Here is a 115,343-nt window from a genome sequence, read left to right as displayed (position 1 = left end):
GGGACGGCTCCCGAGGCGGCGAGGACGCAACTGGATGAGACGCGGCTGCTGGTGCGGCAGAGCCTGGCGGATGCAAGGAGTTCAATCTGGGATCTGCGGTCGGAAGGGGCGGAGGAACTGCCGGTGCGGTTGGGGCGGGCTCTGAAGACGCTAACCGGGCCGACGGGGATTGCGGGGCGGCTGCATGTGACAGGGAGCTATCGGGCGCTGGGGACGGCGGTTGAGGATGAGGTGCTCCGGATTGCGCAGGAGGCAGTGACGAATGCGGTGCGTCATGCAGCGTGTGGTGCGGTGGAGGTAACGCTGACGTACGAGATGAAGGCGTTTCGGCTGCTGGTGGTGGATGATGGGCGGGGGTTCGATGCAGGGTTAGAGGGACCGGCGGGACACTTTGGGCTGCGTGGGATGCGGGAGCGGGCGGTGAAGATTGGCGGCAAGCTCTCAGTTGCAAGTGCGGTAGGGCAGGGGACGCGAATTGAGGTGACGCTGCGGATCAATTAGGTGCTTGTGTTCTGCGTCATGGGCACAGGTCTCCACCTTTCGGTTGAGGAGTTTTGCACGCTTGTATAACGGTAGTGATCGGATGGGTACGAATGAGTGAAGCAATTCGGATATTGATCGTTGAGGATCATGCGGTGGTGCGCCAGGGCCTTGTTGCGTTACTGAACACTGTGCCGGAGTTTTCAGTGGTCGCGCAGGCGGCGGACGGAGAGCTTGGGCTGACGCTGTTTCGGGAGCATCAGCCGGATGTGACGCTGATGGATCTGCGGCTGCCGAAGCAGAATGGCGTCGAGACGATTGGGAAGATTCGTGCGGAGTTTCCAGAAGCGCGGATCATTGTGCTGACCACCTTCGATGGCGACGAGGACATCTATCGCGCGCTTCAGGCGGGCGCGAAGGGCTACCTGTTGAAGGGAATGGATGGCGATGTGCTGATGGAGGCGATCCGAGCCGTACATGCAGGAAAGTCACGCGTGCCTGCGACGGTGGCCGAGCGGCTGGCGGGCCGGCTTAGCGGTCCTGTGCTGACGGAGCGCGAGACGGATGTGCTGAAGCAGATCGTGCTAGGTCGGAGCAACAAAGAGATTGGTATGGCGCTGTTTATCTCGGAGGCTACAGTGAAGACGCATATCAATAACCTGCTCGGGAAGCTGGGGGTTTCGGATCGGACGCAGGCGGCGACCACAGCGCTGCAGAGAGGCATCGTGCATCTTGATTAAGAGACTGCTGCTCTTGTTTGTGATGGTGCCGCTGGCTGGCATGGCGCAGGGGTGGCGGGTGGCTACACCGGCGGAGCTGCATGGGCTGATTCCGGCGCGAGCTCCTGTGCAGGCAGAGCGGATCGAGACGGAGTTCCGAACAGCCTCGGGTGTGACAGACGGTAAGGGGCGGTTTATCGCCGGGGTGGTGCTGATTACGGCGGGCTATTCGGCTGAAGGAAAGTATTCGAACTTCTTAATCGCGCAGGCTCCGGTGCGGGTGGGGACGCTGTCGCTGCCGGCCGGGCAGTACGTTTTTGGGTGGACGCGGAGTGAGGATGCGTTGTCGGTAAAGTTCTACGAAGCGGCTACGGGTAAGCCGCTGGGGGATGTAGAGGCGAAGCACGATATGACGATCAAGCGTGTGGAGTCATTCCGAATCTGGCCGCCGGGAGATCGGTCGGTAGTCCAGCTTGGACGGTTCACCTTTGCATACTCGTTGCTGCCCTAGCGAGTCCATCGGAAGTTGGAGGAATAACCATCCCTTCGGGTCATGTATAGCGGGTAGAAGCGCTCTATTCTCAATCTTGTGAACGCAATCCTCTCCCCAGAGGTGCCCTTGTGGCACCTCTTCTTTTTTAATCACGTTTGCTGCATACGGTAGAATTCGTGGCTGACGGAGGTGGTGATGGCACAGGCCAATGGAAACTTTGAAGTAAAGATGGTGCCGCAGGGTGAGGCTACGGCGATCCCTGGCCGGATGACGCTCGATAAGCAGTTCTACGGGGATCTCGAAGCGACCAGCAAGGGTGAAATGCTTGCGGCGATGAGCGGCGTAAAAGGATCAGCCGGGTACGTCGCAATGGAGCAGGTAACCGGGGCGCTGGCGGGGCGGCCTGGAAGCTTTGTGCTGCAGCATAGCGGAACCATGACGCGTGGAGTGCCTACGCTGAGCGTAACGGTGGTCCCTGACTCTGGCACGGGTGAGCTGGTGGGGCTGACCGGGCAGATGACGATCGACATTGCGGACGGCAAGCATCTCTACGGCTTTGAGTACGAGATCATTCAGGCATAGAGATTTCGGCGGCTCGACGAAGCTTGTCGAGATAGCGAAGGTCTTCCGCACTTAAGGATGCGTTGGCCAGAAGATCGGGGCGGTTTCGCAGCGTTTTGCAAAGCGCCATCTGACGACGCCACTTGCGGACGGCCTCGTGGCTGCCGCCAGTAAGGACTTCGGGAACGGGTGTTCCGCGGAAGTCCGCCGGGCGGGTGTAATGGGGGTAGTCGAGCAGACCACCTGCAGCATTGGTTGAGGGTGGAGGTTCTCCAGGAGCGACAACGGATGGAACTGCGGCTGCGCCGAAGCTCTCGAAGCGGGCAGAGTCCGGATTGCCAAGTGCTCCCGGCAGCAAGCGGACGATGCTGTCGATGATGACTGCGGCTCCGAGTTCTCCACCCGAGAGTACGTAATCACCTATAGAGAGTTCGCGGTCGCAAAGCTGCTCGTTGACCCGCTCGTCGACGCCTTCGTAGCGACCACACACAAAGACGACACGTTCGGCTTCTACCAACTCGTGCGCGATGGCCTGGGTAAAGGGACGGCCCTGTGCCGAGAGCAGGATGACGGTCTCTTTCGACGGATCGCGAAGAGACTTCGGGATGAGATTGAGTGACTCGCAGGCTTCGAAGATAGGTCCGGGCTTGAGGACCATACCTTCGCCTCCACCGAAGGGTCGGTCGTCTACGGTCTTATGGCGATCGTGAGTGAAGGCACGAAGGTCGTGGGTGTGGACCTCTGCAGCACCATTGGTAAGCGCTCGCGAGAGTATCCCATGAGTCAGGAATCCTTCAAAGAAATTGGGGAAGATCGTAATGATGTCAAAGCGCATCCAATTGCCTATCTACTCTCATTCTGCACGGTATTAGGCCTAGTTTAGCTGGAGCGAGCAAGCCATGACCTGCTCTTTGTTTGGTGCGCCCGGCTTCCGCGTCAGCCCGGGTCTTACGCCGTACAACGGGGATCGCGGAACGGCCGTGGCGACGGTGGCAGGAGGTGAGTCGATCAGTGTCGGCGACGGCAACTATGTAAGCGATCCGAGAGACTCGATTCGTGCATACGCTGCCGTCACCCTCGGCAACAAGATTGCGCCACGGTTGACGGTGGGCTGGGGTAACATGCTCCCGCGCGCTGGGGAACACCCCAGTTTTCCCTTGGAAGTGGGCTTCATGTACGTAGGGAGACCAAAACTGCAGTTGACGTTATCCGGAAGCGCTTGCGATATGACGGGGCATGCGGGCCAATCAGCACGGATCCGTCGACGCAGATAAATCTGCTCAAGGAGGAGAGCGAGGTGAACAAGGATCTTGCACCGCTTCGCTTCTATCCGATCCTGTCGACCGGGGTGAGATACAGGTTCTGAGTGGCTCAGCCGTTAATCTCTAACAAACCTTCGGGGAGCTTCATCTGAATCCGCTTGCCGGGTACGTCAATGGCCTGAACCCACTCCTTCGCGAACGGAATGAGCAGTTCGTCACCATTAGGCGAGCGAACGACCAGCAGTGGTGCCGCCTCTGAGAGACGGCTGCCGGTGGAACTGGTAGGGAAGTGAACATCTTCGACAATTCCGACCGTGCGTTCGCCATCGACCACGGTGCAATCGAGCAGGTCGGCGATGTACTCCGTATCGTCTTCCAGTTCAATCCGCTCTTCAACAGGAACAACTAGATCGAAGCCAGAGAGGCGTTCGGCGTCGTTGATGGAATCGATGCCCTGCAACTTGAGAACGACACGACCGGCATTCTTGCCGACGGGCAGCCAATGCTGTTCAACGGTCGCAGCCTCAAGGGAGCCATCTCCCTTGCGGAGCGAGACAGACTGGCGCTCCGCAAACCGCTCAGGGAAATCTGTGAGGAGTTCAGCAAGGAGTTCTCCCTTGCGACCTTGAGGCCGCAGAAGATGGGCGAGGATGGTCCAGTCCTCCCGGCCTTCAGCGTGCTGAGCTGCCATAGTGTTTAGTGAGCGGCGGTGTTGCTGTTATCGATGATGTCGAGGGAATAGCGGTGGTGAACCTTCATGCTGGCCGCGCTCAGGATAGTACGGAGCGAGCGAGCCGTACGGCCCTGTTTTCCAATGATCTTGCCGACATCGCTTTGCGCTACCTGGAGCCGCAGAACAGTTGAGTCCTGATCCGGGATTGCTTCAACGACGACATTGTCGGGGCTATCGACGAGCGCCTTGGCAATTCCGGCGATCAGGTCGATGATTTCTGCGGCATTGCTGCCTTGCGCTGTTGCTTCTGTCATCACACACCTCTGGGAAAGTCCACCAGCTACGCTCTGGCAAGCCGTTGCCTCATCTAAGTGAGGTCTCCGGGCAAACCATTAAGAGTGCAGCTATGGCGACGGGATGGTCTGGAGATCAGCTTCCAAACCTGCACGTTCGAACGTTGTGCGAAACGACGTCCGTTTCGATGAGTTTACGTGAGCAGAAGGTGAATGCAATATGACAATTGGTGCAAGGGGAGATCTTTGGGAACTGTTTTGACAGTTCCCAAAGATCATGGTGCCTTCGTTACGCAGCCGCAGCTTCTACGGGAGCTACAGCGGAGCCCTGGGTGAGAAGTTTGCCAACACGCTCGGAGAGCTGGGCTCCCTTGCCGGTCCAATAGTCGATGCGATCGCGCTTGAGATCGACAGTGGCGGGATTGGTCCGGGGGTTGTAGGTTCCAACAACCTCAATGGAACGGCCATTGCGGGCGCGATCTTTTTCAATAACGATTACACGATAGTGGGGCTGCTTACGCGCGCCAACGCGCGACAAACGGATCATCAACACAGGAAAGACCTTTCAAAAACGATTTGTTTGGGCTCTGCAATGGTACGACGCAGGCTCGCTGCCGGTTGCAGGCCTGGCTACGATGTACCTGACCCAACACCTAAGTATGGCTGAGAACGCCGGATTTCGCAATGAAAACATGACGAGTGAAGGGTAACGATCCTTTCTGCGTGTCACACGCTTCCGCTAACTCTGGTCAGCGAGAAGAGTAGAAAAGAGAATTTTCTTAAATCGTTCCGTCGGCAAGGAACTACGCTGCGCTTTAGCCATAAGGATTGCCCCTTCCATAGAGCCATGAATAAAGCCAGCCAGATCATCACAATTGATAGAGACCGCCAGTTCCCCTTCTGCCACCGCAGCTCGCAGGCAATAGGCGATGCGCTGCTGCTGCTCAAGGAATATCTCAGCGAGCCTCTGCTGGATGACATCGATCTCAGAGTTGGTTTCGGCACCAAAATTACCCAGAAGGCAGCCATTCCACTCTTCATTCTGGTTGAGGGAATCGACGCTGGTCTCTGCCCATGTTCGAAGGCGCTGGAGCGGCGGCAGGGCGTCGTTGAGGAGCGTCTCTTCCATCAGGCGCTGAATCACAGCATAGAAGACGTTCAAAATCTCAAGCCCGAAGGCCTCTTTGTTCGCAAAATGATTGGTGAAGGAGCCCTGCGGCACACCCGCGGCCTGGATAATGTCGCGAACGCTCGATGCTGAATAGCCGCGCTGATGGACGACGCGGAGGCCTTCTGTAAGAATCTTCGCTTTATGGGTCGGCTTGCGCATGAGGTACTCACTTCATCCGAAGTTTACAGTGATCGCAACACGGTACGGCGGGGGCGACCCAGGCTTTAGGCTCAGGTCGCCTTGCTCGCTTAGCCGCGCAGGAACGTGTTGGTGTGCTCTACGAACAGCTCTGGATACTGAAAAAGCGAGCCGTGGGCCGAGTCGGGGTAGATGATCATCTGGGCATTAGGCAGGTGCTGCTCCAGGTAGAGCGAGTTGATGGTGTAGAAGATGATGTCGGACTTTCCACCAACGACCAGCACGGGCATCTTGATGTTTTCAAGGTAGGCGAAGCGTTCCCCGACGGGCTTACCCCACTCCTGCAGTGCGGCAAACTGGGCCGGCTGCACCTTGTCGTCGATCGGAATATCGCGACCTTCAACCCGCGCATCCCGGCGCTTGAGAAAGGCGCGTCCGGCCGCCTGACTTTCAGGCGAGGCGGTAAAGAAGCCGTCGATCCAGAAGTCATCCATGTTGCCATACTTGTTTGTGAAGATCTTCTGCGACTCCGACGTGAGAGGAATGCCGTCGCCATTGCGCGGTCCGCTGCCGACGATGACGAGCTTGCGAACAAGGTTAGGCCGCTCAAGCGCAATATTCTGCGCGATCATGGAGCCAATCGAGAAGCCGAGTACGTCGACCTGCTTCAGGCCGAGGGCGTCGATGAATACGCCTGCATTCTTCGCCATTGCGGCAAAGGTGTTCGGAACCTCGCCGCTGGAACTGGCGACGCCAGCGTTATCGAAGAGGATGACCTCTCGGTTCTGGGCAAGGCCGTCGGTTACGGAGGGGTCCCAGCTATCCATGTTGCCGAGAATATGAGGATTGAAGATCAGGGGAACGCCTTCCTTACTGCCAAAGCGACGGTACGCGAAACGAATACCGTTGGCTTCCACGAATTGCGTTGGTGCGGTGCGGTGCGTGTAGTTGGTCATGACAGAACTCCTCGGGACGTGCTGGTGAAGGAACTTGAACTATAAGGCTGGGCGTTCGCGTGAGCGCTAAACCAAGGTGCGCTGGACAACCACGGCGTTAGCGGCTTCTCAGAAGGAACGATGATGCATGGGTAACCTCTCCAAAACCTAATTACACATCAAAGCAAAAGAATAATATGTACACCCGTATTGATTCGTAGCAAGGCAGGAAGATGCAACTTTATCTTGTGAAGACTCGCAGTCGGGTTGCCAATACGATTCTGTGTGGCGACCGGGTTATCGATTAGGATCTAGTTGGAAGAGGAGTTTTCTAATATGAGCACTTTACGAGAATTATCCTGGCTCGATCGCTGGTGGCCATTGTTGTTGATTGTTTTTGGAGTGATCTTTGCGCTAATTTTAGCGGACTTCAAACCAGCCTCGTAAGTAGATCTGGTAATGCCGTACCTTTACTTTTCGGATAGCTGAGTTCAATCGGCCTGCTCGACGAGCACCTGCTGCAGGTACGTACATTTCTCAACATCAAGCCGAGAAGATGTCTCCACTTGCCCATAGAAGGACGTGGCGACCGTCGCTCTGCTGTGCGTTCCGGTCCGCGTTACTGCATCCTTATAAGTCGATCAATCTCTTGCGCCACCGCGTCACATAGCTGCCGTTGAGCAGGATCACTGGCCAAAGGCAGCTGGATCCCAACTACAACTACCTGCTTTAGCATCTGCGGTCTGCGGATTTCACTCAACTCCGAACATCGCGTAGCTTGAGGTCAATCCAGACGCGGCTACCCGTCACGAATAACATCTTGCCATAGAACGAACGGTCGCCGCATTCCCCGCGGCATTTAGAGCGCCAGCTTCTGCGCTTATTGGGCAGGAACCTTAGTGATCCCACGTTGCTTTTTAAATCTTCTTTCATAAAGTGGAGCCTGTTCCGTAACTTAAACCGACTTTGAAATGGCAGTAGGTGAGCCTTAGAGCCTCAGCATCAGATTCAAGGCAGCCATGGGATTGCAATGGCGGTGTTGGGTGATCTCGTTACTCAGCAGCTTGTGTGTCAAAACGCTCGTGTCACGGTAAACTTGGCCGGTCAAATCAATTGGAGTGCCAAGTCAATGGACATTCGCTGGACGAGGTTGCCGATGCGTTTTGATCGAGTGCTGCTGCGGGCTGACCTGGCGGAGATTGGTGAGTTCGAATGGTGCATGCACTTTAATTCCAGGGACTTCGAAGGCGAGTGGAGCGGCGTTGCGCTGCGCTCGCGAAGTGCCCGGGTCGACGATATTCTACCGGCGGGGAGAGCGAAAGACTTTGTCGATACACCGCTGATGGCGCGCTGCCCGAACCTGCGGGCGGTGGTCGAAGCATTCTCGCTACCATTGAAGTCGGTTCGGCTTTTAAGGTTGCATGCGGGCTCACAGGTGAAGGAGCATCGGGATAGTGACCTCGGCCTGGCGGAGGGGGAGGTGCGAATCCATGTGCCGATCGTGACGAATGAGCGGGTCGAGTTTATCGTGGGTGGACGGCAGTTGCGGCTCTGCGAGGGCGATGCTTGGTACATCGATTTTTCGCAGCCGCATCGGATCGACAACATGGGTACGGAGCATCGCGTGCATTTGATCCTTGATGGGGAGCTAGACGCATGGGCGAGGAAGATGCTCGAAGACGCTTCGCGTGAGATCGTTACGGAGAGTTTTGAACCTGAAGGTCTGGCGGAGTTCCGACGCTTTCAACGAGTGGTCTTTGACGACGTGAACCTGAGAAATTTCTTGGTGACGTTTAGAGACTCGACACAGTTGTTGGACGCTGCGGTTGCAGCTGGACGTGAGCGCGGCTTCGATTTTAGGCGAGCGGACGCCGAGTCGATTCTCACGCGCAATCGGCAGGAGTGGATGATGCGGTCGGCGACACTTTGATTACGGCAGGCTGGATTCCGATGCAGTTTGCATGGGGAGAGAAGGGCGCGGAGGTGCGCTGGACGCGGCTCGGCGAGAGACGTCTGCTCGATCCATTTTTCGAGCAGACCATGCAGCGGGAGATGGTGCATCCGTTTCATCACCTTTTTCGGCTGGAGAGCAGCGCCGATCAGATGACGGAGTGGATGGACAGTAAACCGACCGTGCCACTCGCCGGGATTATTTTTCATATGTCGCGCTGCGGTTCCACGCTGATTGCGCAGATGCTCGCGGCCAGCGAAGATCATATCGTAGCTGCGGAACCGGCTCCGCTCGACGGTGTGCTACGAGCGCATTTGCACGACACCACGCTGCCGCGGGCAAAGCAGTTGTGCTGGCTGCGCGGTATGGTGGCTGCTCTGGGACAGAAGCGGGCGGGCGGCGAGCAGAAGTTTTTTCTCAAACTAGATTGCTGGCATGTGCACCAGATTGATCTGCTGCGAGAAGCGTTTCCGGAAGTGCCCTTTCTGTTTCTCTATCGGGAGCCGGTAGAAGTGATGGTGTCGCATGCAAAGATGCCGGCAGCATGGACGGTGCCCGGTATGCTGAATCCGCTTGCCCTCATGCTGCAGCGTAATGACTGGGACCCGCAACAACTGGAGGTCTACTGCGCACGGGCCTTGGCGAAGATCTGTGAAGGCGGCTTGGTGGCGGCGCAGCGATACGGAGCAAAGCTGGTGAACTATGAAGAGCTTCCGCTGGCGATGTTCGGTCGCTTGTTTCGTCAACTGAATTTGGGTTTGGAGCAGATACCAGCGATGCTCGAGAAGTCTCAACGTAACGCGAAGAGCCCGCAGGAGCCCTTCGCTGCAGATGCGAAGACGAAGCGAGATGAGGCTACAGAACGGGTGCGAACGGTAACGGAAGAGTATCTGCGACCCGTCTTTCGACTGCTGGAGTTGGAGAGAGGGCGGCAGTTGGAAGCTGAAGCGGCAGCACAACAAGTCTGAGTGCGTCGAGGACCTTGAGGCAGCTTTGAGTGATAGTCTCGCGGCTGGTGCAGCAGTGAATGTCAGGATGAAGCGGTGGCTCGTACACGTCACCGATGCCGGTGAAACGCTGGATTGTGCCGGCGCGGGCGGCACGGTAAAGACCTTTCGGGTCGCGGGCCTCGCAGATAGTGAGTGGGGCATCAACAAACGCTTCGAGGAAGGGTACGGGGGAAGCGCTTCGATGATGCTCGCGGAGCCCACGGTAGGGAGCGATGGCGGCGACCAGGACAATCACTCCCTGTAATGCGTGGAAGGAAGCAAGAGCGGCCAGCCGACACATATTTTCTTCACGGTCGGTGCGGGTGAACCCGAGATCAGAAGATATGGTGGCGCGGATCTCGTCGCCATCGAGCAAGACGTTTTTCAGACGGTGGCTGCTTAGAGTCTGAGCGATGCAGCGACAAAGCGTGGTCTTGCCCGCGCCGCTAAGGCCTGTGAACCAGATGATGACGCCGGGATGAAGCGTGCCTGATTCAGCGCTGGTCATGTTCAGTCTCGCCCGAAGATAATTCCGCGAAGGCGAAGGTCCTAGTTGCGCGATGGAAAGATGCCCGTAAGACAAATGCAATAGTTCATCGCGACGTACGGCATCATGTTGTTGTGAGGCTGATTGCCGCCGGCAGTGGCGACGGCGGCTGCATTCATGGTGGTTCCGTCGGTAGTCGTGGAGTAGATAGTCTTGCCCCTTGCTCCGGCACCGAGGAAGGTATTGGCAGCAGGAGTTGGGGTAGTGGCAGCAGCACCTGCGGGAAGCGTATGCGAGTGGCCAGGAAGGCTGGTGGTCAGCAGGGTGACTCCAGTCGATCCACTTTGCTGGCCGAGACTGTACGGGGAGAGCCCCGGACCCTGGCCGGAGCTGACCGGAATATTGCCTTGCAGATTGGGCAGAGCGAAGGTAGTTCGACCGTCGCCGCCGTAGGTGGTTCCGAGGAGCGAAAAGAGGGCAGTGTTCTGGGCGATTGCTATGAGTTGTCCGCGGCAGAACGCCCAATTGCGTGGTGCAAAGTTGAAACCGAAGATGCGGACTTCCCCGATAAAAGGTTCGGACATGAGCAAAACTCCTGCGGACGACGAATTAGTTGCGCGACGGGAAGATGCCCTGAAGGGCGATACAGAAATTGATCACCAGAAGCGGGGACTGGTTGGAGTGTGGCTGGCCGCCGCTGTTAGGGCTGGACTGCATAAAGACCCCGTCCGAGACCGATGGATTGAAAGGCTTCGCCGCCGTATCCGAGGTTGGATACGCGTTGACAGCCGAAGCGATGGACGCTCCCGAGTTGGTGGCTGCTGCCGTGTGGGTGTGTGTAGGGATCTCATTGGAGATGAGCGTGTGACTTACCTCGCCGCCGACCTGGCCCTGCGCGTAGTTGGCCGCGACTGCGGTCCCAAAGCCAAGACTGGCGCAGCCCTGTAGATTTGGCAGGGCAAAGGTCGTGGTGCCATTGCCCCCGTACGTGGTGCCAAGGAGAGAGAAGAGTGCCTGATTTTGCGAGATCGGCAGTAGCTGGCCGTTGCACAGGGCGAAGCCTTTGGGGGCGAAGGCAAAACCGAAGGTGGAGATTTGACCGAGGAACGGTGTGCTCATGTGAATTCCTGACTCCTGATGAGGTTTGCCACGACCAACCGATGGCTCGATTAGTTACGGCTGGGAAACACACCTTCGAGACTGATGGCGTAGTTCAAGCAAAGGTAGGGTTGAAGATTGGAATGTGGCTGTGGCGAGACCGGACCAGGCAGCAACACGGCAGCCGTGGCGCCACTGCTGGAGGTGCTGTAATAGGAGGAAGAGGCACCTGCGAAGAAACCTCCGGATGGTGATGGACTTGTTCCAGCAGCGGGCTGCGTACTAAGGCCGTGGGTGTGCGTGGCTACCTGCGCGGCAGTCAGAGTGACACTCTCCTGGCCCGTCAGCAGGCCGGCTGTATAGGAAGCTCCGCTAGTGGAGGTGCCAAAATGAACTGGGGTGCGTCCGCGCAGGTCGGGAAGTCCGAAGGTGGTCTGGCCATCGCCGCCGTAGGTCGTGCCAATCAGGACAAAGAGCGTCTCGTATTGCGCTATCGACAGAAGCTGGCCCTGGCAGAGTATCCAGCCGCGGGGAGCAAAGTTGAAGCCAACCAGGCGAATTTCACCGATGTAGGAGAGTGCCATGCCCATTGCTCCTCTGGATCAGGAAGATCTGACGGGTCAGCGGTAAGGCGGTGTTATCTTTCGGATTACCGTAGTACCCCTCAAGTTGCCACAGCCAATGTAATCAGGAACCCTTACCATAGCAAGCACAAAACAGATTTATTGATGAGCGACTGAGATCACCAAGGGACCGCACGGTTGAAGATTGCCTCATAGCGCATCCGGCCCTGTGCGGGACCGTTGGCCACCAAAAAGAGTTCCATGGGATCGGCTGCGGGTGGAGTCAGTTCTACGCACTCCGACCGAAGTACAGGCATGAGAGGGCCGGTGAACTGTAGCGAAAAGCTATCTTCAGTCGACACTTGACCGTGAAAGATATTGACGGTTTCGAGCAGGAGTGGAATGGATGTGCCCATTTGATCGTTCGCCGTGAACGTCTGACCAGCCAGCGAGAGGAAGTAGGTTCCGGTGAAGCCCTGCTCGGCCGGTTCCATCGGCTGTGCTATCGGGAATGAGGGATTGATACAGGGTGCCTCGGCGCGCCACTCCATTGCGAGGTTCAGGCCGTCGCCGCCGGTACGGATAAAGCCTTTCTTCTGATATAGGCGAAGTGCGGCGTTATCGAAGCGAACGGTGAGGCGGAGGACGGACGCGACTTGTGCGGCCTCTTGAATAAGGAGCCGGAGCAGTTCGGAACCGAGACCTTGATTGCGGAATCGTGCGAGCAGTGCAATATCTATCAGTTGAATCTGCTGCGAATCGCGGTGGATGAGCAGCCTTCCGGCAGCCTCGTCTCCAACAATTACGATATGGTCCTGGGCATCGGGGTACTGGGAGGCGTAGCCGAGTGACTGGGCACGAAACTGCATGGCGATAAGCTGAGCCAAAGCCTGAGGAGGAAGCTGAAGAGGAGCAAATTCAGGCTCGTGCACGTCGCGGAACAACACTTCCAGAAACAGAGCGTCTTCCGGACGAGCGGGTTGCAGATGAAGGTTCATGCACTACTAATCTAACGGAGCCCCAGCCGTAATGGGGGCCTGCACGCAGGCTTCTGTGGCTATCACTTACAAATATATTGTGCCCCACCCGTTACGTAGGTACTATGCGAGGTGTTCACGAAGTCAGGGCTCTAACAATTTCCGCTGGAGCAGCATTTTATTCCCCTGCAATACATCTGGCGAACTTATGAGTAGGTCTGCCCTGAGTTCTATTCCGGTTTGATGGAGTGCCAACCATGTTATCCGTTAGCCGTTCTCTTGCAACTGCCCTCCTCGTTGCGTGCTGTGCAGGAGCGTGGTCGGCCTCGGCGCAGCAGATGCAGTACAGCACATTGCACCGGGATAGCGAACGTGCGCTGCCGCAGACGATCACCGGCGGAACAAGAGCGCTGCAGGCGAAGGCGACGGGCGCGCGCAAGGGCCTTTCACTGGCGGTGGCAGACTTCGACGGCGACAGCGTAAGGGATCTGGTGACGGGTTATGGACTTGCTGATGGAAGCGGCGCGTTGCTGCTGCAACGCGGGATGGAGGCAGCGACCGCGCCGACGCCAAGGGAGCAGGCGATGGTGGCGGCGGGGCAGTTTGTTGCGCCGTATACCGCAAAAGCAGAGGCGATCGCGATATCGGTGCATCCAGATCTAATGGAAACAGCCGACGTGAGCGGTTATGGACATCAAGACCTTTTGGTTGCGGCAAAGGGTGGAAGCACCGTCTATCTGCTTGCGGGTCGAGGCGATGGAACGTTCTTACCAGCGCGGGCTTTGCCTTTCAGCGGACCGGTGAAGGCGTTGAAGACCTGGCGCAGTCCCATGGGTCAGAACCTGATTGTGGGTTCTGTCTGCGGGGCAAGCGGATGCGGTCTGCAGGTAGTGGCCGGAGATGGGACGACTGTTGGGTTTGCGGCCATGCCTGGTGCGGTGACTTCCATGGAGATTGCGCCGGTAAACGGCGGCAATGTACAAGATGTATTCGCAGTCGCAGGTGGCAAGGCAATCCTGATTGATGGTGAATCATTGCTGGCAGGCAAGCCCGATGTGCAGACTGTGATGCGTGAGGGTGTCGTAGCCGCGGTCGCAGGCTACTTTACCTACAACCTGGACGGAGGAATGCAGCTTGCCGTGCTTGGCGCGGACGCGACGATGCATCTGTTCACGCGGGGACTGTTGAATCTGCATCAACTGAGCCCGGAGGAGGTGCGTGCGCGGCGGCGCGGTCTGACGTTGACGCACCAATCACGCTCACCCCGTGTCCACCCGCTCAAGACGACCGGCCAACCCTGGACGGAGGTGGAGACGACCCCGAATTTTGGACGCGGAACGAGTGTAGGCGCGAGCGCTCCGGTGCTGATCCATGGACACCTTACCGGGAATGGCAACGACGATCTGGCGCTCATGGAGCGCGGCCAGTACATCCAGATGACGCATGTGAGTGTTGCAGATGGCGATATGCGTAAGACAAACATCGTTGTTTCGATCGACTCGACCAACGATCCAGTTACAGCAGCCATAGCGACGCGGGTGGCGGCGGACGCGCGCATGGGGGTAGTGACACTGGGTGGAGTGACGCCGCAGATTGCGCAACTGCCAGCGAACCGCACGATGAACGTCAACACGACCGCAGACTCCGCGACCCTGAATACTGCTGCTTGCATCAACAACACGGCTGGATGCACATTGCGCTCGGCCATCGCGGTGGTCAATAACGATCAGACGAACACGGGGGGAACGACCATTGGGACGACAAAAGCCGACACCATCAACCTGCCCGCAGGTACGTACACGCTATCAGCTTCTAATAACGGCCAAGCTACTGACATCGACGGTGATGTAAACATCCACCTCGATCTTGATGGTGCTGCAAGCATCATTGGGGCGGGGAAGACAACAACGATCATCCAGACCATGAACACAAGTGGACACCAGGACAACATCTTCGACATCAACTCCGGCGTCGTGAACACTAGCAGCCCTTCCTTCGATACCTACATGTCAGGGCTGACCATCCAGAATGGAACTGACACGGATGATCTCTTCACAAATGGCGGGAGCATTAACTATCAAGGTGGCTTAATTGACTGGGCAGGCGATGCCAACGATGCTCTGACGCTGGTGAACGTGGTGCTGAACAACGGCTATTGCATGTACAACGAAGGGGGAGCCCTGGATGGACTTGGGCTTACTGGCAATGGCAACGTGGTCGAGCTCGATAACTCCACGGTTTCGAACTCCAAAACGCCTGCGGAGGGCGGCGCGATCGAGATTGAAGGGAATGTACGGGTGATCCTGAGCGGGGACACGATCTCGAACAACACCTCTAGTCAGGCTGTGACTGCGGGGTATAACCAGGGTGGCGGACTAGGCGGCGGGTTGAGCACCGACGGGCCATCCACGGGCGTCGCAGATTTGATTACAAACACGATCTTCTCAGGTAATACAGCGACTGAAGGTGGAGGCGGGTACAGCGCAGGCGGAGGCGCGACCATTAGCGGATCAACCTTCATAGGCAACACGGCATCCGGGGGCGGAGCTCTTGAATACGACCTTGGGAACACGGCCATGATCGTAACCGCTTCCACCTTCACAGGGAACTACATCACTGTAAGTGGTACGGGAGATGGCAACGCGGTCTGCGTCGACGAGAATGGTGGCGGCATCACGAATACTTTCACGATGCACTACTCGCGCCTCGTCGGCAACAAGCCGCCGACGGGTACGGACCTGGCGCAGCACGATGGTTTTGCCCTGGGCTGTAACAAGATTGTAGGAAATGTTACTGCAAATATCGCCGACAACTGGTTCGGTTGCAATGTTGTTGGCGGCAACACGACTGGTTGCGATGGCTTCGGAGTCACCACCGGTGCGACCTCCAATGGGACATTTACCAGCACCCCAATGACATCCCTGTCTTTGGTCTTGAGCAGCACGACGCCTATCGCGGGTGCGACTCTCACGGCCACTGGTAGTTTGGCGCAGGATTCGACAGGGACTGTGTATTCGCAAGCTAATGATGCTGCCTACATCGGCGTGCCGGCGTCGCTCAGCGTTACGCAACATGCCGCTTCGCCCGTTACCTCTGCCACGAACCTGAGCACCCTTGCTAACACGCTTGCAGGCATACAGGAATCGGTGACGGCGACTGTTGCCGGCACGGGTTCGGCTACGGTCACGGTAGATGGTTGCACGATCTCCCAGGTAAGCGCGGCCACGAGTAGCACTCCATTCCTTTGCAATACGAACACGGCCTTCAACTTTACAGTGTCGGCTTCCGATTTGACTGTGGTCAGCGCACACGCTGGCAACTTCAAAGCTGGGGATGCCGGCGATATTTACACCCTGACGGCGACGAATAGTGGCAATGCTTCTAGCAGCGGCACGGTTTCAGTGGTCGATACGCTGCCATCCGGATTTTCAGCAACGGCGCTTACGGGCACGGGTTGGACCTGCACGGTTTCGACGATCACCTGCACGCGGTCCGATGCGTTGGCGGCAAGTGTCAGCTATCCAGCGATCACGCTGACGGTGAGTATTGCGAGCAGTGACATCGGCACTTATAACAACACGGTTGCCGTTTCGGGCGGCGGCGAGACGAACACCTCGAATGACACGGCAACTAATCCGACGATCGTAGTAGGGCAACCGACCATCTCCGAAATGTTCTCTCCTGCAATTGTGGCACCCAACGCCAGTTCGGCAGTAGTGTTTACACTGGGCAATCCAAGCGCAAACCCTGTTTCACTGACGGGAGTTGCCCTCAGCGATGGCCTGCCGACCAATCTGAGGGTTGCTTTGACCCCTGCACAGACAACGACCTGCGCCGGCGGCACGGTCACGGCGGCAGCGAACGGCAGCACGATCAGCCTCTCCGGCGCGACCATTGCGGCAGGCTCAACCTGTACCGTTCAGGTAAATGTGAGTTCGGCAGTCATCGGGAGTTACATCAACACGACGGGACCTGTGACGGCAACCAACAGTAACTCCGGGCCGACTGCTACGGCAACGCTTAATGTGGCCTCCAGTACGGTCGCGCTTGCCATAGCCCCGGCATCGCCAGTAGTCTCTGGAACTGTCGTCACGCTGAGCGCGACAGTCACGTCAACACTTACCTCGAGTCCGGCGCTGGCCGGAGTCGTCAAGTTCTACGACACCTCCACAACTCCTGCGGCGCTGCTGGGTACTTCTGAATTAAGTGCCGGCAACGCCGTGATCAAGGTGGTTCCCGGCGTTGGCAGCCATGCAATCCTTGCACAGTTCCAAGATACAAATCAGCTACCCGGAAAGACCATGGCACAGGGGACACTCGTTGTCACTGCGTCAGGGAACTATGGTACCGTCCAGTCGCTTACCGCCATCGCGTCGGGTGGCATGTATAACCTGACCGATGTTTCAACTTTCTACGGACAGGTGGTTCCGGGCGGAACCGTTCAGTTCCGCGACACGACGACTGGGACGCTGCTCGGGACAGCCACGCCTTCACCGCTCACACAAACGCTTGCGGCACCAAGGTCCTTTCCTTCAGGGGCAGCAGGAACGGGAGCACTCTTTTCGATAACCGGTGACTTCAACAAGGATGGATTGCAGGACGTTGCAGTTGCAAATTTGGTGGAGGGTACCGTTGGTATTCTCCTGGGCAACGGAGACGGAACCTTCAAGCCTGAAGTGTCTTACAGTGCTGGACCCGAGCCTTACCAGATTGCTGTTGGCGATTTCAACCACGATCAGAGCGTTGATCTCGTCGTCACCAACCTCTTCGCTAACACTGTGAGTATTTTGCTGGGCAATGGCGACGGAACCTTCGCTGCACCGGTGTCTTATGCCACAGGTCACGAGCCTTATTCTGTCACGGTCGCTGACCTAAACAACGACGGATTTCTGGATCTCGTCGTGACGAACCTTGGTGATAAGACAGTTGGCGTCTTGCTTGGAAATGGAAACGGCACCTTCACGACACAAACCACCACCGCTGTCGGTACTAACGCCGACACTACCGTCGCTGCTGACTTCAACGGCGATGGCAACCTCGATCTCGTCGTCCTGAATGGCGGCGACAACACAGCCGGGCTTCTGCTTGGCAAAGGTGATGGCACCTTTCAGACCGAGGTGACTTACGCTACTGGAAACACTCCATTCTCTGCGACTGTGGGAGACTTCAATGGCGATGGTCTTCCCGATCTGGCGGTGGCGAATCTTGGTGGTAACGCGGTGAGTGTCCTGCTCAATGCCGGCGGCGGTACCTTCACTCCACAAGTAACATATGCGACAGGAACTGAACCTAGCTCGGTGGTAGCGCTGAGTGTTGATGGGACCGGAAGGCAAAGCCTTGCTGTCGCGAATTACACCGCGAACACAGTCAGCCTGCTAATTGGAAATGGCAATGGAACTTTCCAATCGCAGGTAGCCTTTCCTTCCGCAACCGCTCCGTACCAGCTTGCGGTCGCAGACTTCAATGGCGATGGGAAGCTGGACCTCTCAGTGACAACCTTTGGGAGCAATACGGTAAACATCCAATTGGGAACGCAGACAGCAATCGTGCCGCTCAATGGCGTCGCTCTAACAGGTGCCAGCGGATCGCACCAGGTTCAGGCAAGCTACATTCCCGGAGGTGTTGATTCCTACAGTACCTCGTTGTCTGCCATCCCTCTTGTCAAATAGTGCGCAGTTAGATCAGAACAAGAGATGCTTCCGCATGAAGACGTTAATCTCGAGGATTTATGAAAAACCGACGTCAATTTGTCCACCTCTCTCTCGCCACTCTTTCGATCTCTGCCGTTCATCCTCTTTACGCCCAAAGGAACGAAAGCCAAACGTTTTCTAATGGCAACGTCGCTGCGTACGATCATGGCGGATTGACAGAAGCGGTCTTCGAGAAGCATGTGGGCTCACTTTTTACCATGTATCTCTATAAGAACAACATGGTTTTCCTGAGGCTTGATAAGGTCAACCATGTTGGCGTCAAGACGGCTCCAGATCAGACGGAAAAGCCTGGCGCGTTGGCGCTATCTTCAATCGCCATGACAGCCTTCAGCTTAGTTTTCGATTCAAACAATGTTGAAGTTCCTCAGGACTCCTATCTGGTCGATCATGGGGTGCTGGGACGCTTCACAATGTTTCTAGTTCCAGGACTTGCTCTGAGCGGTAAGAAGACTTGTATTGCCTACTTCAGTTCTTTCAAACAGGCATAGCCGGGTTTATCACTGATTGAAAACTTCAGTATCAATGAGTCCCTGCTTTGACAGGGACAAGTAAAGGAGTGCGTTGCGGCAACACAAAGCAAGAACATCTCGACTGCAGAGAGACCACACTATACAAAGGATGAAAGAGTAGACACTAGTCCACTATGAAATAGAGCTATGGGGTGGGGGTCCACCAGGTGTTGGCGGGGAGCATGGGGTAGTAGAGCATGGTCCGAATGAGGGTGCCGGGAGCTTCGGTGGCGGTGAGGATGCGGGTGTAGGTGGACATCTGCGGGGCGTTCTTTTCGCGCTCGTTGAGGAGGAAGGCTTCGAGGCCTTCGCGGCCGTGGGTGGTGGTCTTGAAGTCGACGACCCATAGGTGGGTGGTGCCGGGGGCGAGGGGTTCGGAGCCGGCGCGGAAGATGCGGTCGGGGCGGATGGTGGTGCGGGCGGTGGTATCCCACGTCGTGAGGGCACGCTCGCTGGCGGCGTCGGCGTGTGCGGCGAGCGCCCACTGGCCGATCGGGTCGGAGAGGACGTTGGTGAGGGCTTGCTGGACGCGCTGCGTGAGGCGATCGACCATCGCGGGGGGCAGGCCTTCGGCGCGGAGGATGGCGGCGATGCGTGGGGTCCATGTGAGGACGGCGGCTTCGAGCGCTGCGGAAGTTTCGCCTGCGGCGATGCGGTTACTGAGGACTTCGATGAAGGCATGGACGACGTTGCCAAAGGCGCGGGCGCTGAAGGAGCCTTCCGGACGGGCGAAGGTGCGTTCGGATGCTGATTTTTCGGAGGGCTGGTTTGTGGCGAAGGGTAGCGGCTTGAGTTCAGTGAAGCGGGCACTGATATCTGCGGTGGAGGGCAGGCGCTTCAGGACGGGTGGTTTGCGGAGGGTGGGTTCCTCGTGAGCGGCGACTGCAGCGATTTCGAGCGGCTCGTCGTCTACGAACTCTGCAGCGAAGTGCATAGGGATGATATTCGATGGGAGCGGTGTGGTGGAGAAATGCGGTTCGGCTGCTGGCCATGCGGCTTTGAGGAGACTGTCGGCGAGGATAGAGGGTGCGCCTTTGACGGTGGTAGCGGGGGAGGCGAAGAGGTGTAGCTCTTCGCGTGCGCGGGTGCAGGCGACATAGACGAGACGCTTCTGCTCGGCGGCTTCGCGTGCGCGGTCGATGCTGGTGAGCCAGGCGTTGAGTTCAAGGGAGCCTTCGCCTTTGCTGGCGATGGGCGCGAGAATGATATGGGCGGCGTCGGGGTCGCTGCTGTCGAGTTCGAGCCAGTTGAGGAGACGACCGCGGGAAGATTGGCCTTTGCGCTCGAGGGCGGGAACGATGACGACGTCCCACTCGAGGCCTTTGGAGCCGTGGATGGTCATGAGGTCGACGGCACCGGGAACGACGGCAGACTCGGCGTATAGCTTTTTGAGGCGGAGTTCAAGTTGCGCGGTGTTGAGGGTGCCGCTTTCGGCTTCCAGTTGATCGAGAAGCTGGAGGTAGCGGCAGGAGTTGGCGAGGGCTTCGGGGTCGAGCCAGGAGTCGCCGCCGAGAGAGCGCCAGGTGCGTTCGACCCACTGCGCGGTGGTCATGCGGGAGCGCAGTCTTGCGGCTGCCTGCATGACGGTCCAGATGCGCTCGAGGCGCTGAGCTCCGTCGGGGCTGAGGAGTTCGCCGCGCTGGGCGATGAGATCTTCGATGGCGATCTCGGCGAAGTCGTGGTTGTCGGAGCCGGCGAGTTGGTGGAGATCGGCGAGGGTGAGGCCGCACCACGGAGCACGGAGGATGGCGAGCCAGGCCACACGGTCGGCGGGGTGAAGCAGGGCGCGGGTGAGCGCGAAGAGGTCGAGGACCTCCTGCCGATCGGCGAGAGGATCGATGTCTACGGCGCGGAAGGGTACGGTGGCGCCGGTCTCGTCGGGCTGCTTGAGTGCGGCGACGATGTCGGTGAGGTGATTGCGGGAGCGGACGAGGACGGCGATTGACCATGGTCTGGTGCGGCCAGCGGGAAGGGGGAGGGCGTTCCATTCAGCGACAATGCTTCGGATCTGGGTGGCGTCGGGGGAGATGTTCGTGGATCGTGGTCCGTTCGGCTGGAAGCGGGTGTGCCAGACACGGGCTTGTGTATGGGTTGCGGAGCGGGTGGGTGCAGCGGCGGTGAAGGGTACGTCTTCGGGGTGGTCGGCGGTGATCTCTTTGGGGAAGAGGAGACTGAAGTCTTCGTTGACCTGCTCGACGAGGGTCTGCTGGGAGCGGAAGTTGGCGGTAAGGCTGAGCGGCGCGACGGGGAGGTCGCCGAGGAGGCCGGTATGCATGGTGCGGATGAAGCGCTCGACGCGGGCCTGGCGGAAGAGATAGATGGACTGTTTGGGGTCGCCGACGAGGAAGACGGTCTGGCTTTGACCGTCCCAACCGGCGGTGAGGTGCTCGATGAGCTGGTATTGGCTGGTGGAGGTGTCCTGCATCTCGTCGACGAGGAGGTGTTGGAGATTCATGCCGAGGGCGGCGGCGAGGTCGTCGCCGTGGGTATCGAGGCTGAGAGCGGTGCGGGCGAGGAGGCCGAGTTCGGTGAAGTCGCACTCGGTGTGGGCGGCGAAGACGAGCTGAAGTTCGAGCAGGGCGTGGCTGAGAACGCGGAAGAGAGCTTTGGCGACGTGCCACTGCTCCTGCGGGTACTTGGCGGGTGGGAGCGTGCGGACGCGGTCGAAGGCGAGGAGTAGGTCGTCGCGATGGGCAAGGTCATCGAGGATGGCGACGAGGCGTGGATGGTGGAGTTTGCGGTCGTAGTCGAACTGGAGATTGCGTCCGTTGAGCCCCTTCTCCTTACGCCATGTGCCGGTGCTTGTGGTGAGGAGATGGATGAGAGCGCGCCAGTGGCCGAGATGCTCGGCGGTCTCACCGGGCGCTGCGCTGAGGCTTCGGCAGAGGGCGATGGGTGAGGGCTCGCCTTTGTAGCCGTCGGCGTGGGCCATCTCGCCTGAGAGGCGTGCGAGGGTGTCGAGCACGTCGGCGGGGATGGATTTGGCGAGTTGGGTGAGACCGGCGCAGATGGCGCGGTCGAGGGCGCGTTCCAGTTTGGGGAGAACGGTGGTGTCGAGTACGGCTTCGGTGAGGGCTTCGCCGGAGAGCGGGATGAGTTCGCCCCACTGGTCGCGCCATTGGAGCATCTCGGCGACGAGGCGTTCGCACTCGGCGAGGTTGCCGTCGCGGTGGAGGAGGACGGTGCGGAGTGCCTGGTTGAGGGTCGGATTGGCTCCGCCAAGCTGCATGAAGGTGCGGCGTGCGGCTTCGCGGTGGAGCGGGCTGGCATCGAGCACCGGAGCGAGTTGGCCGCCGGAGCCGGAGAGGACGGGAAGCGAGCGAGCGATCTCGGCGCAGACGGAATCGATGGTGCGGATGCGGAGGCGCTGCGGCTGGTTGAGGAGGTCCCAGCTGCGGGCCTGTACGGATTCGGCGAGGGTGCGGGTTGCGGCGTCGAAGTCGTTCGTGGTGGGGATGTTGCGGCTGGCAGCGTCGAGTTGGGCGAGGACACGCTCTCGTAGCTCGGAGGTGGCCTTGACGGTGAAGGTGATGGCCATGACCTGCTCAGGGTCAGTGACGCTGGAGTCGGCGAGCAGCTTGAGAAAGCGCTGGATGAGGAGGCCGGTCTTGCCGGAGCCGGCGGGTGCTTCGACGATCCACGATTGGCGGATGTCGAGGGCGGCGACGCGCTGCTGCCAGTCGGGCGGGCGACCTTCAGTGACAGGCTGCGGGGTGGGCTTTTCGACGAGGAAGAGGTTAGGCATTGTCTGCCTCGGTGTCTGTTGCTTCTGCTGCATCGTCTGCGACGGCCTGGAGGAGGGAGATGTCGAGGCGGCAGAGGATGCGCTGGCGGCAGTGTTCGCAGGTGGTGGGGAAGTTTTTAGGTCGGACGCGGATGTCGCCCTCGTGGAAATCGACGGCGAGATTGGTGAGGAAGTGCCGCCACTCGTCGATCTGTGCGGCGAGAGGCATGGTGGGGCGGGTTGGGCGGAGGAGGATTCCAGTTTGCGTCTCGTAGCCGTGGAGGGACTTACCTTCGCCGGCGCGCACCTGGGCAAAGGCTACCCCGGCTAGATTCTCGGCCGCGGAGAGGACGGCGTATAGCGGAAGCTGGGGCTCGTCGGGTCGGTCGGTGAGCCAGGATTGCGACCGGGCCTCGCCAGTCTTGTAGTCGAGGATGACGTCGCCGAACTCGGTCTCGTCGATGCGGTCGACGCGGAGGGTGAGACGCAGTGGGCCGATGCGAACGTCGGCTAATTCTGTCTCCTGAAGCTTGACGGCGAAGGGGACCTGCCGCTTCATCTCCTCGAGGAGCCATGGGTCGAGGAGCCTGAGGAGACGCTCGCGTTGGACGTCGAGGTAGGCTGCATCCCAGTCAGATATGCCCTGCGCGGTCTTGTGGAGCGCGGCCTCGATGGCCCGAGCAAGGATGGCACGGCGCTCGTCTGTGGGGAGTTCTTTGAGGCTGGGTTGGTCGTGGACCTCGCGCCAGAAATGCTGCAGCGCGATGTGGACGGTGTTGCCGCGTTCGCGGGCGTCCATGCCGGGCTCGGCGGTGTCGAGTGCGGTGGCCCAGAGACGCTGCTCGGCGAAGGCACGGAAGCCGCAGGCGGCTTGCAGCTTCAGAATGTTGGCTCCGCCTCGGATGATGTTGTCGGGCGTGGGAGGCAGGCTGTTCGCGTCGTCGATCGTCTCAAGTTGTGCGGAGGCTTGAATGGGAGCGAGGGCGGTGAGCGTCAGCGGTTCCAGGGTAAGGCTGGCGAGGGCGGGCGACGGCCGCTGATGGCCGGCGACGGACTCCTGCGCGTAGCTGAAGAGGACGATGGGAGCGCTGGTGGCGAGGCGGGCGGTGATCTGGCTGGCGCGGACGGTGTCCTCGGCTGGGCTGCTTCCGGGCATGTGGAGTTCGCGCCGGAGATGCCAGGCGAGCAGGGGATTCGAGCCGGGATGAACGGGCCAGGCGAGATCGCTGGCGCGGAGGAACCAGATAGCGTCGAAGGTCGATCCGGCGGCCTCGAGCGGGCCGAGAACCTGTACGGGCGCGTTGCGGGACTCGGGTGCGAAGAGGGTCTGGTCGGCGAGGCGAGCGAGTGTTTCGAGAGCGTCGGGAAAGGTGAGACGGACGCCTTCGAAGTCGAGGGTGGCGAGTTCGTCGAGGACGCTCTCCCACTTTCGACGAGTCTGGAACTCAAGGCTGTCGACGGTGCCCGCGGACCAGCCAGCGGCTTCGAGGAAGGCGCGGATGCTGTCGGCCCAGCCGGCTGCGGGGCGAAGCTCGGGTAAGGCGAAGGCTTCGTCGGCGATGCTGCGGCGCATGGCTTTGAGGGTGGCGATGAGTCGGGGGAGTCGGGCGCTTCGCCTGGCAGATTCGGTAAGGCGGAGCACGGCTTCGAGGGTGAGCTCGGGGCGGAGGGTGCGGACGCGGCGGAGTTCGTAGGCGTCGAACTCGGCTCGGGCGTTGGTCTCGGGGATGCTGGCAGCGAGGTAGGGGCTGAGGAGAAGCTGGCTGATGCGGTCGATTGGTAGAGCGTGGATGGTCCAGCGGAGGAGATTGAGCGCAGTGGCGACGATAGGGGTTTGGGCGAGGGGAATGCCGAGGGAGAACTCGAAGGGTGAAGGAGTTTGCGGGGCGCCGATGTCCTCGAGCTCGGGTGCGAGGGTTTGGCGCAGGACGCGGTCGATGGCGGGGCGATCGTTGCCGAGACTTGGGACGATGATGGCGATATGGTCCGCTGGATGGGCTTCGAGGTGGCGACGAATCCAGTTGGCGGCCGTCTGGAGTTCGGCTGGTTCGTCGGCTGCGGGGGCGAGATTGGCGGAGCTTGTGGGGATAGTGATGGTCAGGGGTTCTATGGGGATGCTGCGGGTCCGGAGTGCTTCGATGAGGGCTTGTTGGGCTGGTGTGGTGCCGTCGAAGCCGAGGAGCACGTAGCCGATCGAGGCTAAGGTGAGTTGGCTTGCGGCAGTGGTGAGGGTGGCTTCGAGCTGGGCTTGCGGGAGGTAGTTGTCGGTGCGGCAGCGGCGCTCGAAGGCCTGGGCCCAGCGCTGGAAGGCGCGTGTGTCGGCGCTGACTCCGGCTGTGCGGAGGCGGGATTCGCCGCGATGGGCGCAGAGGCGGGCGAAGGCGTCGGCGGCCATTTCGGCCAGCGAATCGGCGGTGCGGAGGGTGGCGGTTTCGGGGTCGGCGGCGATGATGCTGCGCCAGATGCTGTGCTCCTGCGAGCGGTTGAGGAGGAGCTTGGTGGTGTGTCCGCCGAGGAGGAGTTGCTGCCAGAGGGTTGCGGTCCATGCGTCCCAGGCGAGGATAGATGGCGGTTCCCAATGGGTGAGGTTGAGGGAACGGTTGTTGAGGTCGACGTGTTGGCGGAGCGTCCGTGCGGCGCGCTGATTGCCGGTGAGGATGGTTCGTCCGGCGGCAAGGGCTTCGACGATCTGTGCTGGAAGCAACGTGCTACCGACCATGCTTCGGTTATACGCTGGCTGGGCGTGGAAATGGTGGCTGGACGAGACTGAGCAGGAAGAGGGCTGCGGCGGCGGCGAAGGGCAGGGCGAGCGCGTACTGGAGCGAGCCGGTTCGGGTGCTGACGACTCCCATGAGCCAGGGCAGGAAGGCGGCTCCGATGGCGCTGACAGCGACGATGATTCCGGCCTGGCGCGCTGTGGGGCGATCGGCCATGAGCATGGAGAAGGTCGCGGGAAAGAAGGGCGCGAGCGAGAGGCCGAGGAGGACGGCAAAGATGGCGATTGCTGCTGCTGTGTGGGCGAGGGCGAGGGCGGCAGTGAAGGCTGCGGCGAGAGCGAGTGAGAGGCGCAGGAGGAGCTTTTCGCCCATGCGCAAGAGCAGGAGCGATGAGGCGGCGCGACCGGCTGTGAGTCCGGCAAGGAGGAGAACCATGGTGTATTCGCTGAGGGTAAGCGAGCTTGTGCCATAGCGGAGGGAGAATGTGGTGAGCCAGCCGCCGAGGCAGGTTTCGAGGCCTCCGTAGAGGATGAGGAGGGCACAGAAGTAGGCGAAGGCTGAGGCTTTGAGACCGCTGCTGTTTAGGGTCTCAGTTGCGATGAGTTCGGTTGCGGCTCCCCGGAGTTGGATGAGAAGGACGACGAGGAGCGTAGCGAAGGTGGCGGCGAAGATGCCAAGAAGCGTGCGCAGGAGGATGTGCGGTGTGAGTATAGCGGCGAGGACGGGCGAGAGCAAGGCCCCGAAGCTCCACGAGAAGTTGAGGAAGGCCAGAGCTGAGCCGCGATGCTCGGTGGCGCGACGACCGGCGAGGATGTTGATTGAGGTGATGAGCTGGCCCAATCCGTAGCCGCCGATAAAGAGGCCGAGGCAGGCTGGGAGGAGATTGGGCGAGAGGGCAAAGATGCCGAAGCCGATGGCTGACGCGGCCATTCCGAGGATCATACTGCGCTGGAGGCTCTTCGAGACGGTAACGCCGCCGAGGAAGGAGCCGTAAAACTGCGCGGAGAAGAGCAGGCCGCTTTGCGCGTCCTGCAGGTGCCACTGCCGGGCGAGGATCGGGAGGATCGGGCCAAGGATGAGGGTTCCGAGGCCGGTGAGAATGAAGGCGAGGTGCATCCAGAGCGCTGAGGGTGCGGAGCGGCGTTCGGTCGGCACCGTCGTCATGGAACCATTATCATCGACACAGAGGTGTCTCGTTGCGTCGTGTCTCGTGTGTGCTGGTGATGCTGCTGGTCGTGATGGCTGGTTGCCGTCAGAGTGGGAACAGTTCTGGTGCCGCGAAGGACTATCCGGTGAAGACGTTTCCGGTTCGCGGCACGGTGGTAGCTACGGATGCTACACATGTGACGCTTGATCATGAGGCGGTTCCCGGCTTCATGGGCGCGATGACGATGGCTTACAAGCTGAAGGATCCGAGCGTGGTGAGTGAACTGCATCCGGGCGATCGGATCTCCGCGACGATCATCGTCCAGCAGGATGCGGCTGGTTTCCTGAACCCGCAGCTCGACAGCATCGTGGTGACGGCGCAGGCAAAGCCGGACTATGTGCCGAAGGTGCAATATCATGTTCCGGCTGCGGGCGATGTCGTGCCGGAGTTCAAGCTGCTCAACCAGGGTGGGCGGACGATCGACTTTGCACAGTTCAAAGGCAAGGTGCTGCTGGCAACGTTCATCTTCACGCGATGTCAAATGGCGGATTTCTGCCCGCGCATGAGCACGAACTTTGAGGAGATCGATAAGGCGCTGGCCACTGATCCGGCGCTCTACGCGAAAACGCATCTACTGAGTATTAGCTTCGACCCTTCGTATGACACTCCTGCGGTGCTGAAGAAGTATGGTTCGGCGTATACGGGGCGGTTTGCAAAGGAGGACTTTGCCCATTGGGACTTTGCTGCTCCCTCGGAAAAAGAGTTGTCGGCGCTTACGCAGTTTTTCGATGTTGGTGTGCAGCCAGGAGATGCGCAGACGTTGACGCACTCGCTTTCGACGGTGGTGATTGGTAAGGACGGCAAAGTTGCGGCCTGGTATCCGACGAATGACTGGAAGCCGGCTGAGGTGCTTGCGGCGGTGCGGGCAGCTAGCGCTGCTTAGGCGTTCTTCGAGCTGATGGGAACACAGCTTTCGCTTTCGATCTAATTCCGGGCACAATAGGTTTTGCGGTGCTGGCCGGTTCTAGTCAAACTACGTATCTGACCAGAGTTTTCTAAGCTTTTTGAGAGGCAAATCATTCGCGCTGATGGTTCAATATATTCACCGCCATACTTTACGAGCTTTCGGCGAGTACGGACTACGCTAGCTTACTGCTGTTTTACGGCATCAGTTCTCAGTGCTGGTGTTGCATCGGCGCAGGATCTGAATCTTAGTCCAACGAGACCTACAATCGCTAATAGCGCAGCGATACAGAGTGCAGGCGTGTTGCAGGTGGAGATAGGCTATGACGCCTACCCGCAAAAAGTGCCCGGTGATCTGCAGACAGGTGCGGCTGCTTTCTACTATGCACCACTGCCCCGACTCCGGCTGGACTTTGGATGGTCACCGTTTACGCTGCAGCAACAGGAGAAGGAGACTACCCGAGGTGTAGGAACGCTTCAGATCGGAGGTAAGGTGGAGTTGAAGAAGGAAGACTACCATCGTGTTGCACCCGGCATCGCCATCCAATACGAGGCTGAACTCCCAAGTGCCTCACAGAGCGTGCTTCAGAATTACGGGCAGCAAGCCATACTGCTCCTCAATCATCACTACGGCAAGAGCGGCGACCTCGATGTGATTGTGAACGGCTCGTTGGTGCAGTCCGACTGTCAGACCCGATCCGGATGTACTTATGGTGGTCAGCAGTCACTTGCGATCAGCTATCACGTTCAGAAGCAGACGCGTATCTATGCAGAGGTGTTTGGACAGAACAACTCGGAATCCAACACTCCGCCTGGCACCTATGTCTTTGGGGGCTTCTTCCGCCAGTTCGGAGATGCTTTTGGAATCGATGGCGGTCTTCGGTTTGGCGTAAGCGATCACTCGGCGACCGTTGGTGCCACTATGGGTCTTGTCTTCGGCAGGCGGCTACGAAGAATGTAGTTGCGAATTGATGCCAGACACGATGCGTAAAGGGCTACTACTCTCTTGTGCCGACCTTATTTGCTCACGGTTGAGATGTTTAGCAAGACAGTATCAACCAGTGCAGCCTGCCGTAATTCTTTGGCAAATTCAGGCTCATCTCGCAGACAGGCAAAAGCCGCGTCGTTCTCGAGTGTGTAGGTTGTTGAAAAGCCACCTCGTCTTGCACGATGTAGCATCCGCACGGCATGTGCCGGAGCATTAACAAGCGCATAGTGTCGAGCAAAGTAGAGGAGCGCTTCAGGTTCGTCCAAGACCTCTGTGCCTTCCATGATGTCCATTGCCTGGTCAGGCTTACCCTCAAGGACCGCAAGCAGCGATGCCATGAGGCCTGACATCAGAGGTCCCAACTCTGGCTGTAAAAGCCTGGAGCGTAGTAGTGCGGCAGCGTGGTCGACCTTGCCGAGAGCTGCCCAAGCCGCAGCGTCGAGGTAAAAACCTTTGCCGGTGTTATAGGTTTCGAAGACCATGGCGTACTCTCCCAGCAGGAAGTACGTGTGCGCGACACTCGTCCTTGTCGTAGGGTCGAGCGCGATCGCCCGCTCATGGGCTGCAACCGATTCCCGAAGCAGTCCGCAGACGCGGAGTACCTGGACCAGACCGGCAAGAGTCTCTGGTTCTTCTCCGCGCTGCTTCATGCGGGACGATAGCCGAACCATCGCTTGCTCAGCACGGCCCGTATCGACCTGCAGTTGTGTAAAAAACTGATGTGCGCAGGCAAGATCGGGATCGATGGCGAATGCCCTCAGGAAGGCTGCTTCGGCAAGACTGGCGCTTGACCGTTCCCCTTTAAACTTTTCAAGTAGCCGACAGGTACGGCCGAGCCACGCCCACGCGGGCGCGTATTGCGGATCATTCGCGAGGCATATCCAAAAAAGTTCGCGCGCGTAGCGTAGGGATTCAAGAGAACGTTCCGCGGCAAGTTCTTTACCGCGAACAAAGCTGGTGTAGACGGCCTGCGTAACTCCGGGTTCGCCGCTTACCGGCAAGGTGAAGCGGTATCCATACTTAGAGACCGTCTGGACGGCATCCCGGCCAAGAAGTTTTCGCAGGCGCACGATGATGTTGGTAAGGTTCGCTTCGGTGACGTGAACTCCGGGCCAGAGTGTGTTCACCATCTCGCTTCGTGATACCAGACTGCTGTGGTTGCGCACTAACAGGCACAAGGCGTCGAAGGCTCTGGGCGGCAGCAACAGGTTCTTCGTGCCTTGGAATAGTCGACGCTCGGACTGTGAAAGCGAGAATTCACCAAATTGATAAATGCTATCTTCCGTGATTTGGTTTTCGTTTTGTTTTTTTCGCATCTTTTGTGGGCCCGCCTCGCACTGTAAGAACTTAGGATTTTCGCAGTTAGTCCACTCTACCGAATCACCGGAGTCCATATGAATGCTTTAGGCATTGAAAGTAAAGTGTTTATTGAAGAGTGTTTCAAAGCATTGTCGGGTCGGCCCAAGCCTCAGGATCTGATCGACCGGTTCGTAAGTGACCCGGCCCTTAAAGAACATATTCGTGGTGCAGAGGCCGGATTTCCCAACTATGAGTTGATCGCAGATCAGATGGTTGCTGAAGGTGACATCGTGGCTGTCCGTTGCACGATTCGTGGAGTTCACAAGGGAGTGTTTGCTGGCCTTCAGCCTACGGGAAAGCCGGTATCTTCTGAACTAATGATTTTTTACAAGATCAAAGAAGAACGCATTGCAGGGCACTGGATGCAGATCGACATGGCGTCCCTGATGAAGCAATTGACTGATTAGGGATAGAAAATGGTGACCGAACTTCTCCCTTATTCTCTCTTTGTTAGAGCTTATTGGATGAAGCGTGTGGGGTCCGTTGAGCCATTTCATCTTCGCGATACTGAAGACGGGCCGTTACCTAAGTTGATGCAGAGGCAGTTCTCAAACGGAGGAACATGCGCTTCATTCGTGAGTTGACAATAAGTTCGCTCGGTTTTCTGATTGGCCGCGCCGCAGGTAAAACACTCATCGTGTCTGCGCTTATGGTTCTGGTGGGTAGTTTACATTCAGTTGGCGTCGCACAGAGTACTTTGGAACCTGGCCTGGCAGCCCCCCTGCAGTATGTAACAGGTGCGACCTCGGAAGCATCGTTGATTCCGGTCACTGCCGATTTTAATGGTGACGGGGTTACTGACATAGCCGTGACGAACCTAACCAATTCCTCTGTCAGCATTCTGTTTGGATTAAGCAATGGGTCGTTTCAAGCACCAGTGAACTACATGGTGGGTTATGGCCCTTATGGGATTGCGGCGGCAGACTTGAACGGGGATGGTAAGCCGGATCTTGCCGTTGTCAACGGCGGAGATGGGACCGTAAGTATTCTGTTAAATCAGGGTGGCGGAGTGTTTCAGTCGTCACCTACGCATACGTATAGCGTCGGCAAAGTGCCTTATGGGGTTTCGGCGGGCGACTTCAACAAAGATGGTTTCCTGGACCTCGTTGTGACGAATAACAGCGACAAGACCCTGAGCGTACTTCCAGGTAAGGGTGATGGCACTTTTGGAGTGGCGTCAACCTATGCGACGGGCGACTATCCGATCGGCACCGCAGTTGGTGACCTGAATAACGATGGATTTCCTGACATCGTAGTCTGGAATGTCAGGGCGAACACTGTGGGAGTGTTTCTCAACGACACTCACGGGCAGTTCTTGCCACAGACTACGTACGCGACCGGGGTCGACCCCTATGGTGTAGCTATCGGTGACTTCAACGGTGACGGGTCAAATGACCTGGCCGTGGCTAATCTCGGCGCTAATACCGTCAGTGTGCTTCTGAATAACGGGACTGGAGCATTTTTGCCGCAGGTTTCTTACTCCGCAAACACGGAACCCAGTTCAATATTGGCGAGAGATATGAATGGCGACGGTATCCAGGACCTGATCGTCACAAATTTCGCTAACTCAGCGATCGGAATACTCCTGGGTCGGCGAGACGGTACGTTCCTGCCTGTGAGCGCCTACCAGGCTGCGGCTGCACCCTATGCAGCAGTGGTTGGGGATTTCAACGGAGATGGTCGGCAGGATGTGGCTACTACCAGCTTCTCGACGAAGTACCTATCGGTCGAACTCCAAACTTCCTTCGGACCGGCCACAAAGCTCGGATTTCTTACTCAACCTTCAAGCGCACCGGTGGGTGGTTCGATCGGAACTGTATCGGTTGCGATCGAGGACGCGGCTGGCAACACCGTTACGAGCATCAACGGCACCAAGAACGTAACGTTGACGTTGGTATCCAACCCGGCGGGAGCAATGTTTTTGAATGAGACTCATTCAGGAAGCGCCGTCGGTGGTGTCTTTACCATTTCTGGTCTGAGCATTAACGAAGCTGGAACCAATGACACAATTGTTGCATCAGCCACTTCGCTTACATCTGCCAGCAGCAATCCTTTCAATATCACCGCTGCGACCCAGACTACGAAGCCAACTCATAGGAAGTAGCTGGAGGACGAGTTCATCGCCGGTGGTTGCATTTTGTTTAGCTGCAAGAGCTGCCCTTATGCGAAAGGTGCGGCCGCTCCGTTAGACTGGAAGTTCCAGTATCGGACGCCGCATGCCAGTCGCAATCATTCTTCAGCCAAGCCCGGACGCTGCCGCCCTCCTCAACAAGCGCGAGCAACTTGCCACCCTTCGCACGACGCTCGCCGAGCACGAGTCTGAACTCGCGCAGCTTCGCGCCCGGCTTAAGACCTTCGAGGGCCGCTATCTTCGTCAGATCGGCATTCTCTATGCGGAGCTTGACGAACTTGAAGCACAGATCGCCGAGCGCGAGGTTGACCTCTACGACTCTGAGTCTGCCCGCCGCCACGCCGTGGAGAGCCGGGTGCGTGCGCAGGAGACCCATGATGCGGCTTTTGGTGAGGCGCGCGAGGCGGAGGAGTTCGACCCGCCGCCCAGCCTCAAGACTCTCTTCCGCGATGTCGCCAAGCGTATTCACCCCGACTTCGCGCGTGACGAGGCTGAGCAGAAGCACTTTACACTGCTTATGGCTCGCGCCAACCAGGCCTACAGCCGCGGCGACTCCGAAACGCTGCAGCGTCTCCTCGACGATTATCGCGAGATCAACGCCACCGTTCTTGGAGAGGACATGGCGGCGGAGCTTATCCGGATCACCCGCCAGATACAGCATGCGGAGCGCGACGTAGCCGCTCTCCATGTTGAGCGGTACACGCTGCTCTCCGGCGAGATAGCTCAATTGCATCTCGACGCTGAGATCGCTGCCCGCGAACATCGCGACCTTCTCACAGAGCTGGCTACCAGCCTCGGCGAGCAGATCGCTGAGGCCCGGCGTCGTTTTGAGCTCATCGACCGCCAGATCAGTGCCCATGGACGATAAGGTCAAGGCCGGTCTAAAGCACATCCCTGGCGGTTCTGCGCTGTCACTTCATTCCACGCGGTCCAGCATCATTGCCCGTGGCCGACGCGATGCCGCTAACGCAGCCTCGAATCCGTACTACCGGCAGGCCGTTACGGACTACAGCACTCGCAACTTTACGGAAGCCGCAGCCAGCTTCCGTCTCGCCGCGGAGCAAGGCCACGCCGAATCACAATATCTCCTCAGCACCATGTATGACGCCGGTGAAGGTTTGCCGCAGGATGACGTCCAGGCTGCCCACTGGGAGCGAAAGGCTGCCGAACAGGGCCACGCTTTTGCGCAGGCCAATCTGAGCTTCCGCTACTACGCAACCGGAGACTATCCTGAAGCTTTTGCGTGGTGCCAGCGGGCCGCCTACAGCAATCTTGCCTGGGCGCAGTACAACCTCGGCTTGATGTATCGCAAGGGGGAAGGAGTCCTGCAAAGCGATGCCGATGCTGCTTATTGGTATCGGCTGGCCGCTATACAGGACTTTCCGGAAGCACAGCAGAAGTTAGCCGACCTTTACTACATTGGTCACGGCGTTCCGCTCAGCTATACACAGGCAGCCGGCTGGTATCGTAAGGCCGCTGATCAGGGTAATGCCGAGGCTCAATTTCAACTCGGCCATCTCTATGCGTTCGGCCAGGGCTTGGAGCATGACTATACGCTGTCCCGCCACTGGACACGGCAAGCTGCTCTTCAAGGCCATGAGCAGGCGGTGGGCGAACTGAAGCGCCGCGAGTACCGCGACCCGTAGTTGGAGCAGATCGAAATACTCAGTTGGAATAGCCGTGTACACTTCACTTGCCCGAACGGTCAACCATTCTGATTGACGTTGATTGATTTGAATGATGGTGAATGGAGAATTATGCGCCCGCATTTCCTGATTGTCCCGGTGCTTTTTGCCGCTTCTTGCGTTTGCATTACGGCGGTTGGTGGTGCCCAGAGTCAGGTGGTAATGAATCGTGATGGCGCGGCGGTGGTGCTGGAGGCGTATGGGCCGAATATTGTTCGGGTGACGTTGAGCCTGTTGAAGGATGAGGCGTTGGCCGGTCCGGGATATGGGTTTGTGGCGAAGTCGAATGCGGCTGGATGGCGCCATGAGACTACTGCTGAGGGCGATACATACGTTTCGGCCAGAATGAAGGTTTTTGTTGCGGCTACACCGCCTCCGCGACCGAGGCCGAAGAACTATGTGGAGGGTACAGAGAAGTACTTCAGCGGTTCGGCCCCGGGAACGAATATACGGATTACAGGTGCGGATGGCTCACCGCTACTGGATATGCAGGGCTGGGAGATGGCTGTCCTGAACAACAAGGACGGCAATACGCAGCTCGAACATGATCGGCGACCGAGTGATAAGCCGTTCTACGAGGTTGGTGCTACGTTCGCTTCGCCGAGTGATGAGCACTACTACGGCTTAGGGCAGAACCAGGATGGGACGCTCGATCATCGCGGGCATAAGGTGGAGTGTCAGGCGGACTATAACGCTACGGCGGGAGCTAGTTTCTGTGTGCCATTGCTGGTGACTAACAAAGGCTACGGGCTGCTATGGGATAACGCGTCGAAGACTACGATTGCGCCGGGGTTTAACGAGCGAACACAGTGGACTTCACAGGTAGGGCAGCGAGTGTCATTTTTCGTGATTGCAGGCAAGACTTCGGATGAGATCTATGGTGGTTACAAACTGCTGACGGGTGACACGCCGATGCTGCCGAAGGCGGCCTATGGGTTTATACAGTGCAAGCAACGGTATGTGACGCAGGAGGAGATGCTGGCGGTGGCGAAGGGGTATCGCGACCGGCATCTTCCTCTTGATGTGATTGTGCTCGATTGGTTTTACTACACGGGCATGGGGCAGATGGACTTCATCACATCTCGGTGGCCCGATCCGGCTGCTATGAACAAGCAGTTGCATGCGCAGAATATCGACACGATGATCAGCGTGTGGCCGCGATTCGAGAAGGGGACGCGATACTACGAGGAGGTAAAGGCGAAGGGATGGTTCGAGGCGAAGGCCGATGGGACCCCTACGGATGGCCTGCCGTATGACAAGGCGGGATCGGATATCGATACCACGAATCCAGATGCGGCTAAGTGGTACTGGGGAACGGTGCGGGACCAGATTCTGAGCAAGGGATTTGACTCGCTCTGGGCGGATGAGACGGAGCCCGATCTGCCTCCGAATGGGAGCTACTTCAAGGTTGGACCGGGGACGCTGTTCTTCAATGTGTATCCGCTATTTCATACGGCGGCTCTGTATGACGGGATACGGAAGGACTTGCCGGAGCGGCGTGCACTGATCATGTCGCGGGATGCGTATACGGGAGCGCAGCATAACGGGACGATCTTCTGGTCGTCGGATATCTTTCCGACCTGGGATACGTTGACACGCCAGATTCCTACAGGCCTGAATGTGACGGCTTCGGGGATTGCGTACTGGGGGAACGATATCGGGGCTTGGCAGTATCTGCCTGCTGTTCATAAGGCGGAGCGGCCGGTGTTGATCGATCCCAGCGATGCGCGCGACAACGTGCAAGGATACGACGACTATCCGGAACTGTATGTGCGGTGGTTCGAGTACGGAGCGTTCCTGCCGACGTTTCGGACACATGGCTCGCGGACGTACAACGAAGTTTGGAGCTACGGGAAGCAGGCTGAGCCCATCCTGAGTAAGTATCTGCGGTTACGGTATGAGTTGATGCCTTATATCTACTCGCTTGGCTATTCGACACATCAGACGGGTGCACCATTTATGCGGCCGCTCTGGATGGACTTCGCAAACGATGCGAAGGTGGCTGACACTCGCGATGAGTATATGTTCGGGCCGGCCTTTCTTGTGGCTCCGGTGACGGAGCAGGGGCAGACGAAGAAGAGCGTGTACCTTCCTGCTGGGACGGCTTGGTACAGCTATTGGACGGGCGAGAAGTTTGCTGGCGGACAGACAATCGAGGTGAATGCGCCGATCGATACGCTGCCGCTCTTTGTGAAGGCTGGATCGATTGTTCCACTAGGGACGGTGGTTGAAAGTACGAAGGAGAAGCAGGGAATCGCGCATGTGCGGGTGTATTCGGGCGCGAGCGGCGACTTCACGCTTTACAACGATGATGGCAAGACTTACGCGTATGAAAAGGGCGAGAGCCAGATTACGCGCATCCATTGGGACGATGCAGCGGGCAAGCTAAGCCAGAGCGGAGCCAAGGCGTGGAGTGGTAAGGTGCTTGAGGTGGTGAAGGGACATTGATTCGATGGCTCCGGGATTAGGCGGAGGTGTCGCGGTGCGCGAAGCCGGGGTGTTGAGGTCTGGCTGGCCAGGTTCGGGTGTGGGCGTTGTGGGGGGTGGAACGTCCGGCTGGTCGGGAATGTCTGGGGGCAGAGTGGTGGTCTTCATGGAGGCGAGGATGGTCAGGTCGTGTTGGACCTCAGCCCAGCGCTTGGGGTTCTTCTTAGTGACGATTGGCGCACTGGGGTCTGCATAGTACTCTGCGATGTCTGTTTTGATGCCGGGTGGGATGGGGCGGTCGGGAGTGCTGGTGAGTTCACGCAGTAGCTTGGCGTAGGTGTCATCGGTGAGACGATAGCCGCCGGGTTTGACCTTCGCGCCAGTGTCCAGGTCGCGGTTGGGGATTGCGTGATCTGCAGTGCCTACGCGGGTTAGCTGGTGACGGAGTTCGATGATGCTGAGATTGAAGCTACGAACGTAATCATCCTCGGTGATGGAAGTTGGACCCTTGATGGCGAGCAACTTGAGAGGACCGAACTTGGGAACGACATAGATGAAGCCTGCGAGGGAGTAGGTTCCGATGCCGGGCTTCTTACGATATTGATCCCAGCCATTTTCGAAGTCGGCCTGGGCGAGTTGTTTTTTAAGGAGGTCAATCTCTGGCCCGGGAGAGTCGATGGGGAAGCTCTTGCGATGGAGGACGGTCTCTGCAAATGCGACGCGCGGCAGAAGGCTGCGGACGGCGAAGCGGTAGCCACTCAGGCTGAGACGGCGACGGCCTGAGGCGTACTCGCCGCCGATGCCGTAGGTTTCGTAGTAGGCGGTGGCTAATTGCTTCACGGGCACAGCGAGGCCTATGTGCTTGAGGTAGGCTGCGGGTGCGAAGCGGTGGTTGGCTATTTCGTTAATGTCGAAGGCAAACTCGGTCTGGACGTGGGGATGCTCGGCCTGTGCGTAGTTGACCACCGGGCCATAACGGGCGGCAAGCTTTGGAAACTCAAGGGGGACGGCAACGTTGGTCGCGTCAGGATGGCCGATGACATCGCCGACGTAATGGGAGAGTGCGCCGATGGCGAAGGCGAGTTCGTTGGCGTTATGAGCGTTTCGGAAGAGCGCGGTAATGAAGTCGCCGGAACGGACGTAGTGCGTGAGGTCGGAGAAGAATTTGTCGCCACCGGGATAGTAGCCAACATCCTGGATGGCTGACCCGCCATAGGCGTAGGCGTGAGCCGTAAGCACTTCCGCGCGCGTGAGCTTTGGGTACCTTTGCAATAGGAGAGGCCGGATCGAAGCCTTCCAGGTGAGGTCGATGAGTTGCTCGTGGGTGAGAAACGAGTAGCCTGACGCTTCTCTTGAAGGAGTGACCGTCAATGCCAGCAGAGTTAGTGCTAAGACGCGAACGTAGCTGCCAACTGCGAGACGCTTGATCAGTCGGGCTGCTGATCGTATGGACGAGATCGCCAACGGATCGTCTTTGTAGAAGGTCTGCATCGGTTCCGCTTCTGCTCGCGTCCTGGATTAAGCGACTGCACCAAGATACGGTATGGTGCAGTCGATGGATTTGACAAGCTCTATGCGTCTGGCTTTGCTGCGTCGCTGAACAGCATGAGAGAACGACCGCCTACGATGGTTTTTTTCCCCGTATTTGCGTGGCCGAATGGGTTGTCAATATCTTCCGTATCGATAACCCGGCACCACTTTCCGCCAGTAGGTGAAGGGGGAAGGACGAACTCTACGCCATCCGGAGCTGCGTTGATGACCATAAAGAAGCTATCGTCGGTAACAGGACGGCCCTCGTCGTCGGTGACTTGCAGAGTCTGTCCGTTCAGGAGAACCCCTATGGATTTGTTCCATACCGTGTCCCAGACGTTGTCGGGAACCTGGTTGCCGTCCGTGTTGAACCAGGCAATATCCTGCTCGACGATGCTCTTGCCTTCTTGGTGTATCGTGCGGTCCTGGAAGAACTTGCGACGGTGCAGATTGGGATGAGCAAGGCGGTAGTGGATGAGTTCACTCGTAAAGTCGCGGAGACGTTTACGGGGCGCGTCGAGGTCCCAGTCGAACCAGGTGAGTTCGTTGTCCTGGCAGTAGCAGTTGTTGTTGCCTCGCTGGGAGCGAGCCACCTCGTCGCCTCCAGCAATCATTGGAACACCTTGAGAGAGCATCAGCGTGGACAGGAAGTTGCGGGTTTGCCGTTCGCGAAGATTGTTGATGGCCGGATCGTCGGTCGGGCCCTCGGCTCCCATATTCCAGGAGTCGTTGTCGTTGGCACCGTCATTGTTGTCGTCCCCGTTCGCCTCATTATGCTTCTCGTTGTAGCTGACGAGGTCGTCGAGGGTGAAGCCGTCGTGGGCGGTGATGAAGTTGATGCTGGCGTAAGGCTTGCGGCCATCATACTGATAGAGGTCGCTTGAACCTGTGAGGCGGTTGGCAAAGTCGGAGAGTTGGCCTTCGTCACCCTTCCAGAAGCGGCGAACTGTGTCGCGATACTTGCCGTTCCACTCGGCCCAGAGAACGGGAAAGTTGCCGACCTGATAGCCGCCGTCACCAACATCCCATGGCTCGGCGATGAGCTTGATGTCGGCCAGGGTTGGATCCTGGTGAATGGTGTCGAAGAAGGAGGAGAGCTTCGAGACGTCGTGCAGTTCGCGGGCCAGGGTGGAGGCGAGATCGAAGCGGAAGCCGTCGACGTGCATCTCGGTGACCCAGTAGCGGAGCGAGTCCATGAGCATCTTGAGGACCTGCGGGTTGCGGACGTTGAGGGTGTTGCCCGTCCCGGTGTAGTCCATGTAATGGCGTGCGTCGCCTTCCATGAGGCGATAGTAGGTGGTGTTACAGACGCCCTTCCAACAGAGATTGGGGCCACGCTCGTTACCTTCGCAGGTGTGGTTGTAGACCACGTCGAGGATGACCTCGATGCCTGCGGCGTGGAAGCATTTGACCATCTCTTTGAACTCGTTGACCTGACCGCCGGTGTCGCCGCATGAGCTATAACGGGCCATGGGGGCGAAGTAGCCGAGAGTGTTATAGCCCCAGTAGTCAACGAGGTCTTTGTCGACAAGATGGCCTTCGTCAATGAAGTGGTGGATGGGCAGGAGTTCGACCGCGGTAATGCCGAGCTTTTTGAAGTAGTTGATGCTGGACTCGTGGGCGAGGCCAGCGTAGGTGCCGCGGAGCTTCTCGGGCACCATGGGATTGCGGATGCTGAAACCCTTGACGTGAACTTCGTAGATGACTGAGTCGGCAAGAGGAGTCTCGGGCGGGCAATCCTCACCCCAGTCGAACTTGCTGTCGACGACTACGGAGCGGGGAACACCGGCGGCGCTATCCTGCGTGTCGATTTTGAGGTCGTCGCCCGAGGCTACGTCATAGGCGTAGATCGGGGCTTTCCAATCGACGTTGCCGGAGATCGCTTCGGCGTACGGGTCTACAAGGAGCTTGGCATAGTTGAAGCGATGACCGATTTCTGGTTCCCATGGTCCGTCAACGCGATAACCGTAGAGTTGGCCGGGCTTGATGTCGCGGATGAGGCCGTGCCAGACGAAAGCGGTGCGTTCGCGGAGGGTAATACAGTCAGTTTGTTTGCCATCTTTGTCGAAGAAGCAGATGTCGACCTTGGTAGCGCCTTCGGAGAATAGCGCGAAATTAGTACCTTTGCTGGAGACAGTGGCACCGAGCGGATAGGGGCGACCTGGTAAAAGTGTGCGGCTCATTTTTTCTTGGATGCAGAAATGCTCGTCAAGTTGGAGGTTGAAGCGATCGTCTGTGGAATAAGCGGCTTCGCAGCATCAGCGTGAGGTGTAGTCCGTCTCGAACGTGGGGCCGAAGTAGCAGCGCTCCACGAGCATGCAATAGATGTGCTCGAGGGCTATATGCGACTCCTGAATGTTCATGGTGACGTCGGAGGGAATGATAACGTTGTGGTCGCAAATATCGAGCATCTTACCGCCGCCATTGCCGGTGAAACCGACGGTTGTGATGCCCATCTCGCGGGCGAGGTGCAGCGCTTTGATGATGTTCTTTGAGTTTCCCGAGGTGGAAATGCCGAGAAAGATGTCTCCCGGCTGACCGAGTGCTTCAATCTGGCGCGCGAAAACGTCGTCGTAGCCGAAGTCGTTGCCGATCGCCGTGATGATCGAGGAGTCGACCGTGAGCGCGACGGCGCGTAAGGCTGGCCGATTGACGGTGAGGCGGGCGACAAACTCAGCGACGAGGTGCTGGGCGTCGGCAGCGGAGCCACCATTACCGGCAATCATGAGTTTGCGTCCGTCAAGCATAGCTTTGGCGGTGATTTCAGCGATCGTGACGATGGTGTCGGTGATCTGCGGATCGGCGAGGACCGACTGCATGGTGGCGATCGACTGGGCAAGCTGCTTCTGGACGATGTGCTTCATGAAAAACTCCGGGGGAGGAAGGTGTGGCACCGTGCTGGGTCGGTCCAATCAATCAGAACCTTTCCAGTATAAGGGTTGCGTTGGCTGAGGCTTGCGATGTCGTTAGTATGGCGTGAGGTGATACGCATGATAGTGGGCGAACGGTGTTTGCGTTGGGCGATGGTGTGCCTGATGGGTATTTCAATAAGCGCGGCGGTTGGTGGCAAGATGTCTGCACAGAGTACAGAGCTACTCTGGCCGGATGGTGCTCCAGGTGCGTTGGGAACGGCCGACGAGGACAAGCCAACGCTGACGGTGTTTCTGCCGACCGTGCCAAATGCTACGAAGACGGGAGTTATTGTCGCTCCGGGTGGAGGATACGTGCATCTTGCGATGGACTATGAAGGCTTTGCCGTGGCGCGTTGGCTGAATGAGCGCGGCGTGGCGGCGTTCGTCTTGACGTACCGGCTTGGACCGAAGTACCACCATCCGATCGAGTTGAAGGACGCGCAGCGAGCGATTCGGACGGTACGGGCAAACGCAACACAATATGGAATCACGACCGATCATGTGGGAGTGATGGGCTTTTCCGCTGGAGGCCATCTCACGGCCACTGCCGGCACGAAGTACGACGATGGACATGCTGGGTCTCAGGACGTTGTGGAACGGCAGGGAAGTCGACCGGATTTCCTGATCCTTGCCTATCCCGTGATCACGTTCAAGCCGCCTTACGTTCATGGTGGATCGAAGAAGTATTTACTGGGCGATCATCCTGCCCCTGCGCTCGTACAGTCGCTGTCAGCGGAGACGCAGGTCAATGCGAGGACGCCGCCGACTTTCATCTTTTCGACGACCGATGACGGGACAGTGCCGGTGATGAACAGCGTCCTCTTCTATCAAGCGCTGGTCGCTGCGAAGGTCCCAGCGGAGATGCACCTGTTCCAGCATGGGGCTCATGGAGCGGGTCTTGCCCCGGCTAATCCGGCTCTGAGCATCTGGCCGGACCTGCTGATCAAGTGGATGCGGGAGCGAGGATATGCTGCACCGCTGGTGCCCTGAGGCGTGCCGCAAATACTTACGAATTCCTTATGAATTTTTGTGTACAGTAGGGTCATCGTAGCGATTTGAAATGATCTGGCTGAGCGACTAAGCTGCCTTTCACCATGGGCTTGCCCGACGTCGATTCGGAACAACTGGCTCTCGAACCTGGCAAGATGCGATCTGCATATCTTTGAAATGGGTGATATAAGCATGGCTGTTCTGCTCTCTTTTGGAGTTCGTTGTCGTCGCACCGTACTGATGCTGGTTGCTGTAGTGATGCTGTTTGGGATGACCTGTTCGATGGCGCTCGCGCAGACGGCAGCGACTTCCCAGACGGACCGGATCGCGGTGCTTGAAAAGCAGGCAAGCGACAATGCCACGGCAATCGCGGCGGCGCAGACGGCAGGCGATAACGGATGGATGCTGGTGTCGGCAGCCCTTGTCCTGATGATGAGCGGGCCGGGACTGGCGCTCTTCTATGGCGGCCTGGTGCGCAAGAAGAACATCCTCGGCACGATGATGCAGACCTTCGCGATGATGGCCGTAATCACGGTGCTTTGGGGGCTGGTCACCTACTCCCTGGCGTTTGGGACTGGCAATGCCTTCATCGGCGGACTGCATAATGCCTTCTTGCATGGCGTCGGTCTGATGCCCGACAAGGATTATGCGGCAACGATTCCGCTACAGACCTTCATGGTCTACCAATTGATGTTCGCGATTATCACGCCGGCGCTGATTACGGGTGCGTTTGCCGAAAGAATGAAGTTTTCCGCGATGCTGGTGTTTATGGTGCTCTGGGCGTTCATTGTGTACAGCCCAATGGCGCATATGGTCTGGGGCAAGGGTGGGTTTCTGAATGCCGCCCTAGGCGGAAGGTTTCCTTGCCTTGATTTTGCTGGAGGGACGGTTGTCCACGTAACTTCGGGAGTGTCGGCGCTGGTGACTGCGCTCTATCTTGGCAAAAGGCTCGGTTATCCCAAAGTTCCTATGCCGCCCCATTCGGTGGTGCTCAGCTTCATCGGAGCCTGCCTTCTGTGGGTTGGCTGGTTTGGGTTCAACGCCGGAAGCGCACTTGGCGCTGGTCCCCTGGCGACCTCGGCCTTCGTGGCGACGCACTTTGCTGCTGCTGCTGCGGCGATCGGCTGGGGTGCGGCGGAGTGGCTGCGCCAAGGTAAGGTTTCGGCACTCGGAGCAATTTCGGGCGCGGTTGCCGGGCTGGTTGGCATTACACCGGCAGCCGGGTTTGTGACGCCAATGTCGGCGTTATGGATTGGGCTGATCGTCGGAGTGTGCTGCTACCTGATGGTCGTAAAGGTAAAGGCTGCTTTCGGCTATGACGATTCGCTCGATGCGTTTGGTGTACACGGTGCCGGTGGAACGATCGGTGCAATTCTCACAGGCGTGTTCGCGAACAGCGCGATCAACCCGATCTTTGGAGCGGGCAAGGCGACGGGTCTGCTTGAGGGCAATGGGCACCAGGTCTTGAACCAGCTTGTCGGGATAGCGATTGCGTGGACTGTTTCGATTGTTGGAACGCTTATCATTCTGTTTGTAGTCGATAAGGTTATCGGTTTGCGGGTCAGTGAAGAGGATGAGCGCGAGGGCCTCGATCTTTCGCAGCATGGTGAAGAAGGCTACGACTGGGCGCACTGATTCTTCATCTAACCTGGTAATACCAGACGAACGAGTAGCGAGAGGCGAAAACAAGATGCAGAAGATTGAAGCGGTCATTCAGCCGTCGAAGCTGGACGCGGTTAAGGATGCGTTGGTCGAGATCGGAGTTTCGGGTATAACGATCCTCGAGGCACGGGGCCATGGTCGTCAAAAGGGCCATACGGAGTTCTACCGCGGACGCGAGTATTCGGTTGACCTGTTGCCGAAGGTCAAGCTGGAACTGGTGGTTTCGGACGAGATGCTCGAAGCTGCAATCCAGGCAATTATCACGACGGCTCGGACGGGAACGATTGGTGACGGCAAGATCTTCGTCTCGAAGATCGACGAGGCGATTCGTATCCGAAATGACGAGCGGGGCGAGATTGCCCTTTAGCTGCCAGTCGTCATGTGATTATCTGTAGTACGGTTTCGTGGATGACTGGCTGTATGCTGTAGGTTCTTCACGACAAATTGATGCAGGCAAACGAAGAGCCCCAGATCGGAATGCGTGGCCAGTACCAGCGGAGAATGCTGGAGATTCGTGGTGCCTTTGAGGCTGGAGCCTCAGGGAGTGAGACGATTGCTGCGCGGTCACTCGCAATTGATGGCCTGGTGCAGATATTATGGCAGCAAGCCATTGAGGCGAACGGGCGATTGGCCTCCGGTATAGCTGTGCTTGCCGTTGGCGGTTACGGCCGAAAGGAACTCTTTCCCTATTCCGACGTGGACCTGCTCTTCCTACTCGATGGAAAGGTGCTGGAGAAGGATGTCAAGGACTCCATCCGTCGGGTTAGCCAGGAGCTTTGGGACTGTGGGATTCGGGTTTCCCCGACCACACGAAAAGCCGCTGAGTGTGACAAGTTTGACCCGGATGTAGCTGAATTCACGCTGTCGTTGCTGGATCATCGCCTCATCGCGGGAGACGCTCTGTTGCACAACCAGGTGCTGTATCAGGCTTTGCCGAAGCTGCTCCGTCGAGAGAACAAGGCGATCCTGGCACGCCTCGTCGAGGTAACGCGTGCTCGGCATGCAAAGTATGGCGACACTCTCTTCCATCTTGAGCCGAACATCAAGGATTGTCCGGGCGGTCTGCGGGATGTTCATGTTTGTGGATGGATCGTGATGCTGCGTGCGGCAGAGAAGAATGCTTCGGCAATGGTTCCAGCGACAGGCTCCGCTATCGAAGAGGAGTTTCGGCAGGCGATTGAGTTTCTTTATCGCGTTCGTTGTTTCCTGCACTATCGTCACGAGCGGGACGACAATACTCTGGACTGGCAGGCGCAGGACTCGGCGGCGGCATCGGCGATTGGATTTCATCGTGCAGGCGCCGAGACCGATGGCGGAGCAGATGCAGCGTATTGGATGCGGCTTTACTTCCGGCACGCACGCAGCGTGGAACGGCGAGTAGAGCAGATGCTGAACTCCGTAACAGCGTCGAACGGTCGGGCGAGCGGGTTGCAAGCGTTCAAGTTTCGTCGCTCTGCGGAGCCATCGGGTCATGGATACCGGCTGGAAAAGGGGCGCGTGGTCCTCGAGGCGGCCTCGGAGGGAACTAATCCTGCCCACGATCCCTATGTCGTACTGCATGCGTTTGCGGCTCTCTCGAACGCTGGCGGTGTTCTGGGACAGGAGTCTGAGGAGCGGCTTTCACAAGCTTTGCCATTGCTTTCAGCACAACTCGAAGAGGGCGCGGCCCTATGGCATCCGCTGCGTGGCATCCTGACCGGACACTATGCTGGCGGCACCTTGCGAGCCATGCATGCGCTCGGGATACTTGAGCTGCTAGTCCCTGAGTTTCACGGTATTGACGCGCTGGTGATCCGCGACGCTTATCACCGCTACACGGTAGACGAACACACATTTGTCGTCATTGACACGCTGCACCATCTTGAAGATCCGCAGAAAGGACCGCTTTCGGAGTGGACGGCAAAGTTCAGCGCGATTTTGCGTGATATCCCCCATCCGGAGCTTCTGTACCTCGGCGCTTTGCTGCACGATACTGGCAAGGGACGTAGCTCCGGCGAGCACTCCAAGGAGAGTGCACGATTGGCACGGAGCGTGCTGGACCGACTGGATCTCGACACTTATGAGAGCGGACTGGTGATCAGCCTCATCGAGAATCATCTCGAAATGTCTGCTGCACTGCGACGGGACATCTTCGATGCGGAGACAGTTCGTGCGTTCGCTGGCAAGGTAATGACGCCTGAGGCGCTGCGTATGTTGACGCTCTTCACCTACGCCGACATCAATGCGGTCCATCCTGATGCATTAACGCCATGGAAGGCCGAGAATATCTGGCGACTATATATGGCCGCGTCGAACTACCTGGACCGCAATGTGGACGATGAGCGCGTGAGCGCCCATACAGAGAGTGAACTGGTGCATCGCGTTGCTGCGCTGCTTCCGGTACGACGCGCAGAGATAGCAGCGTATCTGGAGGGATTTCCCGAACGATACCTGCGGACAAGGACGCCCGAGCAGGTCCGGAATCACTTCGAAATGACGACCAGATTTGCCCAGGACGCGTTTCAGCTTGAGCTCCGACATTCGCCGGGGATGAGCGAGTTGACCTTGGTAACCCAGGATCGTCCGCAGCTCTTTGCCACCATGGCCGGTGCGCTGGCAGCGTGGGGGATGAACATCGTCACTGCAGATGCATTCTCAAATCGGCAAGGCATTGTCGTCGATAGTTTCGTCTTTACGGATACGTTCCGCACGCTTGAAATGAATGCCTCCGAGCATACCGTGTTCGTAAAGAGCGTCCATGATGTGGTGACGGGCGCGATGTCCCTCGACAGGCTTCTGAGTGGAAGGAGACGCACGAAGCGCAGGATGCCAAAGCTTGTGGTGCAGCAGAAGGTCGACTTTGATGAGCAAGCGTCTTCGCATAGCACCTTGCTACAGGTGATAGCACAGGATGTACCAGGATTGTTGCGGGCGTTGAGCCTTACCCTTGCCGCTCATGGTTGCAACATCGAAGTCGCGCTGGTGGATACGGAAGGCGAGACGGCGATCGACGTGTTTTATCTCACCCAGAGCGGCTCGAAGCTGGAGCGAGCCGATCAGCAGAATCTTCAACTCGCACTCATGGAAGCAATTCGGGAGAACGCCCAGTGACGATAGCGCATGGACAATGTTAACGGATTCGATAACTTTCGGGCTGAGAAGCTGTTGATTCTTATCGACAAACAACCATGTCACACAAAAGTACATCAGTAAGGTAAGGCCGGAGTTTTTCCAGCTGTATTCCCCACAAACAGTTCTATAGTGATTCTATGAGTACTTCTGCAAGTGAAACTTCGAGCAATGGGCGACCAACGTCGGGGCCGGCGAAGAACGATCGATATTTATTTGGAACACTCGATAGCTTCGGTAAGAATCAAGAGAAGCTCCAAGAAGTCAATTGGGGTTATGACCAGCCTGAGGGGATTGTTCTGGCGTCCCTTGATGCCGCAGTCAATTGGGTTCGAAAAAATTCAATCTGGCCGATGACCTTCGGGCTTGCGTGCTGTGCTATCGAGATGATGTCGATGGGCGGTTCTCGCTATGACATCGCTCGGTTTGGAGCTGAGGTCTTTCGCCCCTCGCCGCGACAGAGCGACCTTATGATTATTGCGGGTCGGGTTTCTCAGAAGATGGCTCCAGTCATCCGTCGTCTGTATGAGCAGATGCCTGAACCGAAGTGGGTAATTTCTATGGGCGCATGCGCCACATCTGGCGGAGTTTTCAATAACTACGCGTTGCTGCAGGGTGTAAATCAGGTCATTCCGGTCGATATTTACGTGCCAGGATGTCCTCCTCGACCCGAGCAGTTGTTGTACGCAATTACTCTTTTGCAAGAGAAGATACAGCAGGAGCGGGGCACGCTTCGCAAGACATTGAATTTGGAGTAGCCGTAGCAAGGCACTAGGCTGTACAGTTGCTTCGAAGAGCAGTTCGAAAAGTTGACGTAGTTGGTCAATATTTCGCGTTTATTGAGCCGCGGTGGCATTTTGTTCGTCAGAGTGGATGGATGCTGCGGTAAACTTTAGTGCAGCAGATGAAAATAGCGCGGGGCTGAATCAGTACCCGTGGACGTAACAATTTCAGTGGAGGACAGTCGAATGGTTTATCGCCCGTTACACAATTTTGGCCGGTTTGTACTGGCTGCATGTGCAGTCAGCCTAGGAGCAGCAAGCCTTGGTGCACAGACTACCCCCAGCACAACCGCCCCGGTAGGGCCTAACCTTTCGCGCGTCGACGTATTCCTTGGCTACTCCTACTACGGAGCACATGGAATGGTGAAGCCCGCGGGCATCGCTTACTCGTCCGTAGACTATGGCGGCATTCTGAGCGGTGCTTATTACTTCAACAAGTATGTTGGTATGGAAGTAACACTCGTTGCACACCCCGACGGCAACAACGATCAGCTTTACACTGGTTCCGCCGGCCCGATCTTCCGTGCACACATGCAGAACTACACTCTCTTCGCACATGCGAACGCGGGTGGCGTCTACATCGGTGGTCCGAACCACAACGACGAGTCCGGCGGTCCGACGCCTGTTTATTACAATCCCAACACCTGGGGCCCGACGCTGGCAGTCGGAGGCGGCATGGACTACGACCTGCCGTTCTTCAACAACCGTTTCTCGCTTCGTCTCTTCCAGGCTGACTATCGCTACGTTCACGCTGACTTCGGTCCAACGACTGGCGCGGGCCTCCTCGGTGGACGTGCCAACATTGGCGCCGCTGAGTTGAGCACAGGTATCGTGACGCACTTCGGCAGCATCGTCCCGCCGCCTCCGGTCACTTACTCCTGCGCGGTTAGCCCTGCGACCGTTTACCCTGGCGATCCTATTACGGTTACCGGAAGCGCTCTCAACCTCAACCCCAAGAAGACGGCAACGTTTACCTGGACGGCGGATGGCGGTGTGATTGCCGGTACTTCGACCACAGCTAACGTTGACACGAAGAATGCTGCTGCAGGAACCTACACAATCAAAGGCCATGTCACTGAAGGCGGCAAGCCGACCGAGATGGCAGATTGCACGGTTCAGTACACCGTCAAGGCATTCGAACCACCAACCATCAGTTGCTCTGCCAGCCCGTCCAGTGTGAACCCCGGCGATTCGTCGACGATCACAGCGAGCGCGGTTAGCCCACAGAACCGTCCTCTGACCTACAGCTACAGCTCCACGGCTGGATCGATCAGCGGAACCTCTTCCACCGCAACGCTGACCACGGCTGGCGCTGCACCTGGAACGGTCACCGTAACCTGCAACGTTGTTGATGACAAGGGTCAGACAGCTTCCTCGACGACTTCGGTCTCGATCGCCGCTCCTGCACCAATTGTTGTCAAGACGTCCAACCTCTGCTCCATCAACTTCGATCGTGATCCTCGTCGTCCGGCTCGTGTCAATAACGAAGCCAAGGCCTGCCTGGATGACATCGCTCTGAACCTGCAGCGTACATCCGACGCGAAGGTTGCTGTTGTTGGAAACGCTGGCGGATCAGAGAAGATGGGCAAGAAGCTTGCTGCTGAGCGCGCTGTCAACACGAAGGAATACCTGGTCAAGGAGAAGGGCGTCGATTCATCCCGTATCTCGGTCTACACCGGTACGGATGATGGAAAGACGGTCACCACGACCCTGGTTCCCTCAGGCGCAACTCTCGATAGCGGTTCCTGGACAGCGGTTGATGAGACCGCAGTTGCTCACCCGGTAACGAGAAAGCATCACAAGAAGTAGTCTCCGCTGCAACAAGCAACAAAGGCTGACTGGATTATCCAGTCAGCCTTTTTGCTGAATGGCTCCCTTACCCCGGGATAGTATGTAGGACTGGATGGATATGTCGATCTGCTTTCGGAGCCTAATGGCTCTTTCACTCCCCATGCTTTTGTTGTTCGGTCTACCTGCTCATGCTGTCTCATGGTTTCCATTCGGACCAGACGGCGGCGATGCGCGATCCCTTGCCGTCGATCCGCACGACCACGCTCATCTGTTTTTAGGTACGACGACTGGTTGGATTTATGAGTCGCACACTGAAGGCCAGGAGTGGAAGCGGCTTGCGCGAGTCGGACGACGCGACGATCTCGTTCTCGACAACATCGTCGTAGACAAAGCGGATTCGAAACACCTGGTTGTTGGAGCGTTCGTAGTCGGGAGCGCCGATGGTGGTGTCTTTGTCAGTAAGGATGGTGGCGTTAGCTGGAGTAGCCAGGAAACGTTGCGCGGTCAATCGATTCGTGCGCTGGCACAGTCTGCCTCTGACTCGAAACTCTGGATTGCGGGAACGCTGACTGGCGTTCAGCGTTCCGAAGACAACGGTGAACACTGGAGGCTAATCAGTCCTGAGGGAAGCACCGAGATTCATGAGGTTGAGTCGGTTGCGATCGATCCCAAAGATCCGAAGGTCATCTACGCGGGAACGTGGCACCTGCCCTGGAAGACGACGGATGGTGGAGCGACATGGAACAACATCAAGGAAGGCGTGATCGACGATTCTGATGTCTTCTCGATCATCGTCGATGCGGCTCATCCGAACACTGTATATGCAAGTGCATGCTCAGGAATCTACAAGAGCGATGATGCTGGTGCGCGCTTCCAAAAGGTGGAAGGGATTCCGTCCACGGCGCGACGAACACGTGTGTTGGAGCAGGATCCTAAGAATCCTAACATTGTATTTGCCGGGACGACCGAGGGCCTCTGGCGGACAAGCGACGCAGGCAAAATATGGCTTCGTATGACAGGACCAGAAGTGATCGTCAACGACGTATATGTCGATCCGGCCGACTCCAATAAGCTGCTGGTCGCGACGGATCGCGGCGGAGTCTTGTACAGCAATGATGGTGGTACGAGCTTCCGACCATCGAACAAGGGCTTTTCTGCTCGTCATCTTTCGTCCTTTGTAGCTGATGCACAGCATCCTGCGACCATCTATGTCGGGGCCTTGAACGACAAGCAATGGGGTGGTGTTTTTACCAGCGACAACGGCGGCTTAAGCTGGGCGCAGCGAAGCGATGGGCTTGGAGGAAGCGATATCTTCAGCCTGGGACAAGCTCCTGACGGAACTATTCTGGCTGGTACAGGACACGGAATTTACCTTCTGAAAGACAATAGTTGGAGCCGGGTAGCTGACGTGGCCTTTCCAAAGACCGTTGGCGCTGCTGCTCCCCATTCGATCGCGAAGAGCGTTGTGGCGGGGAAGTCTGCTTCGAGAAAACCCGTCGCTCGGAAGAGCGCTGTTGTCTTGAAGCCGTTCGATGGTGCGGTATATGCGATGGCGCTAAACGGTAACTCAGTCTTTGCCGCGAGTTCGCAGGGGTTGCTGGTGAGCGACACCTCGGGCGTGTCCTGGAAGTCGATCGAAAGCGCGGGCAGCGAGCAGTTTTACTTCCTGACGAGTGTGCGGTCAGAGGTGCTTGCTGCCGGGTTGAAGGTGATCAAGCTTTCGAAGGATAGCGGGCAAAGCTGGAAGACTGTCATCCAGCCAAGCGGTTTGGTCCAACTGACGGCTGCTGCAATCGACGGTGATGGTGGGTTGTGGGCTGCTGGGAGCGAAGGCGTTTTCCTGTCGCAGGATGACGGTGCGAGCTGGCAATCGCTGCCTCAGTTGTTTGTCAACGATGTAAACAGCATCTACTTCGACGCAAGGGCTGATCGGGTGCTAATCACTAACGGCGGCAAGGGAACGATTGCGTACTCGGTGCATCTGCCGGAGAAGAAGGTGAGCTTCTGGGATACGGGTTGGAACCTCCGGTTTCTTCGTCCTGTTGGCGATCACCTGATTGGAGTGACTCCGTTTGATGGCGTCGTTCTGCAGCCACGTATGGTCGAGTCTGCGGAAACGGTTCTGCATTGATCGTGCGTCTGGTTTACCTGAGGAATAGAATTGGGTCATGAGCATGTCTACGTCAGGTTTCCAGCCTCATCATTCGTTCCAGGCAGATGATCAGGCGCTGCTTCCGATCGCGGCGAAGGTGCAGGCTCGCGAGCGCCTGAGCTTTGAAGATGGAGTTGCGCTTTACCGTAGCGGCGATATCCTGGCGATCGGCTGGCTCGCGAACCTGGTGCGGGAACGGATGCACGGAAATACGGCTTACTTCAACGTAAACCGGCATATCAACCCGACCAACGTTTGTGTGGCGTCGTGTCGTCTATGCGCTTTTGGCCGGAAGAAGGGCGAAGCTGGAACCTACACGATGGCCCTGGAAGAGGCTTGGGAGACAGCGGCTTCAGGCTACACGGAGGCGGTAACCGAGTTCCATATTGTTGGCGGCTTGCATCCTGATCTGCCGTTCGAGTACTTCATGGACCTAGTGCGCGGGTTGAAGGTTCGCTTTCCCAAGGTTCATGTGAAGGCTTTTACGATGGTCGAAGTTGCATTCCTGGCGAAACGGGGCAAGATGACGATTGCCGAGACGCTGGAACAGATGAAGGCTGCTGGCGTTGACTCTATGCCCGGTGGCGGCGCGGAAATCTTTGCGGATCGGGTTCGGCACATTATCTGCGACCACAAGATCGATGGCGGCGAGTGGTTGGAGACGGCTCGCATGGCGCACAAGATGGGGCTGCGATCGAACGCGACCATGTTGTATGGACATGTTGAGAACGATGAGGATCGCGTCGATCACATGATCAGGCTGCGTGAGGTTCAGGATGATACCGGTGGCTTCCAGACGTTTATTCCGCTGGCATTCCATCCTGAGAACACGATGCTTGGGCATATCCCAAAGACGACGGGAATGACCGACATCAAGCAGATTGCGATTGGCCGATTGATGCTGGATAACTTTCCACACATTAAAAGCTACTGGCAGATGGTGTCGCCCAAGATGGCGCAGATTGCGCTTCGCTTTGGCGCAGATGATGTCGACGGAACCGTGATTGAGGAAAAGATCTACCACGATGCAGGAGCCGTGACTCCGCAGGGAATGCGTCGTGCCGACCTGGTGCGACTGATTACCGAAGCTGGTCGTGAGCCGTTCGAGCGTGACACGATGTATCGTGCCGTGACTCGCAGTGAAGACTCATTTACAGTTGCAGTCTAAGAATCGCTAGACTGTTACTGCTTCGCAAACTTCTTTGCAGGAAATGCGAAGTTCGCGCAACTTAGTCGCTTAGAAGAGGTTATCTAAGGGCAAGGTGTGCGACTAAACCTCGGAGAAGACCATGCAAATCTTGATAAAGCACTGTGTTCTGGCTACTGGATTGATGGCGGCGATGGTGCCGTTTACGATGCAGGCTCAACAGGTTCCGGGCCCTCACCCGGCTTACCTGCATGCGCTGAGCGATCTTCGTGCGGCGCGCCATTATTTGAATGATGGCTGGGCCTGGGAGCCTGTGCGACGAGACGATAACGCGGCGATCCGCGAGATCGATGCGGCGATCAACGAGATCAAGATGGCTGCGATCGATGACGGTAAGGGTGTTAACGATCCGTTCCATGCGGATGGTCACCTGAGTCCGCATGACCGCTTCCGGAAGGCAAATGAACTGCTGTACTCGGCGCACAACGACCTCACGAAGGCCGAGGATGTTCCGCAATCGCGCGGGCTGCGCGACCGAGCTATAGGGCATGTGGATCGCGCTCACCAGATCGTCGACAATACGGAGCGAACCGCTCGTTGGGAGTAGGCTTCATGCAGAGAGTGAGCGATGCAGCGATACCTCTAGGGAAAATCTTATGACCGTGCTCTGTTCGGCGTGTGGAGGAGGAACGCTCCAACGATCGCAGCGACGATGGTTTGAGTATCCGCTCAGCCTCTTTCACTGGTGGCCATTCCGGTGCAAGGAATGTAGTGCGCGATTCCTGAAATACAGCCGTCTGTCGTTTAAATAGAACTCCATGGAGAACTTTTTCTAATGGGGTTGTGACGGCGGCGAACGCCAAGCCGCGCCATGAGTTTAACAAGCAGCGACTGGTCGCGCGGCGGAATGTGAAAATCAACGTACTTGGTGATTTTCAAGATAAACTTTCCTCAATAGATCAACGGAATGTAGCGCGTAGACATTCAATTGATGAATACTGCGGAGATCATCGAGAGACTTGGATCAATGCGCGCTGACTTCACAACAGCGGCGAACGTCAAGAAGCGGCTCAGTCTGACGAATCATCCATTCTTCACTTGTAATCCTGTGGTCTTTGTGAGATTTAGATACGGGCCCTAAATCTAACTTGAAGGTGCAACGTGGCCACAATCACACTGACAGATACTTCTTCTGCCTTAGTCAACGCTACTGTCTTTGACGCATCTATCATCGGCAAGACGCCTAACTCGGTCATTCATTTTTTGCGCTCAGATGTAATCGGCGCGTTAGATCAGACGCTGGATCAGGTTCAGATCAACTCTCTATCGATTGGCTTTTCCTATCAACCCTCATTCTCTCCGTCCGGGGGTACCGCTTCTTTCACAGCGGGGGGTTCGCTGACAGGGGAGCTGGATCTCTACAAGCCCACATCCGGGGGAGCATCAAGTCCGCTGTTTCCAGATGACCAGTTTGGAACCGTGATCGAGATGGGGAACAACTGCTATCTGGCGCTCTCATTCCAACTCGCCCTAAGTGCGGGAGCCAACGTCACGGCAGGCGCATTTACTCTTACGCCGTCAGCCTCTGCGACAGGAGATGTAAAGCTCTATCAGCCCTTCAACCGAGACGCCAACGGAGTGTACCCAACACTAAAGAACGCACTTGAAACATTGTTGGGATCGTTTGCTCTTCCTTCAACTCTGAACGACCTAACAAAGCTACCTGCGGGAGTCGTCATTACCTATGATGCGCAGGGATCGATTGGATTCCAGGCAGAACTCGACTTCCTGGCAGCGGTGAATCCTACGGCAACACCTGGTGTGAGCCAAAGCTTTGGACCAATCAGCATCACTGCAGGACCAAGCATAACTGTGGGTGGAGGCTTCACACTTACCGGCGAATTTGAAGCACGGATCTGGAAAAAGTCTGATCACGTTGTCCAGATTGGTTACTACAAGAAACAGGGTGCCAGCTTCACCGTCTCATACGATGCGAGTGTCGGCGCCGATGTTACCGTCGGAGGGTATGACGTTGTCGCGAAAGTGTACAGCTTGTTAGGCGATTCTGGAAAGCTGGATTCGGCATGGCTAAGTGCCCACGTCCCGAGCTCGGTGGCGGATGATGTGCAGGCGGCCTATGAATCGGCAGTCGAGACGAAGCTCTCGATTGCCATTGACGCAGAATGTGACACGTCAGTGACCAACCAAGCGGCATTTTCGTGGAACTTTGATCTCTCCACGCTCGATGCAAATGGTCAAAGCGCACTGGCAGCTGCCTTCAAGGGAGAACTTACCGAATTGATGAAGAGTGAACTCCCGGCAGGCATCACGAAAGCTGGAAGCGTCCTCGATCGTACGAGTGAAGCAAAACATACATTCTCGTTCAACTTTCTAGGTCTTTTCGATCATGCAACGGTTAACGACGCGACACTTGACATGGCAGCGAAGGTCTCAGAAGATGGTCAGCTCGTCATCACAGACACAGCACACCTCACGCGTTTGGCCGCAACAACAACGCCCTTCATCAAAGCAGATCAGCTACGCAACGTCTTCGCAGAGGATTGCATTGCCACCATAGGCTACGCTGTCTCATTTGGAAGTTTCATACCCACACTGAAGGTTGGCTACAGCTACTTCTCTTATAAGAGTAAGGCGCATAGGGCGGATCTCCAGCAGTTCGTAGATACAGCCACTCAACTGGGCGAAGACAGCGTTGCCGGCGACTGGTCAGGAACGCTCCAGTCCAATTCCATCAGCCAGGCGGCATCTTTGTTTGCATCGCTGAACTATGACGGGACAACCGCCAAAAGTCTTTTCCTCGACCAAAACGCAAATCCAAGAAGCGTTGCCGATTACCAGGAGGTGGGTCGGAGGGCTTTGCTGAATACGCCTGGGTTGAGTCTCAGCCCGCAATTTATCGGGAGCCTAAACAATCCTGTCGTATGGCAGCAACTTCTCAACGCTGGCACCTCTCAAAACTTCAATCAGCTTCTCGGAGTCGATCTGGCCAATCCGCCCATGTGGGCGCAGATCTCGTTTACATGGACGCTGCATATTGTCTTTTGGGCGTCCGCCATGTACTCGGCCGCTCAAGCCCTTCAGGGGGTGCAGCAATATCTGGCTCAGAACCCGGGAGTCTATCCGCTGCACGATACTGCATTTTTGAACCGGCGTAAAACCTTTGCGAGCCAGTTGCAAAGAGCCATCCAGAAAGCTCCTCTTTTCGACGACGCGCTGGGGCTGATCACCGTTTTCGATGCTGCCGTGCCTCTAAGCAAGACGGTGTCCATCACATACGCTGGCATAACGAAGACTTACGCATAAAGAAGAGCAAGGACGCAGAGGAGGTCTGCGGCTCACCCTCCTCTGTAGTCATGCCAATTAGTTCCAGCATTATCCAACGTCTTCCCATGAAAGCAGAAGTTGTTGCTAGCGGGTCCTTCTGACGAGCGCAGGCAGAATGATGCCACTTATTGAGAGCGCGAGGTCAATCTGATGAAGCTTCTGGTTGGCGCGAAGTTGCTACCGGGCGAGGTTGCGGTTGTTGCGGTAACTGGACTGCGCGTCCATCTTCGCAGCTGAATTCGCTGCAGCCAGGGCTGATGAAAGCTCTAATCGGTAAGGATGATTCCGGACGTGTTGTGCGAAAGGCCGGGATCATGGGCGTGGTTCTTGTTGGCAGCGAAATGCGGGCCGGGATGTGAGTCGGGTTGAATTGCCTCCGGAGCCGTGGATGGTGATAGGGCTGTTTTGGTGGACTGAAGGCGGATAAAGCTGGTGTTTGCTCCGGGTTGTTCTGTTTCATCGTTGGGTCCATTGGCTTGTTTGGCGAAGCAGGACATGGGGTTGTGGTTGACGGAGGTTCGTTTTCTGGCGGCTCTGGCGTCGATTTCTGCGGTGGCTTTGTCGTATTGGTCGTGTTGTTCCTGTTGGAGGGCGAGGTCCTGGGTGTGGCGGAAGCGGGCGGGGGAGGTGCGGGCCTGGCCTGGTTCGAGGGGTGCTTCGGGGTCTTCGGCGGGGGCGAGGGGGCCGTGGACGGGGTCCATGACGACGTGCTGGACGGGAGTCTTGGTGAGGTCGGGGTGGTGAGCGGTTCGGGGTCGGGGGGCAGGTTGCAGCCGACGACCTGGAGGCCGTAGAGGAGGAGTCCTGCGGTTTTGGTGTCGATGCGACCGGCGGCGAGGCGGCGGAGGACTTCGCCGAGGGCGCGGCGGAGGGCGGCGCGGTCCTCGGGGATGTCGAGGTGGAAGTCTTCGGTCTCGCAGGGGGTGCGGCGTGGTGGGCGCGGGGCGGGGATGCGGCTGGTGTGGTGGTAATAGCAGAAGTTCTCTTCGCGGAGGCTGGGGCTGCCGCACTGGTGGCCCTGGGTGAAGAGGTGGCGGCAGCGGTGGGTGCGGGCTTCGGGCTGGCTCATGTGGTACTCCTATCCCCCCGTACCTGAGTACGAAAGTGTTCAAACGAAAGGACTTGGTGGGGTACCTGTCGGTACGTGGCTGGGGTCACGCTTTGGGGCACGCAAAAAGGCCCGGCTGGTGGCCGGGCCTTTTGCTTTTTACCTCTATTAACAGAATAGCAGGTTGGGGGGTATCTCCCTGCCAACTTTGTTGGCCACATTCTAAAGGGGTTAGGGAGGTCTGGGGCTTGACACGCTTTTTGCTGGTGTTTTTGGAGGTTCATTCTTTTCAGGGGCGGAAAGGCCTATGAATATGGGCGAATGCTGGGGAAGGCAAGCAACGGCAAGGGCAGCGGCTAATGCGGGGGTGTTCGACTTCGCGTTGCTCCGGTCGAGATGACGGAGGTTTTGGGCGGGTCCAAGGAAGACGGACTCGGGTTCTCTTTGGGAAGGGCAAGCAAAAGCAAACGCAAGGGCAACCGCAGGTCCTTCGACTTCGCTCAGGATGGCAGTGTTTTGGGGTGGAGGGAAAGAGGCAACGGCAGGGGAAGCCGCAGGTTCTTCAGCTTCGAGCAGGAGGACAGGGTTTGTGGCGGGTGATGACAAGGCAACGGTAACAGGAGCGGCTAGTACGAGGGGTCTTGCTTTAGTTGATGACGATGTGAAAGGTTGTGGCTGGAATTTTCTCTTGCCGTCATGGTGGTGTTCGCATACAAGGAGGTGTGACTTTCCGGCAGGTTTCAGTGCGGCAGGAGATGAAGCTGCTGGTTCACGGAGCGGCGTGAGTTGGCTATCAAACGGGTTGCCGAATGTTGCTGCCATTCGAACGAAGATGAGGAACTATTTTTATGCGGCGAATTGTTGTTCTGATCCTGATCTCTTTTTGCTGTCTTACGAAGGCACACGCCTGGGGTGGGCGGGGCCATGAGCTGGTCGCTTATATCGCTTACATGAACCTCACTCCCGAGATCAGGGCGAAGGTCGATGCCCTGGTGCAGCAGAACCCTTGTATCGCGGAGTGGAGGACGTATGTAAAGGCGATGCCTGCGGCGCAACAGCCTGTGGCTCTTTTTATGCTGGCTGCTACGTGGCCGGACCGGATCAAGCTTGCGGCACCTCTCAGCAAGACACCCTATGATTGCCCTGGTCATCCAGACTTTCTGAAGAACGACGGGGGAGTGGGACCGGGTGGCCACTTCAGCGTGGATATTCCGCCGACCGGTCCGGAGGCAAGCCAGAATATTGGGTACACGGATAATCGCCGACACCAGTACTGGCACTTTATCGACACACCTCTCTCGGGGGATGGTACGGCGACGCAACCTGCCCCTTCACCGAATGTACTGACGGAGGTGATCCTGCTTTCACGGGCCCTGGGGAGCACTGAGGCTATCGGGGTTCGATCGTTTGACATGGTTTGGCTCGAACACCTGATGGGCGATATCCATCAGCCATTGCACGTAACGCAGCGATTTACCAAGACATTTCCGAACGGAGATGGGGGTTGGAAATTCGGTCATGATCTGCAATGCTCAGCCAGATTGCCGTGCGGAGCTGCATGCCTATTGGGATGGCCTTCCGGGGAGCGATAGCTCGTTGCTTGCGACGATCAATATGGGCGCGATTCTGAACAAGCAGCCCGCTCCGGGGGCTGCGGCTATCAATATCAATCACCCTGAGCAATGGGTCGCGGATGCGGCTGCCATCGCCAAGGCTGATGTGTACGCGGCACCTTTCAATACCGCTGCCAAGAATGTCGATCCTTCTGCAATTTCCACTGCATATCACGACCGGGGTGTAGTCGATATCGATAAGCAGATCTTCATTGCGGGGTGGCGATTGGCTACGACATTGAATACGCAATTACAGGGATGGTCGGGGGCTTAGGAGTGTTCGAGCACGTCAGGCTTGATGCTGCTCCCGCCCCCTGATTATTTGGCCTGGAGGATCGCTACGCCGTACTGGTCCAGAGAGAGAGTGGTGACCTGCTTACCGTCGAGGATGCTCTGCATGGCGGAGGGAAGCGTGACCGATTGCGGGGTGGTGGCGAAGTTGACGAGGATGAAGACCTTCTTACCTGCACCTTCGCGGGGGTAGACCTCTACACCTTCGGGGACAGGGCCGAGGGCTGCGGTTACGCCTGAGATCTGGGCCATCCACCTGGCCGCATTGAGTAGGGTGGCATCATCCATCCATGCGCCGATGTAGGTGATGCGCCCTTTGCCAAGCTTGCGAGTGATGGCGGCGGGCTGACCGTCGAGGTAGCCGTTGGACTTGCCGTAGCGCATGAGAACTTCGGTATCGGAACTGCTTGTGGAGAGCTGCTCGGCCCAGATCTTTGAGGTGGTGGTGCCCCAGGTGCCGGTGACAGGTGGGATATCGCCGGGTCGGGCCTGGTCTGCGGATTGAATGGCGTACCACTGTTCGACACGACCGCCGAGAAGGTCGGCGAGTGGGCCGGGAGCGCGTTTCGTCTGGAGGGAATTATCGCCGTCCTTCATGGCAGATCGTTGCCCTAGAACGAGATGGCCGCCATTCTTCACGTATTGCATGAGGTTGCTGGCGGCTTCATCGGTGAGGACGGCCAGGCCGGGAGCAACGACCAGCTTGTAGGAGGCGAGCAGTGCGGTGTCCGATACTACGTCGATCGATTGAGCAACTTCGCGGAGGGGCTTGTAGTAGCTGACGAGCTGGGTTTGAGGGTCAAATGCCTGGTTGTGGCGCTGCCAGTTGATGGCCCAGCGGCTGTCGTAGTCCTGAAGGATGGCGACTTCGGAGTGAGGGCTGGTGCCGGCGAGGGCTGGACCGGCTTTGGCGAACTCGGCTCCGAGCTGGGCAACCTCAGGGTAGAGGGGGACGGGGGTGCCGTCGGAGCCTACAAGGGTTCCATGAAGCTCTTCCTGACCGTTGAGGGCGGAGCGCCACTGCCAATATTCGACGGCATCGGCTCCGTGCCCGATGGCGTGCCAAGCCATGGCGCGGACCTCTCCTTTGTCGAGGGCGGTGTTGTCGGACTGCCAGTTGACGAAGCCGGGCTGGGTCTCCATGACCCAAAAGTTTTTGCGGAGAAAGCCGCGGGTAAGGTCGTGGGCGAAGCCGTTCGAGGCGGGGTTGAGATGTCCGCGGCCTACGTAGTCGTCCCATGCGGACATGTCGAGATCTTTGGAGACGGTGTAGTGATCGTAGCCATCGAACCAGCCCATGGTGTTGGTGGTGATCCAGACGTTGGACGGGATGTTGGGGCGGATGACGTCGATTTGATTTCGGTCGTAGGCGCGCCAGGTGTCGGAGACGAAGCGTTTCCAACTGAGGAGGAGGCCGGGATTGCCGTACTTCTCCTGGATGGGGATCTGGGACCAGTCGGTATAGGCCTCGGACCAGTAGGAGGTGGTCCAGCGTGCGTTGAGGGCGTCGAGGGTTTTGTAGCGATCCTTGACCCAGCCCTGGAAGGCGGTGCGGGCTACGGGACCGTAGTCCTCGGAGCTGATCTCGTTGTCGAGCTGCCAGCCGATGACGTTGGGGTTATGACCGTAGCGCTTGGCCATGCGCTCGGCAATGTCGCGGCAAAGTTCGCGGTATTTGGGGGAGATGAAGCTGCCTTGCTGACGGTCGCCGTGCTCGGCGCGCTTTCCGTCGGACTCGTAGCGGAGTGTCTCGGGGTACTTCTGCGTGAGCCATGCGGGCGGGGTGGCGCTGGGGGTGCCGAGGACGATGGCGATGTGGTGCTTCGCGGCGGCGGCGATGGCGTGGTCGAGCCAGGTCCAATCGTAGGTGCCCTCGGTGGGCTCCATGGAAGACCAGGCGAATTCGCCGATGCGGGCGAAGCGGATGTGTGCCTGCTCCATAAGGGTGAGGTCGGCGTCCCAGCGGGACTCGGGCCACTGCTCGGGGTACCAGGCTGCGCCGAGGTAGAGGGCCGGCGGAGTATCGAGCTGGCTTTTCTGCGATAAGGCCAAGGAGGGTAGCAGCGCGGCGAGAGTAAGGGTGAGGATCTTGTTGGAACGCGAGGACATGCAGTTCTCCAGGGGCGAATGAGTAATCGTTTACATGATAGGCGATACATGAGGCCATTCGTCCGGGCTCGTGCTTCGAAATCGGTCACCGCTCCTTGCGCGCTTGCTACGCCCGTTTTGAGACAGCATTGTTCATCCTGTGGAGCGGTCTGCGGATTCTCTTGTCAAATGCTCTGGAAAGGTGCAATCTTCTACACATCTGATACGTCTTGAGGTGCCGCCATGGCATTCCGCCTCACCAGATGGGCCCTGATTACTACTTCTCTAGTTGTGTTTACCGTGTCCGCGACGGCGCAGGTGTTTGTTGTCGGCGAGAAGACAGCTACTGCTGATATTGCGACAGACTTTACACCGACGCATCTCTCGCTTCCTTCCGATCGGTTAACAGAACGCGGTCGACGCGACCTTGTCCGTAACCTTGAAGCGGAGCAGGGATTCGCTCATCGTGCGTTGCCGATGGGAGCGGGCATCACGCTGCAGGCAAACGGCAAACTGCTGCCGGGCGCGGCGGAGTACAAGCAGATGATCTACCGGAAGGGTGAGTCCTCCGCTCCGGGGGATCGGATTGTGATCACGGCTGTGACGTTCAAGCCGGGCCGGATCGTGCTCGATCTTAATGGCGGACCCTACGCCAAACATCGGTTCCTGAGCCATATTTCGTTGAATGACGCTCCGATTGCACAGACGAATCGGGAAGAGGTTACAGGGTCGCGGGTGACGCTTGAATTTGAGGGGGGAGTGCCGGAGATTTCGGCTCCTGAGGTGAAGGCACTGCTGGAGCCGGTGCTTGACTTCGGGGTTAAGAATTCAGAGGAAGCGTATGCGGATACGCTGGCAGCTCCTTTGAAGGAAGCGGTTGCCGCTCACGATGTGTTGGTCGGGATGAATCATCGGATGGTGCTGGCCGCGCTGGGGGCGCCGGAGAGTAAGGTTCGGGAGCATGACAGCACGAATCCGGATGGGCCTTTGTATGAGGAGTGGATCTACGGCCATGTGCCGCAGACGGTCAAGTTCGTACGCTTTCAGGGGGATCGGGTCGCGGTCGTGAAGATCGTCGCGATGGGTAAGGCGATCGAGGTCCACGACACGAATGAGATGGGCGACTTTCTGCCTCCGCCGCCGACGCGGGAGATTGCGATGGGGGATGTAAAGCCGAACGCTGCGGATGGGCGCGGACCAGCGCCATCGTTGCGGCAGCCCGGTGACCCGGAGGCTGCTCCAAACACTGTCGGCAAGGTCCAGTTCCCGACGCAGAAGAAGTCACCTGCGCCGACGCCTGTTCCTGCTGTGGATGGGTCGACAAACGGTCCTACGCCGTAGCTTCCTCGTGTAGACTTGATAGCTGAGCGTCTCCGCATGCTTCTCGTTTGTACCCGCTTTGGTCCGTCCCCCTTCAGGTTCGTCCCGTGCTGATTCGATAGAGAGGTTCCGGATGATCCGGTCCAGCTTGGCCCCACAAAGCCAGTCCGATGGTCATCTCATGCGCGAATCGCCACATCTGCGTACCAGGGGAGTGAAGTATGGCAAAGATTGCAAAGACCGGCGACCGTAAGAAGGAAATGGATACACAGAAGAGCACGGATTGCCCGAAGTGCTCGAAGCCGACACGCATTGTAAAGCGCGTGAAGGATCGTGAGCGCGGCATTCCGGGTGGAGTCTATATCTCCTGCTCGGCTTGTGAGTTCTTCGAAAAGCTGTAGGGTAAGAGTCTCTTTAGATCAAAATCCTCATGCACCTGGCCAGTTGACCGGCTGATTGCATGAGGATTTCTGTTGCTGTCGTCGATTCCACGGACGAATGAGCATTTATATAAGGAGGCAATCTATCCCGTATCGGAGAAACGTACTCAATGGGGTAATGCCTGTAACAAAAGATTCTTCCAATCCGCTTGACGATCGTTGTTCGGGGAGGTCAGACTCAAAAACTGAAAGTAGAGAAGCAGCTTCAAATGAACACCATGATCTCCTCCCCTGTCGTAGCGAACGAATTGCCATCCACCCCGCACTACACACGACCGACCTTCCTGATGTGCCCTCCCAAGTTTTATGACGTGGACTATGTGATCAATCCATGGATGGCGGGAAACCTGCATCGGCCCTCGCGCGATGTGGCGTTCGCACAATGGAACGGGCTCTACCAACATCTCAAGACAATGGCCGATATTAAGCTGCTCCATGCCCGTGAGCATGCGCCGGACATGGTCTTCGTGGCACATACCGCGGTGGTGAACCATGGCATCGCTGCCATCTCCAGCTTCGCGCATGCGCAGCGCCAGCCCGAAGAGAAGTATCTTCGCGAGTGGTTCAAAGAGGCAGGCTTCCTGCTCTGGGACACTCCGCGCGAGACAGCGTTTGAGGGCGAGGGCGATGCGTTGTTTGATGGTGAAGGCCGCATGCTTTGGGCTGCCCATGGAGTGAGGACGTGCCTGCACAGCCATCGCCACCTTGCTGACGCGTGGCACACAAGGCTGACCGCATTGCACCTGATCGACCCTCGTTTTTACCATCTGGATACATGCTTTGCGCCGCTTGCGAATGGCTTCGTGATGTACTTCCCTGAGGCGTTCGACGTGGAGTCACGGGCGAAGATTGAAGCTGCATATCCAGCGGAGAAGCGCATCATCGTGACCGAAGAGGATGCCACTCATTTCGCCTGCAACGTCATCAACATTGGACAGAATGTGGTGATGCATCAACTCAGCCATTCGGACCTGCCTGACCGGCTGATGGATCAGGGCTTTGAGGTTACGCAGCTTGCGCTTGGTGAGTTTCTTAAGGGTGGTGGCGCGGCGAAGTCGCTGGCGCTGCGGTTGAGCGATCTGGATGTGACGAACGGGCTGTAACGGCTTGAAGGGCGAGGAGGGGCGAGGCTTTGGCCTTGCCCCTCGTGCATTAAGCAGTCAGGCGGCGGGTGTAGCGCGAGCGAGGATGAGATGCACCGCGGAGAGCAGATCGGGAACTGCGAATGGCTTCCGCAAAAAACTCCAGCCTTCGCCTCGCAGGCGGTCCAACGCTTCAGACTCTAGTAGTCCTCCGGAGATGAGCAGGATAGGGAGTTCATTGCGGAGTTGTTTCAGTTCAAGCGCCAAGTCCAAGCCGGAGCGACCTGGCATGTAGTAGTCCGTGATGAGAAGGTCGATCGCGGGAGATGCATTTGAGGTGTTGCGGAAGATCTGTGCGGCGCGTTCGGCATCGCCGCAGCTATGGACACGGTAGCCTTCATGTTCGAGGAAGGTACGGGTCAGGGAGCGGATGTCGGAGTCATCGTCTACGAGGAGAATCGTTTTTGACGGTATTGCGGGGAGGAGAGCTTCTTCTTCGTTCTGTGTTTCGCTTTGCATGAGACCTGTGCCGTGCCTGGTTGTGTCGGTGAGGCTTTCGTATCTGCCTGCACGCTGGTAAGAGATATGTTGAGGCCGTATGGACCCACTCAGTATGAGGGGCGATCTTCGGAGACGAGTTGCTCTGCATTGTCATTAAACCGGTATGGGCGATAATGGAGAAGCCGCCTGTTGAGCCAACTTCTCGAAGCTCTCAACCCTGTCTCCTGCATGCCGCATCGTGCGTGAAGGAAGCTCGCGGCAACCATCTGGAATACGGAAAAGGAAACAGGAATGCCTCTGAACTGCGGAATTGTCGGTCTCCCGAATGTGGGAAAGAGCACCATCTTCAACGCGCTTACATCTTCAAAGGCTGCAGCAGCCAACTACCCTTTCTGCACCATTGAGCCGAACACCGGGATGGTGACCGTGCCCGACATCCGGCTCGACAAGATCACCCAGTTCGTAAAGCCCAACCGCGTCATTCCGACGACGATGGAGTTTATCGATATTGCAGGACTGGTCGAAGGCGCGAGCAAGAATGAAGGTCTGGGCAACAAGTTTCTGGGACACATTCGCGCTACGGATGCTGTGATTCATGTGGTCCGGTGCTTCAGCGATCCTGAAGTGGTTCACGTCGCGGGTGGGGTGAATCCGCTGCATGACATCGACATTATCAATACAGAGTTGCTGCTGGCCGATCTCGATACGGTCGAGAAGCGATTTGTAAAGGCCGAGCGGGCGGCAAAGAATACGAGTGATGGCAAGATCAAGGCGGAGGCGGCCTGTCTGGCCAAGCTGCTAGAAGCGCTGCAGGCTGGACGCCCGGCTCGTACGGTCGATCTGACTGACGAAGAGAAGCCGATTGCGCGCGACTTGTTTCTGATTACTGCGAAGCCTATGCTCTACGTCGCCAATGTGGATGACACCGGACTGGCCGATGGCAATGAGTGGGTTGCGGCTGTCGAAACGCGGGCTGCGGAAGAGGGTAGCCAGGTGGTGCGGATCTCAGGAGCGCTCGAATCGGAGATTGCACAGCTTGAGCCTGCGGAACGGACCGAGTTTTTGAAGGAGATGGGCCTTGAGGAGCCGGGACTTGATCGGCTGATTCACTCTGCTTATCGGCTGCTCGACCTGATCACGTACTTTACAGCAGGCGTGCAGGAGGTGCGTGCGTGGACGATTCGGCGAGGGACCAAGGCTCCGGGTGCGGCTGGGGTGATCCACTCGGATTTCGAGAAGGGCTTTATCAAAGCTGACTGCTATCACTGCGACGATCTGTTCCTCTATGGGAGCGAGCAGGCTGTGAAGGAGAAGGGGCTGCTGCGGTCAGAGGGCAAGGAGTATGTCGTGCGCGATGGCGATATTCTCTTCTTCAAGTTCAACGTCTGATCGATTGAGCCAGGGGCTCCTAAAGAGCTGAGGCGATTTCGGCGAGGATGGCTTCGGCGGCTGCTTGTGGGGCTGCGGCATGGGTGATGGGCCGACCTACAACGAGCCTTGAAGCGCCTCGGCGGATTGCGTCGGCCGGAGAGGCTACGCGCTTCTGGTCTCCGATTGCAGTGCCTGCCGGGCGGATGCCGGGAACTACAAGCTCCGCGCTCGGTCCTAGTGTTGATCGGAGGAGCGCTACCTCTTCAGCGGAGCAGACCATGCCGCGGATACCGGAGGCCCAGGCCAGCTTAGCGAGACGGAGGACCTGGTCTGCCGGCGTATCGGTGATGCCGATGCCGGCCAGCTGCGCGCTGTCCATGCTGGTGAGGACGGTTACGGCGAGGAGCCGGGGTGATGCCGATAGCTGAGAGGCAGCGTGGGCGGCTGCTTCCATCATGACGGCTCCGCCTGCTGCATGGAGGGTGAGCAGGGTGGCTCCGGCGGTGGATGCGGACCGGATGGCGCCGGCGACGGTATTCGGAATGTCGTGGAATTTCAGGTCGAGGAAGACTTCGTAGCCAAGGGTGCGAAGCTCCTGGACGAAGGAATTTCCTTCGGCGTAGTAGAGCTCCATGCCGACTTTGAGCCAGCGGCAGGTTCCGCCGAGTTGTGTGAGGAAGGTTCGGGCGGGTGCCGCAGAGGGGAAGTCGAGCGCGACGATGAGTCGCTCTTTCGGATCGCTCGGATCGAGGATGGCCTGGGTGTCGGTGAGCATAGGTCTGAAGGCGATTCTACCGGTATGCTTTCTCTGATAGGGGGTGTCGATGAAGGTTGTACTGACAATTGCTGGCTTCGATCCGTCTTCGGGCGCGGGCGTTACGGCTGACCTGATGGTGTTCGCAGCGCATGGACTGTACGGGTGCTCCTGCATTACGGCTCTGACGGTGCAATCGACGCTTGGTGTCGTGGGAACGCATCCGGTAACGCCCGAGATCGTGCGGGAGACGCTGGGATGTCTGCTGGACGATCTTCCGCCAGCAGGGATCAAGATCGGGATGCTGGCCACGGTGGAGATGGTAGTCGTGGTGGCCGAGTTTCTGGAGCGGTACCGAGGAATTCCGGTGGTGCTTGATCCTGTGCTGCGGTCGAGTTCTGGAAGGGAACTGCTCTCGGCGGAGGGAGTTATTCTGCTGCGAGAAAGACTGCTTCCGCTGGTTGATTGGGTGACCCCAAATCTTGATGAACTGGGAGTGCTTACCGATCGCGTTGTGACTACGCATGAGCAGATGCTGGCCGCCGGGCGAGGTCTTCGTGAGCGCTTTCCACGGCTGAATGTTCTGGCGACCGGAGGCCATCTCGATCAGCCTGACGACCTTCTGCTCTCCGTCGAGGGTGAGGAGCACTGGATAAAGGGGGAGGCGGTGATAACGACTTCTACGCATGGGACTGGATGTGTGCTGTCGAGCGCGTTGCTCAGCCAGCTTGTGTTGGGAGTGGGGCCGCGCGAGGCAGCAGGGAAGGCGAAGAGATATGTGACCGAGGCGTTACGACGTGCTGTGCCGATCGGACACGGCCGAGGGCCAACCAATCTTCTTTGGCGGCTGCGAGATGCTACCGAACCTCATGTATGAGGTGAGTGAAGCGATTGCGCGTGCGAGATAGAGCTTTGGCGGGTTCTTACGAAGTAAGTTTGCTGCTAGGCTTGAACTCTTATGTCCCTGACGCTTCAATTGAATGGAAACAGTCGGCATTTCCCTGAACTGCCTGCCGACGCTACGCTGGACCTGTTGGTGAAGGAGCTTGCACTGCAACACGATCGGGTTGCGGTGGAGTTGAACGGCGAGATCATCGCGCGCGTAGCCTGGGAACAGGCTGCTCTGAAGGATGGAGATCGACTCGAGGTTGTGCACTTCGTCGGCGGCGGTTGCTTGTCTAAGGTGTAGGAGTAAGCTGCCGCTGCGGCGTCTGAAACTAGTGTGATCATATCGGGTTGCCGGAGCCATCAGATTTGTTGATGACATGCGCTATGTCATCCATGCGACAAATAAAACTACGGGATCGGGATTATTGGTAACGATTCCAGCAAAGAGGGTGAGCAGATTTGCTCATACGGTTGAGGAATCATATGTCATCCTCCCGACAGAGTGAATCTGAATCGAACAGAATTTGTTGGATCAGGTACTTACGTCACTGTGGACTGAAAGGTGATCCATGGACCTCCGACATCTCCGCCATTTTCTCGTCGTTGCCAGCCAGTTGAATATAACCCGGGCTGCCAGGTTACTTGGCCTATCACAACCTGCTCTAAGCCGTCAGATCAAAGATCTTGAGACCGAGCTAAAGGTTGGTCTATTTATTCGTGAGGTGAATGGACTTCGACTCACCGGGGCGGGTAAGTTTCTCCTGAAGGAAGCGCAAAGTATTCTTGATCGTAGCGACCTGCTGGTCAAGACCTTCTCTTCGTTTGCGAGCCAGGAGCATGGTCGCTTCACGATCGGGTACGATCCGGGCGCTATCTCGCAGAAGTTCTTCGGAACACTGTCGCGCTTCGGCGCATACCACCCGCAGATTGAGATGTCGATTCGCGAACAGAGTACTGCCAACTGTTGGTCGCTCTGCGTGCCAATACCATGGATGTCGCGGTATTTCCGATCACCAAGAAGGCTGTGCCGTTGGATTGCGAGAGCCTGATTATCTCGCGGGAGCCGCTCGCGCTGGTAGTCAGTAGCGGCCATGCGCTGGCGAGCAGCTCCGGGGTCAGGCTATCGGATCTGGCTGGGGAGGTACTGGTGTCGTACAAAGAGGATATTGCGCCTATCTGGCACGACTATGTGATGGAGGCATGCGGAAAAGCTGGATTTACGCCTTCAAACGCGGTCAAGACGGACACGTATAGTTCGATGCTTGCCATGATCGCTTCGGGTAAGGGCTATGGCTTGCTGCCGAAGATTCTCGGAACAAATCTTCGACTTGCGCTTACCACGGTGCCTCTTGTGGCTCCTTTACTGACGATCGATACGTGTGCGGTCTGGCGGCGTGCCTCAACGTCGCAATCGCTGCCTCTTTTCCTTGGGGTGCTCGCGACAGGGCGTGAGTCGGCTGTCGCAAACGCGTAAGAGAATTTAGCTAATGAGCCTGGACCGCTGCACCATCCGGTTCTTCGCCTGAGGACTGAGGAGGGAGGCGCTGGTCGCACTCTCTCCCGGTGCCTGATCGTGGAGGACCACGTTGAGCAATGACTTGTGCACGCGGATGCGTCCGTTGTATTCGATGAAGCCCATCTTCCGGAAGCGGTTCATGAAGAAGCTGACCCGCGACCGCGTTGTGCCGATCATTTCTGCGAGGGTTTCCTGGGTGATGTCCGGTAAGAGTGTCTCTGGCAGTTCGTTTTTGCCGACCTCAGCCATGAGGAGAAGAATGCGGGCGAGACGTTTCTCGCTCGAGTTGAAGAGCTGATCGACGAGGTCTGCCTGAACGCGCATGCTGCGCGTCAACAGAAAGGACATGAAGAGGCCTGAAAATGACTGCTCGTCGTGCATGACGCGCAGCATCTGTTCCCGCTCGATCCTGAGTGCGACTGTGTTTGTAAGTGTCGTCGCTGAGGCGAGGCGAAGACCACATACGGCCGCGATCGATTCCTCGCCTACAAAGTCGCCGGCACTCAGCAGGGTGATGGTGGCTTCTTTGCCTGCCTTGGAGACAACGGTGAGCTTGGCGCGACCTTTTTGTAGATAGAAGACCGCGTCGGCGGCGTCACCCTGAGAGAAGAGCGGCTGCTTTGGCTTCAGATGAACGATGGTCTTTCCAAGACCCGCGTGGGCCAGAAATACGGTGGGATCAAATTCAGGTTTTTTGCGGTCGTTCATACGTTCTCGTCCTATACACCCGCGGGAAGCAGCCATGATCAGGGCTTGGTGTGCGCTAGGAAGAGTTTATGACTAAAAAAGTTCTAGCCGAGAAGTAAATTTCTCCACAAATCCACTCAAGAACGGTTGATGGCTTGTGCCTGGAAACCGAGGTCCTTGATCGTCTGGATAATTGTCTGTTCGGAGATGAGGCCAGGGTTATAGGTTATCGTCGCGATGGCCTCCGGGTAGGTGGCGTTGACCCTGACGATGCCCCTTTTGCGCTGGAGGACAGTCTCCAGGCCCACGGCGCAGGTGATGCAGGTGAATCCGGTGACTTTGTAGGCGGCATTCTGCGTGTCCAGGGCTTTCGCCGCCTTGAGCGATGCGAGCCCACCTGCTCCAACGATAGTCATAAGTCCAAGAAACTTTCGACGAATCATCTCGTTACCTCTTTTTAGTCGGTATGGGGAAAGCTAATTTGCGGATGCGATACCTGGTTCGAACTGCCAGGGAGCCTGGTGAACTGCGCCGTCGGAGAAGCGAACGTCGGTGTAGTCGCTGAACTCCATGTGCTTTTTCAGAACGCCTGTCTCGATCATCAGGTCGCGGACGAGGTCAAAGTCTGCCTTGCGCGGGGCGAGGGGGCTGTAGGTGACGCGGTCCATGGGTTTGGTAAGGGCCCAGCGAAGCAGCGCCGGTTTCTGATTGTAGTAGTAGCGGCCTACAAAGTCGGCGGCATCTTCACGGTGGGGCTTGCTCTGGTCGAGCCACAGGCCAGAACGGGCGATGCCGTCGACGAGCGCCTGGACGACCTCCGGACGTTTGTCGATGAGGTCCTGCCGGACGACGAGGATGCAGGACATGTAGTCGGGCCAATAGTCGCGTGCCTGAAAGAGGACACGGCCGTAGCCGCCGATCTCGGCCTGCGAGGGAAAGGGTTCGCCCATGATGAAGCCGTCGATGGCACCCGCGGCCAAGGCTCCGGCGACGTCGGGCGGCGCCATCTCGACCATCTTGATGTCTGTGGGCTTGAGTCCCCAGATCTTCATGGCGCGGAAGACGATGAGTCGCTCATCGGAGAAGCGGCTGGGGATGGCGATGGTGCGGCCGCGAAGATCGGCGAAGGTCTTGACCGGACCGTTCTTGCGAACGACCATGGCGCTGCCGTAGCGGTGGCCGAGATAGACGACCTTGATGGGAACATCCTGCGAGGCGAGGGCGATGGCGAGGGGAGCCACGATGAAGGCGGCTTGCACCTTGCCGGAGATGAGGGCTTCCTTGATCTCGGGGAAGCCCTGGAACATGCGGGGTAGGAAGATTTCGCCTTTATCGGAGACCTTGGAGATGTAGTCGGTGACGGGACAGGTGAGCTGGCAGGTGACGGGGATGTAGGCGACGGTGACCTTGCGTTTGGCGAGCGGCTGGTACTCGTTGAGGACTGCCGACCAGTTCACATTGAGAGAGGCGTGCAGGGCTGAGATGATCGTGATCCACAGTGCGGCGTAGACGATGACCCTGGTTCTAAGCGTCATGGCGGAATCCCCAGCGAACGGATTTGAGACGCTCTGCCGAGCGAAAGAGGAGGTCGAGCAGGAGGCCGATGATGCCGATGAGAAGCATGGCCGCTACGGCCAGATCGTAATGTTTGCCGGAGTTGCGTGAGTCGATGACGAGGTAGCCGAGGCCGGAATCTACGGCGACCATCTCCGCTGCGACGACGACGAGCCAGGCGATACCGAGAGCGATGCGGAGACCAACGATGATCTGCGGGAGGGCTGCGGGGAAGACAACACGGGTGAGTAGCTGGAAGGGATTGAGGCCAAAGTTGCGACCGGCGCGGCGATATACGGAGGGAACGTTGGCGACACCGGCTACACAGGCGACCGTGATGGGAAACAGCGCTCCTAGAAAGATGAGCGCTGTGGCCGCATGGTCGCCGATGCCGAAGAGGAGGATCGTGACGGGAATCCAGGCGAGCGGGCTGATCGGCCGCAGGATCTGGATGACGGGATTGATGACCTGGTTGATGGCGGGGTACCAGCCGAGGACGAGGCCGAGCGGAATCCCAACGAGCGCGGCACAGCCAAAGCCAATGGCGACGCGGCGGAGAGAGTCGACGATGTCGTTCCAGAGAACATGCTTGTGCAGTAGCTCGACCAGACCCTTCTCAACATTGAGAGGCGAGGGGAAGATCCTGGTACCCGACCATAGAACGCAGAGCTGCCAGAGTGCCACGAAGGTCAGGAGCGAAAGTACAGGCCAGAAAGCCCGTTCCCAACGGGCGGGAGTGGCTAGAGAGTTCATACGTGGTGAGCCAGTCCGATCTGCTGGAAGATGCCGTCACGCAGCTCGAGATAGCGGGCCGAGCTGATGTCGCGGGGATGAACAATGTCGATGGTGACGATCTGCTGGATGGTTGCTGGACGATCGCTCATGACGACGACGCGGTCGGCAAGCTGGACGGCTTCGTCAATGTCGTGGGTGACGAAGATGATGGTCTTGCGCTCGGCGCGCCAGATGCGGAGGAGTTCCTTGCGCATAGTGAGTCTCGTGATGGAGTCAAGAGCGCCGAATGGCTCGTCGAGCAGAAGCATGTCGGGGTTTACGGCAAGGGCGCGGGCGACTTCGAGGCGTTGCTTCATACCGCCGGAGAGATCGGAGGGGTAGGAGTTTTCGAAGCCCTTGAGACCGACCAGTTCGACGTAATGAGCGATGCGTTGGCTTTGCTCCTTGCGGGCCAGGCCGGAGAGGCCGAAGCCGATGTTGCCTTCTACCGTGAGCCACGGGAAGACGCCGCGTTCCTGAAAGACGAAGATGCGGCGCGGGTCGGGGCCATGCACTGTATTGCCACTTGCAAGGACGGTGCCGCTGGTAGGTGAAAGAAAGCCAGCCATGATGTTGAGGAGCGTGGATTTTCCGCAGCCTGACGGGCCGAGGATGCAGAGGAACTCGCCGTCGGCAACGTCGAGGCTGATGTTATCGAGAACACGGGTCTGCTTGCCGTCCCGGTTGAAGACCATGGCGACGTTCTGGACCTGCAGTGTAGCTGTCGTCGCTGTAGAGATGCTTTCTGCTGCTACCAATTAGTCCTCCGAGTAGCTCCACCGGAACGATTTGACCCGTTCGAGGGATCTGATGCCGACGTCAAGCAGGAGACCGATGACGCCGATGATGACCATTCCTGCGACGACAAGGTCGTAGCGATTTCCAGCGTTTCGGGCATCGACGATGAGGAAGCCGAGCCCTGAGTTGACGGCGATCATCTCTGCGGCGACGACGACGAGCCACGCGATGCCGAGGGTGATTCGCAGGCCGACGATGAGTTGCGGTACGGCTGCGGGATAGAGGACTTGTGTAAAGAGCTGGACTGGTTTCAGGCCGAAGTTTCTGCCGGCGTTGATGTAGACGGCCGGAACTCCTCGGACAGCATTCATCGCCGTCAGGAGGAGAGGAAAGAAGCAGGCGAGAAAGATGAGGAAGATTGCAGAGACATCACCGACACCGAACCAGAGGATCGCGATTGGTATCCAGGCCAGGGGCGAGATCGGTCGCAGAATCTGGATGATGGGGTTGAGCGCCATCTCTGCACGGCCATACCACCCGATCACCATGCCAAGCGGGATAGCCAGAACGGCGGCCAATCCAAAGCCCCAGGTGACGCGAAAGAGGGAGGCGACAATATATTTGAGCAGCAGCCCGTGACGGATCAGGTCGATAATGCCGCCGACTACGCCCCAGGGTCCCGGGAGCAGTCCGCCCGGATGGCGCATGATCAGGATCTGCCAGATTCCGAGCAGGAAGGCAATGAGCAGGATGGGCCGAAGCCATACCAGGATGTCTGGGCTCGTCGACGCAGTAGTCTCTTTTGAAGCCAAGTCGGAATGCCTCTTTGGTACTACATATCTTCTAGAATGCCCTGCTCGCTAAGAACCTCAGGCGCAATGGACCCGCGTTCAGAGTTTGCCTGAAGTCTTTGTGATCATAGTGATGCTACAGGATGCAAGCTATCGCCCGAAGGGTGGAGATAGGGGTCCAACCAAAGGCGGTTGCAAAGGGCAATCGGGCGCATGAAGATTGGACCATCGGATTAGATCGTCTTGTGGGCGCCGGACGCTGCGCCCGGGGGATATTGGGTTTACGAGCTAGGATGTTAGAAGTATGAAACGATCAGTCGCTCGGCCTATCACGGGTCTACCTTCGGCCCCTTCAGGTGGCCGGCGTTGGCATGACGGGCTCTCACTCCAGGGGCGGCTTCGGGAGCTACTGATCCTCTCCTGCTGCGGCGTGGCCTTTAGCGGGTGCAGGTCGCGTGACCACCTGCCTGCAACGGACTCCAAGACCTACACCAAGTTTGTATCTGCCTTTTATACCGGGCTGGCGGGTTTGCAGGTTGGTGACGACGTTCGTGCTGAGACGGATCTCTCGCGGGCAGCGGACCTTGTACCTGGCGAGCCCGCGGTGTGGATCAACTGGGGCGTGCTCGCGTTGCGGCAGCGGAACTTCGAGGGTGCGGCGGAGCGTTTGAAGCGAGCGCACCAACTTGCACCGAACGACGACAGGATCGACTACCTGTTAGGGATCCTGGAGAGTGGACGCGGTGATTCGACGGCAGCAATCGGTGATCTTCGCGAGGCAGTCCGCCAGAATCCGAAGAACCTTCGAGCGGTCTACCGGCTGGCTACTGAAGTCGAACGGCAGGGCGACACAAATAGTGACGCCGAAGTCGAAGATCTGCTGCAGCAGATTCTGAGTGTCGATCCGGAGAACATGGCGGCATTGGTGGACCTGTGCAGGGTCTCGGCAAAGCGAGGTGATGCCGTTACGCTCCATGCGGCGATTGAGCGGATTGTGAAACGGTCTGAGGGTTGGTCGCCGGAGGTGAAGCAGCAGCTTGCAGCGTTGCAGGCTTCCGCTGCCGGTCCAGAGCCACGAGCGGCGGCGACGCGTTCTACGTTTCTGCGCAATGTGCTGATGCGTGAGCCGAGCTTTCGAGCAAGTCTGGCCAAGATTGCTGCGCAGCCGGGCGAAGAGACGGAACCTGTGACTCGCTTTCTGCTGATGCAGAATCCGCCTTCACGCCCTGCTCCGATGGATGCGGCGATGAGCTATTCGAGCGAGCCCGTCCAGGGTATGGGAGCGGGCAAGTGGGATTGGGTCGGAGCGCTTGCATTGAATGGAGCGGATGCACCGGTTGTTGCTGCTTGCGATGGTCATCATGTGCATCTTGCGAACGGGGTGGACCTTCCGTTTCCCGGGGGTGCGTCCGGGGTCGGACCTTCTCCCGAGGGCGTGCTGGCGTTCGACTTCAACTATGACTTCAAGACGGACCTGCTGTTTGCCGGGGGCGGCGGTATGCGCCTCCTCAAGCAGGAGAGCGCGACCAGTTTCGTCGATGTAACGGCTGCGATGAAGCTTCCGGCGAACGTACCCAGTGCGGCATATACGGGGGCGTGGGCGATTGATGTGGAAGCCGATGGCGATCTGGATGTTGTGCTGGGCACGAAGGTGGGAGCGCCAACGGTGCTGCAGAACAACGGCGATGGGACGTTCACACCGATCCATCCCTTTGCTGGAGTGTCGGGCATTCGGCAGTTTGTCTGGGCTGATTTGAACGGTGACGGAAGCCCGGATGTTGCGCTGATCGATGGATCCGGGCGGCTGCGCGTATTTGCGAACCAGCGTGTCGGCAGGTTTATTGAGGCCAAGTTGCCGGATTCGCTGACGGGAGTGAGAGCGGTTGCGGTGAGCAGCACGAATGTCAACAGCTTTCTGCGGCTCAATGTGGTGAGCGATGATGGTAAGTTACTCGAGCTTTCGTACCAGGAAACGAATGGCGCATGGACACAGCGAGAGCTTGCAGGAGCGTCGTCACTGCCGAGAGGAGAGATCCGGTTGCGGGCTGGAGATGTCGATAACAACGGTGCTGTGGATCTGATGGTGTTGTCGGTTGCGCCCGGGGCTGGTGCGAAGGGCGCTGTGGTGTGGCTGCAGGACGAAACCGGAGCCTTTCATGGTGCCGATACTTTGCAGGTGCCGGCTGAGGTGTTCGATGCGGTGGATGTGCAGGGGAATGGTCGTCTCGATTTACTTGGGTTGAATCCTGACGGAGCCGCTACGGTCGCACGAAATCATGGGACGAAGGACTATCACTGGCAGACGATTCGTCCTCGTGCGCGACAGGCGACCGGGGATCAGCGCATCAATCCTTTCGGGATTGGTGGAGAGATCGAGATTCGCTCTGGACTGCTGGTGCAAAAGCAGCCGATGACGGGACCGGCGCTTCATTTCGGGCTTGGCACACAGAAGGAAGTTGATGTTGCACGAATCGTCTGGCCGAACGGATCGGTTCGCGCGGAGTTTGGTTTGAAGGCCGATCAGGAGATCGTGACGGAGCAGAGGCTGAAAGGATCATGCCCGTTCCTGTTTGCATGGGATGGAAAGAAGATGTCCTTTGTGAAGGACTCCGTGCCGTGGGGATCGGCAATTGGCCTACGCATCAACGCGCTTGGAACTGCGGATATTGCGGCCACCGAGGAGTGGTACAAGATCAGTGGTGATGAGTTGAAGGCGCGAGATGGATTTTATGATCTGCGCGTGACGGGCGAGCTATGGGAGACCTACTTCTATGACTCGCTTGCCTTGATGACGGTCGATCATCCGATCGGCACCGAAGTGTTTACGGATGAGCGTTATGACGTTCCCGCGGTGAAGCTGGCGATCACGGCGGTTGGCGAGCCGCAGCCGATTGCACGGGCGATCGATGACCATGGCGCCGATGTGACGGACACGCTGCGGAAGCTCGATGGCAAGTACCTTGACACGTTTGGCCGAGGGCAGTATCAGGGCGTGACTCGGGATCACTACGTTGAAGTCGATCTTGGCGAGCATGTTCCGGAAGGCGTTCCGCTGTGGCTAATCGCGAAGGGCTGGCTGCACCCGTCGGACTCCACCGTGAATGTGGCGATGGATCAGGGTAAGCACGAGCGACCACACTGGTTGAGCATGGAGGTGCCGGATGAGCATGGCGGCTGGCGTGTCGTCCGGTCTAATCTCGGCTTTCCGGCGGGTCGGAAGAAAATTTGCATGATCGACCTCAGCGGTGTCTTCCAGCGTGGTGCCTCGCATCGGCTGCGCCTTCGCACCAATTTAGAGGTCTACTGGGATTCGATCGAATGGGCGAAGGGCCTGCCGGATACACCGCTGAAGATCAATCGTGCAGCACCTGCAGTTGCGGATCTTCACTATCGTGGATTCTCGGCTGTTCGTCAGGCCAATGCCTCATCGCCTGAGCTTCCGAACTATGACCATCTTGCGAGTACCTCCAGAATCTGGCGCGACCTTGCCGGGTTCTACACGCGCTTCGGAGACGTACGGCCTCTTCTGGAAAAGACTGACGATAGCTACGTGATCATGAATGCGGGTGACGAGATGTCGCTGCGGTTCGCGGCTTCTGATGCACCTCCGGTTGGGTGGGTGCGTGACTATGTATTGGCTGGGGATGGCTGGATCAAGGATGGTGACTACAACTCGGCCTATTCGCAAAACGTGCTGCCGTACCCACATCACACTCGCAAAAACTATGATGGACCACCTACTAGTCTGGAGAATGACTGGATGTATCAGCACCACAAGCAGGACTGGATGACGTACCAGACGCGATATGTCGACGGCAGCGCTTTTCGGGATGCACTGGTGGATGGTGGGAGCCAATGAAGCGCGGCACATTACTTCGCATACCACTGGCGATCGTTTTTGCCTGCCTGCTGGCTGTCCCGTTCCTTATGAAGCAAAGGGCGGCGAGAGCTGTCATTTCATCGAAGTTCGATGGACGGACTGCGTTGGCGCGTCATGGTTTCTATTTCGAAGAGGTTTCCCATGCGGCTGGGATTGATTTCACGCACCAGGCACCTGAACTCGACGCAAAGTTGGCGCACATTATGCCGCAGGTTGCTTCCATGGGTGCATCGGTCTCGGTAGTCGATTTCGACCGTGATGGGTGGCCCGATCTTTATGTAACGAACAGTGCGATTGGGAGCCAGAATCATCTTTATAAGAATCTCCATGATGGGACATTTAAAGATGTGGCAACTGAGTTGGGAGTGGCGGATGTCAACCAGGCGGGGACGGGTGTGTCCATGGGTGGTGTCTGGGGTGATTACGATAACGACGGTTACGAGGATCTCTTCCTCATCAAGTGGGGTCGGCCGGAGCTCTTTCACAATGAGCAGGGGCATGGCTTTCGGCGGGTAAGCGACGACATGCGTCTTCCGCAGTGGATCAATGCCAACACGGCTGTGTGGTTTGATTATGACGGTGATGGTTTGGTCGATCTGTTCGTTGGCGGATACTACCCGGAGAATGTCGACCTATGGCATCTGGCGAATACACGCATGATGCCGGACAGCTTCGAATATGCCAAGAATGGGGGCCGTAAGTATCTCTTCCACAATTTAGGGAACGGGCGGTTTGAGGAGGTCAGCGCCAAGGTTGGCATCGATAGCCGCCGTTGGTCGCTTGCCTCGGCTGCTGGTGACCTGCGAGGAACAGGGCATCCTGATTTGTTCGTGGCAAATGACTACGGCGTGTCGGAGCTATACATGAACGACGGCAAGCGCTTCCACGAGGCAGGAGAAAAAGCCGGGGTTGGATTCTCTCCGAAGAGTGGGATGAATGTTGCCTTTGGCGACGTCTTCAACCAGGGGAGAATGTCAATCTATGTGTCGAATATCTCTGAGGATGGCGTGCTGATCCAAGGCAACAACCTTTGGGTTCCGAAGGAAGGAACGTCGGGTGAGCAAATCAAGTATGAGAATCTTGCTCGGGATATGGGCGTGGAGTTAGGTGGTTGGAGCTTCGGCGCCCAGTTCGGTGATTTGAATAATGATGGTGCGCTCGACCTTTATCTGACGAATGGATACGTTTCTCTCGATCGAAAGCGCGACTATTGGTATGACTACTCGAAGGTGGCAGGCGGTAATGCAGCGATTATTGGTGACGCTAAGGACTGGCCGGCTATGGAGGGCCGTAGTCTTTCGGGGTATCAATCCAAGCGCGTGTGGCTGAACGATGGCGCAGGAAAGTTTGTTGACGTGGCGCAGATGGCTGGCGTGACAGATACCGAGGATGGCCGAGCTGTGGCGATGGCTGATCTTTGGAATAACGGCGCTGTCGATGTGATTGTGGCGAACCAGCGAGGCCGTTTGTTGCTCTATAAGAACACGGTTAGTCCTGAAAACCACTGGATTGGACTCTCGCTGGAAGGCACGAAGAGCAACCGCAGCGCGATCGGCGCGCAGGTTACGGTCAAGTGGAATGGGCAGCAACAGATACAACAGATTGCCGGTGGCAGCGGCTTCGCGTCTGAGAATGATCGGCGCCTCCATTTTGGCCTTGGCAAAACAACGGCAATTGATGAGATCGTCGTGCGCTGGCCATCTGGTAAACTCCAGACGCTGAAGAACCTTCCTGTGGATCGGATCTCCGAGGTAAAGGAGCCCTCATGAGTACGCAAACGGTCGTTGTTCCGCTCACTCCTGCGACACCGGACTCGTGGGCGCGGCGCTATCTAACGATGGAGAATCGTTTTATTCCGCCGATCTTCATTACGATGATCCTGCTGGTGGGCCATTTCTCGTTTGGCATTCTTGAGAGCTGGAAGAAGACGCTACTGGCCATTGGCTGCAGTATTGTTTGCGAGTTGAGTCTCGGGCGAACGATGACGGGAAAGTGGCCGCATCTTGCGAGTGCTTACATCAGCGGAATCAGCGTTGGCATCCTGTTGCGGTCTCCGGCCTTCTGGCCGTATGCGCTATGTGCGGCCATCGCGATTACTTCAAAGTATGTTGTTCGTTTGAAAAATCGGCATATCTGGAATCCCTCGAATTTCGGCATCTGCATCATGCTGTTCTTTGCTGCGGAGTCGGTAACGGCTCTAAGCATCCAGTGGGGAAACAGCCTTTGGGCGATGCTTGTGATCTGGTCGCTGGGCTCGGTCATCATCTGGCGGCTGAAGCGTTTTCATATTTGTGCAGTGTATGTGACATCATTCCTTGCGTTTGCGTTGATCCGGTCCTGGATTGTCGGTGATCCTTTGCTGTCGGAGATCGCTCCCGTGACCGGGCCCGAGTATCAACTCTTCATCTTCTTCATGATTACTGATCCGAAGACAACGGTTCGTTCGGTTCGGGGGCAGTGCCTGGTTGCGTTTCTGGTGGCGGCTGTGGAGATGGGGCTTCGGCTAAACCAGAGTATCTACGCTCCGTTGTACGCACTCTTCATCGTGGGACCGATCGCAGTATTGACCGAGCTATGGCTTAATTCACGCCGCGATTCGCGTACTCATCCGACATCACCGGTGCTGACGAGTATTCCTTCAGGCCTTTAGCCCACAAAGAAAACCAGGAGCTCTTGATTTTGTTTCGAACGATTTGTGTCTACGGTGTCTCGCTCCTGGCAGCATTGCTTTTGTGGGGATGTAAAGCGAAGTCGCCAGAGACAATTTCGCGTCCTGCTTCTGTCCAAGTAGATCAAAGTTCGCAAACTGCTAATGTCCACGAGGTGGCCGCCGAGGATATACGACCATCCGGGCCGATTCGGTTTACTGATGTTACGGCTGCTGTGGGTATTCACTTCAAACATAACAATGGAGCCTTCGGGAAAAAGTATCTGCCAGAAACTATGGGGAGCGGCGTTTGCGTGATCGATTACGACAATGATGGTTGGCAGGATGTTGTCTTCGTGCAGTCGAAGGATTGGCCGGAGCACAAGGTTGGTAGGACGACAGCGGCGCTCTACCACAACAACCAGGATGGTACGTTCAAGGATGTCACGCACGGTTCGGGCCTGGATGTGGAGATGTACGGCTTAGGCTGTGCGGTGGGCGACTACGATAACGATGGCCGTGACGACATCTACATTACGGCACTCGACGGTAGCCACTTGTTCCATAATCTTGGCGAGGGGAAGTTTACTGATGCAACGGCGAAGGCAGGTGTGAGCAGCGCTGGCTTTGCTACGGGGGCTGCGTGGTTCGATTTCGATAATGATGGCAAACTAGATCTCTTCGTATCGCATTATGTGGACTGGTCGGTTGCTACAGATCAGAACTGTTCGCTGGATGGAAAGCACAAATCGTATTGCACGCCCGAGGCCTACAAGGGCCAAAGTGGAAGCTTGTTCCATAATCTCGGAAATGGTGCTTTTGAAGATGTAACCAAGAAGGCTGGTCTTGCCGATGCTTCTAGCAAATCTCTTGGAATCGCGTTGCTGGATTTCGATGAAGACGGCTGGATGGATCTGTTTGTTGCCAATGACACGCAGCCCAATAAGCTCTATCGCAATAATCACAATGGAACCTTTACGGAGAGTTCGTTCTCCGCGGGGGTGGCGTTCAGCGATGCAGGGAAGCCCAGAGCTGGCATGGGTGCTGATGCTGGCGACTACAACGGTTCTGGCCGCCAAAGTTTGTTGATCGGCAACTTCACGAACGAGAGTCTTGCCCTTTACAGCAACGATGGTTCCGGTCTGTTTACGGATATGTCGGCGACATCGGGAATCAGTGCTCCTTCGGCAAGTTCGCTTACCTTCAGCGCCTTCTTCTTTGACTACGATCTGGACGGCTTGCTCGATATTTTTGCAGCCAACGGCCATGTAGCCGACGACGTGAGCGTAACTCAACCCACCGTCAAATATGCCGAACCTTCGCTGCTGTTTCGCAATCGCGGCGCTGGTCACTTTGAGGATGTATCCATGAAAGTCGGCCCTGCTCTCCGGCAGGCCGTTGTAGGTCGCGGAGCTGCTTATCTTGACTTCGATAACGATGGCGATCTGGACCTTCTGATTACAGCGTCGGGTGGACCGGCAAGACTCCTGCGCAATGACAATGGCAATCAGAATGACATGTTGCGGGTGAAGACGGTAGGGGTGAGGTCGAATCGGGACGGTATTGGAGCCAAGGTCTCGGTCCGCATGACGAATGGAAGCCGGATGTCGGCGATGGTAAAGAGCGGATCAAGCTATCTTTCACAGAGCGAGTTGCCGTTGACCTTTGGACTTGGCAAACCCCTCGACGGCAAGGTTGTCACGGTCGACATTATCTGGCCTCGCGGTAAACGAGAGACAATCACCGGAGTGAAGCCGAACCAGGAGATAACGCTTAAGGAGGGAAGCGGGGTTGTCTCTTCGAAGCCAATCATTCTGGTTTCTCACGAGAAGCACTGAGGGCGTGAGGTCTCACCACCGCTAACGAGTTAGACGTAGAAGCCTGAGCTTTGGAGCATCGAGTCAATCTCCTCGGTGGTTGCGCCGACCTTCCAAGCTGCCCGTCTAAGATCTTCGGCATTGACTGGATACCAATGGTTTCTGGGCGACGCACAGAGTCCCGCAACGTCGAAGGGCTCAATTGCCTTCTTTACAGCGCTGACAAACTCTTTTGTCTCAGAGTAAGTTACACCTTTGGCCGCGCGACGGAGCAGGATCTCCACCTCTGGGCCGAATTTTGGATCCGTATGCATGAGGAACGAATTAGCCCGCTCGGGCTTGCTCAGGCGACGAGCGGTCTCCGAGTAGCTTGCAGCTGCAAAATACAGAAGTGAGATTGCGCGGAAGGCTTCGAAGTTGTTCATGTTGGCATAGAGAGCTCCGATGAGGCGGGAGGTGGCGAGGAGTTCGCCATCCGTTGACTGTTCATAAGCCAGCAGCTCTGCTGCGAAGGTAGATTGGTTCCAGTGGAGATCGAGGATCCTGGCCAAGCGGCTTATCCCGAGCAGCGCCAGAGGAAAGCCGGAAGACAGAAGTGGGTCGACAAAGCCCGCGGCTGACGGAAGCATGGCCCATCGCTTGCCGGTCATGGTGCCGCTTCGGAACGCGAGTCGAGGTAAGTAGGTGAATGGGTGCAACGGGACGGCTTCCGCGAATTGCCGTTGTAGCGTCGGCATTTTCTCAAGCAACCGCGTCCATGCCCCAGCCCCTTCCCGCAGCCCGAGGCGATCAGCTGCAGACTCTGTCGCGGCAACACCCGCGCTTGTGATGCCATTGTTGAAGCGCAATACCCATACCCATCCGCCATCAAAGACGTGATGCACGGCCGCGTCATCGATTGGGTACGGTGGGCTGTCTGGATACTGCGACGAGGTGAAATCGTCCAGCCGGCCAACATGGCTGAAGTGACTGTAGAGTGCCTTGGTAGCGGGCATGGCAGACATATCCGCTTCATGGAGCCCGAGTAAGTGATGAAGGCAGCCGCGCGGTCCGGTAGCATCGATCACAAAGCGGCAACGAAATTGGATGTCCTTCTGGTTGCGCTCACCCGATAGCACAACGTAGTCATCGGCTTCTGTGTAACGGCGCAGGGTGACTTCATCGAGATAGGTTACGCCGTGTTGCTGTGCACTACTTACGAGCCAGTGGTCAAAGTCTGCACGATACCAATGCGTGTCTGCGATCTGATCATGGGGGCTTGCTGCTACCAACATTTCGTTGTCAGAAGGCTCGTTGCCTGCGTTTTCGAGATCATGGTGAAAGAAGGAGAAGCCCCGCTTCAATCCGCAGCCGACTTCGGGATGATGCTGCTGCCAAGTTCCCCATTTTGTAAATGGGAGTAGGTCGGGCAGGCGGTAGGTTATTGCGAGTTCTTCCAGAAGAAGGTTTGAGAGGGGAGTTGAGGACTCGCCAATCATCATGCGTGGATGGGCGTTACGTTCGAGCAGAAGGACTGAGCGTCCGATTTGCTTTGCAATCATTGCTAACAGGGAACCAGCAAAGCCCGATCCTATGATGACAACGTCGTAGATGTCGCTCATACGGATGCCTGGCACGATAGACACTCGACTCCGGGAGGGACGGTCTGCGTGAGATTGATCTCCTGCAGGCGTGCAATGCGTGCTGTGGCGCAGTGTCCGCAGCATGCTATTTGCTCGATGTTCCAAAGGTCGGCGAAGACGCGACCTTTTCGCTGGCGAACACCGTATTCGACGGATGCTTCAAAAGTCTGTAGGTCGGGCGGCGTGAAGAATCCGGCCTGTCGTAACGACTCCATGGCGCCGTTTCCGCCTCGGGTCGGGATGAGGGTAAGTGCGGTAGCCTTGCACTCAAACGCGAAGTCGATGGAGCGCTGCGCCCAGTACAAAGCTTCAACAGCTTGAACAAACGGGGGCTGGACGAGTATGAACACACGCAGGTCAATCTTCTGCTCGAACAGGCGTTCTGCGGCTGCCGTGAATTGTTCGAGTGTCAGGTGCTTATTAAGATGTTGCATTGCTTCGGGATTAACTGTCTCCAGACCTAGGGCGACCTCAAGATTTGCGCTGAGTAGATCTCGGAAACGAAGACATCGATCACCGATCAGCGCCGGGTGACTCTCAACGATGACTCGTTCGAAGGCTTGGACGAGTGCTGCTATGGCGGGATAATCCTCAGGAGGAATGGCCTGCGTGTCGAAGAAGCTGCCGCTGTTGTAGAGCTTGATGCAACTTGCGGGCGGAAGCTCTTGCAACGCGAAGGCGATCTGCTCCGGTATGGCACCAACGGGAACTCTCGAGGTCAACGTGTTCTGCCAGAGATCGCACATGAGGCAACGGAAGGGACATTCACGATTGGTGAGAAATACGGTGGAAATCGTAGCAATTTCTCCCGATGCAGTACGTTCCTGCTCCGACAGGAAGGCATAGGGCTTGCGCGGGTCGAGCACTGCTCGAGGGCCGCGGTGAGCGACTATCCATTGGTCTCGTTCGGCAGCGTATTCTGGATAGAGCAGCGGCAGCAGGGTCATAGGTAACGTGAGAGGAACTGCTTCCGGTATTCCGTCTCAGCCATAGGCAGGGTCTTGTGCATGGCTTGTTCGGAGATCGCGCCGTGTTGAAAGCGTCTCTTTGGGAATACCGGCATTGTGAAGCCGGTAAGACTTGCGATGCCCTTCGAGACGATCTCCCCTTTTAGCTCGTACAAGCGTTCGACGTTATGGTCGGTCAACGTTATGAAGGGGATGGACTCCGCGACCGCGATCACCTTCGGGCGGGTGTACGGACTGAAACCGCGAAAATTGAAATGCTGCGCGGGTCCGTAGGTTCGCGTGTAGGAACGGCTTAGCCCTCCGCTGTAGGTAAGGGAATGCTTGATTTTACCGACGCCCCATCCCTCCTGATAGAGCATGGAGTTGTGAATGACGCTACGAATCGTAAGCTCGGGATTCTCATCGATAGGATAGTCCTTCAGGTTCTCGTCGCCGCCGTCGCCATCCAGCAGGTAGCCCCACTCTGGATACTCGTTGCGGATTCCTCGCAACAACGCGATCGCCATCGATGCGGACTGCACATCGAGTGATTGATAGTCTTCGATGATGCCGATCGTTTCCTGGATATCGATTGTGGCTGGATCAACCTGGATCGGCTCCAGAAACAAACCGAGGTCGACGGACTCAAGAAAGCTCTGTGCCTGCTGAAGGTCGGGGCCGTCGCCGAGATCCAGGACAAAAGCTTTGAGGCGCGTCAAGGCCATTCCTCTGGTCTTCATGACGTGATACACGGTCAGGAAGACGCTCCCACTGTCGATCCCGCCTGAGAAGCACACCCCGAGTGGTTCGTTCGTCGGAACTCTGTCTAACCAGATCGAGATTTCGTCAGCCAAGGTTTGAATGTACCGGTCGCCAATCGTCTGGGTGTCTGGCTGCATCGTTGCCATAGCAGGCGTAAAGAAGCGGGTGTATATGGGGTCGGGATCCGGGCAGCCGACCAGTTGAAGGTCAACTACGTGATGTGCCGGGATCATGCGCGTATAGCTGGGGTGGAATTGGCCTTCGAGACCCTCAGCCTGTAGCCATGCCTGGATTGCGTCGATTCGGTCGGCAACGATCAAGACGGGTCCTTCGGTGCGCTTCGCCAGAAAGTAGCGCATGGGACGATCCAACGACCGAACCATACGCACCATCTTGCCGGAACGGGCCACAAGTGAGAATGATCCCTCGATCTGCCGCATAGCCTCGGTTCCGTGCTCGACGAGCAAGGCGCGGGCCTGATCTGTTGTGAGATCGTGCAGGTCGTTTGTTGCTGGGTCAAGGAGATCTACAACCCGCTCTACATACTGATTCATAGCCACCTCAAAAACTAACGTCGCCCCAGTTTACGTCGGCTCCCGTGACGATTACATCACCACTGCAATCCTGATCGTGGAGATGTACGGCATCAAGGCATAGACGAAGGGAAACGCCTTACGTCTGTATACTTTAGGAGATCAGATAGGCCTTGTATGCCTGTTTTCGCGGACGAAGGATTTTTTTTATCGCCTCGTGGATAGATCGCGATTGAGAAAGAGAACCGTGAAACCATTCGCTTTTTTCCAGGCTGGCCTATGTATCGCATGTTCGCTGCTGATAAGCATACCCGCATGGAGCGCTGAGCCAAACACCGCTGTGGTTGAGGCAGCACGCGAGAACAACACCGGGGTAGCCTTGATGAACCAACAACTCCTGGCCAAGGCGCTGACTCATTTCGAAAAAGCTCATAAAGCTGACCCTGCGGCGATCGTTCCAGTGCTCAACGAGGGATTGGCGCTGATCTATCTGAGACGGCTTCCTGAGGCTGATGCCTTGTTGGAGGGGGCATCGACCACTGCTCCGCTGAATGCACGAGCATGGTACGGTCTCGGTCTGGCGCGTTTTGAAGCTGGCGATCAGGAACATGCCCTTGGAAGTTTCCAACGGGCAGCGAAGATCGATCCCTTAGACGCTGATTCCCACTACTACATCGCTGCTGTTGATCTCGCACTGAAGGACTATGTTCACGCCACGGAGGAGTTCCAAAAGGCGATAGAACTGAGTCCTCTGCACGCGTCGGCACAATACGGCTTGGCGCGCGCACTCCAGCGTAGTGGTAACACCGCTGACTCGCGCGTCCACCTTCAACGCTTTCAGCAGATTACTCAAAATAAGATTGGCATACTTTTCAGTACCAACTATGGAGAGCAGGGACACTACGCTCTTGCGCAGGACATGCTCGCGCCGCCGACTCCAGTTGCGGCGATGATTCCTGTAAAGTTTGTGCCGGCGTCGGACGCACCTATTGCGGCGAGCACGACCGGGTCAACTGTAGTGGGCGCAGGGGCCTGCATCTTTGACCTTGAAGGAGACGGACACAAAACGATTGTCTCGCTTGGCAGTGGGAAAGACGCGCTTCGTGCTTATCGGGTGCACAGTGCGGGAAGCTTAGAGGAGATTGCCTCAAAAGGTACCAGCCTTGTGCTCAATGGCCGCGGTGTTTCCTGTGCTGTCGGTGACTACGATAACGACGGTTTACCGGACCTTGCAGTCGCACTTGAGGATCGTGTTGAAGTCTTTCATAACCTTGGCCACGGCAAATTTGAGAACGTGACAAGTGCTTTGGGCATTCGAGTACTCAATAAACCATTTGGCGTCGCTTTCGTAGACTTCGATCACGACGGGGACGTCGATCTTTTTGTAACTGGATCGTCCGCGAAGGCAGGAGCAGCGCCAAGTGTGCTTTGGCGAAATAATGGAAATTCTACCTTCACAGAGTGGACGGTTCCAACTGCGCTCGGAGGCAGCGAAGAGACATCGGGCGCAACACTATCAGATATTAATAATGACCGGGCGGTTGATCTTTTAGTCACCGGGAAGGATCCGTCACCGACGGTGTTTGAGAATCAGCGTGAAGGCGCGTTCAAACGGGTAGCGCTGTACGACGATCCATCTCTTGGCGCAACGCGGGGTATTACCGCATTTGATTTCAATAAAGATGGTTGGATGGATGTCGCGGTGACACATGTTGGCGCTCCTGGCATCACTCTATGGAAGAACGTAGAGGGGAGGACGTTCGAACGAACCCCGTTGCCAATTACCGGCATTGTAGGAGCTTGGGGTTTAGCTGCGATCGACATTGATAATGATGGGTGGCTGGATCTTGCCGCTATTGTTCAAGATCAGTCTGGAACCCGCCTGCGGATCTTTCGGAACCTGGGTTCTCGTGGCTTTGAAGATGTCACTGATACTGTCGGTGTTGGCCAAATGGATTTAAGCGGTGCTCAATCACTTATAGCTACAGACATCGATGGAGATGGTGCTGCAGACCTAATAATTGCGCGCGGTGATGTTATGCCGATTGTTCTGCGCAACGAGGGAGGCAGTAAGAATCATTCACTGCGTATTATGTTGACTGGCCTGGCAGACAACAAGTTAGGTCTTGGAACTAAGGTCGAAGTTTTTGTCAACGGCTCTTCTCAAAAATTTGAGATAGCTGGATCTTCTGGATATCGCGGACAAGGTTCCTTAGAGATCATTGCTGGACTGGGACAGGAAGAACATGCAGACATTGTTCGCATGTTATGGCCTACCGGAGTACCGCAGGATGAGCTAGAAGTTTCTGCTGTAAAGCCGCTTGCGCTCACTGAACTAGATCGTCGTGGGAGTTCTTGTCCGGTGTTGTTTGCTTGGGACGGGAAAAAATATCAATTCGTAACTGACGTAATCGGAGCGGGAGTAGTTGGTCATTGGACCTCACCTACAACCCGGAATGAAAGTGATTCGGATGAATGGATCAAGGTCGATGGCTCGTCGCTTCGTTCGCGTCAAGGACTGCTGAGTCTTCGCTTTGGTGAGCCAATGGAAGAGATCAACTACATTGATCAACTGCGCCTGGTCGCTGTGGACCATCCAGAGGGGACAGAGGTCTATCCTGATGAGCGCTTCATGACCGAAAGACCTTTCTCCGGAGGCAAGGCCGTGTCTGCTTCATCGCATCGTCATCTCCCTGCTGGAGCATGGGGTGATAGCGGAGAAGATGTATTGCCATTACTGGCACACCGCGATCATGAATACGTGCGCGACTTTAAGAATTTAGACTATGCAGGTTTCGCCAAGGATCACGAGCTGAGTCTGGAGCTGGGCGAATGGTCTGCCGAACGTCCATTGCGTCTATTTATGAGTGGCTTTATCGAATACTTCAGCGCGAGTTCGATGTATGCCGCGTGGCAGGCGGGCAAAGCTCCACAGGCCCCTACAGTGGAGGCTCAGATGGCAGATGGGTCGTGGAAGATGATCATCAGCGACATGGGATTTCCGGCGGGGCTACCTCGAACAATCGTTGTTGATCTAACTGGCAAGCTCCCGCCTGGAGTAAGGCGCATACGCATCCGAACCAATTTGCAGATCTATTGGGACGAGATCCTTGTGGATAACGAGGTTGAGGCTCCGGCAGAAGTAAGACAGACTGAGCTGCCGCTCGCAGCTGCGACGCTAGCATTTCGCGGCTACCCAAAACAAATCGATGGAAAAACTCCTGGAGATCTCACCTATGACTACCAGTTAATCAGCAGCACGGGACCGTTTCAGTGGCAGCGAGGGAACTATACACGCTACGGTGCAGTCGCACCCCTGCTGCATGCAAAGGATGATCAGTTCGTAATCTTCGGAAGCGGCGAAGATATTGATGCTGAGTTCAGTGATGCGAATTTACCGCTACTGCCACCTCATTGGAAACGCGATTACTTTTTTTATGCCGATGGATTTGTAAAGGATATGGACTTTTACGAGGCTTTACCCTTTACCGTTGCTGAAATTCCCTTTCAGGCAATGAGCAACTACCCGTATCCCAACACTGAGCACTACCCAGACACGGATAAGACCTTGAATTATCAGCTTGACTGGAATGATCGGCTGCAGACTGGTGACAGGACACAATTATTTCAGTTCCACTACGTGCCCACACTCTCGAAACCCATTACGTCACGCAACTGAGTCTTGCGCAATTGGGGGTTCTTTGTACCCGAATTCGGCATCGATGACGGACGCAACTGCGAGAACGGCTTCATCCAGAAATGGCATGCCAGCTATCTGTACTCCAATCGGAAGTCCAATATCCGAGGTTCCAACTGGAACCACTGCCGCCGGCGAACCTAGTAGATTGAACCACTGTGTATACCGCATTGCATCTAGATAGCTCACTGTGGTTCCCTCTACAGTCCAGCTTCGCTCCCCATGAAGGACTGCTGGTACGGAGCATACGGGCGTAAGTAATATAGGAAATTGTTTCATTTCAGTTAGTAATAAATTGCGTACGAGGTCCATTTCAGCCCAGGCCTGCAGCAAAGCCTGAGGGGTCAGCGGATTCCGGCTTTCGGCCTGAGAAAGGAAGTCGCGGAAGACTGGGCTCAGTTCGGACCTTCTACCCACAATCTCTGGCTCGTAAAACATCGCTCCGCATTGCATGAAGAAGATATCCCATAATTTTCTAGCCGCGTCCAGAGAGGCTGGGCGAAATGGTTCAACGCTGAAGCCTTCCCGCTTTAAAGTCTTGACGGCGTTCTGAACTGCTTGCCTTGTCTCAGGGGTCACGGCTATAAAACCGTCGTCTTCCAGGTAACCGATTCTAAACTGCTTCGCCTCAGCCAGAGTCACTGGTCGGTATGCTACCGGTGTACTTGCGGAATCAAGAAAGTAAGGCTGTGAAAGTACCCGAAAAAGCAGTTCAAGATCAGGCACGGAACGCGCCATTGGTCCGACTGCGCCCAATATCGAAAAAGGTCCAACGCAGGGCGGTAGGTGTCCTACGGATGAAACACGTCCTGAAGTAGGTTTAAGGGAACAGATTCCTGTGAAGTGGGCAGGCTCTCGCACAGACCCTCCACTGTCGCTGCCTAGACCCGCGGCGGAGAGGCCAGCGGAGATTGCTGCCGCTTCGCCGCCACTTGAACCGCCTGCTGTGCGTTTGAGATCCCACGGATTATTCGTGCGCCCATATAACAGATTGTCGGTCTCGTATGCCATCAGGAACTCTGGGCAGTTCGTTGTGCCCAGGATGATTGCGCCTTCAGCGCGAAGTCTCGCAACAGCAACGGCATCAGTATCAGCACGTCTGCCGCGCCATAACATACTGCCGGTTTCACAAAGATGGCCGGCAACCGAGATTGACGACTTTATCGTTATTGGCAAGCCGGAGAGCATCCCGCTCTTAACATGCCTGGCTTGCGCACGCACCTTATCTGGATCAAAGTCGATAATTGCGTTTAACATCGGGTTGAGACGTTCAATGCGGTGAATATGCTCTTCTGCGAGTTCCATAGGAGAAATTACTTTATCGCGGAGCAGTTTTAGCTGTTCTACTGCGGATCCCAAGGCAAGGCTCATAGACTTCCAGTCGTTTGCGAAAAAGCTGACTTCATGCGTTCTTACTTGATTATAGAAAGATCATGTCTTTCATGGACAGACTAGGCTGCTCCACATTGCGTACACTACAGATGCTTATGAGAGCACCAATAAACATGGAGTCAATGAGAGATCAAACGGCCGATTGGATGAGCTTTCTTGGCAGGGAACTGGAATGTGCTCATGAGGATTTGCTCCAAAAATCGGTCACAGGAAAGCGCGTCTTCATCACAGGTGCTGGTGGTTACATCGGGTCGGCATTGGCTCGCTATCTTAGCAACCTTTCGGTGCAAAGTCTGACATTGCTCGACATTGCAGAAGGAGGGCTGTTCGAACTCTATTCAGAACTTGAGGACAAAGGGGACACCACTCAACTTACAGCGATTGTAGGTGATGTTTGTGACATGGTGCTTTTACGTGAGATCTTCGAACAGCATCAACCTCAGATCGTCTTTCATGCTGCAGCATGTAAGCATGTCACGCTCATGGAGACAAACCCGTTTGCTGCAATGCACAACAACGTTATAGGAACACACCAACTGCTTGCAGCGGCCAACGATGGATTGGCAGAACAGGTTATTGTTGTTTCCACTGACAAAGCTGTTGAGCCTTTCGGGATGATGGGCGTCAGCAAACGTATCGCTGAACTGCTGGTCGTCGCGAACCCCGGACCTGTACAGGTGAAGGCTGTCCGTCTTGCAAATGTTCTAGGGTCAACTGGTAGTGTCGGTCCTATCTTTGTACGTCAGATTTGTCATGGTGGTCCTGTTCAGATCACGCACCCAGGATGCACCAGATATTTTCTTTCAATCGATGAGGTTGTCCAGCGGCTGATGTCAGCGTTGCTAGTTGAAGGTACCAACTTACTTCTAATCGCGGAGGCCGGAGAACCATTCCCGGTAGTTGGTCTCGCTGACTATCTCATAGCACACATTCCTTGCGTCTCTAAGGCAGTTGAGATCTGCTATATCGGCCTGCGCTCGGGCGAGAAGCTTACCGAGCGCATGGTTGCCTGTAATGAATGCGCAATTGCCTGCGGGATCGCTTCACTCAATCTCGTAACTTGCAGCGACTTGCCTGCAGCAGTATTGATCGATGGGGCTAGTGACGCAATCTATGAGGCCATTCAGTCTCGGAACTTTAACCTCTTGATGACTGCAATCGGAAAGCTTATACCGGACTATGTGTTCTCTACTAAGGGGCATGGCACAGTCGACAAAGGAAAAATGGAGATTACAGAGTGAAGACGACCATTGCAGTCGTTACTACATCACGAGCTGACTATAGCCATTTATATTGGCCACTCCGTGAATTGGATTTACACCCAGATGTCGACCTAAAGCTCATCGTTCTTGCCTCGCATCTTTCTCCTGAACACGGTTATACGGTTCGTGAAATCGAAAAGGATGGTTTTACAATTGCTGCTCGGCTGGAATGTTTATTGAGCTCTGACAGCGATGTTGGGATGGCTAAAACTATTGGCCTGGCCGTGCTATCGCTTACGGACACGCTCGCTGCCATGCGACCCGACCTGTTGCTTTTGATAGCCGATCGTTATGAGATGCTTGCACCTGCAACTGTTGCTTTGGCGTTGCGGATCCCGATTGCGCATATCGAGGGAGGAGAGCTGAGCCAGGGAGCTATCGATGACGCTGTTCGTAATGCGCTCACGAAGATGAGTCATGTTCACTTCACATCAACCAAAACCGCTCGCGAGCGCGTTATGTCGATGGGAGAAGAACCATGGCGTGTGCATCATGCAGGTGCACCATCACTGGATCATCTGCAGCGGAGCAAGTTAGCTTCTCGCGCCGATCTTCAGGCTCGATTCCATATCGACCTGACACTGCCAACCATTATGATCGCGTACCATCCCGTAACGCTATTGACGGACACAAATTCAGAAATTAGTGGATTATTCGAAGCTCTTCGAGAGCTTCAGCATCAATTGATCTTCTGCTATCCCAACGCTGACGCAGGAAGCTACCATCTTACGGACCGTATCCGTCAGTTCATGGCTGAGCGGTCAAACACGTTCTTATTCACCAATCTGCCGGCGGTAGACTACTGGAGCCTTTTACGGGAGGCAACGTTGTTTGTAGGTAACTCCAGCAGTGGCATCATGGAAACTGCATCTTTCGGATTACCAACGGTCAATATAGGCATGCGGCAACAGGGAAGAGAGCGATCCCAAAATGTTCTAGATGCACCCCCAGTCACCTCGGCCATTCTGGATGCTATTCGCCGTGCAGAGAGTTCGGGTTTTCGCGACTCCCTTAAAGAAATGACAAATATCTACGGAGACGGGCATGCGTCCGAACGAATTATTAAGGTACTGACTTCACTGCCGTCACGCGACAAGCTTTTGTTCAAGCTGGTTCCTCAAGGTGCGAGTTGAAGATACCTCTGTCTAGACCCGACATTACTGAAGCGGACATAGAAGAGGTTGTTGCCGTCCTTCGAAGCACGCAACTAAGTCTTGGGCCCAAGATGGAAGAGTTTGAAGCAAGAGTGAGCACTTATATCGGAGCGCCTTACGGTATAGCCGTAAATTCCGGTACATCTGGATTGCACCTTTGTATCCGGGCACTCGGCATCGGACCCGGAGATGAAGTGCTTGTTCCATCTTTTACGTTTGTTGCTGCGGCAAACGCTATTCGATATGAGGGAGCGGTCCCTGTCTTTGTTGATATCGAACTTAGAACTTTGAACCTGGATCCTACTCGTTTGGAAGAAGCAATCACATCGAGAACACGGGCTATTGTTGTCGTACATACATTCGGGGTGCCAGCGGACATGCAAAGCATCCTGCAAATTGCCAGAAAGCATCATCTTCGCGTTATTGAGGATGCCTGTGAAGCTCTGGGCGCAGAGTACCAAGGTACGCGCGTGGGAGCATTCGGTGATCTAGCCGTGTTTGCGTTCTACCCTAATAAGCAAATCACAACGGGTGAGGGCGGGATGATCGTCACTCAAGATCCTCGGTTGGCTGCTGATATAAGAGCTATGCGCAACCAGGGACGATACGTTTCCGACGCGTGGGAGCAGCACTCTGTGCTTGGTTGGAACTACCGACTATCGGAGATCAATTGCGCCCTAGGATGCGCTCAGATGCGGCGCATCGATGAGATCTTGGCAAGTCGACGGAACGTTGCCGAATCCTACAATCGGTCGCTTTCCACACTGAGAGGTGTGAAGGTACCTGTGTTGTCGTATGAGGATCGGTCTACAAGTTGGTTTGTTTATGTGATACAGCTTGACCCGACCTTTGCCAGAGACGAGAGAGATCGCTTGATGCAACATCTCTTGCACCAAGGCATAGGTTGCGGACGTTACTTTGCTCCGATCCATGCCCAGCCAGCTTACAGCGGTGTTTCGGTGCTACATTCTCTACCAAACACAGATTTTGTTAGTCAACGTACCATTGCTCTTCCGTTCTTCAATCGTTTAGCAGACGAAAGCGTCTTCGAAGTAACCGAAGCGTTAGAGGAAGGTTTGTCCCTGCTGTGAGCTTTGGCTGTGTTGTAGGTGAACGCTTATAACTTACCTAGAACTGTCATTACTTTATGAGACCTTGATGGTCGTCAGTCGAGACCCGCTATATCGGGTATGCTGAGATTTCTGGATAGAGGATTTTTAATGGCTAAATTGACGATGGTGTTTGGGGTTTTGCTGGTGGTAATTGCGGTGGCTGGATTCGTTGCTACAGGCAGCGCGCATCCTACGGCGCTGATTCCAGGTGGGATCGGACTACTGTTTGTGGTGTTTGGAGCGTTGGCGAATACGACTGACTCGAAGAAACGGATGTTGTGGATGCACATTGCGGTAACGGTGGCGTTGCTGGTGTTCCTTGGCCTGATCCCGGCAGATATTAAGGTCTTTCAGTTGGCGCATGGGGCTGAGTTGCCGCATCCGATCGCGATCGAAGAGAAGGCTGCTGCTTCACTGCTGGCTCTGTTGTATGTGCTGGCGTGTGTGCGGAGCTTTATCATCGCGCGGCGAGGGCGACTGGCTGTCTAGCCAAGCTTGCACTTTCGGCGCGGCGCGACATTGTAAGGACAAACGGTCTGTTCGCTTGCATAAGGACGGGGCTAAACAGGCGTCAGCAAACAACGGATGGACAGGTTGTTCGGCTCGGTTATGTGGGACTGCTTGGAAAAAGTGGTGGAAGGTCGAGGTCATTACCGACTCGCTGCACAGGTCCGTTTTTGTGACGGACTAAAAAGACTAATGTCCTCTTCGGGAATGACAAGAGAGAAAGGGCAGGACACCTCGGGGCCGATTCGTCGAATGAGGAGATAAACTAGGAGAATGGCGTCTCCTTTGAATTCTTCGAATTACGGCGGCACGGGAGTGAAGGCGGCGGACCGGCCTGTGCGTGGAACGAGTCGGTCGACGGTAGCGGAGTTGAATGCGAAGCGGCCCAAGCCCCCGCTGAAGAAGGTGTTGCCGGAGGTCTGGGCGCTGGTGCAGCCTAGACTGGGTATTCTGTCGGTGAGCTTCGCTCTGATGATTGTGAACCGGGCAAGCGGGTTGGTGCTTCCTGCTTCGGCGCGGTACTTGATTGATAACGTCATGGGCAAGCATCAGTTGACTCAACTTCCGCTGATTGTGGGAGCGGTCGTTGGGGCGACACTGCTGCAAGGGGCGACGTCGTACACCCTTACGCAGGTGCTCTCGAAGGCTGGACAGCGTCTGATCGCGGAGTTGCGGACGAAGGTGCAGTCGCATATAGGGCGATTGCCGGTGGCGTTTTATGACGAGAATCGGACGGGTACGCTGGTGGCGCGGATCATGTCCGATGTAGAAGGCGTACGGAACATTATTGGCACTGGCATCATCGACTTCTTCGGTGGGCTGCTGACAGCTATCTTTGCATTCCTCTGGCTCCTCCATCTGAGTCCGCGCATGACGATGCTTACATTTGCGATTCTCGGGTTGTTTGCGTTTGTGGTGCTACGGGCACTTAAGGTAATCCGGCCAATCTTCCGGGAGCGATCAAAGATTAATGCCGAGGTGACGGGAAGGCTGACGGAGTCGCTGGGCGGCGTGCGCGTGGTGAAGGGGTATCACGCGGAGGCGAGTGAGGCGAACATCTTCGCAGCGGGTGTTGAGCGGCTGCTGAAAAATGTGATTTCTTCGATTACAGCGCAGTCGTTGATGAGTTTGGCGTCGACGGCGATCCTTGGCTTAGTTGGAGCGCTGGTGATGTATTACGGCGCGAGACAGGTCGTGTCGGGTGCGCTGACGACGGGCGGCTATGTGACGTACACGATGTTTCTCGCGTTCATGATCGCCCCGATTGTGCAGTTTGTGCAGATCGGGACCCAGTTGACAGAGGCAATGGCGGGGCTGGACCGAACGAACGAGATCCTCGGAGAGAAGGAAGAGGATTCGGAGCCAGGACGGACGGAGGTGCTGCCCTCGATTCGCGGGGATGTAGCGTTTGAGAGCGTGACGTTCGCGTATGAGCCGGGCAAGGAGGTTCTGCACGGGATGAGCTTCGAATCGAAGCCGGGAACGGTGACGGCGTTGGTAGGGTCGTCGGGATCAGGTAAGTCGACAATCATCTCGCTGATCTGCGGGTTCCATAACGCGACTACGGGACAGATTTTGATCGATGGGGTGGACCTGTCGACGATCCGGCTGAGCAGCTATCGCGAGCAGCTTGGCGTGGTACTGCAGGAGACGTTCCTGTTCGATGGAACGATTCGAGAGAATGTGAAGTTCAGTCGACCAAATGCTACGGAAGAGCAGTTGATGGAGGCGTGCCGGATTGCTCGGGTGGATGAGTTTGCGAACCAATTTGAGGAAGGCTACGAGACAATTGTTGGGGAACGTGGGGTGAAGCTGTCGGGTGGGCAGCGGCAGCGCATCTCCATTGCGCGTGCCATTCTGGCTGACCCGCGAATCTTGATTCTGGATGAGGCGACAAGCTCGCTGGACTCAGAGTCGGAGGCGCTGATCCAGGAGGGGCTGAGCTATTTGATGAAGGGGCGCACGACGTTCGTAATTGCACACCGGCTGTCGACGATCCGGCGGGCAGAGCAGATACTAGTGATCGAGCACGGGAACATACTCGAGCGTGGGACTCATGAGGAGCTGTACGCGCTGCAGGGGCGGTATTACGAGCTTTACACGCGACAGCATGGGGTTGAGCGGAATCTATTCCTGGCTCCAGGCGAAGGTGATGGCGGGATAGCGAAGGCTGAGGATGCGGTTGAAGCGGTCAAGGTCTAGTCGTTGGCTCCGTTCCAAAGAATGACCTCTGCGGAAGGGAGCCGGGGCGGATTTATGCTTCGACACCTAGCTGGGTGAGCAGGAAGGCGTAGTCGAAGGCAGTTTCTTTGAGGTAATCGTAGCGGCCCGAGGCTCCACCGTGGCCTGCGTCCATGTTGATGTGGAGGAGGAGCGGGGTGGCATTTTGTTTGAGAGTGCGGAGCTTGGCTACGTACTTTGCAGGCTCCCAGTACATGACCTGTGAGTCGTTGAGGCTCGTTTTGACGAGCATGGCGGGATAGTCGCCGGGAGCGAGATTGTCATAGGGCGAGTAGGCGCGCATGGTGTGGAAGGCGGCTTCTTCGTTGGGGTTCCCCCACTCTTCATACTCGGCTACAGTGAGGGGCAGGGTGGCGTCGAGCATAGTGTTCATCACGTCTACGAATGGAACGTGGGAGAGGACAACGGCGAACAGGTCGGGGCGCTGGTTGACGACTGCTCCCATCAGGAGGCCGCCGGCACTGCCGCCTTCGATGGCAACACGCTTTGGATCGCCGTAGCCTTGCTGGGTGAGTTGCTCGACGGCTGCGGTGAAATCGGAGAAGGTGGTTTGCTTGACGGCCATCTTGCCTGCGTCGTGCCAGGCGTCGCCGAGTTCGCCGCCTCCACGAATGTGGGCGTAGGCGATGACGACGCCACGGTCGAGGAGCGAGAGGCGCGAGGAGCTAAAGCCGATCGGAAGTGGGTAGCCGTAGGAGCCGTATCCGTAGACGTAAAGGGGATTCTTGCTGTCGGCATGGAAGATATTGCGGCGATAGACGAGGGACACTGGAATTTTGACGCCGTCGGCAGCGGTGATCCAGACGCGGTCGGAGCCGTAGAGGGTGCGGTCGAAGTTGCCGGGGACCTCCTGCTGCTTGAGAAGGGTGGAGGTGCTGGTGGAGAGGTCGTACTCGTATACGGAGGCGGGGGCTACGAGCGAGGTGTAGCTGTAGCGGTAACAGTTGGTGTTGAACTCGCGGTTCGCGTGGCTTCCGGCGTTGTAGGTGGGCTCCGGAAAGACGATAGGCTGCGGCTCGCTGAGGGTGCTGTCGGGATGGAACGGCTGGATCTCGATGACGGGAAGGCCGTGCCTGCGGCGCGTGGTGACAAGGAAGAACTGGAAGAGGTCGAAGTCTTCAAAAGGAGCTTCGGGATCGAGGGGGAGGAGTTCGGTCCACTGCTCGCGGTCAGGAGTGCCGACGGGAGCGATGACGAGGCGGAAGTTCTTGCCAACATCGTTGGTGCGTATGTAGAGGAGGCCGTCGCGGTGGTCGGGGTAGTACTCCTGATCGTCGAGACGAGGGGCGATGAGTTGGAAGGTGCCGGTAGGGTCGTCGGCAGAGAGGATGTGGCACTCGTTAGTGGTGTGGCTACCGGCTTCCATCAGGAGGTACTGGCGGTCGCGGGTGCGGCCCACGCCGAGGTTGAAGCGCTCGTCCTTCTCTTCGTAGATGAGAACGTCGTCTATTGCAGGCGAACCGAGCGTGTGGCGGAAGAGGTGGTCCTGGCGCTTGGTGGTCTCATCTTCGGTGGTGTAGAAGAGGGTGTTGGAGTCGGCTGCCCAGGCAATAGAGCCTACGCGCTGGGCGGTGTCGGGCAGGTCCTTGCCGGTGCGGAGATCGCGGATGTGGAGGGTGTACTGACGGAAGCCGGTCTCATCGGTAGAGTAGGCGAGGGTGCAGCCGTCGGGGCTGACAGCCATGCCGCCTAGGGACATGAAGGGCTTGCCTTCGGCCAGAAGGTTAACGTCAAGGAGAATCTCTTCGGCGGCGGGCTTGTCGCGCTCACGGCGGGCGGCGGATTTGCGGCAGTGGATACCGTACTGTTGTCCGGCGACGGTGCGAGCGTAGTAGAACCAGCCGTGGTCGGGGTAGGGAACGGACTCGTCAGTCTCCTTGATGTGGGAAAGCATCTCGTCGTAGAGTCGGGACTGGAGTTCGAGGGTGGGAGCCATGAAGTCGAGTGCGTGGGCGTTCTCAGCTTCGAGATGGGCGATGACCTCGGGTGAGGCTTTGTCGCGCATCCAGCGGTAGTCATCCTCAAGCGTGATGCCGTGCAGGGTAGAGGGTTCCGGCTGACGGCGAGCAACTGGGGGCTGAACGGTCTGGTGCTGGATCATCAAGTGGCAGGCTCCGATGTACAGGATAACAAGGTTGCGGCGTGCGATACGCATGGGCAGGCAACCAAGGATGTGCTCGCTACACCCTACTTAATGTATGATCGGCGGCGCTGTACGTTGGCTGTCCAGGGAGTGTGCCAGATGAATCTAAATATTGTTCGGTGTGGCGTTCTGTGTGTGGCAGGCTTCTCAGCGACCACGCTTGTAGCTGCGCAGCAGGGATCGTCGATGTCCAATAATCAACCAAATCAGCCGAATCAGCAGCAAAATCAACAGCAGAACAACACCGCTATGGGAACCGGGATGGCGGGGACAATGAGTGGTGCGGCTGGAGCCAACGATCCCACGGGGCAGATGATGAAGGATAAGATGTTCCTGCGAAAGGCTGGTGAGGGTGGGCTGGCAGAGGTGCAGCTTGGCCAACTTGCGGCGCAGAAGGGTAGCAGCGACGACGTGAAGCAGTTCGCCCAGAAGATGGTGGACGACCATACCATGCTGAATAACAGCCTGAAGCCGATCGCGGATGACATGGGTGTGCGGGTGCCGACGAAGCTGACGAAGAAGGACCAGGCGGAGTATGACAAGCTGAATGGACTCTCCGGGGATGACTTCGATAAGGAGTATCTGGCGTACATGGTGAAGGATCACCATGAGGACGTCCGCGACTTTCGGGACGAGGATGAGCAGGTGACGGATTCGAATCTGAAGCCTGCAGTGGAGAAGGGCTTGCGGGTGATTCGGGATCATACGCGGATGGTCGACAAACTCGCGAAGGCTAAAGGCGTTGCCACGCCAGGACGTGGCGGAGCGACTGCGCCACCGGCCCAATAAGTGGTTCCAGATTAGGTTTGTGCATGAAGGAGAGTGCTGCGTGCACTCTCCTTTGCTTCGTGGGTGCGGCGTAGAATGCAGGTAATGAAGCGTTTTTTACGATGGGTGGCGATTGTCTCCCTTGTGGTGGTCTCGGCTGCGGGTGCGCATGCTGAGAAGATCAAGGACCTGCCGGCGCCCACGTCGTATGTGAGCGACTTCGCGGGAGTGCTCGATCCGGCGACGAAGCAGTCCGTTGAGGACCTTTGTGTCGCGGTCGATCGGCAAGCCCATGCGCAGATCGCCGTGGTGACGATCAAGACGCTGGATGACGATCAGCCTATCGAAGAGGCAGCTACCGAGCTTGAAGAGAAGTGGAAGGACGGGGCGAAGGGAACGGATCGCGGCGTCCTGATGCTGCTGGTGATGAATCCGGTCAAGGGCCGGATCGAGGTTGGCTACGGGCTTGAGGGAATCCTGAACGATGCCAAGGTTGGCGATATCGGGCGGGCGATGGAGCCGTATTCCAAACAGGGTGACTACAACGAGGCGATTCCCCTTGGAGTGCAGCAGCTTGCCTCGGTGATTGCGGCGGACGCGAACGTCACCTTGACTACGCAGACCCATCGGTATCATCGGGTGCAGCAACAGCAGGTGCCGGTTCATTTGAGCTTGATGCAGATCGTGATCGGCGGCGGTTTACTGCTGCTGGTGATCGTGATCCTGGCGAGTACAGGGAACCTTGGAATTCTGTGGTTCATCCTCGGGAGCTTGTTGGGTGGTGGTGGAGGCGGCGGTGGTGGTGGTCGCGATGACGATCGGGGCGGCGGCGGCTTTGGCGGGTTTGGCGGCGGAAGTTCTGGTGGCGGTGGGGCCAGTGGGAACTTTTGAAGGTGATTTGTTGTATTGGACTTAGAATCGAATTGAAAGAATTGAGGATTACATGAAAGCTTTATGGGCGTTTCTCGGCGTAGCGGCGTTGTTTGTGATCGTGCTGCTGTTTGCGGGCGGTAGCTACGTCAGCTCGAAGAACCAGATGGTTGCAAAGGATCAGGATGTCAAAGCGGCGTTCTCGGAGATCGATGTGAATCTGCAGCGCCGGGCCGACCTGATCCCGAACCTGGTTGCGACGGTGAAGGGTTACGCGCACGTCGAGGAGAACATCCTGACGGCGATTGCGAATGCTCGCGCTGGCTTGATGACGGCGAAGACGCCGGATGAGAAGCTGGCTGCGAACGATCGGTTGAATGTCGCCGTACTTCCGTTGCTGCGAATGCAGGAGAGCTATCCTCAGTTAAAGAGCAATGAGCAGTTCATGCGGTTGCAGGACGAGCTTTCCGGGACGGAGAACCGGATTGCTGTCGCGCGTCGCCGGTACAACGAGACGATTCGTGACTACAACACGTTCATTGGACAGTTCCCGAACAGCCTGTTTGCCAACTTTGCCGGGTTCCACCCTAAGAACGAGTACTATGCGGCGGATGCAGCTTCGAAGACGGCTCCCAAGGTTGACTTCGACAAGTAGTTTCGGCTGGGGCTAAGGACGCCCTAGCGCCGGGCGGGCGCCACTTCGCGGGGTACTGACGCTTCGCGTGAACAACCACCAAACATCGGCTCAAACCATAGAAAAGCCGTCGCATGACGCGACGGCTTTTCTGCGACCCAGAGGCGTTAGCTGGTGAAAGAGGCTACAGCGGAGGCTTCGTCGTCTTTGACGTCGAAGACGGTGTAGAGCTTGGTGATTTGGAGGAGGTCGTGGACCTTCTTGGTCAGGTTGAGGAGCTTGAGCTCGCCGCCGCCATTCTTGACCGTGGTGAAAGCGCTGACCAGTTCGCCGATGCCGGAGCTGTCGATGTAGCTGATGTCGCCAAGGTTCAGAAGGATCTTGTTCGAGCCTTTGGCCAGAACGTCACGGACGGCGTCGCGGAGAGTGACGCTGCCTTCACCAAGTGTGATGCGACCGCTAAGATCCAGAATGGTAATGCCGTCCACCTGGCGGGTTTTAACTTTCATGCTCATGAATACGTCTCCTTAGGTCCCCGACTGCGCGGGTGTTCGATGTTTGATCAGGGTGAGTTCTGTGCCGGGGTGTAGCTGGCGAAAGTTTACCTCATCCATGAAGGCGCGGATGAGAAAGATGCCGCGACCGGAGCCACGGAGGATGTTTTCCGGCGCGAGAGGATCGGGGATGGTGTCTGGATCGAGGCCGGGGCCCTGATCGGCGATGTGGATGATGATGGACGCGTCGGTGGCTTCAAAGACTGCCGTGATCTGCTTCTCACGATCGTAGTTGTTGCCGTGGACGACGGCGTTGACGGCGGCCTCGCGAACGGCCATGGCGATATTGGGAACGGCATCCTCATCGAAACCGAAGCGCGCGGCGTAGTCTTCGGCTGTCTGCTCGACCTTGTTGACGCTGTCGAGTGTTGACTCGAGGGTGAGGCTCACGCGGCTGGTGATCGAATCTGCCAAATCGGGCCTCGGTGTTGCGTCTTGCGTTTACTGCGTTTCGGGAGCTTGAACCGATGGCAGCGGTCTTCGCAGTTTGCTTGCTCCGACTTGGAATGTCAAGGAACGCGTGCGATGGACGCCGTTTGCGGCGGTTCGATGAGCTGAAAGTGTCGCTCACTCCCACCCTTTGCGATGAGGCACCCGGACAATCTCGTCTAACCTCCCTCGCGTCGACTTGAGTGAAGATTTTTTGTTTTCGGGGTGGACCTTAAGTGTCCTGTTTGCCGGTCCTTAGGTCCAAGTGTCAAGCCAAAGTATTGATTGCAAAGAGGGTGTAGGTAAAGTACTCATTCTAAAGAGCGATGGACTGGATAAGCCGCAAGAGGCCAGCCCTTGATCGCGGATTATCTCTTATCTCTAGTATATGAGATTGTGTGGAACTAACCGGCCAACTTTATTTACTTACTTCGATGATGAAGTCATTGATTCAAAGGTAGTTGCGCGGCGACGCACTAAGGTAGGGCTTGACAGTTCTTTTGGAAGGTAAGGGCGAACCGGCCTTAGGCTATGGCGCGGGTAGATCGAGGAGCACTACGCTGGACCGATCCTGCACCCGTTCCAGGACGATCTGGCGGCCGTCGGCGGAGACGTCGAAGTCGCTGACGTCGAACTCCGGCGGAAGCTTTGTCATTTGACGCTCGATACCGGTATCCAAATCTTTGAGCCAAAGATCTTTGTGCTGAATGTCTCCTTGCAAAATCACCAGCTTGCGTCCGTTGGCGAGAAAGACGAGGTGTCGACCTCCCCGGGTGAGCGTGAGAGGAGGTGCGGGGTACGGAGTGCCGTTCGCGGTGATCGCCTTTACAGAGAAGGTGGTGCCGATGTCCGGTCCGGAATAGAAGGCAATACGGCCATCGGACGACCAGGTTGGATCTACCGAGTACTCCGCGACAAAGGAAGTCGGGGAGTGAGCGTCGGTCGGAATGCGGAAGAGATGTGAGATGCCGTGATCACTAACCGCCATGGTGATCGACCGGCCATCCGGTGCCCATGCCGGCGCGCCTTGCAGATCAAGGGAATCGACTACGATCCGCGCATTCGCTCCATCCGCATCCATGATGTACAAGAGCGTTTGCCCGCGCTGTCTGGCCGAGAATGCGATATGCCGTCCATCTGAAGAAATTGCAGGGCCACCAAAGATGCGGGCACCCTCGCCGCGCCATAGTTCCGTCGTCGCCCCGTTGCGGAGCTTCAGGATGCTCTCGCCGGTGCCGGTTGCGGAAACATACAGGAGATAATCCGGACCAAGCCTCGGGGAGAACCCGCTGGTGGTCGACAGCGGAATTGGTACTACGACCGAATCACTGGTGGCTGAGCCGTCGAGTTGCAACCGCCAGAGCGTCCTTTTTGGAGTAGCGAGCGTAGCGACGAGGCGGTGACCGTCGGCGCTGGCCGCCAAGGATGTGTATCGGTCGAAGCCAGGGTTGAGACGGTGCGGGATGCGGTGTGCCGGGTCGATGCTGTAAAGCCAGGGGCCAGAACCGTCAGCGTCGCTGGCGAGATACATCAACGTACGTTGATTGAGAAAGACTGGATGACTGACGTGGGAGTTGTGCGTTGTGATTCGCTCAGGCGCGCCGCCCTCCGGGCGAATTCGCCAGAGGTCCAGTTTGTCGGGAAGTAAGCCCTGAACAACGTAAAGATACGTCTCGTCCGGTGCCCACAAGGGGAAGTGGCTGTGAAGTCCGGCAGGCGCTGTGAAGATGGGACGACTGGCCGGTCGCACAATGCCGTCTGTTACGAACAGCGGATCGCCTGGCCCGGAGGTATGGTAGGCGAGGCGCGAGCCGTTGTGCGACCAGTCGAATTCGGCTACGCCATCGAGGTACGGTCTGGGCTCCCCGCCCAGCGTGGGCACTGCCCAGATGTCGATGTTTCCACCGTTCGAACTGTCTGGCCTACGAACCCAGAAGGTGACGAGCGAACCATCGGGCGAGAACTCCGGGGTGCGGATCAATGGATTGATGAGCCCGGGGATCTTGCCGTGGGTGAGGTTATGGAACTCCCCGGAACCGACCTGCGTCACCCAGACATCCATCTGGCCGGTGCGGTCGGAGAGAAAGGCCACGAACTGCCCGTCCCGGGAGAGTGTAGCGGCCTGCTCCAGGCCATCGAAGTCCGTGATCGCCTCAAAGTGTGCGCCGGCGATGGGATTACGCCAGAAGTACTCAACGTGCTCGAGCCAGAAGATGGCGACGAGTGCGAGGACAACTGCTATTGCCGCTGCGAGCAGGATGAGTCGCCCTCGGGGGCGAACGTAGTACGTCGGCGGCGGTGCCACGGATAGAGGAGGGTCTGCTGGTTCGGAAGCATCTGCGGTGGCTTCGGCTGAGACTTCCTGCAGCGCCCCAGAGTTCCGGCTGCGCGCCCATGCGTCCAACCCTTTCCTAGAGGCATAGACGGAGCCCATGCTGTCATGCAGGTGCCGGTGGACGGGCATACCCTCCCGCTTCTCCCAGCGCTGGACGGTAGTGACGTCGCGCTTGAGATAGGCGGCGATTTCCTTCCAGGAGTCCAGCCGATCTACCAGTTGCTGGTCTTCGGACAGTGTCCCAATGGATGGCTTGCCCACCTTGCTCTCCTGGCTGGATCAGTTTTGCGATGAACCCGGGGAACCCAAATTGTAGCCGTAACAGTCTTCGTTGGCACGGCAAAGTACGGCATTGAGCGGTAAGTCGAGGAATTGGCGTCATTCCGCCTATTGCCGCTTGAGGACACGCCGCGGGTGCTCCATTGTGGCCCTGCGTCACAAACCAATCTGGACTGGAGTTTCTTATTATGATAAGCAACACTCAGACGATAGCGAAACGTGTGTTTTCGCTTATTTTGCTGGTCTCTGCAACCTGTGGTTCTGCGCAGGAGCGTAAAGCAGCGCACCTTAGTGGCCTCATCAACGACTACTCGCCCTTGAGCGACAGCGTGAAAGGCAGCCCATGGGAGATGCATGGGCAGTGGACGATGGACCTCCATCCGCGTTGGGAGACGGCTGACTTCCTGGCGGATATGACGATGTCGGGCTACGGGAGGAACACGGCGGGTGCCGTCGATCCGACGCAGCCGCTGGTAAATCCTCATACGCATCACATCCGGTTGACGAACGCGAAGATCACCTGGAACATGATCGGCTGCCCAGCCTATCTTCCTCCTGCCACGACGATGGGCTTTCAGCTGAACGGAACGGTCAGCCTGTTGACCGGGAACGGAAGCATTGCTCCTTTCGAGACGGACCCGCCGTCGTCGACGCTGCAGGTGTGTGTGACGGGAGGGAGCGAGATTCCGTACTCCATGACGAATTCGAACATTACGCTGGTGTTTGGCGGGCTGGCGACGACGCATTTTGGACCGCAGGCTCTCCACGGCGTGGTGCGGAAGCCCGCGGAGGACAAATTCGAAGGATTTCAGTAGCTCCGTTGCAACCGGGTTGGGACGGATGGGGTGTGTTCACCAATTCGCTATCCGTCCCCGATTTGTTCACAGGTGTTCGGCGGTAATGCCGACACGTTTGATGAGCTTTCAAGTTGCAGCTTAAGCTGATCGTCGCTACATTGGTTTCGAACGCTGGAGCGACTTATGAAGGCTGCTATTGCTGCGGAATCTGCCTCTGCATTGATTGACGGGAGGATCAAGGAGCTTGGTGACTGGCGTGGGGCTACGCTCGCCGAGGTGCGGCGAGTGATCCACGAGGCCGACGCGGAGATTGTGGAAGAGTGGAAGTGGCGGGGCGTTCCGGTCTGGTCTGATGGCGGAATCGTGTGCACGGGTGAGACGTATAAGAGCGTGGTCAAGCTGACCTTCGCCAATGGGGCGGCGTTGGCTGACCCTTCAGGTCTGTTCAATTCCAGCCTCGACGGAAACGTCAGGCGCGCTATCGATATTCATGAAGGCGAGGCGATCGACCACTCCGCGTTGAAGGCATTGATTGGTGCAGCGGTGGCACACAACCGTGGCAAGGGCCGGCGGAAGGCCGCAGCGAAGACATAGTAAGTGTGGGCGTCAGGATCTGACTGCTATGTATCCTGCATGGTCTCTTCGGCTGCCTTATGTGCCGCAGCGAGGACGGCAGGGTAGGTGTACGGGGACCACTTCAACACATATCCGTTGCCGAGTTCGGTGGTGAACTTGAACTTGTAGGCGTCTGGATGTTCGGAGCCCGTGGATTGCTGATGCTCCCCCATCCTGTGGCGGTGCATCACCCATGCGCCGTGCATGTTCTTGAGGATGTGGTACATGAAGTAGACGGATGCGTGAGCCTTCCCTGAGGTGTCGTCCGGCATGAACTGTACGTAGCCGTAGGTTGCGTCCTGACCCTGGCAGGAGCCCTTGGTTTCTATCCCTGGGATGGTGTTCATCAGCTTGATGAGGTCGAGGACACCCTCGTCGATCTCTACGAATTGGCCTGAAGGCAGCTTCAGCGTGACGGATGGGTGGCCGAAGGAGACATAGCCATCTTTCACCGTGCTGGCCTGCTTGTTTTGGGACTGCGCGCTCATCTTTAGATCGTCGCTCATGGGACAGGGCTTCTACAAGTGAGAGGCCATCGTTCGTCGAACTGTGATTATTCGGTACGCAGGGCTTCTATGGGGTTGATCTGGATGGCGCGGCGCGCGGTGAGCAGACCGGCGATGGCGGCGACGAGCAGGAGGATGATTGAGACGCCGGTGAGGACAGACCAACTGCGCATGCTGCTTTGCGTCCATCGAGATGCGAACTGGCTAAGACCTACGCTGAGCAGGATGCCGATCGCTAGACCCGTAGTGGTGGTGAACATGGCGGGCCGAAGAATGGTGTGAAGGATGTTGGCGCGGCTCGCACCGAGTGCGGAGCGGATTCCGATCTCGTGGGTGCGCTGCTCGACGCGGAAGGCGATGACGCTGACGAGACCGATGGCTGCGAGCGAGAGGGCAACCAGGGCGAAGAGCGAGAAGAGGCTTGAGATGAAGCGCTCGCGGGCCCAGATGAACTCGCCGAGAAAGTCCTGAAAGACGTAAGACTGGCGGATGGACTGGCTGGCATCGAGGGTGCCGATCGCTTTGCTGATCGGGCGAATCATGGCCTGGGGGTCTGTCGAGGTGCGCACCAGGATGCCGGTGCCCGTGTGTTTGAGGACGCTTGAGGGGAGATATACCTCGGGTTGGATCGGGCGATGGAGACCGTCGTTGCGCAGGTCTTCAGCGACGCCGATGACCTGGTAGGGAGCTTGTCGCGAGGCTGCTGCGGGTGCTACGCCGGTGGTGGGTGCGGCCGGACTGGCGGCCTCGGCCTGGGCGAGCTCCTGCGGACTGATCAAGCGGCCGAGGACGCCACCGGTGGCAAGGTAGCGCTGGGCAAAGAGGCTGCTGACGACGGCGACGTGTGCGCCGCGAAGGACCTCGGCACGGGTAATGGATCGGCCCTGGAGGAGGGGAATCTTCAGGACGGAGAAGTAGTCCGCGCCGTTGAGGGAGACGACGGCACGGGTGCTGCCGCCGGAGGGGCCGCCGGTGATGTCGACCTGCTGAATCCAGCCATCGGTCGGGGGAAAGCCGGTAACGGCGCTGGCGGCGCTGAGGACACCGGGAAGACTGTCGATCTTGTCGATCATGGCGTCCTCGTAGTTGATGCGGTCCTGAGGAGCATCGTGGCCGTGCTCGGGAAAGGCCATGAAGAGGAGGAGGACGTTGTGGGGGTCGAAGCCGAGACGGGCACGGTAGGCCTCAAGAAACTGACGCATCGCCGCACCTGAGGCCGCAAGGAGCAGGACGGTGAGCGCGATCTGGAGGATGATGAGCGCGCCCTGGGTGCGCGAACCGGAGTTGGTGACGGTCCGGCTGCCGGTGGCCTGCATGGTTTCGGCGACCTTCGTCTTCGAGAGCTGGAGCGTGGGGGAGAGGCCGGCGAGGATGCCGACCGCGACCGAGACGAGGGTGCTGAAGAGCAGCACGGGCAGGTTGAGGGCGATGACGACCTCGTGCGGTATGGAGTACTGAGGAATCAGTACGGTGATCAGGCGAATGGCGGCGAAGGCGATCGCCATGCCGAGAACGCCTCCCGCGACCGAGAGGAGTACGGCTTCGGTAAGCAATTGGCGGATGATGCGGATGCGGGGAGCGCCGAGGGCTGTCCGCATGGCAAGTTCGTACTGCCGAGCTGAGCCGCGGGCGAGCAAAAGGATGGAGACGTTGCTGCAGCCGATAAGAAGCAGGGACAGGACGGCGGCAAAGAGGGTGAGGAGGGTTCCCTTGAACTCACCAAGGAGATTATCGTTAAGGGTTTCAACGGTGACCCGGTACGGCCCGCGCTGGAGGGTCTGAGGATAGCGGCTGGCGATCTGACGGGTCAGGCTGTCGAGTTCAGCGGTGATGGCGGTCCGGGAGAGGTCGGGCCGGATGCGGAGGACGGTGGGCAGAGAGGTCTTGGGATCGATGCCGCCGGGTAATGGAAGGTAGACATCGGCATCCAGCCAGGTGAAGCGCGGGCCCATGACGCCAAGGACGGTGTAGCGCTGGTGATCGAGCTCGATAGTGCTGCCGACGGCTGAGGGGCTACCGGCGAAGTGGGACTTCCAGAAGAGATAGCTGATGACGGCTACAGGCTGCGGGGCGATGTTGGCAGGGGCATCGGCGTAGGTAAAGATGCGGCCCAACAGCGGTGGCGCATCCAGAAATTGGAGGTAGTTTCCGGTTCCCTCAGCGACGTGGATGGACTCGGGAAAGTCGCCGCCGGTGAGGAGCTTGCTGATCAGGCGGTGCGCCATCACATCCGTCACGGCGTGGGCGTGACGGAGGATCTCAAGGTCGGGGAGGGTGAAGTCCGCGTTGTTCTTGTCGTCGGCCTTGGACTGGGTGACGATGTCGGCGATGTGCGCCGCGTCGCGGTACGGGAAGGGATCAATCAGGACGCCGTAGAGAACGCTATATACAGCAGCGGTAGCACCGATGCCAAGGGCCATGGAGAGGATGGCTGTAGCGGCGTAGATCGGGTGCCGGAGGAGCTGACGCAAGGCGAAGGAGAGATCGTGCAGCAGCGTTCGCATCGGAGACCTCGCGGAATGGCGGAGCCTCTGAAGTCTATAGGAGCAAGGCGTTACCGAGAGTTAGAAGGTGTATTTGACGCCGCCGTCGGGGAAGCGGGGCATCTGGTTTTGCTGGGCTGTGCCTCCGGCGATCGGTTGCCATTGGTAGGCGTAGAAGTTGGCGCGGTTGAGGGCGTTGTCGAGGCCGCCGTGCCAGAGGAGGGTGCCGGTGCGGTATTGTGTGGCTTTTTCGAGGCGTATGTCGAGGCGAGCATAGGGGGTGGAGCGGAGGGCGTTGATCTGGGTGAGGTCGTAGACGTCACGGTTCTGTTGATAGCTTGCGGCGAGGTCGTCGGGAGTGTAGGGGCGGCCTGAGGTTCCGGTGTAGCGGGCGGAGGCGGTGAATCCGCGACCGGCGCGATAGACGGCGGCTACGTTGGCGACGAGGGGCAGGTCGAAGCTGCCGTTGCGGAGGATGCCGTCGAGGCCGGAGAAGCGGCTGCGGGAGTAGGCGATGTTGCCGGTGAGCATGAGGCGGGACGAGGCGCGGAGGTCGAGGGAAAGCTCGGTGCCGGTGGCCTGGCCGAGACCGCGGCTGACCATGGGGAACATGAGGAAGGCCTGCCCGAAGGTGTCGGCGATGTTGGCCATGGAGAGCTGCGGGTAGTCGATCGAGACCGGGTAATCGCGGTAGGTCTTGCGGTAGGCGGCGAGGGTGAGGCGGAGGCGGCTGCGGTCGATGAGCGTGACGGCGGCGGTGTAGTGGCGGGCGCGGATGGGGGCGAGGGCGGCGTTCTGGGGGAAGCTGAGGAGATAGAGGAAGGAGGGGAGCTGTGCGTAATCGGCGACGCCGAGGCTGAAGGAGTGCGTGAGGCCGAGCGGGACGGTGAGCGAGGCCTTGGGGGTGAAGGCGAAGTTGTGGTCGAAGGCCCAGTGGTGGGCGCGGGCGGCGACGGTGAAGCGCGCGTTGGCGGGCAGGGTGAAGGTGACCTGGGCGTAGCTGCCGTCGTCGGCGGTGGCGAAGTTGCGACGGATGTTGGTGGCGCTTGGGATGGTGCTGGTGGCGGTGTAGGGGTTGAAGTTGGACGCGCCTGCGGGCTGGAGAATGCTGTAGTCGATGCGGTGGAGGGTCTCGGTGGCCCCGGCGCTGAGAAGGATGTGGGCGTTAGCTTCGAGGGTGTATTCGGTCTTGAGGGCGGTGTCACCGTCGTGGGTCTGTTCGTTGTAGATGGGGAGGCTGGCTTCGAGCTGGGCGGTCTGGGCAATGGTCTGGACCTGCTCGGAGTTCGAAAGGGTGGTGATGCCGAAGGATTTTGCCGAGAAGAGGTGCTGGTAGTTGAGGCCGGTGGTGTTGCGCCAGCCGCTGTAGTGGATGTCGATGGGGTTGGTCTCGGCGGAGTCGTTGGGGTCGGGATGGATGGCGATGGAGTCGATGCCGGTGAGGGAGAGTCCCCAGAGGCGGTCACCGTTGGCGAGGGTCTGGTCGGCGCGGACGAGGTTGTTGGTGTAGTGCGGGACGCCGTTGAGGCCGATGTCGTTGGTGAGCAGGTTGAGGATGCCCTGGCGGCCGGAGATGAAGAGGTTCCCATTGCCGAGGGGGCGGGAGTCCATGCCACCTACTCCGGCAATGCCGAACTCGGTCATGTGGCGGATGGCGGGGTGGGACTCGTCGGGGATGGTGGAGATTTCAACGACGGCGGAGAGGCGGTCGTCAAACTTGGCGTCGTGGTCGGCGGTGTGGAGGGTCATGGACTGGACGGCGGCGTTGTCGATCATGGAGACGAAGCCGCCGGTGGTGTCGGCGAGGGCGAGGTGGTTGATGGAGTGGATGTCGATGTTGTCGATGACGAAGAGGTTCTCCGAGGGGTTGCCGCCGCGGACGAGGAAGTCGTTGCGCTGATCGGAGTCGGAGATAACGCCGGGGAGAAGCTGAAAGTAGCGGGAGGGATCTTCGAAGGCTCCGGCGGCTGTCTCGATGAGGGTAGAGGTGATCTTGTGGCTGGTGGGGCTGAGGGGTGGAGCGGTGGTCTCGACGAGGATGGTGCTCTGGGTGGTGTAGGGGCGAAGGCGTGGGACGGCTACGACTATTTCCCTGGCTATGGGGAGGATGGAAGCTTTGGTGGTCGAGCTTGCTGGCGTAGCTGCGTCGGAGGTTTTGGTACGGATGATCTCGGCGGCGTTTAAGTTCAAGGTGAAGGCTAGTGAACAGACGAGCAGGACGGAGATCAATCGCATGGTGACGGCCTCAGGTACCGTTACCTGTTCATCGACTTAGTTTGGTGGAGCTTGAGTTGGGTTGGACAAAGGGCACAGCAGATCCCTGCGGGATGACAAACAAAGAGGCAGGGCGACCGCAGGTCCTTCGACTTCGCTCAGGATGACAGTTCTCCTGGTTGATAGAGATAAAGCCAGTGCAGGTGCAGGTTCCCCGCGTGTGTTGTTTGGGGGCCGGTGGGATAGCATGGCAGAGACGGCTTGACGCGAGAGATGACCCCGTTTGGGGCGTGATGTGCCGTCCAAATCTACAGTGCAACTGTGCAGGGTTTTACCGGAGCCGGGGTTGCTGCTATGAGCAAGCATGTCGTGAACAGGACGAGTGTTTCTACGCTGATGGGGACGTCGGTCTTCGATGCCTCGGGCGTTCTGTTCGGGCGTGTGCGGGAGTTTGCGGTGGACTCGGCGGCGGATGTGCACCAGGTGCATGCGCTGGTGGTTCGGCGCGCGGCTGCGAAGTCCGGCGAGGCGCAGGTGATGGTGCGGGTCGCGGAGATCCAGCTTGGCACTGACAGCCGGTTGACGCTTGGGGCGAATGCGATGCCGGTGGAGGTGCCGTTGCCGAGTGACGGTGGGCCGGGTGCCGATACGGACGGCGAAGCGGTCTACCTGCTGCTGGAGCGAGACCTGCTGGATCAGCAGATTATCGACATCAACGGGCACAAGGTGGTGCGGGTCAACGATGTGGACCTAGTGTGGATGCCGGTGTGTGAGGCGCAGCCGGAGCTGATGCTGCGGATCGCGGAGGTTGAGGTCGGCATTCGGGGAGCGCTGCGACGGCTGCTGAAGGGACTGCCAGTGTCGACGGTCGATCGGCTGACGCGGGGATTTGAGCCCCGGGTGATTCCGTGGGAGTTTGTGGACCTGATCGAGCGCGATCCGGCGCGACGGGTGAAGCTGAAGATTGGGCAGGACCGGTTGTCGCGGATGCATCCGTCGGATATCGCGGACATTCTTGAGGAGCTGGCACCGGCGGAGCGGCAGGCACTCTTCAACAGCCTGAACGACGAGGTTGCGGCGGACGCGCTGGAAGAAGTGGACGCGAAGATGCAGCAGTCGTTGATCGAGTCGCTGGACTCGGAGCAGATTGCGGGCATTGTAGAGGAGATGGATCCGGGCGCAGCGGCTGACCTGCTGGCGGAGTTGTCGGAGGAGCGGTCGGACGCGATCCTCGGGGAGATGGACCCTGCGGAGCGGCAGGATGTAGAGGAGTTGCTGGAGTTTGAGAGTGACTCGGCTGCGGGACGAATGACAACGGAGTACATCGCGCTGGGAACCGAGGCTGCGGTCGTGGATGCGATTACGGCGCTGCGGTCGTTCGAGGGCGATACGGACAATGTGCTGGACATCTTCCTGATTGATGAGGAGGGGCGGATTACGGTGGTAGTGCCATTGGTGAAGCTGGTGCTTGCTTCAGGTGGGGATGCGCTGAAGGACCTTTCCGATGGGCACATTGTGAGCTGTGCGGATGATGCTTCGGGCAAGAAGGTAGCGGAGCTATTTGATAAGTACAACCTGCGGTCGCTGCCGGTGGTGGATGATCAGAAGCGGCTGATTGGCGTGATCCACGCTGACCAGGTGATTGCGCTGCTGCGTGGGAAGCACTGATGAAGATTCTTTATGCGGCAGGGCTGTCGCCGAACGACTCATCGCTGCATCGGCTGATGGCACTTGAGCGGCAGGGGCATGTGGTGGTGCCGCTGAACCTGTACAGGTATGACTCTCCGCAGATTTTGGTGCGGAAGATTGAGTTTCGGCTGTCGATGGGTCCGGGCGTGGTGCGGCTGAATCGTGATCTGCTGGCGGCTGCGGAGCGGGAGCAGCCAGATGTCTTATGGGCGGATAAGCTGCTGTGGGTCTGGCCCAAGACGCTCGACAAGCTGCGTGCAATGGGGATTGTGACGGTGAGCTACATGATCGACAATCCGTTTGGACCGCGACGCGATCCGGGATGGCGACTGTACATGAAGGACATCCCGCACTATAACCTGCACGTGGTGCAGCGTGACCGGAACGTTGTGGAGTACAGGGAGCATGGGGCATTGGATGTGATCAAGATCCAGACAGCGTATGAACCTTCGCTGCACTTCGCTCCGCCTGCGGGATGGAGCGATGCGGATCGGGATCGGGAGGTGTCGTTTATCGGGACGCCCTACGATCAGCGGGCGGAGTTTATGACGCGGTTGTGGAAGGAGTTTGGGGTGCCGGTGTCGGTTTCTGGGAATAAAGTTTGGCGGTCGGTGCTGACGGCTGATGCTGCTGCGGCGATCTACCGGAGCGAAGAGCTGTATGGAGACGCGTACCGGCTGGGGATCTGGGGGTCCAAGATCAACCTGAGCTTTATCACGCATTCGAACCTGGATGAGTTTGTGCATAAGAGCTTTGAGATTGCGGGATGTGGTGGCTTCCTGCTGGCGGAGCGGTCTGCTGGACATAGTCAGAGGTTCATTGAGGATGAGGAGGCCGTGTTCTTTTCGGATATCGAGGAGTGCGTGGCGAAGATTCGCCGATACCTGCCGGACGAGGCGGCCAGGACGCGGATCGCTGCGGCGGGGCGAGCGCGTGCGGAGCGAGATGGGTATCACAATGATCACCAGACGGGGTTGGTTGTGGAACGGGTGCGAGCGATTCTGCTCCAGGTACGAGGGGATGCAGGCAAGGTGATGGCTTGACGTTCTGGCGGCAGTGGCGGGTTCGGATCATTCTGTTTCTGGCGGTGCTGGGGCCAGGGTTCATTACGGCAAACGTCGATAACGACTCGGGTGGGATCTATACCTACTCGCAGGCGGGCGCGCAGTACGGGTACACGCTGCTGTGGACGATGATCCCGATTACGCTGGCGCTGATCGTTGTGCAGGAGATGTGCGCGCGGATGGGCGCGGTGACGGGCAAGGGCCTGAGCGACCTGATCCGCGAAGAGTTTGGGCTGCGGATGACGTTCATCGTGCTGGTGCTGCTGGTGATCGTGAACTTCGGCAACGTGGTGACGGAGTTCGCAGGGATTGCCGGGAGCATGTCGCTCTTCCACGTAAGCAAGTACCTGAGTGTGCCGATCTGCGCGTTAATCGTGTGGGCGCTGGTGGTGAAGGGCGACTACAAGAACGTTGAGAAGGTCTTCCTGGCGGCGAGTGTTTTTTATATCGCGTACATCATCGCCGGTGTGCTGAGCGGGCCTGACTGGCACCAGGCGATGCTGGAGACGGTGAAGCTTCCGCCGCGTGGCGTGTGGAAGGACCATGCGTATGTGTATATGACGATCGGTGTGATCGGGACGACGATTACCCCGTGGATGCAGTTTTATCTGCAGTCGTCGATTGTGGAGAAGGGCGTGACGGTGCGGCAGTACAAGGCGTCGCGACTGGACGTGATCGTTGGGTCAATCTTCACGGATGTGGTGGCGTGGTTCATCGTGGTGGCGTGTGCGGCTACGCTGTATACGCATGGGATTCGGAATATTACCGATGCGGCCACAGCAGCGGAGGCGATGATGCCGCTGGCGGGCAAGTATGCGTTCGTACTGTTTGCCGCGGGACTGTTCAACGCTTCGCTGTTTGCAGCTTCGATCCTGCCGCTATCTACGGCGTATGTAGTGTGCGAAGGAATGGGATTTGAGAGCGGGTTGGACAAGGGCTGGAAAGAGGCGCCGTTCTTCTACTGGTTCTATACGCTGCTGATCGCGCTTGGGGCGGCAGTGGTCCTGATCCCCGACTTTCCGATGGTCAAGATTGCGATCCTGTCCCAGGTTTTGAACGGGATTCTGTTGCCGGTGGTCTTGATTTATATGCTGAAGCTCATCAACAAGAAGGAGTTGATGGGGAAGTACACGAACTCGCATTGGTTCAACGCGGTGGCCTGGGCTACGGCGGCGATTGTGATCGGGTTGACGGTGGTTTATGTGTGGAATCTGGTGCTTGGCGGGTAAATGGAAGGCGACCGCGGATGGTCGCGGAAGAACGCGGATATAGAGCAAATGCGTTGGGACGTACTCAATCCGCATATGTCCGTGGCATCCGCGGTGCGTTTTAGAGAAGGCGGCCGTCGGCTAGATCGCGGACGA

Annotated in this window: 95 protein-coding genes (2 of these 95 running past the window's edge); 55 read left to right on the top strand and 40 right to left on the bottom strand. The window is 57.5% G+C overall.

Annotation, left to right across the window (positions count from 1 at the left end; all coding sequences use genetic code 11):
- From OHL20_RS20910 to OHL20_RS20895, 4 genes are all read left to right on the top strand, one after another.
- Positions 1 to 501: the 3' end of a sensor histidine kinase gene (locus tag OHL20_RS20910; RefSeq protein WP_263385244.1), read on the top strand. The gene continues 2,550 nt to the left of window position 1, outside the view; only the last 501 of its 3,051 coding nucleotides appear in the window; its start codon lies off the left edge, out of view; it ends in the stop codon at positions 499 to 501.
- 92 nt (positions 502 to 593) lie between these two features.
- On the top strand, positions 594 to 1,220 hold the full coding sequence (locus tag OHL20_RS20905; RefSeq protein ID WP_263385243.1) for a response regulator: 627 nt from the start codon (positions 594 to 596) through the stop codon (positions 1,218 to 1,220).
- Positions 1,213 to 1,710, top strand: a complete 498-nt coding sequence (locus OHL20_RS20900; protein ID WP_263385242.1) for a hypothetical protein — start codon at positions 1,213 to 1,215, stop codon at positions 1,708 to 1,710. Before OHL20_RS20905 ends, OHL20_RS20900 begins: the two co-directional genes overlap by 8 nt.
- A 177-nt stretch (positions 1,711 to 1,887) precedes the next feature.
- Complete coding sequence (locus OHL20_RS20895) at positions 1,888 to 2,274, top strand: DUF3224 domain-containing protein (RefSeq protein ID WP_263385241.1); 387 nt, start codon at positions 1,888 to 1,890, stop codon at positions 2,272 to 2,274.
- Here the strand turns inward: OHL20_RS20895 and trmD are convergent.
- Positions 2,261 to 3,088, bottom strand: a complete 828-nt coding sequence (gene trmD, locus OHL20_RS20890; RefSeq protein ID WP_263385240.1) for a tRNA (guanosine(37)-N1)-methyltransferase TrmD — start codon at positions 3,086 to 3,088, stop codon at positions 2,261 to 2,263. The genes OHL20_RS20895 and trmD overlap by 14 nt on opposite strands.
- A 64-nt stretch (positions 3,089 to 3,152) precedes the next feature.
- Here trmD and OHL20_RS20885 point away from each other — a divergent pair, with 64 nt between their 5' ends.
- Positions 3,153 to 3,527 carry a hypothetical protein gene (locus OHL20_RS20885; protein WP_263385239.1) on the top strand — a complete coding sequence of 125 codons (375 nt, stop codon included), beginning with the start codon at positions 3,153 to 3,155 and terminating at the stop codon, positions 3,525 to 3,527.
- Between the two features lie 97 nt (positions 3,528 to 3,624).
- Here OHL20_RS20885 and rimM read toward each other — a convergent pair whose 3' ends face one another.
- From rimM to OHL20_RS20860, 5 genes are all read right to left on the bottom strand, one after another.
- Positions 3,625 to 4,206, bottom strand: a complete 582-nt coding sequence (gene rimM, locus OHL20_RS20880) for a ribosome maturation factor RimM (RefSeq protein WP_263385238.1) — start codon at positions 4,204 to 4,206, stop codon at positions 3,625 to 3,627.
- 5 nt (positions 4,207 to 4,211) lie between these two features.
- Positions 4,212 to 4,502, bottom strand: coding sequence for a KH domain-containing protein (locus tag OHL20_RS20875; protein WP_263385237.1), 291 nt, complete (start codon positions 4,500 to 4,502; stop codon positions 4,212 to 4,214).
- A gap of 268 nt (positions 4,503 to 4,770) precedes the next feature.
- The gene (gene rpsP / locus OHL20_RS20870; RefSeq protein WP_263385236.1) at positions 4,771 to 5,028 is read right to left on the bottom strand and encodes a 30S ribosomal protein S16; all 258 of its coding nucleotides are present in this window, start codon (positions 5,026 to 5,028) and stop codon (positions 4,771 to 4,773) included.
- Between the two features lie 192 nt (positions 5,029 to 5,220).
- Complete coding sequence (locus OHL20_RS20865; RefSeq protein WP_263385235.1) at positions 5,221 to 5,811, bottom strand: TetR/AcrR family transcriptional regulator; 591 nt, start codon at positions 5,809 to 5,811, stop codon at positions 5,221 to 5,223.
- Positions 5,812 to 5,900: 89 nt separating this feature from the next.
- On the bottom strand, positions 5,901 to 6,746 hold the full coding sequence (locus tag OHL20_RS20860) for an alpha/beta fold hydrolase (RefSeq protein WP_263385234.1): 846 nt from the start codon (positions 6,744 to 6,746) through the stop codon (positions 5,901 to 5,903).
- Between the two features lie 1,135 nt (positions 6,747 to 7,881).
- Between OHL20_RS20860 and OHL20_RS20855 the strand changes: the two genes are divergently transcribed.
- Together OHL20_RS20855 and OHL20_RS20850 are read left to right on the top strand one after the other, a co-directional pair.
- A complete protein-coding gene (locus OHL20_RS20855; RefSeq protein ID WP_263385233.1) occupies positions 7,882 to 8,655 on the top strand; it encodes an aspartyl/asparaginyl beta-hydroxylase domain-containing protein in 774 nt (257 codons plus the stop codon).
- On the top strand, positions 8,628 to 9,644 hold the full coding sequence (locus OHL20_RS20850) for a sulfotransferase (RefSeq protein ID WP_263385232.1): 1,017 nt from the start codon (positions 8,628 to 8,630) through the stop codon (positions 9,642 to 9,644). Before OHL20_RS20855 ends, OHL20_RS20850 begins: the two co-directional genes overlap by 28 nt.
- Here the strand turns inward: OHL20_RS20850 and cysC are convergent.
- The 5 genes from cysC to OHL20_RS20825 all read right to left on the bottom strand — a co-directional run bounded on the left by cysC (position 9,532) and on the right by OHL20_RS20825 (position 12,811).
- Entirely contained in the window at positions 9,532 to 10,173 is a 642-nt protein-coding gene (cysC, locus tag OHL20_RS20845) for an adenylyl-sulfate kinase (RefSeq protein ID WP_263385231.1), read from the bottom strand. The two genes, OHL20_RS20850 and cysC, sit on opposite strands and share 113 nt — an antisense overlap.
- Before the next feature lie 41 nt (positions 10,174 to 10,214).
- Positions 10,215 to 10,736 (bottom strand): phage tail protein, encoded by a 522-nt coding sequence (locus tag OHL20_RS20840; protein WP_263385230.1) that lies wholly within the window; start codon positions 10,734 to 10,736, stop codon positions 10,215 to 10,217.
- Positions 10,737 to 10,761: 25 nt separating this feature from the next.
- Complete coding sequence (locus OHL20_RS20835; RefSeq protein ID WP_263385229.1) at positions 10,762 to 11,271, bottom strand: phage tail protein; 510 nt, start codon at positions 11,269 to 11,271, stop codon at positions 10,762 to 10,764.
- 50 nt (positions 11,272 to 11,321) lie between these two features.
- Entirely contained in the window at positions 11,322 to 11,834 is a 513-nt protein-coding gene (locus OHL20_RS20830; protein ID WP_263385228.1) for a phage tail protein, read from the bottom strand.
- A gap of 158 nt (positions 11,835 to 11,992) precedes the next feature.
- Positions 11,993 to 12,811, bottom strand: coding sequence for a GNAT family N-acetyltransferase (locus OHL20_RS20825; protein ID WP_263385227.1), 819 nt, complete (start codon positions 12,809 to 12,811; stop codon positions 11,993 to 11,995).
- A 236-nt stretch (positions 12,812 to 13,047) separates the two neighbouring features.
- On the opposite strand from OHL20_RS20825, the gene OHL20_RS20820 reads away from it, so the two are divergent.
- The gene (locus tag OHL20_RS20820; RefSeq protein ID WP_263385226.1) at positions 13,048 to 18,459 is read left to right on the top strand and encodes a beta strand repeat-containing protein; all 5,412 of its coding nucleotides are present in this window, start codon (positions 13,048 to 13,050) and stop codon (positions 18,457 to 18,459) included.
- A gap of 194 nt (positions 18,460 to 18,653) precedes the next feature.
- Positions 18,654 to 18,989 (top strand): DUF6916 family protein, encoded by a 336-nt coding sequence (locus OHL20_RS20815; RefSeq protein WP_263385225.1) that lies wholly within the window; start codon positions 18,654 to 18,656, stop codon positions 18,987 to 18,989.
- 166 nt (positions 18,990 to 19,155) lie between these two features.
- Here OHL20_RS20815 and OHL20_RS20810 read toward each other — a convergent pair whose 3' ends face one another.
- Genes OHL20_RS20810 through OHL20_RS20800 form a run of 3 tightly spaced genes read right to left on the bottom strand, consistent with a single transcriptional unit; the run spans position 19,156 to position 26,615 of the window.
- Positions 19,156 to 22,755, bottom strand: coding sequence for a UvrD-helicase domain-containing protein (locus tag OHL20_RS20810; protein ID WP_263385224.1), 3,600 nt, complete (start codon positions 22,753 to 22,755; stop codon positions 19,156 to 19,158).
- Complete coding sequence (locus OHL20_RS20805; protein WP_263385223.1) at positions 22,748 to 25,453, bottom strand: PD-(D/E)XK nuclease family protein; 2,706 nt, start codon at positions 25,451 to 25,453, stop codon at positions 22,748 to 22,750. The genes OHL20_RS20810 and OHL20_RS20805 overlap by 8 nt, the downstream gene beginning before the upstream one ends.
- Before the next feature lie 7 nt (positions 25,454 to 25,460).
- Positions 25,461 to 26,615: an MFS transporter gene (locus tag OHL20_RS20800; protein WP_263385222.1), complete on the bottom strand. Its 1,155-nt coding sequence runs from the start codon at positions 26,613 to 26,615 to the stop codon at positions 25,461 to 25,463.
- Between the two features lie 32 nt (positions 26,616 to 26,647).
- Between OHL20_RS20800 and OHL20_RS20795 the strand changes: the two genes are divergently transcribed.
- Both OHL20_RS20795 and OHL20_RS20790 read left to right on the top strand, forming a co-directional pair.
- Complete coding sequence (locus tag OHL20_RS20795) at positions 26,648 to 27,541, top strand: SCO family protein (RefSeq protein ID WP_263385221.1); 894 nt, start codon at positions 26,648 to 26,650, stop codon at positions 27,539 to 27,541.
- Between the two features lie 321 nt (positions 27,542 to 27,862).
- Positions 27,863 to 28,522 (top strand): hypothetical protein, encoded by a 660-nt coding sequence (locus OHL20_RS20790; protein WP_263385220.1) that lies wholly within the window; start codon positions 27,863 to 27,865, stop codon positions 28,520 to 28,522.
- Positions 28,523 to 28,578: 56 nt separating this feature from the next.
- Here the strand turns inward: OHL20_RS20790 and OHL20_RS20785 are convergent, their stop codons facing one another.
- A complete protein-coding gene (locus OHL20_RS20785; RefSeq protein WP_263385219.1) occupies positions 28,579 to 29,865 on the bottom strand; it encodes a winged helix-turn-helix domain-containing protein in 1,287 nt (428 codons plus the stop codon).
- A 78-nt stretch (positions 29,866 to 29,943) separates the two neighbouring features.
- Between OHL20_RS20785 and OHL20_RS20780 the strand changes: the two genes are divergently transcribed.
- From OHL20_RS20780 to OHL20_RS20760, 5 genes are all read left to right on the top strand, one after another.
- Positions 29,944 to 30,315 (top strand): ester cyclase, encoded by a 372-nt coding sequence (locus OHL20_RS20780; protein ID WP_263385218.1) that lies wholly within the window; start codon positions 29,944 to 29,946, stop codon positions 30,313 to 30,315.
- Between the two features lie 155 nt (positions 30,316 to 30,470).
- On the top strand, positions 30,471 to 32,012 hold the full coding sequence (locus OHL20_RS20775; protein ID WP_263385217.1) for an FG-GAP repeat domain-containing protein: 1,542 nt from the start codon (positions 30,471 to 30,473) through the stop codon (positions 32,010 to 32,012).
- Positions 32,013 to 32,124: 112 nt separating this feature from the next.
- Entirely contained in the window at positions 32,125 to 32,907 is a 783-nt protein-coding gene (locus OHL20_RS20770; protein ID WP_263385216.1) for a coiled-coil domain-containing protein, read from the top strand.
- Positions 32,897 to 33,685, top strand: coding sequence for a tetratricopeptide repeat protein (locus OHL20_RS20765; protein ID WP_263385215.1), 789 nt, complete (start codon positions 32,897 to 32,899; stop codon positions 33,683 to 33,685). Before OHL20_RS20770 ends, OHL20_RS20765 begins: the two co-directional genes overlap by 11 nt.
- Positions 33,686 to 33,796: 111 nt before the next feature.
- Positions 33,797 to 36,172 carry a glycoside hydrolase family 31 protein gene (locus tag OHL20_RS20760; protein ID WP_263385214.1) on the top strand — a complete coding sequence of 792 codons (2,376 nt, stop codon included), beginning with the start codon at positions 33,797 to 33,799 and terminating at the stop codon, positions 36,170 to 36,172.
- Here OHL20_RS20760 and OHL20_RS20755 read toward each other — a convergent pair.
- From OHL20_RS20755 to OHL20_RS20745, 3 genes are all read right to left on the bottom strand, one after another.
- Positions 36,110 to 37,642: a zinc dependent phospholipase C family protein gene (locus tag OHL20_RS20755; RefSeq protein ID WP_263385213.1), complete on the bottom strand. Its 1,533-nt coding sequence runs from the start codon at positions 37,640 to 37,642 to the stop codon at positions 36,110 to 36,112. The genes OHL20_RS20760 and OHL20_RS20755 overlap by 63 nt on opposite strands.
- A gap of 80 nt (positions 37,643 to 37,722) precedes the next feature.
- Positions 37,723 to 39,864 (bottom strand): glycogen debranching protein GlgX, encoded by a 2,142-nt coding sequence (gene glgX, locus OHL20_RS20750; RefSeq protein ID WP_263385212.1) that lies wholly within the window; start codon positions 39,862 to 39,864, stop codon positions 37,723 to 37,725.
- Positions 39,865 to 39,939: 75 nt separating this feature from the next.
- Complete coding sequence (locus tag OHL20_RS20745; protein ID WP_263385211.1) at positions 39,940 to 40,545, bottom strand: D-sedoheptulose 7-phosphate isomerase; 606 nt, start codon at positions 40,543 to 40,545, stop codon at positions 39,940 to 39,942.
- 171 nt (positions 40,546 to 40,716) lie between these two features.
- On the opposite strand from OHL20_RS20745, the gene OHL20_RS20740 reads away from it, so the two are divergent.
- The 10 genes from OHL20_RS20740 (at position 40,717) to OHL20_RS20695 (ending at position 55,549) form a co-directional block, all read left to right on the top strand.
- The gene (locus OHL20_RS20740) at positions 40,717 to 41,583 is read left to right on the top strand and encodes an alpha/beta hydrolase (protein WP_263385210.1); all 867 of its coding nucleotides are present in this window, start codon (positions 40,717 to 40,719) and stop codon (positions 41,581 to 41,583) included.
- Between the two features lie 258 nt (positions 41,584 to 41,841).
- Positions 41,842 to 43,218, top strand: coding sequence for an ammonium transporter (locus OHL20_RS20735; protein WP_396272746.1), 1,377 nt, complete (start codon positions 41,842 to 41,844; stop codon positions 43,216 to 43,218).
- Between the two features lie 55 nt (positions 43,219 to 43,273).
- Positions 43,274 to 43,612 (top strand): P-II family nitrogen regulator, encoded by a 339-nt coding sequence (locus OHL20_RS20730; protein WP_263385209.1) that lies wholly within the window; start codon positions 43,274 to 43,276, stop codon positions 43,610 to 43,612.
- A gap of 80 nt (positions 43,613 to 43,692) precedes the next feature.
- A complete protein-coding gene (gene glnD / locus OHL20_RS20725; protein WP_263385208.1) occupies positions 43,693 to 46,335 on the top strand; it encodes a [protein-PII] uridylyltransferase in 2,643 nt (880 codons plus the stop codon).
- A 158-nt stretch (positions 46,336 to 46,493) separates the two neighbouring features.
- Positions 46,494 to 47,111, top strand: a complete 618-nt coding sequence (locus OHL20_RS20720) for an NADH-quinone oxidoreductase subunit B (RefSeq protein ID WP_263385207.1) — start codon at positions 46,494 to 46,496, stop codon at positions 47,109 to 47,111.
- A gap of 210 nt (positions 47,112 to 47,321) precedes the next feature.
- Positions 47,322 to 48,944 (top strand): OmpA family protein, encoded by a 1,623-nt coding sequence (locus OHL20_RS20715; protein ID WP_263385206.1) that lies wholly within the window; start codon positions 47,322 to 47,324, stop codon positions 48,942 to 48,944.
- Positions 48,945 to 49,068: 124 nt separating this feature from the next.
- Positions 49,069 to 51,057 (top strand): WD40/YVTN/BNR-like repeat-containing protein, encoded by a 1,989-nt coding sequence (locus tag OHL20_RS20710; protein ID WP_263385205.1) that lies wholly within the window; start codon positions 49,069 to 49,071, stop codon positions 51,055 to 51,057.
- Positions 51,058 to 51,094: 37 nt separating this feature from the next.
- Complete coding sequence (gene mqnE / locus OHL20_RS20705) at positions 51,095 to 52,246, top strand: aminofutalosine synthase MqnE (RefSeq protein WP_263385204.1); 1,152 nt, start codon at positions 51,095 to 51,097, stop codon at positions 52,244 to 52,246.
- A gap of 121 nt (positions 52,247 to 52,367) precedes the next feature.
- Positions 52,368 to 52,832 carry a hypothetical protein gene (locus tag OHL20_RS20700; protein ID WP_263385203.1) on the top strand — a complete coding sequence of 155 codons (465 nt, stop codon included), beginning with the start codon at positions 52,368 to 52,370 and terminating at the stop codon, positions 52,830 to 52,832.
- A gap of 554 nt (positions 52,833 to 53,386) precedes the next feature.
- Positions 53,387 to 55,549, top strand: coding sequence for a hypothetical protein (locus OHL20_RS20695; RefSeq protein WP_263385202.1), 2,163 nt, complete (start codon positions 53,387 to 53,389; stop codon positions 55,547 to 55,549).
- Between the two features lie 287 nt (positions 55,550 to 55,836).
- Here OHL20_RS20695 and OHL20_RS20690 read toward each other — a convergent pair whose 3' ends face one another.
- On the bottom strand, positions 55,837 to 56,271 hold the full coding sequence (locus OHL20_RS20690; protein WP_263385201.1) for a hypothetical protein: 435 nt from the start codon (positions 56,269 to 56,271) through the stop codon (positions 55,837 to 55,839).
- A gap of 197 nt (positions 56,272 to 56,468) precedes the next feature.
- Here OHL20_RS20690 and OHL20_RS20685 point away from each other — a divergent pair, with 197 nt between their 5' ends.
- The 3 genes from OHL20_RS20685 to OHL20_RS20675 all read left to right on the top strand — a co-directional run bounded on the left by OHL20_RS20685 (position 56,469) and on the right by OHL20_RS20675 (position 58,505).
- Positions 56,469 to 56,666 (top strand): hypothetical protein, encoded by a 198-nt coding sequence (locus OHL20_RS20685; RefSeq protein ID WP_263385200.1) that lies wholly within the window; start codon positions 56,469 to 56,471, stop codon positions 56,664 to 56,666.
- Between the two features lie 800 nt (positions 56,667 to 57,466).
- Positions 57,467 to 58,210, top strand: coding sequence for a S1/P1 nuclease (locus OHL20_RS20680; protein WP_263385199.1), 744 nt, complete (start codon positions 57,467 to 57,469; stop codon positions 58,208 to 58,210).
- Between the two features lie 4 nt (positions 58,211 to 58,214).
- Positions 58,215 to 58,505: a hypothetical protein gene (locus OHL20_RS20675; RefSeq protein ID WP_396272652.1), complete on the top strand. Its 291-nt coding sequence runs from the start codon at positions 58,215 to 58,217 to the stop codon at positions 58,503 to 58,505.
- Between the two features lie 44 nt (positions 58,506 to 58,549).
- On the opposite strand, the gene OHL20_RS20670 is transcribed toward OHL20_RS20675, so the two are convergent.
- On the bottom strand, positions 58,550 to 60,631 hold the full coding sequence (locus OHL20_RS20670) for a beta-galactosidase (protein ID WP_263385197.1): 2,082 nt from the start codon (positions 60,629 to 60,631) through the stop codon (positions 58,550 to 58,552).
- 222 nt (positions 60,632 to 60,853) lie between these two features.
- Here OHL20_RS20670 and OHL20_RS20665 point away from each other — a divergent pair, with 222 nt between their 5' ends.
- From OHL20_RS20665 to OHL20_RS20655, 3 genes are all read left to right on the top strand, one after another.
- Positions 60,854 to 61,951, top strand: a complete 1,098-nt coding sequence (locus OHL20_RS20665) for a hypothetical protein (protein WP_263385196.1) — start codon at positions 60,854 to 60,856, stop codon at positions 61,949 to 61,951.
- Positions 61,952 to 62,151: 200 nt separating this feature from the next.
- Positions 62,152 to 62,331 (top strand): Rcat domain-containing protein, encoded by a 180-nt coding sequence (locus OHL20_RS20660; RefSeq protein ID WP_263385195.1) that lies wholly within the window; start codon positions 62,152 to 62,154, stop codon positions 62,329 to 62,331.
- Between the two features lie 248 nt (positions 62,332 to 62,579).
- Positions 62,580 to 63,473 carry a dimethylarginine dimethylaminohydrolase family protein gene (locus tag OHL20_RS20655; protein ID WP_263385194.1) on the top strand — a complete coding sequence of 298 codons (894 nt, stop codon included), beginning with the start codon at positions 62,580 to 62,582 and terminating at the stop codon, positions 63,471 to 63,473.
- Between the two features lie 57 nt (positions 63,474 to 63,530).
- On the opposite strand, the gene OHL20_RS20650 is transcribed toward OHL20_RS20655, so the two are convergent.
- On the bottom strand, positions 63,531 to 63,971 hold the full coding sequence (locus OHL20_RS20650; protein WP_263385193.1) for a response regulator: 441 nt from the start codon (positions 63,969 to 63,971) through the stop codon (positions 63,531 to 63,533).
- A gap of 273 nt (positions 63,972 to 64,244) precedes the next feature.
- On the opposite strand from OHL20_RS20650, the gene ychF reads away from it, so the two are divergent.
- Positions 64,245 to 65,342: a redox-regulated ATPase YchF gene (gene ychF, locus OHL20_RS20645; RefSeq protein ID WP_263385192.1), complete on the top strand. Its 1,098-nt coding sequence runs from the start codon at positions 64,245 to 64,247 to the stop codon at positions 65,340 to 65,342.
- A 19-nt stretch (positions 65,343 to 65,361) separates the two neighbouring features.
- Here ychF and pyrF read toward each other — a convergent pair whose 3' ends face one another.
- Positions 65,362 to 66,099, bottom strand: coding sequence for an orotidine-5'-phosphate decarboxylase (gene pyrF / locus OHL20_RS20640; RefSeq protein WP_263385191.1), 738 nt, complete (start codon positions 66,097 to 66,099; stop codon positions 65,362 to 65,364).
- 49 nt (positions 66,100 to 66,148) lie between these two features.
- Between pyrF and thiD the strand changes: the two genes are divergently transcribed.
- The 4 genes from thiD to OHL20_RS20620 all read left to right on the top strand — a co-directional run bounded on the left by thiD (position 66,149) and on the right by OHL20_RS20620 (position 68,440).
- A complete protein-coding gene (gene thiD / locus OHL20_RS20635; RefSeq protein WP_263385190.1) occupies positions 66,149 to 66,955 on the top strand; it encodes a bifunctional hydroxymethylpyrimidine kinase/phosphomethylpyrimidine kinase in 807 nt (268 codons plus the stop codon).
- Between the two features lie 81 nt (positions 66,956 to 67,036).
- The gene (gene thiS, locus OHL20_RS20630; protein ID WP_263385189.1) at positions 67,037 to 67,267 is read left to right on the top strand and encodes a sulfur carrier protein ThiS; all 231 of its coding nucleotides are present in this window, start codon (positions 67,037 to 67,039) and stop codon (positions 67,265 to 67,267) included.
- A gap of 268 nt (positions 67,268 to 67,535) precedes the next feature.
- Positions 67,536 to 68,015, top strand: a complete 480-nt coding sequence (locus OHL20_RS20625) for a LysR family transcriptional regulator (RefSeq protein WP_263385188.1) — start codon at positions 67,536 to 67,538, stop codon at positions 68,013 to 68,015.
- The gene (locus OHL20_RS20620) at positions 67,955 to 68,440 is read left to right on the top strand and encodes a LysR family substrate-binding domain-containing protein (protein ID WP_263385187.1); all 486 of its coding nucleotides are present in this window, start codon (positions 67,955 to 67,957) and stop codon (positions 68,438 to 68,440) included. The genes OHL20_RS20625 and OHL20_RS20620 overlap by 61 nt, the downstream gene beginning before the upstream one ends.
- 6 nt (positions 68,441 to 68,446) lie before the next feature.
- Here OHL20_RS20620 and OHL20_RS20615 read toward each other — a convergent pair whose 3' ends face one another.
- From OHL20_RS20615 to OHL20_RS20590, 6 genes are all read right to left on the bottom strand, one after another.
- A complete protein-coding gene (locus OHL20_RS20615; RefSeq protein ID WP_263385186.1) occupies positions 68,447 to 69,190 on the bottom strand; it encodes a Crp/Fnr family transcriptional regulator in 744 nt (247 codons plus the stop codon).
- A 116-nt stretch (positions 69,191 to 69,306) separates the two neighbouring features.
- Positions 69,307 to 69,612: a heavy-metal-associated domain-containing protein gene (locus tag OHL20_RS20610; protein WP_263385185.1), complete on the bottom strand. Its 306-nt coding sequence runs from the start codon at positions 69,610 to 69,612 to the stop codon at positions 69,307 to 69,309.
- Between the two features lie 33 nt (positions 69,613 to 69,645).
- Positions 69,646 to 70,704 (bottom strand): ABC transporter substrate-binding protein, encoded by a 1,059-nt coding sequence (locus OHL20_RS20605; protein ID WP_263385184.1) that lies wholly within the window; start codon positions 70,702 to 70,704, stop codon positions 69,646 to 69,648.
- Complete coding sequence (locus OHL20_RS20600) at positions 70,694 to 71,476, bottom strand: ABC transporter permease (RefSeq protein ID WP_263385183.1); 783 nt, start codon at positions 71,474 to 71,476, stop codon at positions 70,694 to 70,696. Before OHL20_RS20600 ends, OHL20_RS20605 begins: the two co-directional genes overlap by 11 nt.
- Positions 71,473 to 72,255, bottom strand: a complete 783-nt coding sequence (locus OHL20_RS20595) for an ABC transporter ATP-binding protein (RefSeq protein WP_263385182.1) — start codon at positions 72,253 to 72,255, stop codon at positions 71,473 to 71,475. Before OHL20_RS20595 ends, OHL20_RS20600 begins: the two co-directional genes overlap by 4 nt.
- A complete protein-coding gene (locus OHL20_RS20590; protein ID WP_263385181.1) occupies positions 72,256 to 73,047 on the bottom strand; it encodes an ABC transporter permease in 792 nt (263 codons plus the stop codon).
- 283 nt (positions 73,048 to 73,330) lie between these two features.
- Here OHL20_RS20590 and OHL20_RS20585 point away from each other — a divergent pair, with 283 nt between their 5' ends.
- The 4 genes from OHL20_RS20585 to OHL20_RS20570 all read left to right on the top strand — a co-directional run bounded on the left by OHL20_RS20585 (position 73,331) and on the right by OHL20_RS20570 (position 81,391).
- Complete coding sequence (locus OHL20_RS20585; protein ID WP_263385180.1) at positions 73,331 to 76,885, top strand: FG-GAP-like repeat-containing protein; 3,555 nt, start codon at positions 73,331 to 73,333, stop codon at positions 76,883 to 76,885.
- Positions 76,882 to 78,675: a CRTAC1 family protein gene (locus tag OHL20_RS20580; RefSeq protein WP_263385179.1), complete on the top strand. Its 1,794-nt coding sequence runs from the start codon at positions 76,882 to 76,884 to the stop codon at positions 78,673 to 78,675. The genes OHL20_RS20585 and OHL20_RS20580 overlap by 4 nt, the downstream gene beginning before the upstream one ends.
- On the top strand, positions 78,672 to 79,556 hold the full coding sequence (locus OHL20_RS20575; RefSeq protein ID WP_263385178.1) for a hypothetical protein: 885 nt from the start codon (positions 78,672 to 78,674) through the stop codon (positions 79,554 to 79,556). The genes OHL20_RS20580 and OHL20_RS20575 overlap by 4 nt, the downstream gene beginning before the upstream one ends.
- 311 nt (positions 79,557 to 79,867) lie before the next feature.
- The gene (locus OHL20_RS20570) at positions 79,868 to 81,391 is read left to right on the top strand and encodes a CRTAC1 family protein (protein WP_263385177.1); all 1,524 of its coding nucleotides are present in this window, start codon (positions 79,868 to 79,870) and stop codon (positions 81,389 to 81,391) included.
- 29 nt (positions 81,392 to 81,420) lie between these two features.
- Here OHL20_RS20570 and OHL20_RS20565 read toward each other — a convergent pair whose 3' ends face one another.
- Genes OHL20_RS20565 through OHL20_RS20555 form a run of 3 tightly spaced genes read right to left on the bottom strand, consistent with a single transcriptional unit; the run spans position 81,421 to position 85,255 of the window.
- Positions 81,421 to 82,995 (bottom strand): NAD(P)/FAD-dependent oxidoreductase, encoded by a 1,575-nt coding sequence (locus OHL20_RS20565; RefSeq protein ID WP_263385176.1) that lies wholly within the window; start codon positions 82,993 to 82,995, stop codon positions 81,421 to 81,423.
- Positions 82,968 to 83,939 carry a radical SAM protein gene (locus OHL20_RS20560; RefSeq protein WP_263385175.1) on the bottom strand — a complete coding sequence of 324 codons (972 nt, stop codon included), beginning with the start codon at positions 83,937 to 83,939 and terminating at the stop codon, positions 82,968 to 82,970. The genes OHL20_RS20565 and OHL20_RS20560 overlap by 28 nt, the downstream gene beginning before the upstream one ends.
- A complete protein-coding gene (locus OHL20_RS20555; RefSeq protein ID WP_263385174.1) occupies positions 83,936 to 85,255 on the bottom strand; it encodes an asparagine synthase-related protein in 1,320 nt (439 codons plus the stop codon). The genes OHL20_RS20560 and OHL20_RS20555 overlap by 4 nt, the downstream gene beginning before the upstream one ends.
- A 226-nt stretch (positions 85,256 to 85,481) precedes the next feature.
- Here OHL20_RS20555 and OHL20_RS20550 point away from each other — a divergent pair, with 226 nt between their 5' ends.
- Complete coding sequence (locus OHL20_RS20550) at positions 85,482 to 88,913, top strand: FG-GAP-like repeat-containing protein (RefSeq protein WP_263385173.1); 3,432 nt, start codon at positions 85,482 to 85,484, stop codon at positions 88,911 to 88,913.
- On the opposite strand, the gene OHL20_RS20545 is transcribed toward OHL20_RS20550, so the two are convergent.
- Positions 88,902 to 90,302 carry an amidase gene (locus tag OHL20_RS20545; protein ID WP_263385172.1) on the bottom strand — a complete coding sequence of 467 codons (1,401 nt, stop codon included), beginning with the start codon at positions 90,300 to 90,302 and terminating at the stop codon, positions 88,902 to 88,904. The genes OHL20_RS20550 and OHL20_RS20545 overlap by 12 nt on opposite strands.
- A 143-nt stretch (positions 90,303 to 90,445) precedes the next feature.
- On the opposite strand from OHL20_RS20545, the gene OHL20_RS20540 reads away from it, so the two are divergent.
- From OHL20_RS20540 to OHL20_RS20520, 5 genes are all read left to right on the top strand, one after another.
- Positions 90,446 to 91,564 carry a polysaccharide biosynthesis protein gene (locus OHL20_RS20540; protein ID WP_263385171.1) on the top strand — a complete coding sequence of 373 codons (1,119 nt, stop codon included), beginning with the start codon at positions 90,446 to 90,448 and terminating at the stop codon, positions 91,562 to 91,564.
- Positions 91,561 to 92,718 (top strand): UDP-N-acetylglucosamine 2-epimerase, encoded by a 1,158-nt coding sequence (gene neuC / locus OHL20_RS20535; RefSeq protein WP_263385170.1) that lies wholly within the window; start codon positions 91,561 to 91,563, stop codon positions 92,716 to 92,718. The genes OHL20_RS20540 and neuC overlap by 4 nt, the downstream gene beginning before the upstream one ends.
- Positions 92,715 to 93,830 carry a DegT/DnrJ/EryC1/StrS family aminotransferase gene (locus tag OHL20_RS20530; protein WP_263385169.1) on the top strand — a complete coding sequence of 372 codons (1,116 nt, stop codon included), beginning with the start codon at positions 92,715 to 92,717 and terminating at the stop codon, positions 93,828 to 93,830. The genes neuC and OHL20_RS20530 overlap by 4 nt, the downstream gene beginning before the upstream one ends.
- Before the next feature lie 129 nt (positions 93,831 to 93,959).
- A complete protein-coding gene (locus OHL20_RS20525) occupies positions 93,960 to 94,340 on the top strand; it encodes a hypothetical protein (RefSeq protein WP_263385168.1) in 381 nt (126 codons plus the stop codon).
- 291 nt (positions 94,341 to 94,631) lie between these two features.
- Positions 94,632 to 96,560: an ABC transporter ATP-binding protein gene (locus OHL20_RS20520; protein WP_263385167.1), complete on the top strand. Its 1,929-nt coding sequence runs from the start codon at positions 94,632 to 94,634 to the stop codon at positions 96,558 to 96,560.
- A 52-nt stretch (positions 96,561 to 96,612) separates the two neighbouring features.
- On the opposite strand, the gene OHL20_RS20515 is transcribed toward OHL20_RS20520, so the two are convergent.
- Positions 96,613 to 98,700, bottom strand: coding sequence for a S9 family peptidase (locus OHL20_RS20515; RefSeq protein WP_263385477.1), 2,088 nt, complete (start codon positions 98,698 to 98,700; stop codon positions 96,613 to 96,615).
- A 141-nt stretch (positions 98,701 to 98,841) separates the two neighbouring features.
- Here OHL20_RS20515 and OHL20_RS20510 point away from each other — a divergent pair, with 141 nt between their 5' ends.
- The 3 genes from OHL20_RS20510 (at position 98,842) to OHL20_RS20500 (ending at position 101,035) form a co-directional block, all read left to right on the top strand.
- The gene (locus OHL20_RS20510) at positions 98,842 to 99,531 is read left to right on the top strand and encodes a DUF4142 domain-containing protein (protein WP_263385166.1); all 690 of its coding nucleotides are present in this window, start codon (positions 98,842 to 98,844) and stop codon (positions 99,529 to 99,531) included.
- Positions 99,532 to 99,615: 84 nt separating this feature from the next.
- Positions 99,616 to 100,401, top strand: coding sequence for a TPM domain-containing protein (locus OHL20_RS20505; protein ID WP_263385165.1), 786 nt, complete (start codon positions 99,616 to 99,618; stop codon positions 100,399 to 100,401).
- A 52-nt stretch (positions 100,402 to 100,453) separates the two neighbouring features.
- Complete coding sequence (locus tag OHL20_RS20500) at positions 100,454 to 101,035, top strand: LemA family protein (RefSeq protein ID WP_263385164.1); 582 nt, start codon at positions 100,454 to 100,456, stop codon at positions 101,033 to 101,035.
- Between the two features lie 146 nt (positions 101,036 to 101,181).
- On the opposite strand, the gene OHL20_RS20495 is transcribed toward OHL20_RS20500, so the two are convergent.
- The 3 genes from OHL20_RS20495 to OHL20_RS20485 form a co-directional block, all read right to left on the bottom strand.
- A complete protein-coding gene (locus OHL20_RS20495; RefSeq protein ID WP_263385163.1) occupies positions 101,182 to 101,529 on the bottom strand; it encodes an STAS domain-containing protein in 348 nt (115 codons plus the stop codon).
- Between the two features lie 12 nt (positions 101,530 to 101,541).
- Positions 101,542 to 101,982 (bottom strand): ATP-binding protein, encoded by a 441-nt coding sequence (locus OHL20_RS20490; RefSeq protein WP_263385162.1) that lies wholly within the window; start codon positions 101,980 to 101,982, stop codon positions 101,542 to 101,544.
- A gap of 544 nt (positions 101,983 to 102,526) precedes the next feature.
- Positions 102,527 to 104,593, bottom strand: a complete 2,067-nt coding sequence (locus tag OHL20_RS20485) for a TolB-like translocation protein (protein WP_263385161.1) — start codon at positions 104,591 to 104,593, stop codon at positions 102,527 to 102,529.
- A gap of 206 nt (positions 104,594 to 104,799) precedes the next feature.
- Here OHL20_RS20485 and OHL20_RS20480 point away from each other — a divergent pair, with 206 nt between their 5' ends.
- The gene (locus OHL20_RS20480; RefSeq protein WP_263385160.1) at positions 104,800 to 105,426 is read left to right on the top strand and encodes a hypothetical protein; all 627 of its coding nucleotides are present in this window, start codon (positions 104,800 to 104,802) and stop codon (positions 105,424 to 105,426) included.
- Positions 105,427 to 105,591: 165 nt separating this feature from the next.
- Positions 105,592 to 106,002, top strand: coding sequence for a DUF1801 domain-containing protein (locus OHL20_RS20475; protein ID WP_263385159.1), 411 nt, complete (start codon positions 105,592 to 105,594; stop codon positions 106,000 to 106,002).
- A 26-nt stretch (positions 106,003 to 106,028) separates the two neighbouring features.
- Here the strand turns inward: OHL20_RS20475 and OHL20_RS20470 are convergent, their stop codons facing one another.
- Genes OHL20_RS20470 through OHL20_RS20460 form a run of 3 tightly spaced genes read right to left on the bottom strand, consistent with a single transcriptional unit; the run spans position 106,029 to position 111,247 of the window.
- On the bottom strand, positions 106,029 to 106,529 hold the full coding sequence (locus OHL20_RS20470) for a hypothetical protein (protein WP_263385158.1): 501 nt from the start codon (positions 106,527 to 106,529) through the stop codon (positions 106,029 to 106,031).
- 47 nt (positions 106,530 to 106,576) lie between these two features.
- Positions 106,577 to 109,033, bottom strand: coding sequence for an ABC transporter permease (locus OHL20_RS20465; protein WP_263385157.1), 2,457 nt, complete (start codon positions 109,031 to 109,033; stop codon positions 106,577 to 106,579).
- 60 nt (positions 109,034 to 109,093) lie between these two features.
- Positions 109,094 to 111,247 carry a TonB-dependent receptor plug domain-containing protein gene (locus tag OHL20_RS20460; RefSeq protein WP_263385156.1) on the bottom strand — a complete coding sequence of 718 codons (2,154 nt, stop codon included), beginning with the start codon at positions 111,245 to 111,247 and terminating at the stop codon, positions 109,094 to 109,096.
- Positions 111,248 to 111,580: 333 nt separating this feature from the next.
- Between OHL20_RS20460 and OHL20_RS20455 the strand changes: the two genes are divergently transcribed.
- The 3 genes from OHL20_RS20455 to OHL20_RS20445 are packed head-to-tail and all read left to right on the top strand — an operon-like array spanning position 111,581 to position 115,208.
- Complete coding sequence (locus OHL20_RS20455; RefSeq protein WP_263385155.1) at positions 111,581 to 112,894, top strand: magnesium transporter MgtE N-terminal domain-containing protein; 1,314 nt, start codon at positions 111,581 to 111,583, stop codon at positions 112,892 to 112,894.
- Complete coding sequence (locus OHL20_RS20450; RefSeq protein ID WP_263385154.1) at positions 112,894 to 113,958, top strand: CgeB family protein; 1,065 nt, start codon at positions 112,894 to 112,896, stop codon at positions 113,956 to 113,958. The genes OHL20_RS20455 and OHL20_RS20450 overlap by 1 nt, the downstream gene beginning before the upstream one ends.
- Entirely contained in the window at positions 113,955 to 115,208 is a 1,254-nt protein-coding gene (locus OHL20_RS20445; protein WP_263385153.1) for an Nramp family divalent metal transporter, read from the top strand. The genes OHL20_RS20450 and OHL20_RS20445 overlap by 4 nt, the downstream gene beginning before the upstream one ends.
- Positions 115,209 to 115,308: 100 nt before the next feature.
- Here OHL20_RS20445 and OHL20_RS20440 read toward each other — a convergent pair whose 3' ends face one another.
- A protein-coding gene (locus OHL20_RS20440) for a (deoxy)nucleoside triphosphate pyrophosphohydrolase (protein ID WP_263385152.1) crosses the window boundary here: on the bottom strand, positions 115,309 to 115,343 show its 3' end. Its footprint extends 439 nt past the window's final position; only the last 35 of its 474 coding nucleotides appear in the window; its start codon lies off the right edge, out of view; it ends in the stop codon at positions 115,309 to 115,311.

It is taken from the genome of Granulicella arctica (genome assembly GCF_025685605.1).
In the GTDB taxonomy this organism is placed as follows: Bacteria; Acidobacteriota; Terriglobia; order Terriglobales; family Acidobacteriaceae; genus Edaphobacter; species Edaphobacter arcticus.
This window is presented reverse-complemented; position numbering and strand designations above follow the sequence as displayed.

Bases quoted from the DNA above. Each gene is read 5' to 3' on its own strand.
- OHL20_RS20905 (WP_263385243.1), top strand. From the start codon at position 594: ATGAGTGAAGCAATTCGGATATTGATCGTTGAGGATCATGCGGTGGTG.
- OHL20_RS20895 (WP_263385241.1), top strand. From the start codon at position 1,888: ATGGCACAGGCCAATGGAAACTTTGAAGTAAAGATGGTGCCGCAGGGT.
- trmD (WP_263385240.1), bottom strand. From the start codon at position 3,088: ATGCGCTTTGACATCATTACGATCTTCCCCAATTTCTTTGAAGGATTC.
- OHL20_RS20885 (WP_263385239.1), top strand. From the start codon at position 3,153: ATGACCTGCTCTTTGTTTGGTGCGCCCGGCTTCCGCGTCAGCCCGGGT.
- rimM (WP_263385238.1), bottom strand. From the start codon at position 4,206: ATGGCAGCTCAGCACGCTGAAGGCCGGGAGGACTGGACCATCCTCGCC.
- OHL20_RS20875 (WP_263385237.1), bottom strand. From the start codon at position 4,502: ATGACAGAAGCAACAGCGCAAGGCAGCAATGCCGCAGAAATCATCGAC.
- rpsP (WP_263385236.1), bottom strand. From the start codon at position 5,028: ATGATCCGTTTGTCGCGCGTTGGCGCGCGTAAGCAGCCCCACTATCGT.
- OHL20_RS20865 (WP_263385235.1), bottom strand. From the start codon at position 5,811: ATGCGCAAGCCGACCCATAAAGCGAAGATTCTTACAGAAGGCCTCCGC.
- OHL20_RS20860 (WP_263385234.1), bottom strand. From the start codon at position 6,746: ATGACCAACTACACGCACCGCACCGCACCAACGCAATTCGTGGAAGCC.
- OHL20_RS20855 (WP_263385233.1), top strand. From the start codon at position 7,882: ATGCGTTTTGATCGAGTGCTGCTGCGGGCTGACCTGGCGGAGATTGGT.
- cysC (WP_263385231.1), bottom strand. From the start codon at position 10,173: ATGACCAGCGCTGAATCAGGCACGCTTCATCCCGGCGTCATCATCTGG.
- OHL20_RS20840 (WP_263385230.1), bottom strand. From the start codon at position 10,736: ATGTCCGAACCTTTTATCGGGGAAGTCCGCATCTTCGGTTTCAACTTT.
- OHL20_RS20835 (WP_263385229.1), bottom strand. From the start codon at position 11,271: ATGAGCACACCGTTCCTCGGTCAAATCTCCACCTTCGGTTTTGCCTTC.
- OHL20_RS20830 (WP_263385228.1), bottom strand. From the start codon at position 11,834: ATGGCACTCTCCTACATCGGTGAAATTCGCCTGGTTGGCTTCAACTTT.
- OHL20_RS20825 (WP_263385227.1), bottom strand. From the start codon at position 12,811: ATGAACCTTCATCTGCAACCCGCTCGTCCGGAAGACGCTCTGTTTCTG.
- OHL20_RS20820 (WP_263385226.1), top strand. From the start codon at position 13,048: ATGTTATCCGTTAGCCGTTCTCTTGCAACTGCCCTCCTCGTTGCGTGC.
- OHL20_RS20810 (WP_263385224.1), bottom strand. From the start codon at position 22,755: ATGCCTAACCTCTTCCTCGTCGAAAAGCCCACCCCGCAGCCTGTCACT.
- OHL20_RS20805 (WP_263385223.1), bottom strand. From the start codon at position 25,453: ATGGTCGGTAGCACGTTGCTTCCAGCACAGATCGTCGAAGCCCTTGCC.
- OHL20_RS20800 (WP_263385222.1), bottom strand. From the start codon at position 26,615: ATGACGACGGTGCCGACCGAACGCCGCTCCGCACCCTCAGCGCTCTGG.
- OHL20_RS20785 (WP_263385219.1), bottom strand. From the start codon at position 29,865: ATGCGAAAAAAACAAAACGAAAACCAAATCACGGAAGATAGCATTTAT.
- OHL20_RS20780 (WP_263385218.1), top strand. From the start codon at position 29,944: ATGAATGCTTTAGGCATTGAAAGTAAAGTGTTTATTGAAGAGTGTTTC.
- OHL20_RS20775 (WP_263385217.1), top strand. From the start codon at position 30,471: ATGCGCTTCATTCGTGAGTTGACAATAAGTTCGCTCGGTTTTCTGATT.
- OHL20_RS20770 (WP_263385216.1), top strand. From the start codon at position 32,125: ATGCCAGTCGCAATCATTCTTCAGCCAAGCCCGGACGCTGCCGCCCTC.
- OHL20_RS20765 (WP_263385215.1), top strand. From the start codon at position 32,897: ATGGACGATAAGGTCAAGGCCGGTCTAAAGCACATCCCTGGCGGTTCT.
- OHL20_RS20760 (WP_263385214.1), top strand. From the start codon at position 33,797: ATGCGCCCGCATTTCCTGATTGTCCCGGTGCTTTTTGCCGCTTCTTGC.
- OHL20_RS20755 (WP_263385213.1), bottom strand. From the start codon at position 37,642: ATGCAGACCTTCTACAAAGACGATCCGTTGGCGATCTCGTCCATACGA.
- glgX (WP_263385212.1), bottom strand. From the start codon at position 39,864: ATGAGCCGCACACTTTTACCAGGTCGCCCCTATCCGCTCGGTGCCACT.
- OHL20_RS20745 (WP_263385211.1), bottom strand. From the start codon at position 40,545: ATGAAGCACATCGTCCAGAAGCAGCTTGCCCAGTCGATCGCCACCATG.
- OHL20_RS20740 (WP_263385210.1), top strand. From the start codon at position 40,717: ATGGGTATTTCAATAAGCGCGGCGGTTGGTGGCAAGATGTCTGCACAG.
- OHL20_RS20735 (WP_396272746.1), top strand. From the start codon at position 41,842: ATGCTGTTTGGGATGACCTGTTCGATGGCGCTCGCGCAGACGGCAGCG.
- OHL20_RS20730 (WP_263385209.1), top strand. From the start codon at position 43,274: ATGCAGAAGATTGAAGCGGTCATTCAGCCGTCGAAGCTGGACGCGGTT.
- glnD (WP_263385208.1), top strand. From the start codon at position 43,693: ATGCAGGCAAACGAAGAGCCCCAGATCGGAATGCGTGGCCAGTACCAG.
- OHL20_RS20720 (WP_263385207.1), top strand. From the start codon at position 46,494: ATGAGTACTTCTGCAAGTGAAACTTCGAGCAATGGGCGACCAACGTCG.
- OHL20_RS20715 (WP_263385206.1), top strand. From the start codon at position 47,322: ATGGTTTATCGCCCGTTACACAATTTTGGCCGGTTTGTACTGGCTGCA.
- OHL20_RS20710 (WP_263385205.1), top strand. From the start codon at position 49,069: ATGGCTCTTTCACTCCCCATGCTTTTGTTGTTCGGTCTACCTGCTCAT.
- mqnE (WP_263385204.1), top strand. From the start codon at position 51,095: ATGAGCATGTCTACGTCAGGTTTCCAGCCTCATCATTCGTTCCAGGCA.
- OHL20_RS20700 (WP_263385203.1), top strand. From the start codon at position 52,368: ATGCAAATCTTGATAAAGCACTGTGTTCTGGCTACTGGATTGATGGCG.
- OHL20_RS20690 (WP_263385201.1), bottom strand. From the start codon at position 56,271: ATGGACCCCGTCCACGGCCCCCTCGCCCCCGCCGAAGACCCCGAAGCA.
- OHL20_RS20680 (WP_263385199.1), top strand. From the start codon at position 57,467: ATGCGGCGAATTGTTGTTCTGATCCTGATCTCTTTTTGCTGTCTTACG.
- OHL20_RS20670 (WP_263385197.1), bottom strand. From the start codon at position 60,631: ATGTCCTCGCGTTCCAACAAGATCCTCACCCTTACTCTCGCCGCGCTG.
- OHL20_RS20665 (WP_263385196.1), top strand. From the start codon at position 60,854: ATGGCATTCCGCCTCACCAGATGGGCCCTGATTACTACTTCTCTAGTT.
- OHL20_RS20660 (WP_263385195.1), top strand. From the start codon at position 62,152: ATGGCAAAGATTGCAAAGACCGGCGACCGTAAGAAGGAAATGGATACA.
- OHL20_RS20655 (WP_263385194.1), top strand. From the start codon at position 62,580: ATGAACACCATGATCTCCTCCCCTGTCGTAGCGAACGAATTGCCATCC.
- OHL20_RS20650 (WP_263385193.1), bottom strand. From the start codon at position 63,971: ATGCAAAGCGAAACACAGAACGAAGAAGAAGCTCTCCTCCCCGCAATA.
- ychF (WP_263385192.1), top strand. From the start codon at position 64,245: ATGCCTCTGAACTGCGGAATTGTCGGTCTCCCGAATGTGGGAAAGAGC.
- pyrF (WP_263385191.1), bottom strand. From the start codon at position 66,099: ATGCTCACCGACACCCAGGCCATCCTCGATCCGAGCGATCCGAAAGAG.
- thiD (WP_263385190.1), top strand. From the start codon at position 66,149: ATGAAGGTTGTACTGACAATTGCTGGCTTCGATCCGTCTTCGGGCGCG.
- thiS (WP_263385189.1), top strand. From the start codon at position 67,037: ATGTCCCTGACGCTTCAATTGAATGGAAACAGTCGGCATTTCCCTGAA.
- OHL20_RS20625 (WP_263385188.1), top strand. From the start codon at position 67,536: ATGGACCTCCGACATCTCCGCCATTTTCTCGTCGTTGCCAGCCAGTTG.
- OHL20_RS20620 (WP_263385187.1), top strand. From the start codon at position 67,955: ATGGATGTCGCGGTATTTCCGATCACCAAGAAGGCTGTGCCGTTGGAT.
- OHL20_RS20615 (WP_263385186.1), bottom strand. From the start codon at position 69,190: ATGAACGACCGCAAAAAACCTGAATTTGATCCCACCGTATTTCTGGCC.
- OHL20_RS20610 (WP_263385185.1), bottom strand. From the start codon at position 69,612: ATGATTCGTCGAAAGTTTCTTGGACTTATGACTATCGTTGGAGCAGGT.
- OHL20_RS20605 (WP_263385184.1), bottom strand. From the start codon at position 70,704: ATGACGCTTAGAACCAGGGTCATCGTCTACGCCGCACTGTGGATCACG.
- OHL20_RS20600 (WP_263385183.1), bottom strand. From the start codon at position 71,476: ATGAACTCTCTAGCCACTCCCGCCCGTTGGGAACGGGCTTTCTGGCCT.
- OHL20_RS20585 (WP_263385180.1), top strand. From the start codon at position 73,331: ATGAAACGATCAGTCGCTCGGCCTATCACGGGTCTACCTTCGGCCCCT.
- OHL20_RS20580 (WP_263385179.1), top strand. From the start codon at position 76,882: ATGAAGCGCGGCACATTACTTCGCATACCACTGGCGATCGTTTTTGCC.
- OHL20_RS20575 (WP_263385178.1), top strand. From the start codon at position 78,672: ATGAGTACGCAAACGGTCGTTGTTCCGCTCACTCCTGCGACACCGGAC.
- OHL20_RS20560 (WP_263385175.1), bottom strand. From the start codon at position 83,939: ATGACCCTGCTGCCGCTGCTCTATCCAGAATACGCTGCCGAACGAGAC.
- OHL20_RS20555 (WP_263385174.1), bottom strand. From the start codon at position 85,255: ATGAATCAGTATGTAGAGCGGGTTGTAGATCTCCTTGACCCAGCAACA.
- OHL20_RS20545 (WP_263385172.1), bottom strand. From the start codon at position 90,302: ATGAGCCTTGCCTTGGGATCCGCAGTAGAACAGCTAAAACTGCTCCGC.
- OHL20_RS20540 (WP_263385171.1), top strand. From the start codon at position 90,446: ATGAGAGATCAAACGGCCGATTGGATGAGCTTTCTTGGCAGGGAACTG.
- OHL20_RS20525 (WP_263385168.1), top strand. From the start codon at position 93,960: ATGGCTAAATTGACGATGGTGTTTGGGGTTTTGCTGGTGGTAATTGCG.
- OHL20_RS20520 (WP_263385167.1), top strand. From the start codon at position 94,632: ATGGCGTCTCCTTTGAATTCTTCGAATTACGGCGGCACGGGAGTGAAG.
- OHL20_RS20515 (WP_263385477.1), bottom strand. From the start codon at position 98,700: ATGATCCAGCACCAGACCGTTCAGCCCCCAGTTGCTCGCCGTCAGCCG.
- OHL20_RS20510 (WP_263385166.1), top strand. From the start codon at position 98,842: ATGAATCTAAATATTGTTCGGTGTGGCGTTCTGTGTGTGGCAGGCTTC.
- OHL20_RS20505 (WP_263385165.1), top strand. From the start codon at position 99,616: ATGAAGCGTTTTTTACGATGGGTGGCGATTGTCTCCCTTGTGGTGGTC.
- OHL20_RS20500 (WP_263385164.1), top strand. From the start codon at position 100,454: ATGAAAGCTTTATGGGCGTTTCTCGGCGTAGCGGCGTTGTTTGTGATC.
- OHL20_RS20495 (WP_263385163.1), bottom strand. From the start codon at position 101,529: ATGAGCATGAAAGTTAAAACCCGCCAGGTGGACGGCATTACCATTCTG.
- OHL20_RS20480 (WP_263385160.1), top strand. From the start codon at position 104,800: ATGATAAGCAACACTCAGACGATAGCGAAACGTGTGTTTTCGCTTATT.
- OHL20_RS20475 (WP_263385159.1), top strand. From the start codon at position 105,592: ATGAAGGCTGCTATTGCTGCGGAATCTGCCTCTGCATTGATTGACGGG.
- OHL20_RS20470 (WP_263385158.1), bottom strand. From the start codon at position 106,529: ATGAGCGACGATCTAAAGATGAGCGCGCAGTCCCAAAACAAGCAGGCC.
- OHL20_RS20465 (WP_263385157.1), bottom strand. From the start codon at position 109,033: ATGCGAACGCTGCTGCACGATCTCTCCTTCGCCTTGCGTCAGCTCCTC.
- OHL20_RS20460 (WP_263385156.1), bottom strand. From the start codon at position 111,247: ATGCGATTGATCTCCGTCCTGCTCGTCTGTTCACTAGCCTTCACCTTG.
- OHL20_RS20455 (WP_263385155.1), top strand. From the start codon at position 111,581: ATGAGCAAGCATGTCGTGAACAGGACGAGTGTTTCTACGCTGATGGGG.
- OHL20_RS20450 (WP_263385154.1), top strand. From the start codon at position 112,894: ATGAAGATTCTTTATGCGGCAGGGCTGTCGCCGAACGACTCATCGCTG.